We start from the raw sequence: 88,484 nt of genomic DNA on the forward strand, positions 1-88,484 counted from the left end.
CCTGTTATCAATGAGAATGACACCATCATGGTTGAAGAGATAAAACTTGGGGATAATGACAATCTTGCCGCCATGATCACCTTGTTAATGGATGCGGATTTTTTGTTTATTTTAACCGATATTGATGGATTGTACGATAAAGATCCAAGGCAATTTTCCGATGCAAAGCTGATCCCAAAAGTTACCACATTTGAAAAAGAGATTGAAGAATATGCAAGTCATATTCCCGGAACATTGGGCACCGGGGGAATGCTCAGTAAAATACAGGCCGCCCGGAAAGTCACTTCCTCGGGAATTCCCATGATAGTGGCCAGGGGCAATTCCCAAAACGTACTATTGCGTTTGTTTGACGGGGAGGAACATGGCACATATTTTGTTCCCAGAAAAGAAAAAATGGCCAGCAGGAAATGCTGGATTGCCTATGCCCTTGTCCCCAAAGGCAGTCTTGTTATTGATCAAGGTGCGGTAAGTGCGGTACGAAAAAATGGAAAAAGCCTATTGCCCATAGGGGTTTTATCTGTGGAAGGGGAGTTTGAGCAGGGGGCCGCGGTTTTTTTTAAAACTTCTGACAATGAAATCATTGGTACGGGACTGGTCAACTACCGGTCGTTTGATATCAATTTGATAAAAGGATTAAAATCTTCCCAGATAGAAGCCTGTCTTGGCGGCAAACATTATGATGAAATTATTCATCGGGACAATCTGGTACTCAAGAAAGATTGCGGATGATTGGCATATATGAAATTTTCTAAACTTAGAAAGATTTCTAATTTTTTTTAGAAATCTTTATACTAATTGTTTTATACACAAACAGGTGTTACATCAAGGTGTTTGTAATCTGCTGATATTATAAATAAAATTATTGTTTTGTAGACTGGCATGGTTTCTGCTTTCCATGATTCCAATAATTAATAATTTAATTTTGGATCAAATGGCAAAACAAGATAAAAAATCACCTCAAATAATGTTTATTGATAATGATGAACATGTTCGGGATTCCTTAAAAGTTTTTTTTGATAGCACCCAGATGGATTTTTTGATATTTAAAACAGCAGCACAAGGGTTGAATTCTCTCAAATATCAGAAGATTGACATAGTTATTTCAGATTATTTTTTACCTGATATGAATGGCGTTGACTTTTTAAATCAGGTGGCTATGGATAATCCTGATATTATAAGAATTTTAATGACAACGATTGTTAATGATGATTTAAAACTTGACGTACTTAAGGCGGGAATAGATTTTTTTATTGAAAAGCCGCTGACCGTAGCATCTTTGGATACAATTATTAACGAATTAAAAAGCTAATGTTGGTTTAACAAAAAGTTCGGAGATCAAAATGGAAGAAAGCAAATCTTTTGACTGGACAACAAATTTAAAGGAAGTGCCTGTCCGGGAATGGAAAGACCGGTTTGCCTGGGTGGAAGAACCCTATGTCAGTCCTGATGGGGAGACCATTGCCGGCATTGTGAATGTCGAGGAAGGCGTGTTCTCAGTGTGTGAAAATGGTGAACTATGGACTGGCGAATATGAAAAGGCCTGGTGTTTAAGGCCCTTGCCGGATGGCAGGTTTGCTGCGTTAGTCAGCAATGATGAGGAATGGACATTGAGTATCAGCGGTAACGACTGGGAGAGCCGGTTTGATTTTATCTGGGATTTTCAGGCAACTCCCGATGGTTCGAGCGTAAGTATCGCAGTCCAGAAGGATTCGGAATATGCAATGGCGGTCAATGATGAATCCTGGGACCGGATGTATGATAACATCAATGAAATGGTCTTAAGTGATACCGGCAGTACTGCTGCTGTCGTGCAGGTTTCCCCAATGTCTGCTGCGGATATCGAAACATTTAAACAAGGTGTTTTTTCCTGTGCCGTTAATGGAAAGGCCATTGAGAAAAAATTTTTAAATATATGGGATATAAGCTTTGATTCAACCGGTAAAAACGTTGCATATGGCGCGCGCTTAAACCGGAGTGACTATACTGTTGCCGTCAACGATACAGTTTGGGATAAAAAGTTTCAATCCGTATGGAAGCCTGTGTTTTTACCCGATGAATCTTCAGTCATAGCACCGGTTAAGACCGGTGGTAAATGGATTCTTTACAAAGACTGTCAACCTTTTTGGAAAAACAGCTATGAACAGCTCTGGAAACTTTTGGTTTCTCCAAAAACCGGTAATGTTGCCGCCATTGTATCCAAAGAGTTCGGTAAATGGACGGTTGCACAAAATGATACTGTCTGGAATATGTCTGCAGATCAGATGATTTCAGATCTTGTTTATTCAAAAGACGGATCAACCCTGGTGGCGGTACTCAAAGACAAAGGGGCCTGGACTTTAGCGGTGAATCAAAAAAAATGGGATCTTGCGGCAGACAAGGTGTTTGATCCGTGTATAAGTTCTGATGGCAGTATTGTATCTGTCGTAATTGAAAAACAGGGACAATATTTTCTGGTGGTAAATAATCATGTGATCCCAAATGGTTATGATTTTATGACCACCCCTGTGATCAGTCCTGATAATACAAAAATTATGCAACGGGCAGTGACAGACGGTGTATATCAACGACAGATCCTGTCACTTAACAAGATTTTATAAAAGGATATTTAACCAAAGGAGACACATATGAATGCCTTTATAGACTTTATTATGGGGCCAATGGTCTGGGTATCTTTTTTGATTTTCATACTCGGACTGATATTTAAAATCGTTTCTATTATCAAAGATGTGAATGCCAGAGAGCCTTATATCTATTCATACCTGACCTTGAAACACAGTTTAAGATCAATTTTTGCCTGGCTGATTCCGTTTTTCCCCCAAAGTACAAAACAAAGCCCGGTATTTTATTCAATATCTTATATTTTCCATCTGCTTCTTTTTATTGTTCCCATTTTTTTGATGTCCCACATTGTTTTGATTGATGAAGCGTTCCAGGTTTCCTGGATAGCTTTGGATGACGGCCTGGCCGATATATTAACTGTTGTTGTGATCCTTGCGTTGGTTTTCTTTGCCGTTCGAAGACAGAAGGTTCCTGAAGTAAGGTATTTAACATCCTTTAAAGATTATATATTGTTGTTAATTGTTGCTTTGCCTTTTATTACAGGTTTTCTGGCATATCACCAGTTCTTTTTATACAAACTAATGGTCATCATGCATGTGCTTTCAGGAGAGTTGATGCTCATTCTCATTCCGTTTTCAAGATTTTCCCACATGGTTGTTGCCCCGTTGACAAGGGCTTATATGGGGTCTGAATTTGGAAATGTCAGACATGCAAAAGACTGGTAATAAGCCAAAGGAGACAAATATGCTAAAGCCAATGACAAGCAAAGGAAATGATAACCAAAGGAAATGACAAAATGGATGAGTCCAATATGGTGAATGAAAAAAATACGGATGAAGCAGTTGAGGCGGGACTGGCAAGGCTGACACCGGAAAAAATAAAAAGCACCATTAACCAGGTGCTTCAGGATGAGACAGGTCCTAAATTTAAAGCTTATGTTGAGACTTGCATGCATTGCGGTCTGTGTGCGGAAGCATGTGTCTATTTTCTTTCAAATGATCGTGATCCGACATACTCACCTGCAGGTAAGGTAAAACAGACCATTTGGGAAATGCTTAAAAAAAAAGGGGAGGTCTCAACGGATTTTCTCAGAAGGGCGGTTCATATTGCCCATACGGAATGCAATGTCTGTAAACGTTGTGCCATGTATTGTCCCTTTGGTATTGATATTGCCTATCTGATGCTGCTGGTCCGAAGAATTTGCCATAAACTTGAAATAACACCGTTATATATTCAAGATACGGTGAACAGCCATTCCGCCACCATGAACCAGATGTGGGTCAAGGAGGATGAATGGATTGATACCCTTCAATGGCAGGAAGAGGATGCAAGAGAAGAGTTTGAAAACCTGAGAATCCCTTTGGATAAAGTGGGTTCTGATATCATGTATTCTGTTATCGCACCTGAACCAAAATTCCAGGCAGGATTAATTTATCAGACCGCCACCATAATGCATGCCGCAGGCATTGACTGGACCATGCCTTCAAGTCCGGGTTGGGATAATAGTAATATGGCCATGTATACAGGCGACAATGAAATTTCAGGCCGCATTGCCAGGGCATTTTATGAGACAGCCGCACGGTTGAAGGTAAAACGCATTGTCATGGGAGAGTGCGGACATGCATTCCGGTCAATTTATGATATGGGAAACCGTTGGATCGGCTGGTCTATGCCGCCCTTTGAGGTTGTTCATGCACTGGAATTTTATCATGAATTGCTGACATCGGGCCGGATCATGATTGGTGAAAAATTTAAAAAGACCGTTACACTCCATGATCCCTGCAATGTTTCCAGGGGAAGGGGATTGCACGATATGGCAAGACAAGTGACAAACATGTTGTGTGAGTCTTTTATAGAGATGACTCCGAACCGGGAACATAATTATTGCTGCGGCGCAGGTGGAGGTGTGATCAATTGCGGCCCTCCCTACAAAGGGGAACGTATGGTGAACAACAGGGTAAAGGCTGAACAATTAAAGGCAACCGGTGCCGAGGTTTTAATCGCTCCCTGCCACAATTGCCACAGCGGACTTGAAGATATTGTTGAGCATTATGATCTGAACATGGAAGTCAAATTCCTGGGAGATATTATTTTTGAAACCATGGAAAAGAAAATTTTTAAACCGGGAGATTAAGATGAAACAGATAGTTGTTTTTATGGGTTTTATATTGTTTTTATTTGCGGCAGTTGTTTCGTTTTCCAATGCTGAACCGGACTCAGTTGAAAAATCCCAATTGGAACGATTGGACAATTCAGTATTTAAAAATCCCCATAGGCCAGGTGCTGTATTTGAGCATGATGATCATAATGATATGGCACAAATAGATGATTGTGCTGTTTGTCATCATGTGTATGACGGTAAAAAATTACTTGAGGATGAATCCAGCGAAGACAGTCAGTGTTCAGAATGTCATTCTCTGAAATCAGATGATGAAAATTCCGTTCCTTTGTTGCGTGCTTATCATAAACGGTGCAAGGACTGCCATTTTGAAGTAAATAAAGGTCCGGTACTTTGCGGTGAATGCCATATCAAATAGTCAGGAGGAACAGTATGAGTAAAAAAATTATGATCGTGGATGATGATCCGGCCATAACAAAATATCTGGAAACACTTTTTACTGACAATGGCTATGACACCTGTGTTGCAGTTGATGGTAAAAAAGCCCTGGATCTGTATAAAGCGCAAAGCCCTGATTTGATTACGCTTGATCTTGAAATGCCCGAAGAATGGGGGCCCAGATTTTTTAGAAAAGTCAGTAAATCAAAGGGGTTTAATACCCCTGTCATTGTTATCAGCGGACTGTCAAGCACAAAATATTCGATTCCAAAGGCTGCCGCTTTTTTCGGCAAACCTTTTGATGCTCAGAAGCTGCTGGAGAAAGTGGCGGATCTGTTGACCTGAGAGGCATATTTTAAGAGGTGTTTGTAAAAATGCAGTTTTTTGGTTTTTTGAGGTCGTTATGTTTAAAAAGATAGTTTTTGCAACTGATGGGTCTCCTGTCTGTGAAGCAGCAGCAAAAATTGCTTTTGAACTTTCAGAAAAATATAATTCTGAGCTTATCTTGATATACGTTTATGAGGATGACTCAAAAGAAAGTTGCCTTTTTGTTCCGGATTCATTGACAATAAAAAGACTGCGGTTCAGACCTGATTATATTGCAGCAGTTCTGGAGGGAATGAAAAATACATATGGAGCTGTGGTTAAAAAAAACAAAGACTCCAAATATGAGTACCATGACAATAAAAAACCTGACCCTGATAATATTGAATATAAGGTGCTTGAAGGGGAACCTGCACAAGCAATCCTTGATTTTGCCTTAAAAATCGAAGCGGATTGCATTATCATGGGTGCGCATGGCAGGGTAGATGATCCTGACGGGAAAGGATTCATAAAAACTGCCGGGAAAACTTTGAAAAAGGTAATAAAAGAGGCGTGCTGTCCTGTATTGAGTATTGCAAGGCCTTGTGAAACTTGTTTCTGGTACTTTAGCCGGATTGTTTTTGGAACCAATTTTTCAGAGGCTTCCATGGCGGCCTTTGAGTTTGCATATCAACTGGCGGATTATATCGGTTGCAAACTGCATATTTTTCATGCGCTTAATCTTGATTCATCCGGAACACAAAATGTTCTTGGCCAAAAACAGATTGAAGATCAAATACAGGAAGCAAAAAACAGAATAGATCAAGAATATGTTTCTCAAATGCATAATTTTGATAATTATGATATTGCTGTCTGGGAAGGCAGTCCTTATATCGAATTGTTGAAATTTTCAAGGGAAGCTCGCAGCGACCTTATCGTGATGGGCCATAACAACATGTATAGTGATCCTGATGAGGTATCCTTCGGCCCTACAATTGAACAGGTGGTTCTCCGATCCGCCTGTCCCGTGATAAGCGTGAACCGTTGATGATTTTTCAAATATAAAGGTTTTTTTATGTTTATTAAGCAGTTTAAGTATTCAACCGATAACCTTGGATACCTGGCATATTCAAGAAAAGAAGGGATTGCCATTGATGCAGGTAGTGTAGATGATATTCTGAGTTTTGCCGAAAAGAACAATATACATATCAAATATGTCACAAATACCCATTCTCATTATGACCATACTCCGGGCAACCAGGCGTTGCTTGAAAAAACAAATGCTCAATTTATTGATTGCAGACAGATCAAATCAGATCAGGTTATAGCGCTTGACATGGAAAAAATAGAGGCGTATTACACCCCCGGTCACACTGATGACTCAATAACATTTGCAGCAGATGATTTTCTGGTCACTGGTGATACATTGTTTAACGGGACTATTGGGAATTGTTTTTCAGGCGACCTTGAAGCGTTTTTTCAATCCCTGAAACGTTTGATTGCCTTGCCGGGAAATACCAAAATTTATGCTGGTCATGATTATGTGATTGAAGCCATTAAAATGGCAAAAATAATTGAAAAAGATAACCCGCATTTTGAAGCATACATTCAAAAATATAATTCCGGGTTAATCGTATCAACTCTGGATGATGAATTAAGTGTGAATCCTTACATACGGTTTAACGCCCAAAGAATGATACACAATTTAAACAAACGCAACATGCCTGCCAATACCGAGTTTGACAGATTTAAATCAATAATGGAAATTTATTGATTTAGTTTTTCTTCTGGCTTTTTGCCCTTGTAATTCATTATTTAGGATTTACCTTAAGCGCAATTATTTTTTTATGCTCCAACAGTTTTGTGGAAAATATCAGATATTTTATTGATTACCGGAGACAGCATTAATGCTTGATAAAAATAAAAAATTTATTGATGACTCCCGGAAGGAGAACTGTTTTGCCTTGGGCAGACAACTGACAATTGAGTATTATGAATGTTCAACAAAAGCTCTTTTAGATAAAACCCTGGTAGAAAAAGCTCTGTTAGATGCAGCTCAAAAAAGCGGTGCAACCGTTATTAATTCAATATTCCATAAATTCGAACCCCAGGGGATCAGCGGGGTCGTCGTGATAGCAGAGTCTCATTTTACAGTGCATGCGTGGCCGGAACATGATTATGCTGCGGTTGATATATTCACATGCGGAGATAATATTGATCTGGAAATAGCCATCAATTCCATGAAAGATTCTTTTGAGTCTGAAAATGTTGTTATTTCTTCTGATCAAAACAGGGGAATTATTTCCAAAGCGTTTGAACAAAAAAAAGTGGGACAGATTGTTAAAAAATCAGAAATATATCCGATTTCCTGGAAAAAGGAATATGAGAGTAAAAATCCATGGGGTGTTTTAACGTCTGTGGATATTTATGACAGTGATCCGAATATTATCAGTGATGCAAAAAGCATTAAACAATTTGTATATCAATTGTGTGATCTGATTGATATGAAGCGGTTTGGGGAATGCCAGGTTGTTCATTTCGGAGACGATGAAAAAGTTGAAGGGTTCAGCATGACGCAACTTATTGAAACGTCATTGATTTCAGGTCATTTTGCCAATCCATCAAACAGAATTTACCTGGATGTATTCAGTTGTAAATTTTATGAACCCCGGGAAGTTGCTAACTTTGCAATGTCTTTTTTCAAAGGTGATCATTATAAGATCCAGATTGCTTTAAGACAATAATCCAATCAAATTCCAATTGTCTGCCAGTAGGTCTTTTTTCCAACAGCCGTCAATTGAGGTATGCGCGATAATAAAAATGAAAAATTATAGTAAAATAAAAAACGGCTGGTTTTCGGAAATATGTCCCATGTGGCCCGGCATAGCTTTGTCTCTTGAGATCGAAGAGGTTTTGTACAGCAACAAGAGCAAATTTCAGCAGATTGACCTGTACCAAACCCGGAACCATGGTAAAATGCTTGTCCTGGATGGTATTATCCAGTTGACGCAGTCAGATGAATTTGCTTACCAGGAGATGCTGGCCCATGTGCCTTTGTTTGCCCACCCCAATCCTGAAAATGTTCTGGTCATTGGGGGCGGAGATGGGGGCGTTTTAAGGGAAATTGCCCGCCATGCCTGTGTGAAAATCATTGATTTTTGTGAAATTGATGAAGAGGTCATCAAGGTATCAAAAGAATTTTTGCCTGATATGGCCTGCGGGTTTGATGATCCAAGGGTCAGGGTTCATATTGGGGATGGAAACTCCTATCTCCGGGAACAAAAAAATAAATACGATGTGATTATTGTGGATTCTTCCGATCCCATTGGTCCGGGGGAGGCCTTGTTTGAAAGGCCATTTTACGAAAATTTAAAAGCCGCACTTCGTCAAAACGGAATCATTGCCACTCAGGGTGAATCTTTTTTTATGCACAAGGAGTGCGTTGCCAATCTTGTGAAGATTACAAAAGAGCTGTTTGAGGTTCAGGCATATTCCTATATACTTGTTCCAACATATCCGGGTGGTAATATAGGCGTCTGCCTGGGATCTTTAGGCCCTCAATTAAAAACTCCTTGCCGCACTATGTCTGATGCAATTCAAAAACAATTAAACTATTATACACCAAAAATCCATGAGGCTTCTTTTGTTCTGCCTTATTTTGCCCAAAAGATGTTTGAAACCTTATAATAATGAAAGAGGATAGATTTGAAATTTTTAAGATTTGAAATTTGTCTCTTCCAATTAATAAAAAATATTTGAAAAATGCCAAATGGTTCCAAAACAGAATTTATCATAAAGACCATTAAATCCGCTTCAATGGATGATTTAATGGGTCTTTACAAGGATGCTGGGTGGTGGGATTCTTCTTTTGAAGAACATCCTGAATCCTTGCAGTCTATTGTAAAAGATTCAGCCCTTTTTGTGGGTGCTTTTGCGGGACAAAGACTTGTCGGAATGGGACGTGCCCTTTCTGATCTTGCAAGTGATGCTTATATTCAGGATGTCGCAGTTTTAAAGACATTCAGGGGCAAAGGGATTGGTGAAAAAATTGTTCAAACACTGGTAAAACGATTAAAGGAGAAAGGGGTTGACTGGATAGGACTTGTTGCCGAGCCGGGAACCTCTTCGTTTTACACAAAACTGGGATTTGAAACACTCAAAGATCATGTTCCGTTAAAATATAAGGATTGATAAAATGTGCAGGGCAGAAGCGGTTTTACAGGCTCCCCCAAAAAAAACAAGACTTCCTGAGTTAAACCGATTTGATTTAAAAGACCGGGGGATGATTCAAACCTATATTGATACTTTCAAGCCCTTGTCCTGCGAGTATAATTTTTCAAACCTTTTTGCCTGGCAGGATGCTTACCAGCTTACCTGGACCTTGTACCAGGAACGGCTTTTGATTTATGATAATGTTTCTCAATGTGGATTTATCCCTTTGGGAGAAGACTTTTGTCCTGAAGAACTTGTTGTCTTGTCGTTAAATTTAAAAGATATGGGTCTGACACCTGATTTTTATCTTGTCACACCGGATTATTTGAGAAGATTTCCATGGATTGAAAATTATTATGAGGTCAGAGAAGAGCGCGATTATTCAGAATACATCTATGATGTTAACAGCCTGTGTGAACTTACCGGGAAAAAACTGCACAAAAAAAGAAATTTGATATCACAGTTCAAGCGAGCCTATCCTGATTTTGAGGTTCATCCATTAAAAGGAGAGTATAAATCTAAAGCTCTGGAGCTGACAAAAGAATTGATGAGCCGCAGCAAACTGAACTCAAAAACCCTTGACCATGAGTTTTGTGCATTAAAAACATCATTTGATTATTTTGAAGATCTTGGTTTGGAAGGGCTTGCCATAACAATTGGAAGCCGGATGGTCGCATTTTCTGTTTTCAGCCGATTGAGCCGGTCCACCTATGACATTCAGTTTGAAAAATCTGATATTGAATTTAAGGGGGTGTCCCAGGTTATCAATCATGAAACAGCACTCTATCTTAAAGATAAGTGTTTCTACCTTAACCGGGAGCAGGATCTTGGCATCAAGGGGCTTCGCCAGGCAAAACTGTCCTATCAGCCTTTAAAGCTGATCACCCTGTACAGCCTTGTTTTCTCCCCACTGAATTAATCAAAACCTTGCTTTTAAAAAGCTCTTGTTTTATTGTTACCGAGTTGGAGTCCCAAGGAAAATTGCCAGTTCTGCACATGGCAGTTATTTTAATTTTTTCAGGCGGTGGACTATTTTATGATTGATGCAAATTTTAAATATAGAAACAGGCTGTTGTTTGCTTTTTTGATTGTTTTTGTTCCGTTGATTTTAATCAGCAGCACCATTGCATATTACCAGGTCAAAAAAATTCTGCAAACAAATATTGAAAAAGAACTACAGGACACAACCCTTTCTTTATTAAACCTGATACAAACTTCTGCCGCACTTTCTATAAAAAACAGGCTTCATGCCATTGCCGATAAAAATTTAGATATTGCCCGTTATTATTATGGTAAATATCAATCTGGATTGTTGAGCAGGTCTGAAGCAATTACAATCATTGAAGAAATATTTTTAAGTCAGTCTGTTGGCATGAAAGGTTATATCTATTGTATTAACAGTCAAGGGATTATTACTGTTCATCCAAATGAAAAAATAAGAAATAAGAATTTTTCCGAACTTGATTTTATCAGGCAGCAGATACAAATTAAAAAAGGATATTTTGAATATGATATAAAAAAAGATGGGGAATCAAACAAGCAATCCAAAGCCCTTTATATGGTTTATTTTGAACCGCTTGACTGGATTATCTCAGCGTCTTCCTATCGTGAAGAGTTCAGCTCTTTTCTAAATATCGATGATTTCAGAAACAGTATTCTTTCTTTTAAATCAGGAGAAACAGGATATGCCTTTGTTCTGAGTGAAGATGGAGACATTCTGGTGCATCCCACCATGCAGGGGATAAACCTGTTAAGGCAATCAGCGTATTCCAATGAGTTTTTTAAACAGATTATTAAAGAAAAAAACGGGAAAATCAGATATTTCTGGAAAAATCCCAATGAATTAAAACCTCGGGAAAAAATAACTATTTTCAAATATTTGCCGGAATATAAATGGATTGTTGCATCTTCAAGCTATGTGGATGAAGTTTTTTCCCCGTTGAATACATTCAGGAATTTTTTAGTGGTTTTCATGATATTAATCCTCTTATCATCTGTCTGGATAACGTATTTAATAAGTACCTCTGTGACAAAACCGCTGGTATCATTAATGGATACACTGGATCAAGGTGCCCGGGGTGATTTTTCCGTTCGCATGGATGATGATGTCCCTTATGAGTTTGGCAGACTGGCTCGTCAGTTTAATTCTTTTATGGGCCAGTTGGAACAGAACCAGGAAAAGATTAAAACTGAAATTCAAAAAAACACAGAAGCCCGTGCCGTTATCGAAGAATATGATCTTAGGCTACGCAGCCTGTTTAATCAATCTTTTCAGTTCACGGGTCTGTTATCCCCTTTGGGAATGCTTGAAGAGGTCAATCAGAGTTCACTTGATTTTGTCGGATATACTGCAGGTGATGTTATGGGGAAACCTTTCTGGCAGACACCCTGGTGGCGTCATGACCCCAAGGTTCAGCAACAAGTGAAAGACGCTGTTGAAAGGGCTGCCCAAGGGGATTTTATTCGATTTGAAATCACAAATACTTCAAAAGATGATCAGATCATAAATATGGATGTCACCATAAAGCCTGTTTTAAATTCATTGGGTGATGTGGCGTTCCTGATTGTAGAGGGCAGGGATATCACAGCATATAAACTTGCAGCCCAGGAAGCAAAAACCTTGGCTGTGCGATTGGAAAAAGCCCAGAAAATGGAGGCAATCGGAACCCTTGCCGGTGGAATTGCCCATGATTTTAATAATATCCTGTCAGGAATTTTAGGGTATTCGGAATTGGCACAATTGAATCTGGACAGCCCGGAAAAGGCAAAAAAATATATTGAATTGATTGTCAAAGGTGCCCAGAGAGCTGCCAGCCTTACCCGGCAGATACTGACATTCAGCCGCCAGAGTCAGACAGAACCTGAAAAGTATCCGTTGAATTTATATCTTGTGGTAAAAGAAGCCCTTAAATTATTGCGTTCATCAATCCCTACGTCCATTAAAATCAGTGAAAATATTGTTTCAAAAGCAAAAGTCCTGGCTGATTCGGTCCAAATGCATCAGTTGATTATGAATCTTTGCACCAATGCCTACCATGCCATGGGAGAAAACAAGGGTGTTTTGACGGTCCAACTTCAAGAAGTTAAGATTTCAAAAGACAAAGATGTTTTTGATCATATTATCACCAAAGGAAGATATCTTGAGCTTGAGATCGCTGACACCGGTCTTGGGATGGATGAAAAAATTTTGTTAAAAGCGTTTGATCCGTATTTTACCACCAAAGAGGTGGGAAAGGGGACGGGTTTTGGTCTGTCCATGGTTCATGCCATTGTTGAATCACATGGCGGTTATATAAAAGTAGAAAGCGCGGAAGGGAAGGGAACAAGTTTTTATATCTACCTGCCTTTGATTGATCAGGAAACGGATTTTGATTTCTGTGGAAAAGAAGAAAAAATATTAAAACGCGGGGTTGAAAAAATCATGATTGTGGATGATGAAGAAAATATCCGCTTGATTGGTCAGGCATTTTTAACCAGTTGCGGTTACTCTGTTGACACCTTTGAAAATGGTATAAAAGCTTTTGAAGCATTTGAAAAAGATCATGATCAATTCGATTTGATTGTTACGGATATGACCATGCCAGGTATGACGGGTGATGAGCTTGCCAAAAGAGTACTCAAGCTTCGCAAGGATATGCCGGTTATTTTGTGTACAGGATACAGTGAGACTGTTTCAGAGGAAAAAGCACTTGAAATGGGCATTCGAAAATATGTTCAAAAACCGGTATCCAATAAAGATCTGGCAGTATTAATCCGGGAAATACTGGACCTTAAGGTATAATAGAATCTGAAGATATCGGATGCAAAAGTTTAATTGTTTTTACTTCTGGAGATTAAAATTTTTAAAATATCTTCTTTTCCGATAATGCCTACAAGTTTGTTTTTATCTACCACCGGGAGGGTATGAAAATGTTTTTCAACCATCAGGCTTGCAATTTCAGAAACAGGGGTATCAGGATGGACTGAAATGGGATTTTTTACCATGGCCTGCTCTACTTTTGTGGCTGCAATCTTCTTGAGTTCCGAATTCAGTTTTTTAGAGGATGACAATGGGATAATCCCGTCAAGGAGGACAAAAATTGGGGGGAACGGAATGTCTTTTTGTGCAAAAATCAAATCACTCTGGCATAAAATTCCTTTAAGGATTCCATTTGAATCAACTACGGGAACACCGTTGATATGATTGCTTAAAAGAATTTCAACCGCTTTGGTGATATCTGTGTCAGGGGAAATGGATATAACGTCTTTTTTCATAATATCTTTTGCTGTTATCATGGGACATCTCCTTTTGCATCCATTTTTTTTCAGACGACATGATTTTTCATACGACGTGGCGGACTGCCAGAACCGGACACTGAGATCGGCTGATGACTCGATCAGTTGTAGATCCCACTAAAAAACGCTCTAAAAGGCTGTGGCCCCGGACCCCAAGTATGATCATATCCATTTCTTTTTTTTCGGCATAGTCGATCAGTTCCTTGTATGGCTCTCCTTCAAGTATGACGGTAACAGGTGTACACCAGTTCCGGCTGTCTTCCGGAACCATATTGATGAGCTGCTTTTCAAGGCGGTTGAACATTATTTGTTTTTTCTCTTTTTCTTCTTCTATTGTTTTTTTGGATATATTCAGATGTTCGGCACGAATCCAGCTGATATCCTCACCCACTTGGTGTTCCATTGGTCTGATTATATGGGCCAGATAAAGTTGTGTCTGAAATTCCTGTGCAAGACTCAGGGCATAGTCAAAAGCAAGTTTGGAATCAGGTGAAAAATCGCATCCCACAAGAATTCGTTTCAGTTTTATACCATCTTTAACCGGTGAAACCATATGATCTTCAGGTGTATGCAGCACCAGAAAAGGGCATTCCAGGATTTTTACCAGCCTGTTGGTGACAGAACCGATTAAAAATCGTTTTACGCCTGAACCTCCATGGGTCGCGGCAATTACCATGTCCATGTTTTTTTCGCGGCTAATCTGTTCGATTTCATCCGGCGGGTGGCCGGCAGCAACGATTATTTCACATTCAGTTTCAATTTCTTCTGCCAGTTTCTCAAGTCTTTCCTCGGCATTGCGGATTCGCTCACTTTCAATGCCTGCGTAGTCAAGATATGGAGGCATATGGCTTGAAACCATAAGCGTTCCCGGAACAATATGGCACAGACAAAGTTTTGAATTAAATTCCACGGCCAGTGATTTGCCATAAGATACGATAAGATTTGTAAAGTCTGAAAAATCAATGGCACACAGTATTTTTTTTGGTTCTATTCTCATGATTTGACTCCTTTTTTTTGTAATTGATAACAAACCAAAGACATCTGAAGGTCTTTTTTTCAACACAGAAGCAAAAAAACCGTTAAAAGGAAGATGGATGCCAGTGAGAAATCAGCCTCGTTTTATTGTAATCTTCTTCTGCATAGGGCGTCAAGAAAAAATTTAGCATAAAAAGCAAGGGGCTATTTGTTTTAACGGAGCTTTAATCTATGATATAATGTGCTTTGAATATTGATATAAATTCCATGGCCGTTTTTATATGAAACACAAACATCATTCATGGATCAGATTAGAAAACAAGACATGACCGCCTATCCTTTTCTTTTCAGCCCTTTGCAGGTTGGGGGGCATCAAATGAAAAACAGGCTGATTGCCCTGCCTGTTCATACCGGGTTTGCATATCCGGATGGTACTGTAAGTTCCTGGCTGATTGATTTTTATACCAGGTTGGCAGACTCTGGTGTGGCAATGGTGGTTGTCGCGAATACGGCTGTTTCCGCAGATGGCGTTGTTTCAAAGTTTAACCTTCGAATTGATAAAGATAAGTTCATCCCCGGTTTGTCAAAACTGGCAAAGGCGATACAAAACAAAGGTGCCATTGCCTGTCTTCAGCTTAACCATGCCGGACGGTTTGCGAAAACCAGCCGTCCGCTGCTGCCTTCTGCCGTAACCAGTGAGAATTTATCTTTTAATGTGGAATCATTAAAGGATTTTATGGAATTTTTTCCTTTTGAAAAACGGTTTAGTCTTACCCGATATCTTTTGGGGCAGTTTAATAAATGGAGACAGGCCATGACTTGTGACGATAGGGCAAGGGTCATTGAAGATTTTGGCTTATCTGCTGCCAGGGCATGTGAAGCCGGTTTTGACATGGTTGAACTTCACGGCGCAAACGGCTATCTTTTGTGTCAGTATCTGTCTTGCTTTACCAATAAAATTGACTCTGGTTTTGGGGGTAATTTTCATGAACGGACAACATTTCCCCTTGCTGTAATACAAAGCGTAAAAAAAAATGTTCCAAAGAATTTTCCCGTGGGATACCGTCTTATTATCAGGGAATGGGTTCCTCAGGGCATTGACCTTCCAGAAGCTCTGGCGTTTGCACAGGTTCTTGAAAAAAACAAAATTGCATATCTTTCAGCCTCTGCAGGGACATACAATTCCATATTTTCCCCGGCTGTATTAAAAAACATGGCCAAAACAGCCTATCTGAAAAAAGATATGGCCAAACTCACGGCCGTAGTAGGTATTCCGACTATCACATCCGGCAGGATCACCACACCTTTGATGGCGGATAAACTTGTCAAGGAAGGCATTGCAGATCTGATCGGTCTGGGAAGGCCTCTGAGGGTTGATCCATTATGGGTGGCCAAGGCTGTGGATAAAAATCGTAAAATAATACAGTGTGTGAATTGTAACTGGTGCCTGAAACAGGTGGTATTGGAACAGGGATTTGCCTGCAGCCGCTGGTCCGAAGAACTCCGTGACAGGACAAGGCTTGAGCATCAGTTGATGACACGCAATTATAAACCTCTGTGGGTGATTTGTGATATTGATGATATTTACACCTTTAGAAAATCTTTGCCGCTTCTTATCCGGGCCAAAAAGAAAAATTTTTTCCCCACGGTTTTGATGCTCAGGCAAGCCCTACAGGGAAGGGCTGTTGATCAAGCGCAAAATAAATTTATAGAATGGGTGAAAGATGTTTTTGATCTGAACGGCTATGGTGACGGGACAGTTAATTTTGTTGTGAAAGAACATAAGGGAAATTTGGAAAAACTTGTGTATGATGAAATTTGTATGGGCGATTACGGACAGGTTTTTATCAGTTCAAATTCAAAGGAAGACTGGCGGGACCGGTTGTTGTATAAACAACAGGGAAAGGTGCTGGCACGCCTTTGCGCCAACATCCGTCAGCACAAAGTTATTGTGCCGGTTGATTTGTCTCCTGCAACATTGCTGGTAATGATTTTTCTGCGTAAAACCTTGATTCGGGAAAAAAACTTTAACATAAGTTTTGTCAATGTCCTGACCGGAAAGTCAAGTCCGGTTGAACGTCAGTGGGAAAAAATGAAAAAAATTACAAAGTTAAAAAAAAACATTCCATTGGAATTTATCCGGCCTGCAAATAATATGGGAAACAATATGACAACCAATGTAATTTCAGCCCTGGTTGAGACGATTATTACCCGTAAATACGGGACGGTAATTATGGGAAAACGCGGTCTTTCAGGAATAAAACGTTGGCTGCTCGGCAGTGTTTCTTCGGGCGTTCTGCATCGGCTTACGGATCAGACCCTGTTTTTAATTGATTGATTAATACGTATTTTGCTCCGCCCGGGCTTTGATACAGCAAATGGCATGGTTCCATACCACATCATGGGCATAGTCAGGGAACGTGTGTTTGAAAAGTTTCCAGAAGATTCGGCTGATCATCCTATTGCCTTTTTTAAAGTTAAATGCCGTGTAAATTGTCAGGCGGTTGTTTCCATCATTTGTGGGGGTGATATCAAACAGCAGTCTGCCATGGCTTGTAAACAACTCCTGGGGGTCATACAACAGAGATTTGTTTGGAATGCAGCGAACAAGGCAAACATCCATGGAAACAGGCAGGGCATTTAATTTGTAACGAACAATAGATCCCACTTTGTTTGGAACTCCTGATATTCTTTTTACATCCACAAATCTGAGCTTGAGAAATTTGGCATCGGCATCTCCGAATTTGCCCAGCTCTTCAAATATGGCCCTGGATGAGGCCCTGATCTTGATGGTATACATCCTTTCCATTTGCGGGGCAGTATCAAGGGTGATTCCCAGGGGCGCTGAAATTGATTGTTTGATATAATTGCGTTTTTCTTTGAGGATGACCGTTGGATAACGGCCATAGGTTTCCCAGTTCAGGCCGAAGAACATTTCCGTGAGAATATTTCGCAGAGTCTTGATTCCTCCTGTGAGAATTGAATAAAAAACAGGCATGCTCATGATTTCCCGGAATATTTTTGTATAGTCGGCACTCCCGCTTCCAATTTTCCACAGGACATTTCCCATAGGCCATTGGGTCATTTGCTTGAATTTCATTTCGGTGGCAAAGGTCTGGTAGAGTATCCGGCTGAGAATATCTGATTTTAAGATGGCTTGTATCAGGGTGAAAAGGACTTTTCCATACTGGTTGTCCTTTTTAAGCCATTGAATCACCTTTTTGTTCCCATGTTCCAGGCTTTTTTTGTCAATGCCTTTATGAATAATGGTTTGGGCAAGGCACTGTGCGCTGATAAACGCGGAATAGAGCCCGTCCCTGTAGAGTCTTGCCCCCATGGCATCCCCCACCATTGATATCCTGTCTTCAAACGGGGACAGGGACGGGGAAATCACCATTTTGGGGCAGCAAGAGCAGACAATGGGTGTATTGTCCGGTGTGATATGAGGTAAAATACCCCGTACATGGGGCAAAGATAGAAATTGTCTTATAATTCTGTCTGTATCTTCAGGTAAAGATGCCGAATCAATGCTTTTTCCGGTAAGTGCCACAGAGAGGTACTCATGCTTTGGAACAAGGACAATATGGTCAAGATGCAGATTCTTTGAGCCGGACACAATCAGATAAAGCTCTTTGTTCATATGTTTTTTCAGGTAGGCTCGGCCCGGTTTGAGTTCAAATACCAGTGTGGGTCTCACCCCGGGTGGCACAAATGAGGGGTTAAGAGTTTTGTATGACCTGATAAATCGGCTTTGCCTGCGATTTTTTTCTGCGGGAGCATTCATTCCCGTGGCAATACAGACAAAGTCCGATTCAATTGAGATCTTTTTTCCTGAAAGTGAATTAACCGTCAGTATAGGTTTACGGGTGCAAGAGTATTGGATGGTTTCAACAGACCCTGTGATAACAGATGCTCCCTGTTCCAGTGCTTTTTTTAAAAGAAAATTATCAAATCCCTTGTCCCAGGGGGGCCTGTCAGGGGGCAGGATACCCCGGAAAACCGAACATACCTTTTGGAATGACGGTACTTTGAGCGGAAAATTTTTCCAGAGTCCGTGAATCCATATGTGGGAGAATTCTGTATTCACAACTTCTTGTGGAGGTTTGAGGCTGTTTTTGGCCAGTGCATTGTACAGCCGGGGTGAAATAACACCTGCACAGAAATTACAGCCTTTGAGTGTCCATTCATTGCTGAATGGTTCCTGAATCACCCGACTGTCAATCAGGGTTATGGATAAGGTTTTTCGTGTTTCTTTGGCTTCCCGGAGAAGTTTAATGGCAAATAAAGATCCGGCCGGTCCGCAACCGACCACAAGAACTCGACTTTTGTCTTTTAATATGGTAGGCATTCCAGTTTTGCCATTAGTTACAATAAGTACACTTCCTGAGTTTCTGGTGGTTTGCCGAATCTTTCGAGATCATTTGACTGGAGAACTCAAGGCCTTGTTTTGTTTTTTTTCGGTTGTTGGCTTTTAATTCTGCATCCATTAGGTATGCTCATATGCTTAAATTATTTGTTCATAATAACAAAAGCAAAAAGGGTTTACAACTGAAAGCTGGCATTGTCATGGAAACGTCCTGGTTCAGCCAATCGTCATAAACCAAATTCTTGGAAATACATGATATCATCAAAGCGCCCTCAACCGGAGGTTGATGAAACTTTGCAAAGAGCCATTGAGCAACCCGTATTTAAATGCCCTAATCCAAATGTATAGGGAACTTAAAAATAGACCGATTCTCGATAATTGTTTTTATTAGAAGCGCTATTAAATAACAAGGGAGTGCAAATTAAGCTTTGCACTCCCTTGTTTGATGTTTTTAATTACACAACAGTTTCCTGCGGATTAGTACATCATGCCACTTACATAGACACCTGCTCCTACGAAAAGATCCTGATTGGGAACTCTGTAGATATAACTGATCTTTTTTGAGGGAGAAGTTTTACCGGGTTTGGGCCACATGTACTCGACCCACCCGTGTCCGACTTTTTGGGCAAGATTGACAAAATGAACAAACAATGCCTTGTCCATAGGGTCCGTCATCAGCAGGACATGTTCTTGTTGCGTCAGTTCCGGTTGTATTGGGTGCGCCAGCACCTTGCCGTCCAAATTCATCAAAAATACATAGGAATCTTTCCAGACAAAAGGGCCTGTGGAATCATTGAATATTTTTATTGCCGCTTCTACGCCTTTTGAATTGATCAGTGCAGCCGCCTCATGACATTTTACTACACACTCATCTTTTGTTGCTGTTTCACCGGCAAAAGCATTTGCAGTAAAAAAAAGCATTGTGGCTGTGATTGCAGTGATAAGAATTTTTTTCATAACTCCTCCTAAAATTTATTTTGTTTTTCAAGCACCGAAATAATCGGTGTACAATCTTTATTTGATCCAGGGCTTACCGACCGGCAGCACATCCCTTCCAAAAACCTGGGCAAAGATGACATGTGCCATCATGTACCAGGCTGAGATGGCACACAACATCAGCTCATAACCTGCGACTTTGGTCATTCCGGGAAAACCGAAATGTGCAAAATCCAGCAGTATAAATCCGATAAGTAGAAGCGTAAATGTTACGGCCATGGCGCTATGAATTTTCATGGCGGGAAACCACATGATGAACGTGTAAAGGGTCCAGACGACCAGGAACCATCCGACATCCGTCGTGCTGGAATGATAAATTTTAAAATAATTCATCATAAAAATTATTCCCAGGGATATCCAGAAGGATCCGTAGGAAACAAAGGCACTGTAACCGAAGTTGTTACCACATTTAAATTCCTGGAAACCAGCTATCAGCTGTGCCAGTCCTCCAAAGACAAATGCCAGTGCAACGACAGGGCCTACGCCGCACCACCCGACATTATGAAACTGAAGGATCATTGTAGTGAGACCGAAACCTGCCAAACCAACAACCGCTGGATTTCCATTTTCTGTTTCTCCATTTGACATAAAAAAACCTCCTTAAATTAAAATTAAAAATTATTTCAGTATTGATAATACTGTACTCCGCCGAAAAATTAATTCCATACTCATATTTCTTTTTGTGAAAAAAGAAAATATTTTATGTCAAAAACATGAAAGAAAGTAATTTTTGCAACAGGTTTATAGTGAGATGATATTGTCAAGTTGATGCTGCAACCGGATATTTATATGAAAGTCTTGAAAAATCAAAACAGTGACTTTCATGTTTTGTAGTGGGTAAAACCAAGGTCTGCCCGTGGCAGTTATTTAAAAACAGCTCCCGCTTTTCTATCTTATCGATTTTTACAATTCGTAAAGAATGTCGACATAATAGTTCTTTTTACAGGGTGTAAAGAATATCGACACAGCTGCCTGTTTTTTCGGATTGACGACTTTTATTATTGAATTGGTATAGTAATATATTTCAAATAGTTAACTCTTTTTGTCCACTGGATAATATTTGGCATAAAGCTTGCTTTTTTGAGGAACGTATATAGTCGGCTTAATTTGCCGGATACAGGAAAGGAAAAAGGGTAAATGATAAATATAAACGTACTGCTGGTGGATGATGAAGAAAGATTTCTTTTGACTACTCAAAAGTTGTTGGAAAAAAAAGGCTATACTGTCCAGACTGCCTCAAGCGGCGTGGAAGCGCTTGGGAAATTAAAAGAGCATAATATTCAGGTTGTTCTTTTGGATGTAAGAATGCCGGGTATGGACGGGATCGCAATCTTAAAAAAAATTAAACGCGATTTTCCTTTGATTGAGGTTATTATGCTGACCGGCCATGGTACTGTGGAATCTGCTGTTGAAGGTGTGAAACTCGGTGCGGCAAATTATTTGATAAAGCCGGCTGATATTGATGATATTTCAGAAAAGATTCAAGAGGCCTTTGAAAAAAGACAAACCATCAGAGAACAAACTCATGACAGAAAGGCATATTTTAAGAAACTTAAAGTTCGACTTGGAGTTGGGCTACTGGCTGCTTTTATGCTTCCCTATGCTGCATTTTTCGGTTATTTCCAATTCCAGTTCAGCAAGACTTTGAAAGATACCGGCCGCTTGAATCTGGAAGCTCTTTCAAACAGCCAGAAAAATACCATTGATCTTTTTTTGCAGGAACGGGTGGCTAATATTTTTACCCTGTTTCATAGCGCTGATTTCAGTCTCAATCCTTCTCAAAATAAAATGCAAACTTACCTCCATGATTTAAGACAGGTTGATGATGCTTTTATTGATGTTGGGTTTTTGAATACACAGGGAATTCAAACCGGATATGCAGGATCATTTCCATACCTTAAGGATAAAAATTACAGCGATGAAAGCTGGTTTAAAATTTTGTTGAATCAAAAACGCCATTATTACATCAGTAATATTTATCTTGGATTCAGAGAAAAACCACACTTTACAATTGCCGTCAGGCAGATAATTGACGGCAACCCTTATATTATGCGCTCCACACTTGATCCGGATAAATTTTATATGTTTTTAAGATCCATCAGCCGAGGAAAAGAGGTGGAATCCGCCTTGATCAATAAAGAGGGGCTGTTTCAAATTGTGGATCCTGACAGGGGTGAATTGCTTGGCAAAAGTGATTATATCCCACCTGAAAACATTGAATCCGGAGTAACGGAAATCAATAAAAACGGAGATTCAATACTTATAGGTTATGCATGGCTCAAAGAAACTCCCTGGGCACTGGTTGTCCGGCAGCCGTTGAAAATCGCTCATGCAGGGATGTATGAGAGCCGGCGTATGATGAGTATTATCCTTGTCATTATTTTTCTGGGGATTGCAGCAGGCATATGGGTTGCAAACAGCAGGCTGATAACCCATGCTCAAGGTGCTGCTGAAAAAAGCGATGAACTGCGGCATCAATTGTTTCATGCATCAAAACTTGCTTCTGTCGGTGAACTGGCAACCGGCGTAGCCCATGAAATCAACAATCCTTTGGCCATTATCGTTGCCACAAGCGGTGTTATTCGTGATATGCTCAATCCTGAATTCAACCTTAACCCCAGTCCTGAAGAAATAGTCAAAGAGATTGATACAATTGATTCAGCGGCTTTCAGGGCAAGAACAATCACCAAACAGCTTCTTGCTTTTGGACGTAAAAATGAACCCAAGCTTATTCCCTGTAACGTAAACCATATTCTCGATGACATCATGAGCGGGCTTAAAGAACGCGAGTTCAAGGTGGCGGATATTGAAATTATACGGGAGTATGATCCTGGTCTGCCTGAAATCATGTTGGATCATGACCAGATTCGGCAGGTTTTCTTTAACCTTATCAATAATGCCGGGGATGCGATTTGCGGGCCGGGAAAAATTACGATTACAACGATTAGAAGTGACGAGGATATACATATTACGATTAAAGATACCGGCAAGGGAATGTCGCCCAGGCAACTGGGTGAGATATTCAACCCTTTTTTCACCACAAAAGAGGTGGGGAAAGGAACCGGACTTGGCCTGAGTGTTTCACTGAACATCGTAGAATCACTTGGCGGAACAATTGATGTTCAGTCTTTAGAGGGTGCCGGAAGTTCGTTTACAGTATCGTTTCCGATTCGCAGATTGTGATGGAATACATAAACTTATTCACATTTTAACCAAAAGGAAGGGCTATGGAAGAGCAAATAATAGCAAATGGCAATAATGAAAAAATCAAAGTGTTGTTGGTTGATGACGAAGACAGGTTTCGGGAGAATCTGGCAAAACAGCTGGAACACAGAGGATATGAGGTCCTTGATGCAAGCAATGGCGAAGACGCCATAAAAATTGTGCGTCACGAAAATCCACAAGTGGTAATTCTTGACCAGAAAATGCCTGATATGGATGGTATTCAGACCTTAAAAGAGATAAAAAAATTGAGGCCTGAAGTCCAGGTCATAATGCATACAGGTCATGGCAGTATCGAATCGGCTCGGGTGACTGGAAAATTTGATGTGTTTTCTTATCTGGAAAAGCCTTGTGCCCTGGATGATCTGATTAGAGAGATAACAGCGGCCAGTCAGGAACGCGTTTATGCCATGGCCAGAAATGAAATTCCCGACGTACAGAGAACCAGCCTTAAAAACTGGCTGGTTGGTGTGCAAAATGCTCGCCCGGGAGTTATTATCCTCGGGGTTATTATTTTTTTGACCATGGTGTTTATACCGGCACCAAAGCAGATGATAAATTTTTTATCGGCAAAGAAGACTGGTAATCTTACAGAAAGCATTGCTGGATATGCAGAATACCGCAAAATGGAAAAGGGTCAGACGATTGTAGAGTATTATGGTAAAAAAGCAAACTTGTACACCCAAACAAAAAACTGGGATGGGGCCATGGTTAAAACAGCTCCAGGTGTGGACAGGGTGGCTTTCAGGGCAAAGGTTATGATAGGAGTTCTTATGGTTGCCGCCCTTTTTTGGGCAACAGGTGCCGTGCCAATAGGTATTACGGCTCTTCTTGTGGGCGTATTGATGTATTTTTTCGGAATTTTTCCTCCCAGCATGGTGGCAAAAGCTTATGCAAAAGATTCGGTTATTTTTATCTTCGGTGTTCTTGCCTTTGCAGCTGCCATCAGTAAAACCGGTCTGGACAGGCGGATTGGTATTCTTTTGCTGGGAACCAGCACCTCCCTTCGCAAGTTTGCTCTTATTTTTGCACCTCTTCTGGCCGTAACAGCCTCTTTTCTTTCCGAGCATGCATTGGTTGCGTTTATTGCTCCTATTTTAATGCTGGTATATATGGGAACAATCAGGACGGCGAACATAACCAAAGACAAGGGGCTGATTGTCATGCTGCTTTTAATGCTGACATTCTGTGCAAATATAGGCGGGCCTGGATCTCCTGCCGCAGGTGGTCGTAATGCCGTAATGCTTGGAATTTTCGGAGATTACGGCATCAGTATTTCGTTTGGTCAGTGGGTTAAAATGGGGCTTCCTTTTGTGCCGGTAATGGCGATTACCATTGCAGCATATTTTCTTATTGTTTTTAGAAATAAAGTCAAGGTCAAATCAGTCAATGTTGCTGCCGCAGTAAAACGTGAAGGGGAAAAAATCGGCAAGATGACACCTGATGAGTATAAAGCTGCAGGAGTTTTGATCCTGGTTATTATTTTATGGGTTACCTTTTCCAGCAAGGTGGGGATGGGCGGTCCGGTTATTTTATGCCTGGTTTTGTTGAATGTTCTGGGAATACTTCGCTGGAAAGATATCAACAGCATTCATTGGGATGTTGTGGCGCTTTATGCGGCCGCCAGTGCCATGGGCGTCGGTCTGGCCTCCACAGGTGCTGCGCTCTGGCTTGCAAACAGTTTTATCTCTATCCTCCCTGATAGCTTGACCTCTGGAATCGGACTGTGCATGTCCACAAGTTTTATTACCGGTATCCTCACCAATTTTATGAGTGACGGTGCCACTGTGGCTGCTGTAGGACCCATTACCGTGCCAATGGCAACCCTTTCCGGGACATCGCCGCTCATGGTTGGATTGGCAACTGCATTTGCATCTTCTTTTGCGCACATGCTGATCATCGGCACACCGAATAATGCAATTGTTTACAGTATAGCCCGTGATCCTGAAACCGGAGAGCAGCTGGTAACAATGAAAGATTTTTTCATTCACGGTTCTGCGGTTTTTCTCCTCAGTATGGCTGTGTTGTGGATATGGGTATTTTTCGGGTATTGGAAATGGATGGGAATAGGCAGTATGTAATTTAGAAAGGAATGACGACATGGAAAAAGAAAAAATAAATCTTTTAATCGTAGATGATGAAGACCAGTTTCTGGAATCAATCAAAAAAAGCCTGGAGTTGAGGGATTTTAATGTGATTACAGCGAACAGGGGTGAAAAAGCTGTTGAGGCGGCTAAAAACAACACCATTGATATTGCGCTGGTTGATCTTAAAATGCCCGGAATATCAGGCGAAGAAACATTAAAACTGCTGAAGCAGGAACATAAATGGATGGAAGTTGTTATCCTGACCGGGCACGGGGCAATTGATTCTGCTGTGGAATGTACCAAGAGCGGCGCATATTCGTATCTTCAAAAGCCATGTGAGTTGGATCAACTTCTTGAAACCCTGCAGGATGCATATAAAAAAAAAGTAATGAACAGAAAACAGATTGAAGAAAAAAAGTTGAATGAACTTTTAAATATTTCCATCTCAAGCAGGCCCAGAGAGATTCTCCGCAAGCTAAGAGAAATTGACAAAGACGGCTGATACCGATTTTTGTTGATCTGTGTTCCTTTGGTCAGTATATGTGAGTTTTTTAGTTGTTGCCCTTACATCTTGTCGTCCTGGACACGCGGCATGCTGACCAAAGGAATATTTTAAACTGTGCCAGCTTGCGTTATCGGCTCTTTTGCTATGAATTTCAGTTTTATGTCAAGGTGTTTACAAAAGCATAAAAATACAAGCTTGACCTCTTCTTAATAACACAAGTTTGACCCCCTGTCCTTATTGCTTCAGCCAATCTTTTATCACCCTTCCTTTTTTAATATTTCCTTAAAGTTAATATTGAACACGATTGATTTTTTAATTGATTTACAAATTGAAAAAAAACCTGACATGTGTTGGAGCTGTTTTCTCTTATTTCAAATGCAGTTCGATTTATAAGAATAAAACAATCGTTTATATTCCAATGGGTTGTGTCTTTTCTTTGTCCTTTGAATCAAATCGGCATCATAGTTGCTATTTGGTTGTTTATTACTTGGTTGCGATTTGGAGATTCATTTGATGAAGTTATAAATTCCAGTATTACCATAAAAGTTAAGAGGGCATTATGGATAAGAACAGTCAAGATCGTAAAGAAAAAGGGATGCGGGTTAAACGAACCATTTTAACAAATATGATTATTGTTCCATTTATCCCTTTTTTACTGGCAATCGGAGTAAGTTTCTATTTTTTTACTACTGCACTTGAAAACAAGACCGTCAACACTTTGAAAAGGATCGTACAAGATCATTGTGGTATGATCGAGTCTTTTCTGATAGAGCGCAATTCAGATCTTGAACTTATCACAAACACCTATAGTTTTGAACAAATCAACTCGACCCAGACCATTAATGCCATATTTGAAAATTTAAAAGATCGATCCAGCGCTTTTGTTGATCTGGGGCTTTTTGATTCTCAGGGCATCCACATAAGATATTCCGGCAAATATCCGTTGAAAGGAAAAGTATACAAAGATGAGGTGTGGTTTAAAAAAGTAATGCAGACCGGATACTATATCAGCGATGTTTTTTTGGGGTATAGAAATGTCCCTCATTTTATAATTGCTGTGCGGCAGGGCAGCGGGGATAAAACCTGGGTACTTCGGGCAACCATTGATACTTTGTTTTTTGACACCCTGGTATCAAAAGTGCAAATCGGAAGAACAGGAGAAGCTTATATTTTAAATAAAAATGGAATTGCACAAACCCTTAGACGGTCTAATGGCACCCGTGTTTTGAACATGGATCCGGACTATTCCGGTTTCCCAAAATTGCAAAACACAACTCATACCTTTATTAAAGCCGATTCGGCAAAAAATAAATATGTGTATGCAACCACCTGGCTTAAAAATGGAGAGTGGCTCCTGGTGGTACGCCAGGAAAAAAAGGATGCCTATAAATATTTATATTCCGCTTTGTATATCAATATATTGATCATGGTTCTCGGCGGGGCGATTATTGTCGTCATTGCTTTGTATACAACTGAACGCATCCTCAAAAGGATTGAGCAGTTGGGGATGGAAAAGAAAAGTCTTGGAAATCAGTTGATCAGGGCTACTCAATTAGCTGAAATCGGTGAGATGGCAGCCGGGTTTGCCCATGAAATCAACAATCCACTGCAAATTATTAAAAGTGAATACTCTTTGATTGAAACCCTTTTTGATGAAGTGTTCGGTAATGAAAAAATCCCCAAAAACGAAGAGATAAAGGATATTGAGGAGTCACTGGACCAGATCAAACTCCAGGTGAACCGATGCTCTGAAATTACTCATGCCATTTTAAAGTTCGGGCGGGAAAATGAAACAAAAGAGCAATTGCTGCATCCTTATATTATTATTCCTGAAATTATCAAGATGATAGAAAAAAAAGCAATGGTCAGTGGTATCAAGATTGTTAAAGATATTTCAGAAGATGTTCCAGGGTTTATGGGTGATCCATCCCAGTTTCAGCAGGTGATGCTTAATCTTTTAAATAACGCAATGGATGCAATCGAAGAAAGGCATGGTTCATCAGGGGGACAATTGAGTGTCGCGGTTTGTAAGAAAAATGAAAATCAGGTTGAAATAACAATTACTGACAACGGAAGTGGTATCAGTCCTGAAAATATTGATAAAATATTTTCTCCTTTTTTTACCACAAAGCCTGTGGGCAAAGGGACCGGGCTTGGGCTTTCCGTTTGTTACGGGATCATAGAAAGTTTTAATGGAACTATGCAAGTAAAAAGCAAACAAAATATCGGCACGACCTTTGTTATTCATCTGCCGGTTAAACATTACTAAAAAGGAGGGAGCTTAAGCTATGGAAAAAATGAAACTTATGTTGGTTGATGATGAGGCTCGTTATCTTCAAACAACCCGAAAACTGATCGAAAAAAAAGGGTATGAAACATTAATTGCTCAAAGCGGGAAGGAGGCCCTTGAGCATCTTAAAACAAAAAATGTTCATGTGGTCATTCTTGATGTCAAAATGCCGGGGATGGATGGAAACGAGACGTTAAAGGCGATCAAAGCTATGTATCCTCTGGTGGAGGTCATTATGCTGACAGGACATGCCACTGTGGATTCGGCCATTGACGGTCTTAAATCCGGTGCTTGTGATTATCTCATGAAACCTGCCGATATTGATGAAATTATGGAAAAAGCCATAGCTGCATTTGAAAAAAGGCAAAGACTTGAGGAAAAAATCAGGACGGCTCAAACAAAAAAATATATGAGATCCCCTCGCGAAATTCTCAAAGATGATGATGAATAAAATTTTGTATACTGGAGGTTGATAAATGAAAAAAGAAAAGAAAGTCACTGGATACGATAAATATATAGACTGGAAAATTTTTTGCGTCCCGGTCATACTTTTATTTTTGGTTTTATTGATGCCGACCCCAAATGGCATGAAAGATGTTGGTACTGAATTTAAAGTTGGTCCCAAAGCCGTTGTGAACTTTATTACCACAGAACTGTTTGATAAAACCAGTTCCGATGCAGAACAATGGCAATTGCTTACCGCCAAAATGATGGAACAGAACATGCGTTTAGGAGCTTTGCAAAAAGAACGCTTTCTGAAACGAAATATCAAATGGTGCAACAAATACAAGATGGATGCCAGCCAGAAAAATTTTGATAAGGCCCATAGTTATATAAAAGACAATGTGCCTGAAAAAGAGTTCATGGCAACTATGGAAAATGCACTGAAACTCAGAAAAGAAGGGCTGACATATGAAAATTTGACAGGAAAGGATAAAGCAGCTGCCGATAAGGGGGCCTGGCATATAAAAGTTGCTGTTGCCATGGGTTTGTTTGTTGTGGCCTGTTTTTTAACCGAGTGTATTCCTCTTCCGGCAGTTGCCTTTTGTATCGGTCTGATACTTGTGTTCACCGGTGTGGTTTCAAGACAGGAAGTGGCCATGCTGTACTGGAGTGATGCCTGCTGGTTTATCATGGGCAGTCTTATGTTTGCTGCGGCATTTGTTAAGACAGGTGTGGATAAACGGGTCTGTATGATGATGTTCAAAAAACTGGCCGTTCCCAATACCAAATGGATTACCCTGATTTTCTTTGTCATTATTGCACCTCTGGCCGCATTTATATCGGATCATGCCCTGGCTGCCATGTTTCTTCCAATTGGGATGCTGTTATACCAGAACAGCCTGACCAACGAGGTGCCCGAGGACAAGGAACTTGCAAAGCTTTTGATGATCAGTATTGCCATGGCCTGCAATATAGGTGGCCCTGGAGCGCCTTCCGGCGGTGCCAGGAATGTTATTATGATGACTTATTTAACGGATATGTTTGGGGTTGATATCGGTTATTTTCAGTGGGTTACTTATTGTTTTCCGTTTATAATTGTTATGATTCCTGTTACCTGGTTTGTCACAAATCTTCGTTTCAGGCCTAAAATCGTTTCTCTGGCACCTGCAATGGATCAATTAAGAACAGAAATCGATAAAATGGGATCATGGAATTCCAAGCAGATATGGGCCCTGATTATATTTGTTATCATGGTGTTTGGATGGTTTACGGAAAAAGTGTTTTTTAACATGGGGATTTATCCCATCCGCCTTGGCATTGGTGTTATTGCCGTAGCAGGTGCAGTGGCCTATATTCTTACCGGAGTTGTCAACTGGCGAGATTACCAGGACAAAGTGGATTGGGGGGTTGTCTGGTTGTATGCAGGCGCCATCATATTTGGAAGGACCCTGGATAATACCGGTGCAGCTTACTGGCTGGCTCAATCCGTCATAGACTTTTTAGCACAATTTGGTATGGAAGCCGGTCTTCCCTTAATGATGGTCAGTAACGGATTGACCTCGATTCTTACAAACCTTATGGCAGACGGTCCTGCCGCAGCTTCAGTAGGTCCGATTGCCCTTAACATGGCTGGAATGGTTCATCCCGGAACCACTTATCTGCCGTTCATGGCCATGGCCACAGCAATTGCCTCATCATTTGCCTATTGCCTGATTATCGGCACGCCTCCCAATGCAATTGTTTACGCCAGCGGATATCTTGAGCCCAAGGATTATCTCAGGGTTGGCATTCCCATATTTTTCCTGGCCAATGTTGTATTGCTTTTTATGACAGGTGTTTACTGGTCATTCAGGGGATTTGGCACAATGCCCGGATTTTAACTTAATTTTAAACGGATGCTGTTATGAATAAACAAGTAGACATAAAACAAGACATGAAAAATACAAAATCAAAGAAAATAATAGTGAAAAACACAAAATTGTTTTTCAGCAAAGAGACTGAACGTAAAATTTTTTTCTTTATGACAATTATCATGCTTTTTTTAGGTTTGATTACAAGACTGGTATGACCTGTGAACAAGCACATGATTGATTCAGACAAAGATATCTAAAGGAGAGTGCGATTATGTTGGAATCAAGTTTAAAAGCATGGCAGTTTTACTCTTATTCACTGATTCAGCTTTTGATAGAACCAGGACAGTTTTTTAAGGAGCTTCCGGAAAAGGCAACCTTGAGAAAAACTTTGGGATTTATGGTGATTTCCTGTGTTTTTTTCACCATTGCAAGTCTTTTAACCGGGGCATATTCTAAACCTGTCTGGATAATGGCTGTCATTTTTTTTGCCAATGCGTCAGGAATGATACTTATCTCGTCAGTGTTGGGGTATATTTCAATGGCAATGATTCTGGGTAAACGCACCTCTTTTTTTATCATTTTCAGTCTGTATGTATTTTCATCCGGGGTTACCCTGTTTATATCGTGGCTTCCTTTTCTCTTATGGTTTTCAGAGCCTTGGAAATGGTGGCTTATATATACGGGTTTTAAAAACACCTGCATGTTAACATGGAAACAGGTATTGTTTATTTTGCTGGTTTCCATGACCATTCAGTTTTTTTTGATATATTCAGCAATCATGGCATTCGTTAATTAAGGATAAAATCCGATAATATCGCACAAATAGTATAAAAAGCACTGATCAATAAGGAGACAACACAAATGACAAAAAAAATAAAAGTGTTAATGGTTGATGATGAAAAAAGATTCAGGGAGACAACCAAAAAAATATTGATGAAAAAAGGTTTTGAAACAATTCTTGCAGAAAGTGGCGAGGAAGCTCTTGAAAAAATATCAGAAGCCCCTGATGTGGTTATTTTGGATATTAAAATGCCGGGAATTGACGGCCACGAGGCCCTTGCAAGAATAAAAAAAATCAATCCTGATCTGCCGGTTATCATGCTGACCGGCCACGGGGGCATACCTTCAGCAAGAGAAGCCCTGGTTGAAGGGGCGTTTGATTATCTGAGCAAACCCTGTGATATTGATTTGCTGGCGGAAAAGATAAAGGAAGCCTGTCAACTGCCCGGTGAGTTATCCGACAAAGAAGAAAGAAAGGTTACATCTGTTATGATTCCCATTACAGAGTATACCACTATAAATGAAAATAAAACCATATTTGAGGCACTAAACGAACTTAAAAAATCCTTTATTACAAAAATGGCAACAAACCGGCTCATGGAAACCGGTCACCGGTCTATTCTTGTGAAAGGGGATGATAACGAGGTAAACGGAATTTTAACCATCAGAGATCTTTTGGAAATGATCATGCCGGCCTATCTTACCGCACCCAAGCCATCCCTGGCAGACAGTATTGAATATTCTCCAATGTTTTGGAAAGGAATGTTCAGTAAGGGGATCATTGCGATAAAAGACAAATGCATAAGTGATGTCATGTCTCCTTCTCCTGTTTCCATTGAGAGCAATTCCAACCTGATGGAGGCTGCATATCTCATGATTTATAAAAATGAAAGACGCCTTCTTGTGACATTGTCAGGCAAAACAGTTGGTGTGATAAGAGAACAGGATTTGTTTTTTGAAATGGAAAAAATTTTAAATTCATAGGACATGAGTTGTTTTCTTTTAAAATAATTAAATTTTAGGATTTAAACTATAGTAAACAGGGTCAGGTTTGTTTTATTGTGATGTTTATCAAAAATATTATTTTCTGGTAAAAAAATGCAATAATGCAAGCTTGACCCTACTGATTTTTCTACTGATTTGGCTTTGTTTGTTTTTCCCGGCCTATTTTTTTTAAAATCATATCAAATTACTTCTTTTTTGCCTGTGTCAGCTTTTTTTACAACCTGCATGATTGTTGTCTGTATTTTTTGAAAAACCGGCTGTCTTTTTTGTGCTTTGTGAACCATAGAAGCCTTATAACAGTGGATTTTGTTTTTTTTATAAAACTGGCACGTCAATTGCTACTAAAAGAATATAACAGGCAAGGGTCTGTTAAGAATGATGCGTAAATTACAGGAGATGAATGATGTTGATAAAAGAATGGATGAGCAGATCCGTAATTACTATAAACTATAACGAATCTTTGAAAAATGCGGCCAAATTATTTCAGACAAAGGTGATTTCCATGCTTCCTGTTTTAAAAAACGGAGAGTTGATTGGTATCGTAACTGACGGTGATATTAAAGAAGCCACCCCTTCTGAATCACCGGCTCTGGATAAGTTTGAAATTTTTTCATTAATGGATTCCGTTAGAATTGAGTCTGTCATGACCAGCCCTGTTGTCACAATTCATTCTGATCATACGGTTGATGAGGCAGCTGGAATAATGTTGAGCAAAGGAATATCAGGAGTGCCGGTTGTTGATTCTGAAGGTTCGCTGGAGGGTGTTCTTACGAAAAGCGATATTTTTCGATGCTTTGTGTCTTTTACCGGAGTTTCAAACAATGGACAGGTGTTTGCATTTAATTTGCCGGACAAACCCGGCATTATAAAAAATTTAACAGATATGATAATGAACAGTGGCGGAAGGCTGTGCAGCATCATGACCTCTTACGATGATATAGAAGAAGGACTTCGAAAAGTATTTTTTCATACCTTTGACATTGATCCCGACAATTTTGACAAGCTGGTTGAACAATTTAACAGGGCAGGGGAACTGCTTTATGTAGCTGATCTGTCAAGGGGATTTCGGAAAATAATTAGGAGATAAAGGAGGTGTAATGTGGTTATACAAGAATGGATGAGCAGATCCGTCATTACCATAGAATATAACGAGTCTTTGAATGATGCTGCCAAATTGTTTCGGACAAGGGTGATTTCCATTCTTCCTGTTTTGAAAAATGGAGAGCTTTCCGGTATTGTCACTGATGGTGATATAAAAAAAGCCACACCTTCTGATGCCACGACCCTGGATAAATTTGAGATTGTATCTTTATTGGATTCCATTAGTGTTGAGTCGGTCATGTCCAAGCCTGCTGTTACTATTCATTCTGATCATACGGTTGACGAAGCTGCCGGAATCATGCTGAGCAAAGGGATATCAGGAATGCCGGTGGTTGATAAGGCAGGTTTGCTGGAGGGTATCCTTACAAAAAGCGATGTTTTTAGATGTTTTGTGTCTTTTACAGGTGTTTCAAACAAAGGGCAGGTGTTTGCATTTAATTTGCCGGACAAACCCGGCATTATAAAAAATTTAACGGATATGATTCGGAACAGTGGTGGCAGGTTGTGCAGTATCATGACCTCTTATGATGATATGGAAGACGGTTTTAGAAAGGTGTTTTTTCATACATTTGACATTGATTCCGACAATTTTGACAGCTTGGTTGAAAAGTTTCATGGAATAGGGGAACTGCTTTATGTGGCTGATTTGTCAAGGGGATTAAGAAAAATTATTAAAAGATAAAGGAGAATTGCAATGAGTAAAATAAACAAAATATTAGCATGTGTTGATCTTTCTGAATATTCTTTGATGACATTGAAGTATTCTGTAGAGTTTGCAAAAGGATCAAAGGCTCAAATCATTATTTTAAATGTTATCAATCAAAGGGATATCAACGGTGTTGAAATGGTCAGTGGTTATTTCCCCGGTTATTTTTCAAATGAAATCAATGCACAAGACTATATCAGGGAATTAAGAAAAGATAGGCATGAAAGAATAAAAAATTTGATAGATGAAAATTTTTCCGATGAAAAATCAAAGATGACCATAAAAGTTGATGAGGGGGTTCCGTTTGAATGTATCCTGAACGCTGCAAAAACAGAGAAAGTCGATTTGATAGTGATGGCCAACAAGGGCAGGGGAAACCTGTCAAGAGTTCTTTTTGGCAGTGTTGCTGAAAAGGTATTTCGGCATTCTTCGGTTCCGGTCGTCAGTGTAAGGGATGAAATGAAATTCATCAGGAGCAAATAAAAGAGAAATGACAGAGTGTTTGAACTGTTTTAACAGACTATGTCCGATGGGGTGGCTTTCATAAATGTGGGAGGATGAAGGATGAGTACACTTAATTTGCACAGACTGTTTAACCCGAAATCAGTGGCAGTGGTTGGAGCCAGTGAAAAAAAGAGTTCGGTTGGATTTTCAATTATGAGCAATCTTTTAAAAAATGGGTTCAGGGGAGATATTTTTCCTGTTAATCCAAACCATACAAGTGTCATGGGTTTGCCTTCGTTTAAAAATATTGAAGAGATCGAATCGGATATGGACATGGCTGTCATTGCAACGCCCATACAGTTTGTTCCTCCTATTGTTGAATCTTGTGGGAAAGCGGGTTTGGCAGGTGCTGTTATAGTATCGTCCGGCGGAAAAGAGATCGGAAAACAAGGACAGGCGATTGAAGCAAAAATTCTGGAAAAGGCCAAAAAATATAATCTGCGTATTGTCGGACCCAATTGTTTGGGAGTGGTGAACACTTCAAAGGCTCTTAATGCAAGTTTTGCACATCTGTCCCCTTTGTCAGGTAAAATTGCCTTTCTTTCCCAGAGTGGCGCAGTGTGTACCTCTGTTTTGGATCTTGCACATCGCGAAAAGATAGGGTTCAGTCATTTTATCAGTCTTGGCTCAATGGTGGATGTGGATTTTGCAGATATGATTGATTATCTGGGATCTTTGAGTTCTGTGGAAAGTATTGTCATGTACATGGAGAATATCACCAATATTCGAAATTTCATGAGTGCGGCCCGGGCAGTTTCCAGGATAAAACCCATTATCGCCTTGAAATCAGGCAGATCAGAAGCCGGGGCCAGGGCGGCGGCATCCCATACAGGTGCCCTGGCAGGTGAAGATGCGATTTATGACGCAGCATTTCGCCGGGCCGGAATTATACGGGTAAATGAATTTGAAGAATTATTGGACTGTTCTGAATTTTTATCAAAACTGGGCCGTCCTTCAGTATCCGGCCTTACAATTATTACCAATGCAGGCGGGCCGGGCGTTATGGCCGCAGACGCCCTGGCCTCCCATGGAATGGAACCGGTGCAGCTCAGTTCCGAAACCATTGAAAAGCTGGATAAAATTCTTCCGGAAAACTGGAGCCGGGCAAATCCCATAGATATCCTCGGGGATACAGCAGCCGAGATTTATATTGAGGTGGCAAAAATATGTGCCAAATCAGAAGAAACTGATGCCTTGCTGTTGCTGTGTTCTCCGGCCGGGACAATGGATACGTTTAAGCTGGCAAACGATTTGACAAATTTTTTAAAAACCTTGTCTTGTCCGATTTTTACGGCATGGATAGGAGGGGATAATGTTCAACAGGCCCGGCAGGTGTTAAATCAAGCCGGTATTGTGACCTATGATTCGGCAGAGCGGGCGGTCCGGGCTTTTAAAAATTTCTATCAATATGGCCGTAATATTGAAACATTATTGGAAATTCCCGTTCGAACAGATAAAAAATTGATTATCAACCGGTCAAAGGCTGAAAATATAATCAAAAAGGCTATTTCCAACAAAGTTGACAGTTTGACGGAGATACAGGCCAAAAACCTTCTTCAATCTTATGGAATTCCAGTAAATACAACCCAGCTGGCTGAATCGGAAGCCACGGCTGTAAGACTATCCGAGCAGATCGGATATCCGGTTGTTTTGAAAATCTGTTCAAGGCAAATTCTTCATAAATCAGATTGCGATGGAGTAATCCTGAATCTTAAAACAGCCGGCGAGGTTAAAAAAGCGTTTGCTCAAATAATTGAAAAAGCAAAGGAATTTGCGCCCAAGGCTGTTATTGAAGGTGTAACCGTTCAAGCCATGCAGAATCCGGCAGATTATGAGTTGATCATCGGTGCTAAAACAGATCCCAATTTCGGACCGGTGATTGTTTTTGGGATGGGAGGTGTCATGACCGAAGTTTTCAGGGATACTGCAATTGGTCTGCCTCCATTGAACAGGCTTCTTGCCCGACAGATGATCGAAGAAACCAAAATATCAAAGGTTATAAAGGGATTTAGAAATTTCAGACCGGTCAGCATTTCATTGCTGGAGGAATTGTTGATAAGGACGGGAAGGCTGGTTACGGATTTCCCGCAAATCAATGCACTGGATATCAATCCGTTAATGGTTGAAAATGGTGAGATAACGGCTGTGGATGCCAGGGTTATTGTTTGCAAACCATCTGTTACGTCCCCCGGGCATTTGATCATCAGTTCCTATCCATGGCAGTATGAAAGAAAAGATTATACAGTCAATGGTCATGAATTTTTTATAAGGCCTCTTCGACCCAGTGATGTGGATTTGCTGATAGAGCATTTTTATTCACTGTCACCCAAAAGTATTTATATGAGATTTTTTTCACCTGTAAAACAATTGTCCAAAACCATGCTTATCAAATTAACCCAGATTGATTATGACAGGGAAATTGCTCTTGTCGCACTGATGGGAGAAGGCAAGGATAAAAAAATGGTCGGTGTATGCAGAATTATTCTAGAATCCGACAAGACCCGGGGTGAGTTTGCAACGGCCATAAGTGATGGCTGGCATGGTAAGGGGATTGGTTCATCTCTTCTCAAACAATGCCTTAAGGCAGCTCAGAGCAGGGGAGTAAAGCATGTGGTTGGATTTGTCCTGGCTGAAAATACACAAATGCTGATGCTGGGCAGAAAATTGGGATTTTCTTTAAAACGGGCTTCCAATTCAGGAGAATATGAAATAACTATTGATTTTGAAAATATGCATTTTGATTAGACGGTTTTAAATATAGTTTTTCAGGGGGTATAAAAATAAAGCAGTTCTTTTTTGACAAACGAGACCATGAACTTATCCGTATTGTTAATTCAGTCTATGATGCAGATAACACCCTTGGGTATACCCGTAAATTATATTATCCTTTTTTTCACCCTCTGGGGATAAAGGAACTGGCTGAATCCAAAGGACTTAGGACTGCATATTCTATTGTAAACCTTCTCGAGTCAATGGAGAGAGGACAGATAGAAAATCGTCTGCAAGCTCTTAAAGGCCTGAATGATGATATTTTCAGCACGGCTGACGGCCCCATGGCAAAAAATACTGCCAGGGTTCTGCTTCAAATAATGAAGGAGCTTGTCAGGGCAAAAGGAGATTATCCTCTTCAACTGCGCCTGGCGCATGATTTTCGCATGGCAGCCTTTGGAAAACCCAGGATTGTCAGAAGACTGCTCAAACATTACCATCTTCTGGAAATGCCTGAAGAATGGAACCAGATCACCTTTGACGACCATGTGCATGATGCCAATACATCGGGCCGCAAATCTCCTACCCATCTTATCATGGATGCCTGGATAAAGGGGATTCGCCGGTTAAGAGTGATTTATTACCATTATATTGAACCCAGATTTGCCGCAGAACTCATCGAAGCTGCAAGGATTATGGAAATTGATCTTAGAATCGGTATTGAATTCTGGGCAGCTTACCGGAATAGCACTATCTCATTGATCTGGGTATCCAGGGGGCTTCCTGATGTTGATACTTTCCTGTGTTTTCTTGCCGAACCCCATGTGGTTGAATTTATGGAACAGGGAAAGGCGGTTTTAAAATTTCAGGAAAAATGTGTGTTACGCCTTTTGTCTGATTTCAATGAGCAGAAGTTTGACACCTTGTGCCGGGATTTTGATATTGATATGAAACGGCCTGTGCCAGAGGAGTTTTTGCGGTTTGCATTTCCCGGACAGCCCTCGGTTCTTCATCTTGGAGAGTATATTCATTCTCTGGCAATTTTTGCCATGAAAGAGCGAATCAAAGATTTAAATCAGATGTTTAGTATGGCTGATGCCGAGGAACAGCAAAAGATAAAACAAATGGTGGAAAAAATGGACTGTTTTAGTGCCCAGGACATTATTTCCAACTATTTGCGCCTGTCCCAACATCATGGTATGCCCATGCTGTTTGATATCTGCAATGATATTGATTTGCCTGACAGGCTTAAAATAAATTTCAAAGAACTTCTTGTTAATATTGAAAAGCTTCATCATGGTTTTAGAATTACCCTTAATCTGGGCGACCTGAAACCCGAAGACGTTCTTGAGATTCTTTATGAAAGCAATGGTCTGGTTACCCGGCTTGAAATCGTAAATTTAAAAGATTTTATTCTCGGCAAGACAGATCATATCTTTTCAGTTAATGCGCTTCAAGAAGCCATTAATGACGGAAGCCTGTTAAAGCTCAAACGGGTGGTCCGGCAAATTATCACGAGTGTGGAACAGTCTGATTATGTTGATAAGACAGACCGGTTGAAAAAACTTGTGGATGTTCTCCATGATATTGATGCACTCAAAAACATGTATTCAGTAAGGCCGCTCAAATCCAGGTTGGGCAGTGATTCAAACGGAAGATCCAATCAAACTTATGGAATGGGATTTGGTATTGTAAACACACTGACTTTCAGAGCAAAAAAAGAGATCCAAAAATATACCAGGGACAGATTGATTCTTCCGGCAAACATCAAAGTAAACCAGAGGGTGACCTCTTTTCCGATAAACAGTATGCATCCTGTTTTAAAATGGGTGATGAATATTTTAAAACGCTTGCCCGGTCTTGATCAAATTATGCAGGTGCAAAAAAAAGAGTGGGTCTTTGAAGCCTTTTCCATGGATATGAAACAAAAAGGTAATATTGTTACTCTTGGCGGAATACAAAAGGACATCAGAAACGGTCTTCGACTTGATTTGCCGGACAGTGAAAAAAATATTACGGAAAAATCCTGGAACAATCTTAATACACGACTTAAAAACGGCTTTAAAGTGATTATTGGTTTTATTCCTGCATTTATCTGTTTTGCGCTTACCAAAGATTGGTGGTTTCTGGCCTATTTCGGCGCATTCATCTGGTTTGGTATTACCGGTATTCGAAATGTTTTACAATCTGTTCTCGGGGGAGGCGGCCTTCGAAGATCCTCCCTGCTCAAATGGAATGATTATATCAGCTGGGAGCGACTGACAGACTCCCTGCTGTATACAGGTTTTTCAGTTCCGCTTTTGGATTATGTGATTAAAACCGTTCTCCTTGATAAGACTTTTGGCATAAATATAACTTCCAGTCCTATGGTATTGTATTCCTGTATGGCGCTTGCCAACGGGATTTATCTTTCCACTCATAATGCTTTTCGCGGATTTCCCAAAGGTGTTATAACCGGTAATTTTTTCAGGAGTATTCTTTCCATTCCTGTTGCAGTCGTGTTCAGCAGCATGGTTGGCGGGATGTTAAGTTTTTTTGGTGTTGCTGCTGTTGAGGCTGTTCTTCAAAAATGGGCTACCATCATTTCAAAAGCAGCGTCAGATACCGTTGCGGGAATTATAGAAGGGACGGCAGATCGGTTTCATAATATGGGCCTTCGCAAAAGGGATATAAAAAAGAAATTTTCAGACCTGTTTGATACCTATTCAAAATTGGAATTTCTTTTTCCTGAAGTTGAAGAACTCAAGATTCTTGAGAAATCAGAAGAATTATTTAACAGCAGAAATTCCGAGGTAAAGGATCTTGCTCGAATGATTATTATTAATTCTCTTGATTTGTTTTATTTCTGGATGTATCTGCCAAGGGCACGAACCGTTATGATTGATATGGTTTCACGGCTGACTCCGGAAGAAAAAATTATTTTTTTGCAGTCCCAGAAAATACTGGAACACGAGCAGTATATCAGCAGGCTATTTGTTGATGGTATTCTGGGCAGGAATTTTTCACGCCCCTTATCATTTTACCTGACAACATATAAAAATTATCTGTATTCCATCGAAAAAATCAATTAACTTAAATTCGGCAAAGTCTTAAAAGTTAAACTAACAAAGATTATTTTACAAAATACTGGTCAATTTATTGACTGTTAGTCAATTTGTTTTACTGCCTGTAAAAAAAACTGACATGTCTGGGCGTGGTGTCAGATGTTTTTACAGATTGAATAGTACTGTTTTTTTAATGTGTTATGTTATGTTACGGTTTTCGTAATGTTTGGCATGTATTTTGATATAAAATAATAAGCAAATGAGAGGAAATAAAAATAAAAAGTGTAAAAGGGAAAAACATAATGGAACAATCTTTACCAGAACGAAAAGCTTTTTATCAGATATTGACAAGAAAAATGACAGTTTTGATATTAATTGTTTCATTTTTTCCCATGATATTAACAACCGGCATTCTTTTTTATCGATTTAACCTGACATATACTGAAAAAATCCAGGCTCACATTTCAGAACTGGTTCAACGGCACACCCAGAATATTGATACTTTTTTACTGGAAAAATTAGGGAATATTCAGTTTATAGCCCGGTATTTTGACAGTAAGCCCCAGATCCCAACGCAATTTCTTCAAACTAATCTGACATTATTAAAAAATGAATATGGAGATGTCTTTACTGATTTGGGACTGGTCAATGAAAATGGTATTCAGTTTGCTTATGAAGGGCCTTTTAAACTTGAAAATGCAGATTATTCAAAGGCTGAATGGTTTTTGAACGCAGTAGACAAACCGTTTTATATCAGTGATGTGTTTGCCGGGTTAAGGGGACATCCCCATTTTATTATTGCCATCAAGGTTAAATCAAATGATTCCGACTATATTTTACGGTCAACCATCAATTTCGGAGCCTTTAATTCTCTGGTGGAAAACATTCATATCGGTGAAACCGGAATAGCCTTTATTGTTAACAGTAAAGGGCAATTGCAAACCAAAACCGACATGGGATTCAACCCGTCAATCATTGCATCAATGGTTGACCGCAGGGGGCATAACAAGAATGAAACGGTTTTTGAAAAAAAACATGATGCCTCTGGAAATCAATTCTTGTGTGTAACGTCAATGCTTAAAAACATTGACTGGATAATGGTGTTTCGTCAGGATATCAGTGATGCTTTTCATGATTTATGGAAAACACAGCTTCTCACTTTGATCATATTTGTTTTTGGATGCATTGCTATTCTTTCAGTCGCCTTTATGCTTCCCCGCAATATTGTCGAGCTGATTTCAAGTGCGGACAAAAAGAGCGAGGTCATGAACAAACAGGTGATTGAAAGCGGAAAACTGGCAACTATAGGTGAACTTGCCGCAGGCATTGCCCATGAAATCAATAATCCGGTTGCCATTATGGTTGAAGAGGCCGGATGGATAGAGGATCTTCTTGAAGAAGAGGATTTAAACGGATCTGAAAATTTTGATGAATTCAAGCGGGCCCTGCGCCAGATCAACACCCAGGGAAAACGATGCAAGGAGATTACTCATAAGCTGCTCAGTTTTGCCAGGAAAACGGATTCCACAATCAATGATGTCCAAATTAATGATGCCATCAAAGAAATTGTTTCTCTGACTGCTCAAATGGCAAGATATAATAATGTCATGATTAAAACAAAACTGAACCAGGGGATTCCTTATATCAGGATATCTCCTTCTGAACTGCAGCAGGTTATTCTTAATTTAATCAATAACGCCATTGATGCAATGGAAAAAAGCGGTGGAACAATTACGATTGAAACAAACGTAAGCCGGATTGAAAAGAACCAATTGGTGGTTTCAATTGAAGATGACGGGCCCGGTATCCCAAGGGATTATCTTGACAGGATATTTGATCCGTTTTTCACCACAAAAGCAGTTGGAAAAGGGACCGGGCTTGGACTTTCAATTTGTTACGGCATTATACAGAAAATGGGAGGAGAAATTGATGTCTACAGCCAGGTCGGCATCGGGACAAAATTTCGCATATGGATACCTTTTCAGGAAGATTTAATGGAAGAAAAAAAGAATGATACTGATAATCAGACCAAGGATAATCAGACCAAGGATAATCAGATAAATATATAAGGAGACTAAAAATGAAAAAAATTAAATTATTGCTTGTAGATGATGAAAAACCTTTTCTCGATACCATTACCAAACGTCTTGAAAAAAGAGACGTGAGTGTTTCTGCAGTTTACAGTGGAAAGGAGGCTTTGGATGAGCTTGAGAAAAACAGAGCTGTTGAAGTGGTCGTTCTTGATGTGAAAATGCCTGGAATGGATGGTATCCAGACATTAATTGAAATTAAAAAAAGATTTCCTCTTGTGGAAGTCATAATGCTGACAGGTCATGCCACTATAGAAACAGCAATTGACGGGATGAAGCTGGGTGCATTTGATTACCTGATGAAACCTTGTGATATCGATGTGCTGGTGAGCAAAGCAAATGATGCCGCATCAAAGAAAAGAATACATGAAGAAAAAATTACCGAAGCCCGCATAAGAGAAATTACCGAGCGGAGAGTATAAGAAAAAGAGGCAGATCATGAGCGGGAACAACAAGAACAGCATAAGCGTTTTGCTGGTTGACGATGAAAAAGGGTATTTGAATGTTTTGTCCAACAGGTTGTCCAGACGATCTATTATTGCAACAAAGGCATTTAGTGGTACCCAGGCCATACAGATACTTCGGAAAAAAGATTTTCATGTGGTGGTGCTTGACTTGAAAATGGAAGACATGGATGGAATCGAAGTTTTAAAGGTTATCAAAAGAATGGTTCCTGACCTTCCTGTGATCATATTGACTGGACACGGTTCACAAACAGCTGCCAAAGAAGGAGTTTTATTTGGTGCATTTGATTACCTGAGCAAACCATGCGAGCTTTCGGAGTTAATGGATAAAATCCATGAAGCCCACAGGCATCAACAAAAATTGTCAGATGAGTCCCATTCTGATTAATGAAAAAATATAAATATGAGTTGAGTTGTTAAGGAGAAGATATGTTTTATAAGACTAATGGATTTAAACTCTGTGTTGCGGTGTTGATAGGTGTTATTGTTTTTCTTCTTCCAAGGCCGGAAGGAACACAGTTTAAAATTTCAGGTGATACCGGCCGAATCCTTTTACAGAATGTGACACAACATTTTACTGTTATGCCTGAAGGAAAAATTCCAACAGAATCATATGTTTTAAAGGCAAACTCACCAGGTTCTCTTGAGGGAAGAGCTAAATTTTTAGAACAAAAAGCAAAGACTTTGAATCTGGATACCGTTACTGTTGATTATGTTAACGGGCTTTCACCAAAGGCTAAAAGATTTTTATCGATCCTTGCCGTTCTGGTCATATTGTTTGTAATTGAGCCGATTCCACTTGAAATAACTGCGGTTTGTATAGGGGTTTTTCTGGTCATCATGCAGATTACAGATGTAAAAACTGCGTGGGCTCCTTATATGCATCCGGTAGTTATTTTTATCATGTGCTGCCTGATTTTTGCAATTGCACTTGATAAAGCCGGTTTAACCAAACGTCTGGGATATTTTATCATCAAAAAAGCAGGAAACAGTATTACCCGGTTTACCTTTATTATTGCCATAGGACTTGGACTTGCTTCATCGTTCATGCATGATGCCGCAGCCTGTGCCATTGGAATCGTGACCATGCTGCCGCTGATGCGCGCTGTTGGTATAGAACCCCATACCAATACAGCCAAGTTTATGATGCTGTCATTGCCATTTGCCTGCTCTTGCGGCGGTATGGGAACTCTTGTGGGCGGAGGGCGATGTATGGTTTCCGCAGCTTTTTTAAAAGAATTTACAGGTATTGAGATCACTTTTTTTGACTGGATGCTATATTGCATGCCTGCAGCGTTTATTACAGTGCCGATTGCCGTATGCATTGTGTATGTGGTTTTCAGGCCTGACCCAAAATTCAAGCTGCCTGATTTTGATGAAGATTTGGGTCCAATGACGTCACTTGAGAAAAAAACAGTTGCCATTATAGCCTGTTCGTTTTTACTCTGGTTGACCAAGGGTCTTCACGGAATGGATTATTCCGTAACCGGTATGCTGGGCGTGGCTTGCCTGGTATTGTTCAAAGCATTAAAATGGCGGGATATCAATGACAACCTGGAATGGGGAACGGCATTGTTTATTTTCGGCGGCGGAATTTCACTGGGCCTGGCCATGGGGTATTCCGGGGCTGCAGATTACTTTGCCCATTTGTTTTTTCCTTTGATTCAGGGAAAAGGCTGGCTGGTTCTTTTTGTTGGCGTAGGTGTTTTCGGGGCTTTGGTAACAAACGCAATGGCTAATGTTGCTGCGGCCGCGCTGATTCTTCCCATTGTCATTCCCATGGCACAGCTTGAAGGTGTGGACCCGACGATCCTGTCCCTTTGTCTGGGAACAGCCACTTCTTTTGCCATGCTACTTGTTATCGGATGTCCCCCCAATGCCATTGCATACAGTTACCGGTATTTTAAATCATCCGATCTGACTAAAGTAGGGTTGGTTGCCACACCTGTTTTATTGACGGTTTTAGTTGTGGTTGCAGCCGTGTGGTGGAGAATCCTGGGGTTAATTTAGGATAATTTTTGTAAGATAAAGGTGTAAAGAATAAAGTATGAATAACGGCAATAATGATAGGCCCGGTCTTCTTCTGGTGGATGATGAAGATGGTTTCCGAACGACAATCGCCAAGAGGCTTGGGAAAAGAGGGTTTGTCCCTATTCAGGCTTCAAGTGGAGAAGAGTGCCTGGATATTCTTGGCCGTAAGCCTGTAGGTGTGGTTGTTCTGGATGTTAAAATGCCCGGTATAAGCGGGATTGATACATTAAAAGCTATTAAACAGGCGTATAAAAAGATTCAGGTTATTCTTTTAACAGGAAATATTACAGTTTCAGATGGAATTGAAGGAATAAAAGCAGGTGCTTTTGATTATTTAACCAAACCTGTGGAACTTGATCACCTGGTAAATAAAATCAAACAGGCCTTTGAAATGATTCGGCTGGAGGAAGAAAAACAAAAAGAGCTGGAATACCGTGCAAAGCTGGAAAAAAAAATGATTGATACGGAACGGCTAGTCTCTCTGGGCACCATGTCCACCGGCATTGCCCATGAAATAAACAATCCTCTGGCCATCATCAATGAATCTGCAGGTTTTATGAAGCAGGTGATCATTCAACCGGAAATGTCAAGGATACCCCAGAAAGAAGCATTGCTGCTGGGGATAGAAAAAATAGAAAAAAGTATTAAACGGGCCCGTAAAATTACCCATCAGCTTCTGGGCCATGTTAAAAAACAGAAATCTCAGATTTCAGAAGTTGACCTGAAAGCCTTGCTGGGTGAAACATTAGGATTGCTTGAAAGGGAAGTGGAAGAAAAAAACATACAGATTAAATGGAAAACAGATAAGAAAAAAAAGGTTCTATGGAGTGATCCTTATCAGATCCGTCAGATTCTCATAAATCTTTTGAGCAATGCGGTTCATGCGGTGAAGAATAATGGTATTATTACATTGTCTTTGTGGGAAACCGATGTTGATATCAATCTTGAAATTAAAGATAATGGAATCGGCATACCTAAAAAGAATTTAGGAAAGATATTTGATCCGTTTTTTACAACTAAACCTTTTGATGAAGGAACCGGTCTAGGGCTTTTTGTGGTTCATAAAATCATTTCCAGTCTGAGTGGTGAGGTGACGGTTGAAAGCACTTTGGGTAAGGGAAGCAGTTTTATGATTAATCTGCCAAAAAGGCTTGAATGAAAACAATGTGCGCAAATACAGTATAATGGTATGTAAATATAGTGAAATAATATATAATTATAGTAAGATACAATATGACTATTGAGATAATTAATTATTCAAGGAGTGAAGAAAAATGATAAAAATACCAGCAAAAGTCCTGATAGTTGATGACGAAAAAGATTTTGTTGAAATGTTTTCCCTGCGCCTGGAGCAGCAGGGTGAGAAAGTCTCCACAGCCTACAGTGGCAATGAGGCGTTGAAGGCTTTGGAAAAAGGAGGCATTGATGTGGTTTTCCTGGATATCAGGATGCCGGGCATGGACGGAATTGAAACTTTAAAACAGATTAAAAAGCTTTATCCCATTGTTGAAGTCATTATGCTGACAGGTCACGGGTCAACGGAAACCGCAGTGGATGGTATGAAACTGGGTGCATTTGATTATTTGATGAAACCGGCTGATTTTGAAGATATAAAAATCAAACTGGAAAATGCCAGAAAACGAAAAGATGAACACGAAGAGCGAATCCGGCAGGCTGAAGTCAGGCTTCTTCTCCGGCGAAGCGGAGATGTATAGGCGTTTATATGTATTTGTATAAAGCGGGTATGAATTAAAATTTTCTAAATTCAAGAGGTTAAAAGGTCTGCATCCGGAATTATGAAAAAAATTACAGTCCAGTTGAGTCTTAAAAACAGGGTCTACCTGGTCAATGCCATCCTTTTGTGTATTACAATGGTTGGTGCGGTACTCATGGTCTGGTATACTTATAAGATAGAAAAAATTTTCAGTGATATTATTGATAAAAATATTGTGATTTATCAATCTGCTGAAGCCCTTGGCACATCCCTTGTAAATCAGAAAGGATTTGTGTCGTATTACCTGCTTGACGGTGACCCGGCATGGATTGATCAGCTTAATAAATATAAGCAGCTTTTCAATGAACACCTGGTAACCGTCAAGTCTTTGGTTGAAGAACAATGGGAAAAAGATTCCGTGGCTCAGATTGAATCTGAATACGATTATTATGTTAATATAAAAAAGAAAGTCATTGAATTTTATAAATCCGGTAATTATGACAAGGGAAGTAGTCTCCACAAGAATGTGCGGCAACATTTTTTTAAAATTCTGGAGTTATGTGAAGCATTTAAAACTTTTCATAAAGACAAAATTTCAGATGCCATCAACACAAGCCGTATGGAATCCAATCAACTCAGATATATTGCCCTTCTTGCCATTATTACGGTTGTTGTCCTGAGCCTTATGATAAATTATATTTTTGCCCGCCATATCTTGGAACCTATTCGAAAACTGGCGGCAGAAGCTGATTTGCTGGGAGAATCAAATTCTTCTGGAAATGAAGTGGCTGCATTAAAACAAAGTGTCCACGGTCTGATTGAAAATTCAGAACAGGCCCATCAACAATTAAAGCGGAGCCAGGAAACCCTTATGCAGTCGGAAAAAATGGCGTTACTGGGTAAACTGGCTGCCGGAACAGCTCATAGTATCCGAAATCCATTGACGTCTGTAAAAATGAGGCTTTTTTCATTAAACCGGTCGTGTGATTTTACAAATTATCAACAAGAAGATTTCAATGTGATCACAGGAGAAATTAAACAGATCAATAAAATTGTTGAAAATTTTTTGGAATTTTCCCGTCCGCCCAAATTGAGGATGAAAAAAATGAGTCCTTCAATTGTTGTGGACAGTGCCCTTCGTCTGCTGGGACAGCGGTTAAAATCTTATAATGTGAGTACCCGGTTAATCCGGCATCGTCCCCTTGCCGAAACATTTATAGATCCTGAACAGCTCAAGGAAGTGATTGTGAATATCATGATCAATGCCTGTGAAGCCATGAATAAAACCGGTTTGATTATCATCCAGGAAGAAGAAAATTATGTGGAGCCTCTAAAAAAAGTTGTGGTTATCAGAATTATTGATGATGGTGCGGGAATCTCTCAGGAAATCAAGAAGCAGGTATTTAATCCTTTTTTCACCACAAAAGATGACGGAACCGGTCTTGGTCTGAGCATAGCGTTTAATATCATAAATGAACACGGGGGGTGGCTGGATGTATCCAGTGAACAGGGCCAGGGTTCATCTTTTATTATTACACTTCCCATAAAGGATGCATAATATGGATACAATTCTGGTTATTGATGATGATGATCAATTGCGAAAAAGTTTTTGTAAGCTTTTAAAAGAGGAAAAGTATGCGGTGATCAGTGCAGCTTCAGGTGAGGCCGGCATTGAAATTGTTAAACAGAATGCTTTGGATCTGGTTATCCTGGATATGCGGTTGCCCGGGATAAATGGGATGGAAACATTCAAACAGATAAAAAAAATTGATTCAAAACTGCCGGTCATAATTGTGACTGCCTATGGCACAACCCAGATTGCCATAGAAGCCACCAAGATGGGCGCTTATGATTATGTTCTCAAACCGTTCGATGTGCCGGAGATGCTCAACCTGATCGAACTTGCAATAGAAGCTGGATATTTTATGAGATCTCCGGTTGAAGTGGATGCTGTTCCTGAAAAACAGTCAGGAGATGCCATTATAGGCCAAAGCAAACTTATGCAAAATGTATACAAATCAATCGGCCGGGTATCTCAAACCGATGCAACCGTTTTAATACTGGGAGAATCAGGGACTGGAAAAGAATTGGTGGCAAGGGCTGTGTATCAGCATGGGATTCGGTCGGACAAGGCTTTTTTAATTATCAATTGTGTTGCCATACCTGAAAATCTTCTTGAAAGTGAATTGTTTGGCTATGAAAAAGGGGCTTTTACCGGAGCTTCACAGCGGCATATCGGAAAAATAGAACAGGCTAACAGCGGTACTGTGTTTCTGGATGAAATCGGGGATATGCCGTTAAATATACAAGCCAAGATTTTAAGGCTGCTGCAGGAAAAAAGTATTGAAAGGCTGGGGGGTGAAGAAACCATTCCGGTTGATGTGCGCATTATTGCTGCAACAAATAAAAACCTGGAACAGGCAATAAAAGAAGAAAAATTCCGGGAAGATTTATATTTTCGATTAAAAGTTGTGACCATTGAACTGCCGCCATTGAGAGAAAGACGAGAAGATATAAATAATTTGATTTCATATTATATGGCTAAATTTTCCACTGAATTAAAGATTGATAATCCAAGCATTCAAAAAGAAGCGTTAACTCGCCTGAACCATTATGACTGGCCAGGAAACATAAGGGAATTGTCAAACCTGATTCAAAAAGTAATGATTTTCAACAGGGGAGCTCCGATTTCTAAGGCAGATCTTGAACAGGTTATAAATAAAAAAGAAAAAATTAAATTTACTGAAGAAATCGAATTAAATATTATTCAAGAGTGGGTACGGCAGGTATTATCCAATCCGTCTGAAACATACAGTTTTGATGATTTTATTGATACACTTTCAAGTATCGTTGTTGCCGAGGCTTTGAAAATAACCAACGGAAACCGTTCCCAGGCTGCAAAATTATTAAGTATGTCACGACCTACTCTTCATTCCAAAATTGATAAGTACAATATTAAGCTTAAAACTGAAATATCCAAATAGATATATGTAAAATATTGTGGTTAGATCTAAAGATATTTCCATATTAACTGCCATGTCAGGCTTGGTATTTCACTAATGTTTGCCTGCAACAAATAATGCAAGTCGCTATTTGGTTTGTCAGGCAATTATTTGTTTATTAAGGCTGTCTGCAAAAATATTAAAGCTGTCTGTATGACTACCCATACAGACAGCTTTTTTTGATGGATTACTGAATTTTATACCAGGATTTCGCAGACCAGATCAAAAATATCAGGCAGTCGTATAATACCGACAACCTTATCTTCTTTGAGGACAAGAAGTGACTGGTGGCAACCCAGTATAAACTGATGAACTGCCTCTGAAATCGGTGCGTTTTCATCAACATATTCCCCGCTGGAGGGGGTATACATGACATTTTTAACTTTCAGCTTAGATGCCTTTTTGACCAGTTCTTCCAAGGTTTCATCCCATAGGTTGAAGTTGTCAAGAAGAGATTTGAGAAAATCGTTATTGAAGCCAAATCGTGACAATCCAATATTTCCAATACTTTCAGGGTGTTCAAACTGCCGGTACTTGGGCTCAAGTGCTTTTAAGATGCATCGGATACTCAGTTTCCCCGTAATCTGGTTATCTTTACCGTAAACCAGCACAGCTCGGTGTTTATGATTTAATTGTGTATTATTCCTGGACTGTTGAAGCTCTTTAATAGCATTTACAAGGGTTTCCTCTTCTGAAACAGTTGCATAATCGGATAGTGGAATCATTACTTCTTTAACTTGTTTATCTTTCATGATTGTTCCTCCTCAACTTGGGTAATTATTTTACCAGTATGGACATTCCCATGATAGGAGAGAGTGTCAAGGTAATAAAATAATACCACAAGCATTATTATTTTACCAGTATCGGCATACCCATAATCGGCCATACAACTGCAACTGCAACTGCAATTACAATCATTAGCATTATACTGGCAGGAATTCCAAAGAGGAAAAATTCTCCTGTTGTAAACTGTTTTGAATCATAGGCAATGGCATTGGGTGCCGCACCAACAAGCAACAGAAACGGCATACCTGCGGTGACAAGAGCGGCAAAAAGGATAACTTCAGGTGCCACACCCAGATAGGGTGCAATAACCAAAGCAACCGGCAGGGAAATGGCAATGGCTGCAACATTCATGATAAAATTGGTCATGATCATGACAAAAAATGCAATACTCATGATAAAGACAAAATAGTTTGATTTCTGGAACATGGTCAGCCAGTTGATGGCCAGCCATTCTGCGGCACCTGTTTCCCAAAGGCAGAACCCAATACTCATGGCACCGCCGAACAGCAGGATAATATTCCAGGGAATGGATTCAAGATCCTTGATATCCAGTATACGCAATACAAAAAAGAGAATTGTTGAAGTCAAAATGATGGCGGTTTTGTCAACCGGTTTTAAAAACGGGACAAATTGTTTCACAGACATAACAAAAATACAGGCAAAAATGATTATTGCAGCAATGATTTCATTTTTTGTGATTTTTCCCATTGCAACACTCAGTTTTTTTGCTTTTTCGCGAAGCCCCGGAATAGTTGCTCTTTCAGGCTTGAAAAAAATCATGAAAAATCCCCACAAAAGAAAGGTCATGGCCCATCCAACAGGGAACATATAAAAGGTAAGTTCAAAAAAAGAGACGTCTCTTCCGATAATATCCTTGAAAAAACCAAGAGCAACTGCACCCCTTGCCGCACCCAGAAGGGTTACGATACTTCCGGCACCGGCAACAAAAGCCATTCCCATGAACAAGCCTTTACCGAATTTGGTGGGAGTTTCATCATCCGTATACATACTGTAAATAGTCATTAAAAGCGGATACATGGTTGCAGCCACGGCAGTATGGGCCATGATATGGGTCAGGGCAGCGGTTACAACAAAACACCCCAGATAAATCATGCTGGTTTTTTCCCCCACAACAGCCAGCATCTTATAGGCCAGGCGTTTTGTCAGACCTGTTTTGGTGAAGACCATGCCAATGACAAGCGAAGCAAAAATAAAAAGGACTGACGGGGTCATAAAATCCTTAAATGCCGAATTTGCAGGCCGGATCATAAACAGAACCTGCAGCACACCGATGGTAAGACTTGTAACACCAATGGGAACCACTTCAAACACCCACCAGGTACCCCCTAAAAGAAACACGGCCAGGGCACCCTTGGCCTCTTTGCTCAACACAAAATGTTTTCCTGTAGGATCAATGGCATCCGGCCATGGCGGTGCAAAATTAACAACAAAAAAAAGTGTAAGACCAATTAAAAGAAAAAGGACACGTTTCCAGTCAAAATTCGAACCTGTTAAAGCTGTTGCATCAGTACTCATGTTAATATTATTCTCCTAAAGTTAATATAATTCTTCCAGGGTTATATCGACCCCTTAAATTCATAAATTGGTCTTAAATAGGATGGGAAGTTGCTTTTTGTCAAGGAAAGTCTGGTAAAATTTTTATTAGTCAAGTTGTTTTTTTTCTTTTATTGACAAAATTTGATTTTTTTATATAAATGTAAAGTTTTGCTTTAAAAAACAAAAGTTATACAGCAGTGAACAGCAAATAAAAATAAAGTGGGAGAATTTATGAGAGCGGGGAATTTATGAGTCAATTTTTTATATCAATAATGATGATTTTATTTGGAGGCTTTTTCTCCCTTGTTTTTGCACAGCACAGCAAATCAACAAAAATTATTACAGTTGTTTTGTTGAGTGCAGGATGTCTTTCAGGGGTTATCACTGCAGTTGCACAACTTATGGGGACAGGCAGTGATATGGTGGCGTTCTTTGAATACTTAAATGGTTTTTCACTGGCCTTTCAAATGGACGGACTTTCCGCATTCTTTTTGATGGCCATTTTCGGTGTTTCTCTGCTTGCCGCCATTTACAGTTTCCATTACATGAATCAGACAGAAAATTCAGTGAAAATCGCGGTGAACTATTTGTTTTTCAGTTTCCTGATTGCAGCCATGGCATTGGTTGTAACTGCATCAAATATAATCACCTTCATGCTTTTTTGGGAAATCATGTCCCTGTCTTCTTTTTTTCTGGTCATTTACAATTATGATTTGCCTGAAAACAGAAAAGCCGGGTTTTTATATTTTGTTTTTTCCCATGTTGGTGCCATGTTCATATTCGCTGCATTTGGAATTATTTACGGTTACACCGGGAGCTTTGGATTCGGCTCAATGGCGGCTATTCCCGACTCCGCAAAAATTGTGATATTTATTTTTTCGTTTGTCGGATTTGGTTCAAAAGCAGGTGTATTTCCCTTTCATGTCTGGTTGCCCCATGCACATCCTGCAGCCCCGAGTCATATTTCTGCGGTCATGTCAGGAGTTATGATCAAAACCGGTATTTACGGTATCATAAGAATGTATGCCCTGCTGAATTTTCACACGCCGATTTTCGGAAATATTGTTCTTATTGCCGGGGTGGTTTCAGGTGTCCTGGGGGTTGTATATGCCCTGGGCCAGCACGATCTCAAACGATTGCTGGCTTATCACAGCGTTGAGAATATCGGCATTATTTTAATAGGTCTGGGTATCGGCATGATTGGAGTTTCATCCGGACATCCGCTGATGGCAGTTCTTGGATTTTCCGGCGGATTTCTTCATGTTCTCAACCATGCTGTTTTTAAGTCACTTTTGTTTATGGGTGCAGGCATGGTTCTTCACAAAACAGGAAGCAGTTCCATTGATGCCCTGGGCGGTTTGCTTAAATCAATGAAAATCACTGGAACAACTTTTATTATTGGATCTCTGGCCATTTCAGGGCTGCCGCCTTTTAACGGATTTGTCAGTGAATTTTTGATTTATATGGGCGGATTTAAAGGGGTTGCCCTTGATGAGTCTGCTTTTGTTATGAGCATTGTTGCCATTATCAGCCTGGCGATTATCGGAGGACTTGCACTGGCTTGCTTTACCAAAGTGGTGGGGGTTGTTTTTCAAGGTGAGCCCAGGACCAAAGCCGCAGAGAATGTAAATGAAAAAGGTTTAACCATGCTGGTATCCATGTCGATTCTTGCGGGCACCTGTATTCTTATCGGTATATTTCCATGGATTTTTATTCAAATGTCCGTTAAAGCAGTTTGTGCTTTGGGACTGGATTACGGCAATATCCCGTTAGCGCCCTTTGAGGGGATGGCAGTCAATATTACTCTTGCTGCAATGATTTTTCTGGTTGTTTTATTGCTGGTGATTGCACTTCGTTGGTATTACTACCGGGGAAAAACCATCACCAGATCCGGGACCTGGGGATGCGGTTTTACACGGCCCACGGTCAGAATGCAGTATACAGGGTCATCCTATGCAGCATTCTTGCTTGAGTTTTTCAGTCCGGTGGCACCGTTAAAAGAAGATCATCCTCCAATCAAGGGACTGTTTCCTTTAAAAACATATTACCGCAGTCACGTACATGACATTGCAGAACTTCACATGGAAAAAGTTATCGTTCGTCCGTTGCTGAGCCTGTTCGATAAATTAAGATGGATTCAGCACGGGGATATTCATCTGTATATTGGCTATATTTTACTGGCGATTGTATCAGTATTGTTTTTCATATAACTGCCACGGGCAGACCTGGTATTTCATCCTGGTTTGCCCACAACAAAACATGAAAGTCGCTGTTTGGATTTTTGAAGACTTTCATATAAAAAAAAATAAATTCAAATGGGAAAATTTTATGATTGAATCCATTATTCTTTGGTTTCTTGCAATTTTAACGGCACCTTTTTTTTCAGCAGTTATTCTTAAAATAAAGGCTTTTTTCGGAGGGAAAAAAGGACCGCCATTGATGATTAATTATTACACACTGATCAAGCTTTTTAAAAAAGGATCGGTTTACAGCAACAGTACCACAGTTGTATTTAAGCTCGGGCCGATTGTGTCATTTGCTTGTGCCATCACTGCACTCATGTTTCTGCCCATTGCCGGATATCCTCCGATTTTTTCATTTAACGGGGATATTATTTTTGTTTTATACATTATGGGACTTGGCCGTTTTTTTACAATTGCAGCCGCAATGGATACAGCTTCCCCGTTTGAGGGTATGGGGGCGGCAAGAGAAGCTTATTTTCCGATTATTTGTGAAGCTGCAACTTTTATGATTTTAATCTTGTTTTATGGATTGACCGGCGAGCTTCAGTTATCCGCTTATTTTGCGGGAAAAAACACCCTTGCATTGTGGAATATGGCAGGTGCCCCATTATTGTTTGTAGTGATTTCCTTTTTTATTATTCTGTTGACGGAAAATTCAAGAGTTCCTGTTGATGATCCTGCCACACACCTTGAGCTTACAATGATCCATGAAGTTATGGTTTTAGATCACAGCGGACCTGATTTGGGCTTGATTGAGCTGGGCTCTTTTTGTAAGCTGTTTTTCTATTCAACCCTTATTTCACGGCTGATTTTGCCCTTTGATCCGGGCATTCCCGGACTGGTTTTGGGTTTGTATATTGCCGGGCTTGTTATTGTATATATGGCTGTTGGAATTATGGAATCCATCATGGCCCGTTATCGAATGGATAAAGTTCCGCAATTTGTCCTGACATCCTTTGCATTGGCCTTTTTTGCAACCATTATTACATTGGAGTTTATCAAATGATGCTATATCCGGTTGACACTATTTTGTCTCTTGTCCTGCTTTCGGTTTTGTTCTCTTTTGGTTCAAGCCGTCTGCCCGGGCTTATTAAAGTCGTTGCCTTTCAAGGAATTGTGGTATCTATCGTTCCTCTTTTTATCGGGCATGACATGACGGGCGGCAGCATTGTTTTTACCCTTGTCACTTTATCCATAAGGGGCATTATTATTCCAATGAGCATTTACATGGTCATAAAAAAAGTGGCTATTCAAAGAGAAGTGCAACCCATTATCGGATATCATGCCTCAATGCTCTGTGGTCTTGGATTAATAGTTGCAGCAACATTCATCAGCCGTCAGCTGAATATTGCGTCTATCAGTGAATATACGCTTTTATTTCCCACTGCCATAGCTCTTCTGGTTACGGGAATGTTTCTTCTGATGGCCCGGCGTAATGCAATTGCAATGGTATTGGGGTATATCATAATGGAAAATGGTATTTACCTTGTAGGAACTACATTTTCAGTTCGTGCCCTTCATATTGTTGAATTCGGTATTTTGCTCGATGTGCTTGCCGGCGTTATGATAATGGCCATTATACTTCAAAATATCAAACAAACGTTTGATGATGTTGATACCGCTCACCTCAGAACATTAAAGGAATAGGTGTTATTTTATGGTAGAAATTGTTTTTCTGGCTCCTTTTATCACTGGTATTCTGGCTTTTTTTCTTCCCAAACGGGCCGGTCGTCAGCTGTTAGTCGGTACTGGAGCAATTCATCTTTTTTTGTCCCTTCTTCTTTGGAAAAATAGACCTGAATCAATTTTTAAAGACTATTTTGCCGTGACTCCGGAAGGATTGTTATCGCTTTTGGTGATTTCTTTGTTGTTTTTTTTGATTTCCATTTATACGATCGGGTATTTGAAAGAAAATAACATTCAAAAAGAAAATATTTTTTCAGGATCAATTCTTTTGTTTTTGTCAACCATGACAATGGTAACCCTATCCGACCATATCATGGTCTTGTGGATTGCCATTGAAGCGACAACTCTTGCCAGCGCACCGCTGATTTATACCCACAGATCTTCGGCATCCCTTGAAGCAACCTGGAAATATGTCCTCATATGTTCTGTAGGGATTGCCATGGCGCTTTTAGGATCGGTTCTTATTACCCTTGCAATGGACATTGGTAACGTTGATGTACCGCTCTCCTATCCGGCACTTGTAAGTGTCGCCCAAAAATTAGACCCCCTGTGGCTTAAAGCCGGGTTTGTTTTCATATTGGTTGGGTACGGGACAAAAATGGGTCTGGCTCCGATGCACACCTGGCTTCCTGATGCCCACAGCGAAGCTCCTAGTCCTGCTTCAGCCCTTTTGTCAGGTGTGCTGTTAAACTGTGCCTATCTGGGTATTTTTAAAACAAATAAAATTATGCATGCAGCTGGACTCGGCGATTTTGCCGGCATGATTCTGATTGTTTTTGGTTTGATGTCCATTCTGGCAGCCGCAACCTTTATTCTTAAACAAAATGAATATAAACGAATGCTCGCTTATTCCAGTATCGAGAATATGGGGATCATCGCCTTTGGAACAGGTGTAGGTGGTTTGGGTGTTTATGGTGCCGTGCTGTGCATGATTCACCACAGCCTGATTAAATCCTCCCTGTTTTTGTCATCCGGAAATATTTTACTGGGATACAAAGATCGGCTGATTAAAAATACAGGCGATATGATACGCTGCATGCCAAAAACCTTTATTGCTTTTTTTGCCGGATTTGCAGGTATTGCAGGGTTTCCTCCGTTTGGGATTTTTATTGGGGAGCTGTTTATTATTGTGGCTGCATTTCGAACCGGTCACTATGTTGCAGTGGGAATTTTTATTCTGAGCCTTTGTGTTATATTTGCCGGATTTGCAAACCAGGTAATGAAAATGGCCTTTAATAATTTTGATAACAATAACGACAATTTTGATAATGACAGCTCTGATAAAGGTGATTCAAATAAAAAGGTTTGTTTAACAGAAAAAGCCAGCCTTGTATGGCCGCAATATATACTGCTGTTAACATCTCTTATATTGTGCTTTTTTATCCCGGACACATTATATCAAACCATTGTTGAGGCAGTAACTGCAATAGGCGGAGGACTTAAATGACGAACGCTTTTTTAGAAATTTCAAACGGTGAGAAAATATCACGGGAAAAAATTCCTCACCTGCCCTTTAATGCATTTTATGATAATGTTTTGAGCATTGTAGAAGAGGGTGGGAAGGTGGTCCAGTATTTTGCTTATCAGGAAAAAGACTCTATCAAGCTCATGGCAGTTTTGCGAACCAATAAACTTCTTGTGGCCGGCTGTGACGCACCTGAGTTTTATCCGTCATTTACTCAAAAACATGAGCTGTTTCACCTGTTTGAAAGGGAAATTGCCGAACAATTCGGCATAAGGCCCGAGGGGCATCCCTGGTTGAAAATGGTCAGGTATCATCCCAACTGCCGGAATGTAGAGGATGTTTTTGGTAATGATTATAAAGAAGACATTCCGGGCAGGTACGAGTATTATCAGGTGGAAGGCGATGAAATCCATGAAGTGGCTGTCGGGCCTGTTCATGCCGGTGTCATAGAACCCGGTCATTTCCGGTTTAATTGCATTGGCGAGCGCGTCCTTCATCTGGAAATACAACTGGGATACCAGCACAGGGGTGTTGAAAACCTTTTTTATAATGTTCAAGCAAAAAGATTGCCCATTCTGGCTGAAAATATTGCCGGAGATACCACAATTGGTCACGGTCTTTGCATGGCCCAGGCGGTTGAGGCAATGACCCGGGTTCAACCGGATACCGGGGCTAAAATAATTCGAACCATTGCCTTGGAACTGGAGCGGATTGCCAATCATATCGGTGATCTTGGGGCCTTGAGCGGAGATGTTGCCTTTTTGCCGCCAGCCAATTATTTTGGCCGTATGCGAGGCGATTTTTTGAATTTGTCGCTTTTGATATGTGGAAACCGGTTTGGAAAAGGCCTGGTACGCCCCGGAGGAGTCTGTTTTTCACTCTCTGATGATATTCGCAAAACCCTGAATGAAAGGATCAGAGAATTAAAACCCCAGGTGGAACATGTTCTTGATCTTCTTTTTTCTGCTGCAACCGTACGGGGCCGTTTTGAAGACTGCGGCATTGTCAGCTGCCATGATGCCGGGCAATTGGGTCTGGTCGGACCGGCTGGCAGGGCCAGCGGTATTCCCTATGATGTGAGAAGAAGTTTTCCCACAGAATATTACGGCCAACTGGATATTCCTGAAAACAAAAAAAAACAATGTGATGTATATGCCCGTGCAAAAGTGAGATATGATGAAATTTTGCAATCAATTCATATTATTCAATCTTTGATCAATGTACCTGTCGACACCCGATGTGTGAATGACAGCAATTATAATCTTGCGCCGTCTTCTTTTGTGGCCACGGTCAATGAGGCTTGGCGAGGTGAAGTATCACATGTGATGTTGACGGATGACAACGCAAAAATACTTCGGTACAAGGTCAAAGATCCCTCTTTTCACAACTGGAACGGTCTTGCAATGGCGCTGCGGAATACGGGAATATCGGATTTTCCATTAAATAATAAAAGTTTTAATCTTTCCTATTGCGGATTTGATCTTTGATTATAAAAAGTGTGAAATAATAAGATTTAAACATCATGTTAAATGAGAAAATAATAAAGAGAATATTAAATGTTCACTACACTTAAAAATAGATTTGAACAAGGTTACAGGACATGTGACTATCCTAATGAAAAACCCGCTGTATTTGAGCGTTATCGTGGAAAACCCATGATAAAAAAAGTTGTTTCTCCTGACCTTGTAAAAATGTGTGCAAATGCGTGTCCCCAGGATGCCATTGATATAGAACAAGAAAAAATTGATATGGGCAGGTGCGTATTCTGCGGCACATGCGAACGTATTTCAAAAGGGGAATTTGTAACATTTACCCGGGATTTTGAGACGGCAACTGCCGGCAAACAAGATCTGTTGACCAATGGCAATCTTCCCGCTCTTGCCGAACACTCAAAGCAGCATTTTAAAAAATTGTTCGGCCGGTCTTTACAGCTTAGGCAGGTATCGGCAGGGGGGTGTAATGCCTGTGAAGCCGATTTAAATGTATTGGCAACACCGTTTTTTGATCTGGCCCGTTTCGGCATAAACTTTGTGGCATCCCCACGTCATGCAGACGGCGTTGTTGTGACCGGACCTGTATCCAAAAATATGAAAACAGCTTTGCTGCAGACATATGAGGCCATTGCAGATCCAAAAGTCGTCATTGCTGTTGGAAGTTGTGCCATAACAGGCGGTCCCTTCAGAGGAAGTCCTGAAATAACCGAAGGTGGTCTGGATTCCATTTTGCCTGTGGATCTTTTTATACCGGGTTGTCCTCCGCATCCGCTTACAAATCTTCATGCGTTGTTGACATTTTTCAAATAACGGCCATGGCAGATTGATCTGCCACAATAAGAAATGAAAGATATTTTATTCCAACATATTAGAAGTTCTTTCATATAGACTGCAAAGGGTGCATTTGTTTTTTTGTCCAGATTTACTCACAACAAAAATTGAAAGTCGCTGTTTGGATTTTTAAAGACTTTCATATATATAAAAAAGTAAGGAAGAATAAATGGAGTATTCAGTTTTTGATTTATCAAAACTGCTGGGAGTTGTCCCGGATACCATCGAACGCTGGGTACGGCAGGGAAAACTGCCGGTTTCCAAAACTGGTGCAACGTATCGATTTCATATAAGTGAATTAAAAAAGTGGGCATCCACACATAATATTTGTCTGAATCTTTCAGATGAAGACGCTCCTGAAAAAAAGGGGGATTCCATCATCTCCTTATCTGATGCCGTGAATAACGGCGGGATTTATTTTGATATTCAAGGAAATGATGTAAATAGTGTTTTAAAGGATGCCATTGAAAAAATGTCAATCATCCCGGATGATTTTAAGACGGATCTTCTTGATCGTTTGGTTGAAAGGGAACAGGCTCTTTCGACCGGGATCGGAAACGCGATTGCCATACCCCATCCCAGAGAGCAATTGAGCTATTTAAACAATCCTGTGGTTTCCATCTGTTTTCTTGCTGATCCAGTAGAATATAATGCATTGGACAACCAGCCCGTATCAATCCTTTTTTTTATATTATGCCCGGAATTGAAAATGCATTTGCATTTATTATCTGCTTTATCTTTTTGTTTAAGAGACCGTCAGTTTATAAGTTTTCTTAAATCAAAACCCAATCAGGACAAGCTGATTGAAAAAATTGAAGTTCTTCAAAAAGCCAATCCAATGTAGTTGTAAATAATGGAGCAGCAAAATTCGTGGTTACTATAAAAAACTGGTATAAAACCCTATACCATAAAATGTTTCATCTGGATGACAGGTTGCTGCTCATCATTGCAGGCTCCATTGCCGGAATCTGCAGTGGTCTGGCCGCAGTTACCCTTCGTTTATCCCTTGAGTTTGTTCTGGAGTGGTTGCATCCATTCCGTCACTATTGGTGGGCATTTGTTTTGCCCGGTATAGGTGCGATGCTGTCCTCTCTTTACCTTGACAGGATTGCCAGGGAAGGTGCGGGACATGGTGTGCCGGAAGTCATATATGCTGTTTCAAGATATGGCGGATTATTGCGTTTTAGATCCAGTTATTCAAGATTGATTTCCAGTCTTTTGACCATTGGAAGCGGTGGATCTGCCGGGCCGGAAGCCCCTGTGGTCATGAGTGGATCTTCTATTGGTTCCAATATAGCCAAATTGCTTGGTTTAAACGAACGGCAACGCATTACTCTTGTCGGTTGCGGCACGGCAGGTGCCATTGCATCTATTTTCAATGCTCCCATTGCAGGTCTTGTTTTTTCCATTGAAGTGATTCTGGGAGAATGGAAATTTGTGAATATTATTCCCATTGCAATTGCTGCCGTGGCAGGTGCAGAAATCAGTAATGCCATTATTCCGGAACAGGTTATTTTCAACCACCAGCTTTTTCAAATCGGATTTCCGGATATCATGGCAAGTGTTGGTCTTGCCGTTTCTACCGCCATAATATCGGTTCTGTTTACAAAAGCGTTAAGGCAGACAGGAAAATTTGCTAAAAAATCTTCTTTTCCTTTATGGGTTCGAGCTGTTGTCGGCGGTTGCACAGTCGGTGCCATCGGAATGTTCATGCCGGTTGTGCTGGCAGAAGGATATCATTTTATTCAGTCAATGATTTCAGGTACCTTTTCAATGGGTATTTTTATTACGCTTGTGGCTGTTTTTGCGAAAATTTTTGCCACAGCCATGACATTGGGGTGGGGAGGATCAGGAGGAATATTTGCTCCCTGTCTGGTTATAGGAAGTCTGACCGGTATTTTATTTCATAAAATTTTGTTTATTTTATTCCCATCTGCCGGGGTTGCCAGCGAAGGTGCGTATGCCCTGCTTGGTATGACGGGAATTATCAGCGGGGTGATGCAGGCGCCTTTGACCGGAATTTTTCTGATTGCTGAAATCACAGGCGGTTATGAAACCATGCTGCCTCTAATTGTTGTATCCTCCATTTCATCAACCATGAGTCACTATATTGAACCGGCATCTTTTTATTTTAAAGAGTTGATAGAGCGAGGACAGTTTTTAAGACCTGGTACGGATGCTAGGATTTTGTCTGATTTGAATGTCAGTGAACTAATTGATACAGGGTTTATAAAGGTATCGGAAAATATGGTTTTCAGAGAATTTATTGAGATCATCAAAACTTCAAGTCAGAATTTTTTTCCTGTAATTGAGGACCGGACAGATGACTATAAAGGAGTGATTCAAATTAATGCCATTCGAAAATTCACCTTGGATCCAGGGATGTATGATATGATTTTTTTAAACCAGATCATGGATACTGAAGTCATTACAGCTTCTTTGGAAAATGATCTGCAAGAGGTGCTGGATATGATGGATATCAATCGTATGGATAGCATACCGGTTGTTGAAAATGACAGGTTTATAGGCATGATATCAAAAACAAGAATACTTGATTTGTATCGCAGGGAACTGATCATGCAGACCAGTGTCCGTTAAAATTATATAACGGCCATGGCAGATCAACTAAAAAAACTAAAGGAGAAGAAGATGAATTATAAATTACTTCATATTTTCAGAAATACACCCTTTGGCAGGGAAACATTTCTTCAATCATTGTATTTTTGTAAAACAATCAATGCATTCCCTGTTGCATACATTCCAAAGAGTGATAAATTTTTGATGTATTTTTCCAATGATGCCGTACAGGTTGATCTTGACCATTCTTATCTGACTTCCCCAGCCACGGCCAGACAGCATGCTGAAGAGTTGTTTGATGAAATAAAAATCAAACCCATGTTTTATGAGCCAAAAAATTTTACAGCCTCATCTTTACCGGATATTTCAACTAGTTTTGATTATCTGTGCTGTCCTAGATCTGTCAGTGACTTGTCTTCAAAAATAGGCCTGGGACATATCGGGCCAAAGGTCAGAAGGATTATCAAGCATGCAACGTTCCCGATTCTTATCACAAGCCCGGTATTCAAACCCTGGACAAGTATTTCCGTTTTTTTCGGCGGTTCTAAAAATGCAGTGAATGCACTGAAACTAGGACTTAAAATTGCCATGGCTTCAAGCCTTTCATTAAATATTTACACATTGCTGGAGAAAAAGAACAAAGCTTTTTATAAAGATTTGATAAAAAAAGAGGGGTTGGATGAACCTGTCAGCCAGTTATCCAACCAATGGTATTTTTATAAAAAATCAGAGTTTGATACTATGTTGTACAATGTTCCCCATAATTCACTCATTGTTTTGGGAGCATATGGACATGGAATTATCAAGGATATACTGCTTGGCAGCAAAATGGAGCAGATCCAGTCAACTGTGATGAATAACCTTCTGGTTACAGGTCCTTATTGTTCTATATCCATATGATGGAAAATGAAAGTATTAACTGAAAAATTTACCAGGTCTCTTTCCAGATCCCCTGGTAGGATTTTAATGTTCGGTTATATGTTACTCATTGCACTGGGATCATTATGCTTAATGTTGCCCCTGTCGACTGCCTTAGGACATTTGAAATTTATTGACGCCTTGTTTACTGAAGCCTCTGCCGTTTGTGTGACAGGTCTTACTGTTATGGACACCCCCGGTACTTTTACCCTTTACTGTTGACAGGAGCTTTTGTTTTTTTTCATCACAACAATTTCAAGTCCCAGTTCCACAGGCCTGGCCGGTTTTTGATTTTTATGCCGCGGGGTATATTCTCATGGATATTGACAAATAGTGAAAATCCGGCTTTTTTCAGTTGTTCTTTTTTTGATGTTAAATCCAGATACCAATTGGGAAAAACAAAATAATTATTATTGTGTTTTGAAATCCAGGCGGTTTCTCCTTTAGGGCTTGTAAACGCCTGGTTTATTTTCAGATCTTTGGAAATAACCCTTGAAATACTCAATGGCCAGTTGCCATAAATTACCACACCAAGGGGCAGGGCGCTTGTTTGAGGCAAAGAACAAAAAGTTTGCTGATCAAGCTCCGGGCTGACGATGGCACCTGAAAATCCTGAAGATTTTAAAGTAGTTATCGTCATGCTGTTGGTGATATTGCAAAAAGGTCCTGCCCAAAGATTTAACTGCTTTGGATTTTTAAACAAAGAAAGCTGCCATAAAGCATTTAAAACAAAGTTTTTTGCTCCTTTTTTCTGTGCTTTAGCAATATACTCGGAACATATTGATTCTTCACCTGGAAATAAAATAGGGTCCAGCCACAGCCAGTTCTTGGGCGATGGAGGTGAGGAGTATCCCTGGGCAGAAATCCATACGCCTGTCTCTGCCGTATTGTTTTGTTGTTGAAGCCTTCCCCTTGAAAGGGTGATTTCCCTGGTTCTATTTTTCGATTTTACAGTTTTTGGAACAATTTGAGTCTTAAATCTATTCTCAACAGGACGTATGGATGTTGTTTCTATGTCTTGAAGTTCTGCATCAAGGCTTTTAATAACAGTTGCAAGTTCTGCTCCTCTTCTGTCTATAAGATAGACAGGAGTTCCTTTTTTAACTTTAAATTTAGACTGTTTGCTTAAAAAGAATTTGCCTTTTTTAGGCACAGCCCGGGTGACTCTTTGAATGCTATGAAATTGATCATCTTCAAAGCCTATTCTTAAAAGATCTGAAGGTAAGAGGGCTTCCCTTGTTATAAAAAAAGGAGATGCAGGATTTTGTATTCGTCCTGCAAACAGTCCTGAAGCTGTTTCTGATGAGTGTTCCAAAGGATTCATGATCCGTTGTGACAGCAGATTGTAATGGCTGAATTCTCTGCCCATGGCATAATCAAGAAAGGAAAGAGCCTCCTTTTTTTTTTTAGGATCATCTCGCAAGAGTTTATATGCTTTAACCGCATAATAAACATAATGGGGGCTTTTTTTTCGGCCTTCAATTTTCCAGGTGGTTATTTCAGGGATTTGTTTTAATATTTTTACCAGCACATCAGCGGAAAAATCCATACAGGAAAAATGTCTTTTTTTGTGCCCTTTTTGTTCGTACATCCTTCTGCAGGGTTGAACACACCTGCCCCTCAGGGAACTTTTTCCACCAAACCATGAACTCCAATAGCATCGCCCGGAAATAGAATAGCAAAGCGCTCCGTGGACAAACATTTCAAGTTCCATGTCTTCTGCAGGAGTATGTTTTGCCATTTCTTTGATTTCATCAATACTAAATTCCCTTGGCAAGACAACTTTTTTAAATCCCAATTGGTTTGCGGTTTTCAAGCCGGAAGGGAAAGTGCAATTGCCCAGGGTGGAAAGGTGCAGTTCTTTGTTTAAACCTGCTTTGTTTGCCAGGTTTATCATGGCAAGATCCTGGACGATCAGGGCATCAAAATCAACATACCTGCACAGTTTGCAAAGGATTTTGAACACTTTTTCCTGTTCGGATTCTTTGATAATGCAATTAAACGCAATATAGACTAAAATATTTTTGGATTTTGCAAGTGTTGTAAGTTTTGCAAGTTCTTCAATACTGAAGTTCTCAGCTTCCATGCGTGCGGAAAACATTTTCAGGCCACAGTATATAGCATCAGCACCTGCTGCAATGGCAGCTAAAAATGAATTTTTATCACCGGCTGGTGCAAGAATTTTTGGGGTATTTAAGCTCATTTGTTTTGTTATCCAAATTTGATTTTATAAATGAGTACTATTGCAATTTTTACAAAATTTGTCAAAATAATGAACTTGTAACTTATGACAACCAAAGAGGTATTTTCTCCTTTACGGGAAGATTATCTGCCTAAATAAGTATAAGGCCCGATAGATGCCATTGGCATTGCAAAATACTATAAGCCTTTCAGATAGTTAATCTAAAAAGCATGTTCTTGTCACTTCTGTATTTCTATGATATGAATTTTGTTCATTTGATTATTGAAATAATTTTAAAAAGGCTTTTTATGCAAATAAGGATTTATTTATGGATCAGTTAAAGCAACTTAATGATAGAATTATCAGTCGTGTTAATATTAATTTAGAAGAGTTTGGTTTTGATACGGAAAGTTTTGTAAAAAATTCCCTTGAATATGATAAAATGTTAAAATTTTATGCGTTTTATGGTATTACCTCTCGACACCCCATTTATTTTCATTTCAAAAAGTCAAATCTTGCCGGCAGTTATTTTTTTGGGAAATGTTATGTGGGAAGATCTACCATATACAAAAGTGACATAAGGGGGGATGAATTAAAAAGAAAAGGTGATACGATACGTTGTTCAAAGAATATTCCCCTTGTTGAAGATGAAACAATCACTATAAAGGACAGTCTTCTTTATAAAACGCTGGTACACAGCAACTCGCATAACCCTGAGAGTCCTGAAGAATTTGGCATTCGAAATACTATTTCAGCCCATTACGCAAATATTCATGGGTCAACCCTTGAAGGATGTTTTCTGGGGCCTTTTGCAACCGTGGATTTGATGAACCTGCATTCCTGCATTGTCGGTGAATTTTCCTATGTTCAGACAGGGGAGCTTTTTCACAGGAAAATTGATCCCGGAACAGTGTGGATAAGAAATCACAATTTTGAATTTAAATATAAATTTGAAAAAGAAATTCTGGATGATTTTGTAGGGGTGAATTCTTTATATCAGCCCCGCGGCATCATATACGATTTTGTTAAGGAACGGGAGCAGGATTACGAGAAGTTATTTGATGTAGTGAATCTTGAACCCATAGATGCGCCGGCAACTTCAGCTGTCAGCAGATATGCGGTTGTTTTAAGTAAAACACATATTGGTGAAAACGTTCTTGTCGCTCAAAGTGCTTTTTTGGATAATGCTGTAATGGGAGACGGGTCCAATGCCCAGGAAAATTCTTATATTATTCATTCAACCCTTGTCGGCTTGAATGTGACGGCACATGGCGGGAAAATAATACATTCAAACATTGGATTTGAAACCTTTGTCGGATTTAATTCATTTTTAAATGGAAAACCTGATGCAACCATTGACATTGGTGAAGGATGTATTGTTATGCCGCATACAATCATAGATCCTGATGTGCCCATTAAAATACCTGGAGAACATCTGATATGGGGGTTTATCCGTTCTGAAGACGATTTGAGAAACAACACCATTTCATTGGATAAACTTGCTGATGTAAGGGATAGTTTGCGAATAGGAAGAATGGTTTTTTCCGGCAAGGGTTCTGTTTTTATTGATGGCTTCAAAAGGAGAATCAGTCAAATTTTATTGGCAAATGGAGCTCTTTTTAATAATGGTGAAAAACGAGGCCATGCCCAGGATGACCAGAACATATCTTTTAACACCATTCAGCCATATACTACGGGAGAACTTAATGGCTTGTATCCTTCCATAAGGATTAAACCATAGATTTGTAAAATATGAGGGTTGGGGCGGGGGATCTTAAATATGAATGATAGAGATCAGCAATTATAGGATGGGCACAACACCTTTACAACCGGGGGGGGTATTAGGTGTCTGCGCGCCATCCTCTCGCTTTGACCCTGAAACATTAAACAGGGGAATCCGGGTTTTAGAACAGTTGGGGTTTGAGGTTAGAGTTCCTGAAGAAATCTTTCAAAAGAAGAGGTATCTTGCAGGGGATGATAAGCTGCGAGCAGGTCTGATAAACAGGCTTTTTTCAGATCCTGACATTGATGCAATTATTTGCGCCCGGGGTGGGTTTGGTGCTATGCGAGTCCTGGATCATCTGAATTGGAATCTGATCAGGCATCATACCAAACCGTTTATTGGGTTCTCTGATTGTACGGCAATATTGCTTTCTATCATTGATCAAACAGGAAACAAAGTTATTCACGGCCCCAATGTGGTTTCATTTGCCGACGCCCCTCAAAAAACCATTGATTCTTTTTATGATACCATCCAGGATTCGGTTGACGCCATTAAAGTTTCAGCCGGGCAAATCATCAAACCCGGTAAGTGTACAGGCGTATTAAAAGGGGGCAATATCACCACCATTGCCCATCTGCTGGGGACACGGTTTCAACCGGACTTTAAGAATTGTGTTCTGTTCATGGAAGACATTGGAGAACCGGCATATAAGATTGACCGTATGCTGACTCAGATGAAAATGGCCGGATTGTTTGTTGGTATCCGGGGTGTCATTACAGGGTCTTTTGAGAACTGTGACAATATTGAATACCTGAAAGAAATCCTGTCGGAAATATTTGATGAGTATACTGTTCCCGTGTTGTCAGGCTTGGATGCCGGTCATGGCAAGATTAATTTATCTTTATGCATGGGAACTGATGTTGAAATAGATACGGTAAATTCAAGAATCCACTGGATTTAATTCCTATGGGAAAAGATAAAATTTCCAAGCTGATGGAACAGGCGATTTTAAAGGGTATTTTTCCGGGTGCAGTCTTATTGTGTGCCGTAAATCAGAAAATAGTCTTTTTTGAAGCTTATGGAATGGCAGATCTTTTTAATAAAAGAAAAATGAGAAAAGACAGTATCTTTGATCTTGCCTCCTTGACAAAACCTTTGGCTACAGCACTTGCCGTATTAAAGCTTGTTGAAAAAAGACAGGTTTTTTTGGATCAGAAGATCGGATCCATTCTGGAAGAATTTAAAACAAGTGATAAAGCAGATATTACTATTGATATGCTGCTTAGACACACTTCAGGCTTTCCAGCTCACCGTGAATATTTTAAAAAAATCATAACAACAGACAAATTGCCCAGGCAATGCCTTAGAGATTTTCTTGTCCATGAACCGCTTGAAAATAGAGTTAATACATGTCAGGTTTACAGCGATCTTGGCTTTATGCTCATTGCATGGATCATTGAAACGATAACCTGTCAAAGGCTGGATCATTTTGTATCAGAGCAGATATATCGTCCCCTTGGAATTGATGACCTGTTTTTTATAAAACTGAATCAACACAATGAAAAATTAAAAAAGTACCGGCAAAAAATTGTTGCCACCCAGCAATGCCCTTGGAGAAAAAGAGTTCTTGCTGGAGAAGTGGATGATGACAATGCCTGGGCTGCAGGAGGGATAGAAGGGCATGCCGGGCTTTTTGGTAGCGCCGATTCAATATATAAACTTTGCTGTGAAATATTGAATGCAGTGCAGAATAAAAAAACAATTGTCTTGCCACCTGATATTATAAAAAGTTTTGTATTAAAGAAAAATAAGTATGACATGGTCGCAGGGTTTGATACCCCTTCAAAAGAAAATTCTTCTTCAGGCCGATATTTTTCAAAATCATCCATAGGTCATCTTGGATTTACAGGAACCTCTTTCTGGATTGATCCTGAAATATCAAAGATAATTATTTTTCTAACCAATCGGGTACATCCGTTAAGATCCAATGAAGGGATTAAAAAATTTCGTCCGCAACTGCATGATTTAATACATGCTCAATTAATATGAAATATTGTGAATTAAGAATTTTTAGGCTTGTAAAAAATTGCTAAGTCTGTTAGCAGATAAACTTCAATAAAATTTGGTATCAAATACAATTTATAATTACTTTTCTTGAAAGAGGTAAAATGAATTTTATAACTGACTCTTTGCTTGGCGCGTTTTCTAATGATTTGGCAATTGATCTTGGAACCGCAAATACACTTGTATATGTAAAAGGAAAAGGAATTGTATTGAGTGAGCCCTCTGTTGTTGCAGTCAGAACCGATAGAATGTCAAGAAGCAAAGTCCTTGCTGTGGGTGCTGAAGCAAAAAGAATGCTGGGCCGTACACCGGGTAATATTGTCGCAATCAGGCCAATGAGAGATGGTGTGATTGCTGATTTTGAGATTACAGAGGCAATGTTAAAGCATTTTATCCGAAAAGTTCACAACAACCGCAAAACTCTTGTTCGTCCCAGAATTGTTATAGCAGTGCCGTCCGGTATTACCCAGGTTGAGAAAAGAGCTGTCAGGGAATCGGCAGAATCCGCCGGAGCAAGGGAAGTTTTTTTGATTGAAGAACCAATGGCTGCAGCTATTGGTGCGGGCCTGCCCATTACAGAGCCGACTTGTAATATGGTTGTTGATATCGGCGGCGGAACAACGGAAGTTGCTGTTATTTCTCTTGCCGGTGTCGTTTACACACGATCTTTAAGGGTTGCTGGAGACAAGATGGACGCGTCCATCAGCAAACATATAAAACGCAAATATAATCTTTTGATTGGGGAGCGGACAGCAGAGATAATCAAAACAACCATTGGAAACGCATATCCTGACCCTGATAATATTGAAACCATAGAGGTTAAGGGCAGGGATCTTGTGTCAGGTATCCCTAAAATTCTTGCCATTGATTCCGAAGAAGTCAGGGTTGCTATTTCCGAACAGATCGAAGCAATTGTTGAAACAGTTCGAATTGCCCTTGAACAGACACCTCCCGAGCTTGCTGCAGATATCGTAGATTCCGGAATTGTGTTAACAGGTGGAGGTGCATTGTTGAAAAATCTTGACAAGCTTCTCAACGAAAAAAGCGGGCTTCCCATTGTCGTTGCCGATGATCCTTTGTCTACGGTTGCGCTGGGTTGCGGGAAAGTCTTAGACTCCATTGAAATTTTGAAAGAAGTCGTAATTAACTGATTTCATGTTTTCGCACAAACAGTTTATTTTTCTTGGAGTTGCTTTGTTTATTGCCATGAATTTTACGGTAATAACTATGGGCAGTACTGAATCTTTGCCAGCTCAAGGCCTTGAACGATTATTTATTTCCATCACATCTCCGATTCAGCAGGGTGTTACTAAAACTATTCATTTTACACGCAATATCTGGAACACATATTTTATGACCGTCCTTGCAGTTCAAGAGAATGTTGAACTAAAAAAGCAACTTGAAAAAACAATAGAAATTAAAAATCAGTGCAAAGAATTGAAACTTGAAAATATCCGGCTTAAGAAATTTGTTGATTTTACCGGCTTGGTTCCAGATACTTATGTGGCAGCTCAAGTTATTGCAAGAGATCCATCTCCATGGTTTAAAACCATTATGATTGATAAAGGGGAGAAAGATGGTCTTGTAAAAGGAAGTCCCGTGCTTGTTTCCGAAGGAATTGTCGGACAAACAATTAAAGTTGCACACAATTACTCCAGAGTTCTTTTGATCACTGACAGAAACTCTGCTGTTGATGCGCTTGTTCAAAATTCCAGGGTACGAGGTATTGTAAAAGGAAACAATACGGTCAAATGTTCTTTTGTATATGCATTGAGAAAGGATGAGGTCAAAGAGGGCGAAATGATTATTTCATCCGGTTTTGATCAGGTATTTCCCAAAGGGCTTAAAATAGGCAGTGTTTTAAAAGTGACAAAAGTTCATTCTCAACTTTTCCAGGATATCATCATAGAGACCAGTGTTGATTTTGACAAAATAGAAGAAGTCCTTGTGTTGAAAAATATCAGATGAATTTTATTGAGCGTGTTCAATAATGAATACATTGTTTTTCATCATTCTCACTTTGTTTTTAATTGTTATACAAACAATTATCCTCCCATCTTTTGAATGGTTTGCCCAGTGCTTTGACCTGCTGATCATAAATGTCCTTTTTTTAAGTCTTATTTCATCTCACTATTCAATGGTTGCTGTTATTATAATTATTGGATGTATAATGGACAGCATATCCGGTGTGCCATTTTGCTTTCATATTTTTTCATATTTATGGATTTATATCATAGTACACTTGGTTAAACATTTTTTTTTCAAACGAAGCATTCTTTTTATCTTTATTATCAGTATTTTATCCGTTGTTATCCAACATGGTTTGCTTTTGTTTTCTGTTTTTGTCAATCAAGGCCTTAACGCTGTATTGGAATTTGATTTCACTCTTTTGATAAGACAGGCTGTTTGGGGATTGGTTTTTATTCCAATAGGTATATGGCTGGTAAAGATTTTGTGGCAGAACTGGATTTTTATAACTAAATCAATGAGAAAACAGATGGCTAAAAAATACAGGGGCTATAATTGATCGAATTCAGTAAAAATTCGGATAGAGAATTGATAAAGCAAAGGCTTGTAGGCGCAAGTATCTGCATTCTTCTTGTCTTTGCTATTTTGTTCCTTAGATTGGTATATCTTCAAATTATCAAGGGTGAAGAATACAGGCTTTTGTCTGAAAAAAATGCCGTGCGCCTTAAAAGTATTAAATCCTCCAGGGGCCTGATTTTTGACAGGAATAACAGACTTTTGGTTGATAACAGACCTTCGTTTAATCTCAAGATTGTGCTTGAAGATGCAGGAGATGTTGAAAAGACAGTCAAAAAACTTGCAGAATTGATTCGTATACCTCTCCAGGAACTCATGGATACAATTGATCGTGCAGGAAAAGGTTCGTTTTACAAGGCTGTGACATTAAAAGATGATATCTCAAGGGAACAGCTTGCCATTGTTGAATCTCATAAATTTGATCTTCCTGGTATTCATATTGATATAGAACCCACACGACATTATATCCATAAAAAAACTGCTGCTCATCTTTTAGGGTATTTAGGTCAGGTAAACAGCACTGAATTGAGAAGTGGTAAATATCCTGATATCAAGACAGGAGACTCAATCGGCAGGTATGGTATTGAAAAAAGTTTTGAAAAATATCTTCAGGGAAAAAGAGGAGGGCGGCAGATAGAAGTCGATGCCAATGGGAGGACGATTAAGATTTTGAAAACAGTTGAACCAATTGCAGGGCTTGATTTGAATCTTACATTGGATCTTGATTTGCAGAAGACGGCAGAGAAATTGTTTGACAACAGGGATGGTGCTGTTGTCGCTATTGATCCTAACAATGGGGATATTCTTGTGATGGCAAGCAATCCAAGTTTCGATCAAAATGATTTTATCGGCGGCATCAGTACAAAAAATTGGGAAACATTGATTTCCAATCCGGGTAAACCAATGACCAACAAAGCAATTCAGGCAGAATACCCCCCGGCATCCACATACAAAATAATTACCTCATTTGCAGCCCTCGAAGAAAAACATATCGACAGTCATTCAACGGTATATTGTCCGGGGTTTTTAAAATATGGTAATAGACGCTATCGTTGCTGGAATAAACATGGGCATGGCGAGATGAATGTTATTAAAGCCCTTACGCAATCATGTGATGTTTTTTTTTATCAGGCGGGAGACAAAGCAGGTGTGGATACGCTGGCACAATATGCAAAGGGCTGTGGACTTGGGAAAAAAACAGGTATTATGCTTGATAATGAAAGAAAAGGGCTTGTCCCGACTTCTGCCTGGAAAAAGAAACGATACAATGAAGCCTGGCAAGGCGGGGAGACCCTTTCAATTGCTATAGGGCAGGGTTTTAACCTGGTTACTCCCCTTCAAATGGCTGTCTTTATGGCAGCTGTGGGAAACGGGGGAACTTTGTACCGGCCTATAATCGTCAAAACCATTGAAGACAGCCATGGAAGTATTATTAAGAAAATAGATCCTGAAATTACCGGAAGTTTGCCGGCAAGCTCAGAAACATTGGATATTGTTAGAAAGGGTCTTTTAAACGTTGTTCAGGGTGACCGGGGGACCGCAAGAGGAATTAGGCTCACAGGTATTGAAATAGCTGGTAAGACAGGGACTGCACAGGTTTTCAGTATTAAAAAAGGTGAAAAGATAGATCCTGAAAAGTTACGGTATAATTTGCGGGATCATGCATGGTTTATTGCTTATGCTCCAGCTGAAAAGCCGGTTATTGCGGTTTCTGTGATCATTGAACATGGAGAACACGGATCAAGTTCAGCAGCACCTGTTGCAGGAGCTTTAATTGAGCAATATATTCAAACTTTATCACAAAAAGAAACCGTAATGGAGTAAAACATGTTTGACCGGAGACTGATAAAAAATTTTGATTGGGGATTGGTTTTATTGATTTTTTTAATCGGGTCTGTGGGGCTTGTTATTTTATTCAGTGCGTTGACTGCAGGAAATGATACAGGAACAATTCCTGTCTTGTTTAAAAAACAAATTATGTGGATGGGTGCAGGGTTGTTTATAATCATGATAGCAGTGATGATTGATTTTAAGGAACTGGACAAATTAAATTTATTTATTTATATGTTCTGCATTGGACTTTTGATCAGCGTTATTCTTTTCGGGCAAATTGGGGGTGGATCACGACGATGGCTTGTACTTGGTCCATTAAGAATTCAGCCGTCTGAATTGATGAAAATTGCTTTGATCATAAGCCTTGCTTCGGTATATTCAACTTCAATATCCCAGACAGGACTCAATTTTAGGAAATTGATTAAGCCGTTTGTTTTATGTACAATTCCATTTGTTTTAATCGTAAACCAGCCTGATCTTGGAACTGGATTGCTTTTGCTTTTAATTGCCGGCTCAATTACCCTTTTTGTCAAATTGGAACGAAGGGTTTTTTTTACTCTGTCAGGGTTGTGTATTGCTGCCGCACCCTTGGTATGGTTTGTTTTAAAAGATTATCAAAAATTCAGAATTTTAACTTTTTTAAATCCTGACCGTGATCCGCTTGGCAGCGGATACCATATTATTCAATCAAAAATAGCCATTGGATCGGGAATGCTGACAGGTAAGGGGTTTTTAAAAGGAACACAGAATGCACTTTCTTTTTTGCCTGAACAGCATACTGATTTTATTGTTTCTGTTCTTGCCGAAGAGTGGGGACTTTTGGGATGCAGTGTTTTGCTGATATTATATGTTTTTATCTTGTTCTGGGGTGTGAATATTGCGTATGGCTGCCGGAATATGTTTGGCTCTATTTTAGCATTTGGTATTACAATTATGATTTTTTGGCAGATTTTTATCAATATAGGCATGGTCATGGGACTCATGCCCGTTGTTGGCGTGCCTTTGCCCCTTGTGTCCTATGGAGGTTCTTCTGTGATTACCAATATGGTGGGATTTGGAATTCTTTTGAATATCAGTATGCGTAAATTTTCTTCCAAATAAAGGCCATGGCAGATTGAACGGCCGCAAAAAAAATAAAATAGGTTTTAATGTCGGAGGGTCAAAAATTCTTTGCTTTACTCAGTAACCTGTCAGGTTAATAAATAGAGATAAATAATCTTGGTAAATTAAGCCTGTTTTTTTTGATCAATTCTTTTGTTTTATTGAACTTTGTGGAAAATTTATGATTTTTCCGGTTTTCTCAGAGACAAAGACGGATTGAAAAGTAGAGGCCAATACCTTAAATATTTTATCATTCAATATTGACAAATGATGGCCCGGATGGTACTCAAGTCTCGATTTGATTGGAATATGGACTGTTTTTGAGTTAAAACAGTCAGTAAGATATAAGTAGTTGATCTTTTTATAATTATTAACTGGCGGAGGGGATTTTATGATAACTGTGATTCCTGATATATCTTTAATGTATCAGATGATCAATTTCCTGGTTCTGCTTTTTGTGCTTAATCTGGTTCTTTATAAACCAATTCGTAATGTTCTTCTTGAAAGAAAGGCAAAAATTGAAGGGATGCAAAATGGGGCTGAAAAAGCCGCAGGCGACCTTATTGCCGGAGAAGATGCTTACAAAAATGGATTAAAAGAAGCCAGATCTGAAGGCTTGAAAACAAAAGAAGCCTTTGTGGAAGAAGCATCTCAAGAAGAAACGGAAATAATTGACAGGATTAACAAGAAGGCTCAGGCCAATCTTGCTGAGATTAAACAGCAGGTGGCAGATGAGACTGAGCAGGCCAGAAAGGCGCTTGAAGGTGAAATTGAGGCATATGCCAAAGCCATCGGCGAAAAGATTTTAGGGAGGGCTTGCTGATGAAAAAATGTAGAATGAACAAGGGATTGCTGCTCGTTTCCGGCTTTGTTGTCTCGCTTGTTTTGTGTGGTGTTGCTTTTGCATCTTCGGATGGGGGGCATGGTGGTGTGCATAATGCCTGGCTTCAAATTGATACCTGGAAAGTATTGAATTTTGGTATTCTTGCTGTTGTTGGATTTCTTCTTGCAAAGAAACCGGTTGCCGAGTTTTTCGCATCCCGCGCAAAAAGCATTGCAGATGAGATTGAAGCACTTGAACAAAAAAAAGCTGATGCTGAAAAAAAACTTGCCGAATATCAAGCCAAGTTTAAAAATCTTGACCAGGAATCTAAACAGATTGTTGAGGATTACACAAAACAGGGTGAAGAAGCCAAAGCAAGAATTATTGCACAAGCAGAAGCACAGGCTGAAAAACTGGAAGATATGGCTAAACGCAATATTGATCAGGAATTCAAGTCTGCAAAAATCAAACTTCAACAAGAAATTGTTGAAAAAGCACTGGATAAAGCTGAAGAAATTATTAAAGCCTCTATTAAACCAAAAGATCAGAACAAGCTTGTTGATGACTATTTGAAAAAGGTGGTGGCATAATGAAAAATTTAGCAGTTTCCAGGCGTTATGCCAAGGCATTGATTCTTATCGGCCAGGAAGACGGCCAGGCAGACCATTATAATGCAGAGCTTGATTCCATTGTCAAGCTCTTTGATACGCAGGAAGGTTTTGAAACAGCGTTGACAAATCCTTTGTACAACAAAAATGATAGAAAAAAAGTTCTGCAGACTGTTTTAGCTGCAACAAATTTATCTGCCATTATGAAATCTTTCCTGATTCTTTTGTTTGATAAAGGTAGAATTGTTTTTTTAAGAGAAATTGCTTCCTATTATAAAGATCTGGCAGATGAGCTTAACGGTGTTGTTAAAGCCAGTATTGTTTCAGCAACTGAGTTGTCGGCAGGCGCAATTGGCAAAATTAAAAAAGCGTTGTCAAATAAGACCGGTAAAAATATTGTTTTGAATGTTGAACAAGATCCAAGTCTCATTGGTGGTGTGATTACAAAAATCGGTGATCTTGTTATGGACGGCAGCGTAAAAACTCAGCTGATTAATATGAGAGAAACATTAAAAAAAGGTGAGAGTGTCTAATGGAAATTAAAGCAGAAGAAATAAGCCAAATAATAAAAGACCAGATCAAAGGTTTTGATGCACAGGTCGACCTGAGTGAAACAGGTGTTGTTCTTTCGGCGGGTGACGGTATTGCCCGCGTATACGGTCTTGAAAAAGTAAAAGCCATGGAGCTGGTTGAATTCCCCGGCGGAATCTTAGGACTTGCATTAAACCTTGAAGCCGATAATGTTGGTGTTGCGATCCTTGGTGATGATAAATTAATTAAAGAAGGTGATGTTGTAAAGCGTACCGACCGTATTGCTTCGGTTCCAGTTGGTGAAGAACTTTTGGGGCGCGTTGTGACCACAACAGGCGATCCGGTTGACGGTAAAGGCCCGATCAATTCTAAAAAATATATGAACATGGAATTGGTTGCCCCTGGTGTTATTGCCAGAAAGTCCGTTCATGAACCCTGTTATACCGGTGCAAAAGCTGTTGACGGCATGACTCCTGTTGGCAGAGGTCAACGCGAGCTGATCATTGGTGACCGCCAGATTGGCAAAACTGCTGTTGCTGTTGATGCTATTATTGCTCAAAAAGAAAGTGACATAAAATGTGTTTATGTTGCCTGTGGTCAGAAAAAATCAACTGTTGCCCAGGTTGTTGCCGCACTTGAAGAACACGGTGCCATGGAATATACAACTGTTGTTATTGCATCTGCTTCTGAATCTGCAGCCATGCAGTACCTGGCACCCTATGCCGGATGTGCAATGGCTGAATATTTCAGGGATAAAGGTGAGCATTCCTTGATTATTTATGATGACCTTTCAAAACAGGCAGCAGCTTATCGTCAGGTATCCCTGCTTCTCAGACGTCCACCGGGACGTGAGGCTTTTCCTGGAGATATTTTCTACAACCATTCTCGTCTGCTTGAAAGATCTGCAAAACTCAGTGATGCAGAAGGTGCGGGTTCTTTAACAGCGCTTCCGATTATTGAAACCCAGGAAGGTGATGTTTCCGCATTTATTCCGACAAATGTTATTTCCATTACAGACGGTCAGATTTTTCTGGATAAAGACCTTTTCTTTGCAGGTATTCGTCCTGCTATTGATGTTGGTCTGTCAGTCTCCCGTGTTGGTGGTGCAGCCCAGGTTAAGGCAATGAAACAGGTTGCCGGTACCCTTCGTCTTGATCTTGCTCAGTTCCGTGAGCTTGAAGCATTTGCAGCGTTTGGTTCAGACCTTGATGCTGCCACACAAAAGCAGCTGACCCGTGGTGAACGCCTTGTCGAACTATTGAAACAACCCCAGTTCAAACCGCTTCCAATGGAAAAAATGGTCACGGCCCTTTATGCCGGAACCAAAGGGTATATTGATAAATATCCAAGAGAGGCTGTTGCAAAATATGAAGAGGGTCTTTATCCGTTTATTGAAAATCGTTTCTCTGAAATTTTTTCCGGTTTAAAGGAAAAACAAGAAATTACAGCAGAAATTGAAGGTAAACTGAAACAAGCCCTGGAAGCCTATGACGAAGAATTCAAGGATACGATATAGTAACTTTGGAATTTATCGTGACATTATTCACTAATAATAGGCTTGAAAGGTAGATTATATGGCAACTTTAAAAGAAGTACAATCAAAGATAGTCGGCGTAAAAAAGACTAGACAGATTACCTCTGCCATGAAAATGGTTGCCACTTCACGATTACGCGGTGCTCAGAACAACATGGAGGCATTTAAGCCCTATGCCGGCAAGTTTGCCGAAGTTTTGGGAAGCATTGCCGGTAAATCCGGTGAGGATGCAAGTCCATTGCTTGTTCCCCGTGATGAGGTTAAAAAAGTGGCCCTCATTCTCTGTACATCTGACAGGGGACTTTGTGGTGGTTTTAATACAAATTTAATTGCAAAAGCTGATAAATTTATTCAATCAGAGCTTGATGGAAAAGATGTCTCCTTTATCTGTTTTGGTAAAAGAGGAAGGGACTGGGCAAAAAAACAACCTCAACCCATTGAAGATGAATTCATTGGTGTTGTGGGAGGCAATGTTGAGTTCTCTGTGGCATCCTCTTCCGGACAGAAAATGATAGAAAATTTTCTTTCCGGAACTGTTGATGAAGTATATCTGATTTATTCTGAGTTCGTGAACATGGCAAGACAAAACCCAACAATAAAACAGATTCTTCCCATTCCTTCTCTTGAAGATGTGGCAGAAGAAAAAGAAGTGGACAAAGATGCAAAATTCTTACCCGAACATCTCTGCGAACCTTCTTCTGATGCATTGCTTGGCGAGATGCTGCCAAAGAATATTTTCATTCAGATATATGATGCACTGCTCCAGACATCCACCAGTGAACATGCGGCTCGAATGAGTTCCATGGAAAATGCTACCAAAGCATGTGATGACATGGTTGGAGAACTTCAGACAATATTCAACAAAACAAGGCAGGCCGGTATTACGGCGGATCTTATGGATATTGTTGGTGGTGCAGAAGCCCTTAAGGGATAAATTTAAGATATACTTAATTTAAGAAAACAGCTTTATAGGAGAAAAAAATGGCTGAAAATATAGGGAAAATAGCACAGGTACTCGGCGCTGTTATTGACGTTGAATTTGAACCTGGAAAACTTCCTCCGGTTCTGACGGCTTTGACCGTAACTAACCCGGCTATTGGTGACATGGAAGACAACCTTGTAATCGAAGTTGCACAGCACCTGGGTGACAATGTTGTTCGATGTATTGGCATGGATGTAACTGATGGTCTTCAGAGAGGAATGGCTGTAAAAGATACAGGTTCTCCGATCATGATGCCGGTTGGTGAAGCATCCCTTGGCAGGGTTCTTAATGTTGTTGGACGACCGGTTGATGGTCTGGGGCCCATATCCCAGGAAAAAATGCTTCCCATTCACAGACACGCTCCTGCTTTTACAGAACAGGATACAACAGTAAGGGTTCTTGAAACCGGTGTTAAGGTGATTGATCTTCTTGTACCCTTTCCGCGTGGTGGTAAAATGGGTATGTTTGGTGGTGCTGGTGTTGGTAAAACAGTTATCATGATGGAAATGGTTAATAATATTGCTATGCAGCATGGTGGTATTTCAGTATTCGGCGGTGTTGGAGAAAGAACTCGTGAAGGTAATGACCTTTACCATGAAATGAAAGATTCCGGCGTTCTCCCAAAATGTGCATTGGTTTATGGCCAGATGACGGAACCTCCCGGAGCAAGAATGAGGGTTGCTCTTTCAGCTTTGACCTGTGCTGAATATTTCCGTGATGAAGAAGGTCAGGATGTGCTTTTGTTTGTTGATAATATCTTTCGTTTTACCCAGGCCGGTGCTGAGGTTTCAGCAACACTTGGTCGTATGCCTTCTGCGGTTGGTTATCAGCCGACCCTTGCAGTTGACATGGGTGAGCTTCAGGAACGTATTACTTCAACTGATAAAGGTTCCATTACAGCGGTTCAGTGTGTTTACGTACCTGCTGATGACTTGACAGACCCTGCACCTGCAACCACATTTGCTCATCTTGACGGTACGGTTGTGCTTTCCCGCCAGATTGCAGAGCTGGGTATTTATCCTGCTGTTGATCCGCTTGACTCTTCATCCAGGATTCTGGATGCAGCTTATATTGGTGAAGAACACTATAATGTTGCCCGTGTTGTTCAGCAGACCCTGCAAAAATACAAAGAACTTCAGGATATTATTGCAATTTTGGGTATGGATGAGCTTTCTGATGAAGATAAGGTAACTGTTCAACGCGCAAGAAAACTTCAGAAATTTTTGTCACAGCCGTTCCACGTTGCAGAAACATTTACCGGTATGCCTGGTAAATTTGTTAAAGTTGAAGATACTGTAAGATCATTTAAAGAAATTATTGAAGGAAAACATGATGATCTTTCAGAAAATGCTTTTTATATGGTTGGTTCAATAGAAGAAGCCATTGAAAAGTCAAAAGCTGAATAAGCATCCGGAGGGATATTATGGCTGAGAAATTATTTCTTGAAGTCGTTACGCCGCAAAAAGCAATTGTCAGTGAAGAGGCTGAAATTGTTATCGCTCCGGGTTCTGAAGGTGAGTTTGGAGCGCTCAAAGGGCATACCACATTCCTCACATCTTTGAATGTTGGAACGCTTCGCTATAAAGACAACAGTGGAAAAGAAAGGTATCTTTTTATTAATGGCGGATTTGCAGAAGTTTTACCGGACAAGGTTACTATTCTAGCTGAATCTGCTGAACGTCGAATGAATATTGATGTTGAAAGAGCGACTCAGGCTAAAGAGCGGGCTGAAAAACGTCTGGCCTCAAAGGCTGCCGATATTGATCTTGTGAGAGCTGAAGCTGCAATGAGACGTGCAATCCACAGACTTAAGATTAAAAATATAAAATAGGGTGAGTTTGAATTAAGTATATAAATTATACATGAAAAACTGCCTGTACTATAAAATAGGGGGTACTTCAGAGTTTTTGGAGCACCCCTTTTTTAAATTATGTGTTCATATGTTTTTTTTGAAAACTGCGTCAATTACTATGGGTGTTGATATGGATTATAAAGATGTAGGAATTGTTATTCTTGCTGCGGGCAAGGGAACCAGAATGCGCTCAAATATTGCCAAGGTGCTTCATAAGGTTGCTGGAACAAGTATGATTGTTCATGTTATTGAATGTGCAAAAAAAATTACAGCAGATAATATTTATGTCGTTATTGGCCATCAGGCCCAATTAGTGAAAGAAGAAGTTAACCGATATTTTAAAGTGGATTTTGCTTTTCAAAAACAGCTTTTGGGTACAGGTGATGCGGTTAAAGCAGCCATTCCAGGGTTGAAATCAGGCATTAAGGACATTCTTGTATTATGTGGAGATGTACCATTGATTCAGGAAAATACATTGCGAAAGCTGGTGAATGAGCATAAAAAAAAACAGGTAAAAATAACCGTTCTTGCGACCGATATTGAAGAGCCCGGCAGTTATGGACGCATTGTCCTTGATGAATACAATCATCTTCTTTATATTAAAGAGGATGCAGATGCCACTGAAATTGAAAAGAAAATTAAAAAGGTCAACACTGGAATTTATTGTTTTGATAAAGAGCTTCTTATATCTGCTATTGATAAGATTAAACCTGATAATATTCAGGCTGAATATTATTTAACTGATGTTATTGGGATTGCAAAAAAACAAAATGAATCCATCCAGGTTTTAACCATGGATGATCCAAGAGAAGTTATGGGAGTAAATACGCTTGAAGACCTTGGCAAAGTCGAGTGTCTTATTCAACTGTTGGGCAAATGAATTGCCTTGACTTTATGAAATATTTTGAATTATACTAAACCACAATAAGCTTTGGGAGACTATGAAATTGGGTAACGATCTTATAAAAAAAAAGTTTGATGAAATTGATGGACAAATTGATTTTATGATAGAACTTTGCCATACACTTCAGCTGGAAAATCAGGAATTATTGTTAAAAATTAAAAATTTTGAAACAGAACTTGATAAAAAAAAAGAAACTGAAGATGAATATTTAGACCAACAGGCATTGATTCATTCTAAAATTGATGGGCTTTTGACAAAGTTGGATGATTTTGCAAATAGCGATCCTGAAGAGGTTTCATCAAACTTATAACCGAATATATTTCGGAAAAGGGATTTCATTGGATGAAATTGTTGTAATTGATCTTTTTGGAGAAGAATTCAGGTTTAAACCGGATAAGCAGGTTGAAAATCCTGAACAAGTTGTACAATATTTAAAGAAATATATAAAAGAAGCTGAAGAATTATTTCAAAATAAGCCTTCAAGTAAAAATAAAATTGTTATACTGTTGTTGGCGGCTATCAATTTATCAAAGGATTTTTATGAGCTTAAGGTACAACTCTCAGGACTTGAAAAAGAGATAGAAAATAGGGTTTCATCCCTGATAGAAAAAATTGATAGAGAAATTGAATAACATAAGAATTATTTATTGTTCATAAGTTTTACCCCTGCAATGTGCGTGATTGTATGACAGCCTTTGTCCTAACGCATAGCAAAAAGGGAGTCCACGCTATTACTGGTGTGCTAAGTTCCTCCTGGTAAGGAAAAGCCTAAAGGTATTATTGGACACCCGCATTTTGAACCAATGGTTCAAAGCCTTAACTATCAACACGGCAGTTTGTGGGGGTAATTGTAACAATAAATATGTTTTAATTTTATCCTCCCTGACATTTTTACCCCATCTCATATTTTTTTAAAGACAAGCTCTTGATTTAAGATCAGGGCATGAAATTAGACTATCACAACATAATGTGTTGATATTAATATAATTTAGGAGAATTTTTTAATGGAATATACGGTTGTGCTCTCATCAATTACTGTCGTTTTATTGGGGTTGGGAGTCGTGATCTTTTTAGTTCTTAAGAAAAAGATGATTCAGGAAAATTTAAAAATTGAAGAAGAACAGACGAGATTAATTGGAGAGGCAAAAGCCAAGGCTGCAACATTGTTGAAAGAAGCCAAGCTGGAAGCAAAGTCCAGGCTTTTGGAAATGAAGAGTGATTTTGATTCCGAGACTGAGGAAACCCGTTTTGAATTGAAAAAGGAAGAAAGAAGATTATCGAAAAAGAGTGAGAAACTTGATAATCATGAAGATCAGTTATCTAAAAGAGAACAGAATGTTCAAAGAAAAGAAGTTGAGATTCAGAAAAAGCTTGATTCTGCGACTAAAAAAGAGAACCAGTATGATATAATGTTGGAAGAAATTAAAAAGGAACTTGAAAAAGTATCTGGACTAACTCTGGAAGAAGCAAAGGAACTTTTGCTTAAGGCTATGCAGGAAGAGGCAAGGCACGAAGGAGCCAAACTGATAAAAAAGATTACCAGCGAAGCAAAGGAAAATGCTGATAAAGAAGCTAAAAAGATTATTGCAACTTCCATTCAACGATATGCCGGCGATTATGTGGCTGAACGAACGGTTTCAGTTGTTCATCTTCCAGGAGATGAAATGAAAGGGCGAATTATTGGCAGGGAAGGAAGAAATATCAGGGCGCTTGAAGCTGCTACAGGGATTGATCTGATTATTGATGATACGCCGGAAGCGGTTATATTATCAGGATTTAATCCGGTTCGAAGAGAAGTTGCCAGGCTTTCTCTTGAAAAATTGATATCTGACGGAAGAATTCATCCTGCAAGAATTGAAGATGTTGTTGAGCGGGCTACGGAAGAAGTTGATATGGCAATCAAAGAGGCAGGTGAGCAGGCTGCTTTTGATTTGGGAGTTCATGGAATTGACCCAGAGCTGATAAAGGTGCTTGGTAAGCTTAAATTTAGGACCAGTTATGCCCAGAATGTTCTGCAGCACTCTGTTGAAGTGGCTTTTTTATCAGGCGCAATTGCTGCCGAGCTAGGGCTGGATATTAAACTGGCTAAACGTATGGGGCTGTTGCATGATATCGGAAAAGCAGTGGATCATGAGGTAGATGGAGCCCATGCAATTATTGGCGCAAAGCTTGCCAAAAAATATGGTGAGATTGAAGGTGTGGTAAATGCCATTGCTGCCCATCATGAAGACAAAATGCCGGAATCTGTTTATGATTATATTGTACAGGCGGCAGATGCATTGTCCGGTGCCAGGCCGGGGGCTAGAAAAGAGAGTCTGGAAAATTATATCAAACGGCTGGAAGATTTGGAAAATATAGCCAATTCTTTTGATGGAGTGGTTAACACCTATGCAATCCAGGCAGGTCGTGAAATAAGAGTTATTGCTGAGAGTGAAAAGATTACTGATGAAAGTGCTGTGCTTCTTTCCAGAGATATTGCTGCTCAAATTGAAGAGAATCTAACATTCCCGGGTCAGGTTAAAGTCGTTGTTATTAGAGAAACAAGAGCAGTGGAATACACTAAAAAATGAAGTATATTAAAAAATAAAGATTGGAAAGCAAATGAATGTCCTGTCGGTATTGAAAGAACGTGGTTTTATAGAAGATCTAACACATACGGAGGAGTTGGAAGATTATTTAACAAATAACCGGGCAACCTGTTATATCGGATTTGATCCGACTGCATCCAGCCTTCATGTTGGAAGTCTTGTCTGTATAATGGCATTAGCCCACATGCAGAGGCATGGGCATAGACCCATCGCGCTGGTGGGTGGGGGAACAGGTTTGATCGGAGATCCGTCCGGAAAAACCGAACTTCGTAAAATTATCACCATGGAACAGATTGATGAGAATAAAAAAGGGATTCAACAACAATTGTCCAGGTTTCTTGATTTTTCAGAAGATAAAGCTCTTCTTTTGGATAATGCGCAATGGCTTACGAAACTTGAATATATTCCTTTTCTTAGAGATATCGGCCGGCATTTCAGCGTTAATCGGATGATAAAGGCTGAAAGCTATAAAGCCAGGATGGATTCTGAAGACGGACTTACTTTTATCGAATTTAATTATATGTTGCTTCAGGCCTATGATTTTATGCGACTGGCCGACTCTTATGACTGCTTTTTACAAATGGGTGGCTCTGATCAATGGGGCAATATTGTAGCAGGTATTGATCTGGTTCGAAGAACATTGGGAAAACAAGCATATGGTATCACCTTTCCCCTGATCACAACTGCAAGCGGTATAAAAATGGGAAAAACCCATAAAGGCGCTGTTTGGCTTGATGCTCAAAGATTTTCTCCTTACGAGTATTACCAATTCTGGGTGAATGCAGATGATGCAGATGTTGAACGGTTTCTGGCTTTGTTTACATTTCTTCCAATGGAAGAAATTAATCAGGTCAAAGATCTTGAAGGGGTTGATTTGAATAAGGCCAAAGCAATTTTAGCCTATGAGGCGACTAAAATCTGTCACGGGGAAGATGAAGCTCTCAAGGCTTTCCAGGCATCCGTATCCATGTTTGGTGGTATAGGTGTACCTGAAGATCTTTTGTCGGGCAGTAGTATTCCAAGAGGTACTCATAGTGGAGCTAATGGGGATTCTGTTCCATCTTCGTCCTATAATAGTGATGATATTATAGCAAAGCTTTCTGTTGTTGATCTGTTTATGGGCGCAGAACTGTGTAAATCCAAATCTGATGTCAGGCGATTGGTTAAGCAGGGAGGTGCCTATATTAATGGAAGCAGGGTGGCATCATTTGATCAAATGATCGAGAAAGATGATATTCATGACGGTGAAATCCTGTTGAGAGCTGGCAAGAAAAAATATCATAAAATAATTTTAAATTAATTGAAAAAAGCGATTGACAAAAGCCAGTACCGCATGTATATTGTGCTGGTTTTTGGGTCACGGAAACTGTGACTACACGGAAGTAAGAAGTAAAGTTTGATCTTTGAAAATTGGTCAGTGAGAAATTTTAGAGCGGGTCTTAAAACAAGACTTTAAAGAGTTTAGAAGTATCAAGGATTATAACTGGAGAGTTTGATCCTGGCTCAGAATGAACGCTGGCGGCGTGCTTAACACATGCAAGTCGAACGAGAAAGGGATTGCTTGCAATCCTGAGTAGAGTGGCGCACGGGTGAGTAACACGTAGATAATCTACCTTCAAGCCCGGGATAACTGCCCGAAAGGACAGCTAATACCGGATGAAGTTGGTTCACACAAGTGAATTAATGAAAGATTGCCTCTTCTTGAAAGCAATTGTTTGGAGATGAGTTTGCGGACCATTAGTTTGTTGGTGGGGTAAAGGCCTACCAAGACTGCGATGGTTAGCTGGTCTGAGAGGATGATCAGCCACACTGGAACTGGTACACGGTCCAGACTCCTACGGGAGGCAGCAGTGAGGAATTTTGCGCAATGGGGGAAACCCTGACGCAGCAACGCCGCGTGAGTGAAGAAGGCCCTTGGGTCGTAAAGCTCTGTCGACAGGGAAGAAATTAGAGTTTTCTAATAGGAGATTCTATTGACGGTACCTGTAGAGGAAGCACCGGCTAACTCCGTGCCAGCAGCCGCGGTAATACGGGGGGTGCAAGCGTTATTCGGAATTATTGGGCGTAAAGGGCGCGTAGGCGGTCTTGTCGGTCAGATGTGAAAGCCCAGGGCTCAACCCTGGACGTGCATTTGAAACAGCAAGACTTGAGTACGGGAGAGGAAAGCGGAATTCCTGGTGTAGAGGTGAAATTCGTAGATATCAGGAGGAACACCGATGGCGAAGGCAGCTTTCTGGACCGATACTGACGCTGAGGCGCGAAGGCGTGGGTAGCGAACAGGATTAGATACCCTGGTAGTCCACGCAGTAAACGATGTACACTAGGTGTGGCGGATATTAAAATCTGCTGTGCCCAAGCTAACGCATTAAGTGTACCGCCTGGGGAGTACGGTCGCAAGACTAAAACTCAAAGGAATTGACGGGGGCCCGCACAAGCGGTGGAGCATGTGGTTTAATTCGACGCAACGCGAAGAACCTTACCTGGGTTTGACATCCTGTGAATATCTAAGAGATTAGATAGTGCCTTCGGGAGCACAGAGACAGGTGCTGCATGGCTGTCGTCAGCTCGTGTCGTGAGATGTTTGGTTAAGTCCAGCAACGAGCGCAACCCTTATCGTTAGTTGCCAGCACATAATGGTGGGAACTCTAGCGAGACTGCCCGGGTTAACCGGGAGGAAGGCGGGGATGACGTCAAGTCCTCATGGCCCTTATGTCCAGGGCTACACACGTGCTACAATGGTAAATACAGAGGGCAGCAAGCCGGCAACGGTAAGCGAATCCCTAAAGTTTATCTCAGTCCGGATTGGAGTCTGCAACTCGACTCCATGAAGTTGGAATCGCTAGTAATCGCGGATCAGCATGCCGCGGTGAATATGTTCCCGGGCCTTGTACACACCGCCCGTCACACCATGAGAGTTGATTATACCCGACGTCGTTGGGCTAACTATTTATAGAAGCAGGCGCCTAAGGTATGGTTGATAATTGGGGTGAAGTCGTAACAAGGTAGCCGTTGAGGAATCAGCGGCTGGATCACCTCCTTTCAAAGGAAAGAAATTATATATAGGGCATCTCACAAGGATACCTTATAGCTTTAAGAGGCATCACTGGCCAACTTTGAGAGATTAAACTCATGGGCCTGTAGCTCAGTTGGTTAGAGCGCACGCCTGATAAGCGTGAGGTCGGTGGTTCAAATCCACCCAGGCCCACCATGAGGGGGATTAGCTCAGCTGGGAGAGCGCCTGCCTTGCACGCAGGAGGTCAGCGGTTCGATCCCGCTATCCTCCACCATATCATGGATATGAAATGTAGTTACAAATACCGATTATCCTATAAAAATAGTCGGTATTATTGCGTAAGCACTCTCAAAATTGATCTTTGACAATTTGTTGTAGTAAATATCAAAAATGCGCAGTTAATAAATCAGGTGTTTTACAAGACACTTTATTAACTGATTAAAATAAACAGTTTGATTTGATTGTTGAATCATTTCAAGCTGACATTATTGAAGTAAAATTTGAGGAAATTCAAGGCGCATAAATTTTGACCGACTGAGTCGACCTGATGGTCGTCGCAGGGAGGGCAAAAGTTGTACAACGCAGAATTTACCAGATTTTACGAAAATAATATGTTCGCATCAAAGCGTTTAAACTTATTTGTGGTATTAAATAGTGGCTAAGCTACTAAGAGCAAACGGTGGATGCCTTGGTGTCAAGTGAAGAAGAAAGACGTGGAAAGCTGCGATAAGCTTCGGGGAGGGGCTAAACACCCTTTGATCCGGAGATTTCTGAATGGGGCAACCCGGCACGATTAATATTGTGTCATCCTTGCATGAATACATAGTGTAAGGAGGGTAACGGGGAGAACTG

General features: G+C 40.0%; 73 protein-coding genes, 2 tRNA genes, 2 rRNA genes and 1 other RNA gene (2 of these 78 only partly in view). 70 read left to right on the plus strand and 8 right to left on the minus strand.

Features of this window, described 5'->3' with window-relative positions:
- From proB to TOL2_RS23600, 14 genes are all read left to right on the plus strand, one after another.
- Positions 1-729, plus strand: the 3' portion of a protein-coding gene (gene proB, locus TOL2_RS10235) for a glutamate 5-kinase (RefSeq protein ID WP_014957399.1). The gene continues 402 nt to the left of window position 1, outside the view; the window shows 729 of its 1,131 coding nt (coding positions 403-1,131); its start codon lies beyond the left edge, outside the window; the stop codon is at positions 727-729.
- A gap of 166 nt (positions 730-895) precedes the next feature.
- Positions 896-1,309: a response regulator gene (locus TOL2_RS10240; RefSeq protein WP_014957400.1), complete on the plus strand. Its 414-nt coding sequence runs from the start codon at positions 896-898 to the stop codon at positions 1,307-1,309.
- A gap of 31 nt (positions 1,310-1,340) precedes the next feature.
- Entirely contained in the window at positions 1,341-2,597 is a 1,257-nt protein-coding gene (gene tmcD, locus TOL2_RS10245) for an electron transfer complex subunit TmcD (RefSeq protein WP_014957401.1), read from the plus strand.
- A 27-nt stretch (positions 2,598-2,624) separates the two neighbouring features.
- The gene (tmcC, locus tag TOL2_RS10250; RefSeq protein WP_014957402.1) at positions 2,625-3,284 is read left to right on the plus strand and encodes a TmcC family electron transfer complex membrane anchor subunit; all 660 of its coding nucleotides are present in this window, start codon (positions 2,625-2,627) and stop codon (positions 3,282-3,284) included.
- A gap of 71 nt (positions 3,285-3,355) precedes the next feature.
- Complete coding sequence (gene tmcB / locus TOL2_RS10255) at positions 3,356-4,693, plus strand: electron transfer complex ferredoxin TmcB (RefSeq protein ID WP_014957403.1); 1,338 nt, start codon at positions 3,356-3,358, stop codon at positions 4,691-4,693.
- A 1-nt stretch (position 4,694) separates the two neighbouring features.
- Positions 4,695-5,096, plus strand: coding sequence for an acidic tetraheme cytochrome c3 TmcA (gene tmcA, locus TOL2_RS10260; protein ID WP_014957404.1), 402 nt, complete (start codon positions 4,695-4,697; stop codon positions 5,094-5,096).
- Positions 5,097-5,110: 14 nt separating this feature from the next.
- Positions 5,111-5,461 carry a DVU0259 family response regulator domain-containing protein gene (gene divK / locus TOL2_RS10265; RefSeq protein WP_014957405.1) on the plus strand — a complete coding sequence of 117 codons (351 nt, stop codon included), beginning with the start codon at positions 5,111-5,113 and terminating at the stop codon, positions 5,459-5,461.
- Positions 5,462-5,519: 58 nt separating this feature from the next.
- Positions 5,520-6,467 (plus strand): universal stress protein, encoded by a 948-nt coding sequence (locus TOL2_RS10270; RefSeq protein ID WP_014957406.1) that lies wholly within the window; start codon positions 5,520-5,522, stop codon positions 6,465-6,467.
- Positions 6,468-6,494: 27 nt separating this feature from the next.
- Entirely contained in the window at positions 6,495-7,193 is a 699-nt protein-coding gene (locus TOL2_RS10275; protein ID WP_014957407.1) for an MBL fold metallo-hydrolase, read from the plus strand.
- Positions 7,194-7,326: 133 nt separating this feature from the next.
- Positions 7,327-8,163 carry an adenosylmethionine decarboxylase gene (gene speD / locus TOL2_RS10280; RefSeq protein ID WP_014957408.1) on the plus strand — a complete coding sequence of 279 codons (837 nt, stop codon included), beginning with the start codon at positions 7,327-7,329 and terminating at the stop codon, positions 8,161-8,163.
- Positions 8,164-8,239: 76 nt separating this feature from the next.
- Positions 8,240-9,106 (plus strand): spermidine synthase, encoded by an 867-nt coding sequence (gene speE, locus TOL2_RS10285; RefSeq protein WP_014957409.1) that lies wholly within the window; start codon positions 8,240-8,242, stop codon positions 9,104-9,106.
- A gap of 141 nt (positions 9,107-9,247) precedes the next feature.
- Positions 9,248-9,610 (plus strand): GNAT family N-acetyltransferase, encoded by a 363-nt coding sequence (locus TOL2_RS10290; protein ID WP_232508118.1) that lies wholly within the window; start codon positions 9,248-9,250, stop codon positions 9,608-9,610.
- A gap of 4 nt (positions 9,611-9,614) precedes the next feature.
- The gene (locus tag TOL2_RS10295) at positions 9,615-10,550 is read left to right on the plus strand and encodes a DUF2156 domain-containing protein (protein ID WP_014957411.1); all 936 of its coding nucleotides are present in this window, start codon (positions 9,615-9,617) and stop codon (positions 10,548-10,550) included.
- Positions 10,551-10,667: 117 nt separating this feature from the next.
- On the plus strand, positions 10,668-13,412 hold the full coding sequence (locus TOL2_RS23600; protein ID WP_014957412.1) for a cache domain-containing protein: 2,745 nt from the start codon (positions 10,668-10,670) through the stop codon (positions 13,410-13,412).
- Between the two features lie 29 nt (positions 13,413-13,441).
- On the opposite strand, the gene TOL2_RS10310 is transcribed toward TOL2_RS23600, so the two are convergent.
- Positions 13,442-13,906 carry a CBS domain-containing protein gene (locus tag TOL2_RS10310; protein ID WP_014957413.1) on the minus strand — a complete coding sequence of 155 codons (465 nt, stop codon included), beginning with the start codon at positions 13,904-13,906 and terminating at the stop codon, positions 13,442-13,444.
- A gap of 46 nt (positions 13,907-13,952) precedes the next feature.
- Positions 13,953-14,903 (minus strand): universal stress protein, encoded by a 951-nt coding sequence (locus TOL2_RS10315; RefSeq protein WP_014957414.1) that lies wholly within the window; start codon positions 14,901-14,903, stop codon positions 13,953-13,955.
- Positions 14,904-15,182: 279 nt separating this feature from the next.
- Here TOL2_RS10315 and TOL2_RS10320 point away from each other — a divergent pair, with 279 nt between their 5' ends.
- Complete coding sequence (locus TOL2_RS10320; RefSeq protein ID WP_041279415.1) at positions 15,183-17,219, plus strand: oxidoreductase; 2,037 nt, start codon at positions 15,183-15,185, stop codon at positions 17,217-17,219.
- On the opposite strand, the gene TOL2_RS10325 is transcribed toward TOL2_RS10320, so the two are convergent.
- The 3 genes from TOL2_RS10325 to TOL2_RS10335 all read right to left on the minus strand — a co-directional run bounded on the left by TOL2_RS10325 (position 17,220) and on the right by TOL2_RS10335 (position 20,831).
- Complete coding sequence (locus TOL2_RS10325) at positions 17,220-19,229, minus strand: NAD(P)/FAD-dependent oxidoreductase (protein WP_014957416.1); 2,010 nt, start codon at positions 19,227-19,229, stop codon at positions 17,220-17,222.
- Positions 19,230-19,724: 495 nt separating this feature from the next.
- Positions 19,725-20,204, minus strand: coding sequence for a cache domain-containing protein (locus tag TOL2_RS10330; protein WP_014957417.1), 480 nt, complete (start codon positions 20,202-20,204; stop codon positions 19,725-19,727).
- A 57-nt stretch (positions 20,205-20,261) separates the two neighbouring features.
- Positions 20,262-20,831: an acetate uptake transporter gene (locus tag TOL2_RS10335; RefSeq protein ID WP_014957418.1), complete on the minus strand. Its 570-nt coding sequence runs from the start codon at positions 20,829-20,831 to the stop codon at positions 20,262-20,264.
- Between the two features lie 549 nt (positions 20,832-21,380).
- On the opposite strand from TOL2_RS10335, the gene TOL2_RS25885 reads away from it, so the two are divergent.
- From TOL2_RS25885 to TOL2_RS10440, 22 genes are all read left to right on the plus strand, one after another.
- The gene (locus TOL2_RS25885; RefSeq protein WP_083863558.1) at positions 21,381-23,426 is read left to right on the plus strand and encodes a response regulator; all 2,046 of its coding nucleotides are present in this window, start codon (positions 21,381-21,383) and stop codon (positions 23,424-23,426) included.
- A 44-nt stretch (positions 23,427-23,470) separates the two neighbouring features.
- Entirely contained in the window at positions 23,471-25,546 is a 2,076-nt protein-coding gene (locus tag TOL2_RS10345; RefSeq protein WP_014957420.1) for an SLC13 family permease, read from the plus strand.
- 19 nt (positions 25,547-25,565) lie between these two features.
- On the plus strand, positions 25,566-26,054 hold the full coding sequence (locus tag TOL2_RS10350; RefSeq protein ID WP_014957421.1) for a response regulator: 489 nt from the start codon (positions 25,566-25,568) through the stop codon (positions 26,052-26,054).
- Between the two features lie 562 nt (positions 26,055-26,616).
- Positions 26,617-28,326: a sensor histidine kinase gene (locus TOL2_RS10355; protein ID WP_014957422.1), complete on the plus strand. Its 1,710-nt coding sequence runs from the start codon at positions 26,617-26,619 to the stop codon at positions 28,324-28,326.
- 19 nt (positions 28,327-28,345) lie between these two features.
- On the plus strand, positions 28,346-28,798 hold the full coding sequence (locus TOL2_RS10360) for a response regulator (protein ID WP_014957423.1): 453 nt from the start codon (positions 28,346-28,348) through the stop codon (positions 28,796-28,798).
- 25 nt (positions 28,799-28,823) lie between these two features.
- Positions 28,824-30,671 (plus strand): SLC13 family permease, encoded by a 1,848-nt coding sequence (locus TOL2_RS10365; RefSeq protein WP_014957424.1) that lies wholly within the window; start codon positions 28,824-28,826, stop codon positions 30,669-30,671.
- A gap of 23 nt (positions 30,672-30,694) precedes the next feature.
- On the plus strand, positions 30,695-30,859 hold the full coding sequence (locus TOL2_RS24860) for a hypothetical protein (RefSeq protein ID WP_158406097.1): 165 nt from the start codon (positions 30,695-30,697) through the stop codon (positions 30,857-30,859).
- 56 nt (positions 30,860-30,915) lie between these two features.
- Positions 30,916-31,440, plus strand: a complete 525-nt coding sequence (locus tag TOL2_RS25485; protein WP_014957425.1) for a YIP1 family protein — start codon at positions 30,916-30,918, stop codon at positions 31,438-31,440.
- 65 nt (positions 31,441-31,505) lie between these two features.
- Positions 31,506-32,408, plus strand: a complete 903-nt coding sequence (locus tag TOL2_RS10375) for a response regulator (RefSeq protein ID WP_014957426.1) — start codon at positions 31,506-31,508, stop codon at positions 32,406-32,408.
- Between the two features lie 421 nt (positions 32,409-32,829).
- Positions 32,830-33,516 carry a CBS and ACT domain-containing protein gene (locus tag TOL2_RS10380; protein ID WP_232508119.1) on the plus strand — a complete coding sequence of 229 codons (687 nt, stop codon included), beginning with the start codon at positions 32,830-32,832 and terminating at the stop codon, positions 33,514-33,516.
- A 12-nt stretch (positions 33,517-33,528) separates the two neighbouring features.
- Positions 33,529-34,212, plus strand: a complete 684-nt coding sequence (locus tag TOL2_RS10385) for a CBS and ACT domain-containing protein (RefSeq protein WP_014957428.1) — start codon at positions 33,529-33,531, stop codon at positions 34,210-34,212.
- 12 nt (positions 34,213-34,224) lie between these two features.
- Entirely contained in the window at positions 34,225-34,719 is a 495-nt protein-coding gene (locus tag TOL2_RS10390) for a universal stress protein (RefSeq protein WP_014957429.1), read from the plus strand.
- Positions 34,720-34,800: 81 nt separating this feature from the next.
- Positions 34,801-37,485, plus strand: a complete 2,685-nt coding sequence (locus TOL2_RS10395; RefSeq protein WP_014957430.1) for a bifunctional acetate--CoA ligase family protein/GNAT family N-acetyltransferase — start codon at positions 34,801-34,803, stop codon at positions 37,483-37,485.
- 227 nt (positions 37,486-37,712) lie between these two features.
- Positions 37,713-40,520, plus strand: a complete 2,808-nt coding sequence (locus TOL2_RS10400; RefSeq protein ID WP_014957431.1) for a hypothetical protein — start codon at positions 37,713-37,715, stop codon at positions 40,518-40,520.
- 275 nt (positions 40,521-40,795) lie between these two features.
- The gene (locus tag TOL2_RS10405; RefSeq protein WP_014957432.1) at positions 40,796-42,562 is read left to right on the plus strand and encodes a sensor histidine kinase; all 1,767 of its coding nucleotides are present in this window, start codon (positions 40,796-40,798) and stop codon (positions 42,560-42,562) included.
- 11 nt (positions 42,563-42,573) lie between these two features.
- Positions 42,574-43,005: a response regulator gene (locus TOL2_RS10410; protein WP_014957433.1), complete on the plus strand. Its 432-nt coding sequence runs from the start codon at positions 42,574-42,576 to the stop codon at positions 43,003-43,005.
- A gap of 16 nt (positions 43,006-43,021) precedes the next feature.
- Positions 43,022-43,435, plus strand: a complete 414-nt coding sequence (locus tag TOL2_RS10415; RefSeq protein ID WP_014957434.1) for a response regulator — start codon at positions 43,022-43,024, stop codon at positions 43,433-43,435.
- Between the two features lie 41 nt (positions 43,436-43,476).
- A complete protein-coding gene (locus TOL2_RS10420) occupies positions 43,477-45,057 on the plus strand; it encodes an SLC13 family permease (RefSeq protein WP_014957435.1) in 1,581 nt (526 codons plus the stop codon).
- Positions 45,058-45,094: 37 nt separating this feature from the next.
- Entirely contained in the window at positions 45,095-46,237 is a 1,143-nt protein-coding gene (locus TOL2_RS10425) for a hybrid sensor histidine kinase/response regulator (protein ID WP_083863560.1), read from the plus strand.
- Between the two features lie 115 nt (positions 46,238-46,352).
- On the plus strand, positions 46,353-46,793 hold the full coding sequence (locus TOL2_RS10430) for a sigma-54-dependent transcriptional regulator (protein ID WP_014957437.1): 441 nt from the start codon (positions 46,353-46,355) through the stop codon (positions 46,791-46,793).
- An 81-nt stretch (positions 46,794-46,874) separates the two neighbouring features.
- Entirely contained in the window at positions 46,875-48,350 is a 1,476-nt protein-coding gene (locus tag TOL2_RS10435) for an ATP-binding protein (RefSeq protein ID WP_014957438.1), read from the plus strand.
- 1 nt (position 48,351) lies between these two features.
- The gene (locus TOL2_RS10440) at positions 48,352-49,776 is read left to right on the plus strand and encodes a sigma-54-dependent transcriptional regulator (protein WP_014957439.1); all 1,425 of its coding nucleotides are present in this window, start codon (positions 48,352-48,354) and stop codon (positions 49,774-49,776) included.
- Positions 49,777-49,991: 215 nt separating this feature from the next.
- Here the strand turns inward: TOL2_RS10440 and TOL2_RS10445 are convergent, their stop codons facing one another.
- Both TOL2_RS10445 and TOL2_RS10450 read right to left on the minus strand, forming a co-directional pair.
- Positions 49,992-50,546, minus strand: a complete 555-nt coding sequence (locus TOL2_RS10445) for a CBS domain-containing protein (RefSeq protein WP_014957440.1) — start codon at positions 50,544-50,546, stop codon at positions 49,992-49,994.
- 97 nt (positions 50,547-50,643) lie between these two features.
- Complete coding sequence (locus TOL2_RS10450) at positions 50,644-52,116, minus strand: SLC13 family permease (RefSeq protein WP_014957441.1); 1,473 nt, start codon at positions 52,114-52,116, stop codon at positions 50,644-50,646.
- Between the two features lie 269 nt (positions 52,117-52,385).
- Here TOL2_RS10450 and TOL2_RS10455 point away from each other — a divergent pair, with 269 nt between their 5' ends.
- From TOL2_RS10455 to TOL2_RS10495, 9 genes are all read left to right on the plus strand, one after another.
- The gene (locus tag TOL2_RS10455) at positions 52,386-54,347 is read left to right on the plus strand and encodes a proton-conducting transporter transmembrane domain-containing protein (protein ID WP_014957442.1); all 1,962 of its coding nucleotides are present in this window, start codon (positions 52,386-52,388) and stop codon (positions 54,345-54,347) included.
- 118 nt (positions 54,348-54,465) lie between these two features.
- The gene (locus TOL2_RS10460; RefSeq protein ID WP_014957443.1) at positions 54,466-55,386 is read left to right on the plus strand and encodes a respiratory chain complex I subunit 1 family protein; all 921 of its coding nucleotides are present in this window, start codon (positions 54,466-54,468) and stop codon (positions 55,384-55,386) included.
- Complete coding sequence (locus tag TOL2_RS10465; protein ID WP_051012343.1) at positions 55,383-56,027, plus strand: NADH-quinone oxidoreductase subunit K; 645 nt, start codon at positions 55,383-55,385, stop codon at positions 56,025-56,027. The genes TOL2_RS10460 and TOL2_RS10465 overlap by 4 nt, the downstream gene beginning before the upstream one ends.
- Positions 56,028-56,037: 10 nt before the next feature.
- Complete coding sequence (locus TOL2_RS10470; RefSeq protein WP_014957445.1) at positions 56,038-57,513, plus strand: proton-conducting transporter transmembrane domain-containing protein; 1,476 nt, start codon at positions 56,038-56,040, stop codon at positions 57,511-57,513.
- Positions 57,510-59,018, plus strand: coding sequence for a hydrogenase large subunit (locus TOL2_RS10475; protein ID WP_014957446.1), 1,509 nt, complete (start codon positions 57,510-57,512; stop codon positions 59,016-59,018). The genes TOL2_RS10470 and TOL2_RS10475 overlap by 4 nt, the downstream gene beginning before the upstream one ends.
- Before the next feature lie 168 nt (positions 59,019-59,186).
- Positions 59,187-59,834 (plus strand): NADH-quinone oxidoreductase subunit B family protein, encoded by a 648-nt coding sequence (locus TOL2_RS10480; protein WP_232508120.1) that lies wholly within the window; start codon positions 59,187-59,189, stop codon positions 59,832-59,834.
- Positions 59,835-60,024: 190 nt separating this feature from the next.
- On the plus strand, positions 60,025-60,699 hold the full coding sequence (locus TOL2_RS10485) for a PTS sugar transporter subunit IIA (protein WP_014957448.1): 675 nt from the start codon (positions 60,025-60,027) through the stop codon (positions 60,697-60,699).
- A gap of 26 nt (positions 60,700-60,725) precedes the next feature.
- Entirely contained in the window at positions 60,726-62,453 is a 1,728-nt protein-coding gene (locus tag TOL2_RS10490) for a chloride channel protein (RefSeq protein ID WP_014957449.1), read from the plus strand.
- Positions 62,454-62,504: 51 nt separating this feature from the next.
- Complete coding sequence (locus TOL2_RS10495) at positions 62,505-63,332, plus strand: hypothetical protein (protein ID WP_014957450.1); 828 nt, start codon at positions 62,505-62,507, stop codon at positions 63,330-63,332.
- Positions 63,333-63,594: 262 nt separating this feature from the next.
- On the opposite strand, the gene TOL2_RS10505 is transcribed toward TOL2_RS10495, so the two are convergent.
- On the minus strand, positions 63,595-65,553 hold the full coding sequence (locus TOL2_RS10505; protein WP_014957451.1) for a peptidase U32 family protein: 1,959 nt from the start codon (positions 65,551-65,553) through the stop codon (positions 63,595-63,597).
- A 307-nt stretch (positions 65,554-65,860) separates the two neighbouring features.
- On the opposite strand from TOL2_RS10505, the gene TOL2_RS10510 reads away from it, so the two are divergent.
- The 24 genes from TOL2_RS10510 to TOL2_RS10625 all read left to right on the plus strand — a co-directional run.
- Entirely contained in the window at positions 65,861-67,273 is a 1,413-nt protein-coding gene (locus TOL2_RS10510; protein WP_014957452.1) for a transferase, read from the plus strand.
- A gap of 43 nt (positions 67,274-67,316) precedes the next feature.
- Positions 67,317-68,216: a S66 peptidase family protein gene (locus TOL2_RS10515; protein WP_232508121.1), complete on the plus strand. Its 900-nt coding sequence runs from the start codon at positions 67,317-67,319 to the stop codon at positions 68,214-68,216.
- Between the two features lie 5 nt (positions 68,217-68,221).
- Positions 68,222-69,304 (plus strand): serine hydrolase domain-containing protein, encoded by a 1,083-nt coding sequence (locus TOL2_RS10520; protein WP_014957454.1) that lies wholly within the window; start codon positions 68,222-68,224, stop codon positions 69,302-69,304.
- 119 nt (positions 69,305-69,423) lie between these two features.
- A complete protein-coding gene (locus tag TOL2_RS10525; RefSeq protein WP_014957455.1) occupies positions 69,424-70,470 on the plus strand; it encodes a rod shape-determining protein in 1,047 nt (348 codons plus the stop codon).
- Between the two features lie 76 nt (positions 70,471-70,546).
- Positions 70,547-71,287 carry a rod shape-determining protein MreC gene (mreC, locus tag TOL2_RS10530; RefSeq protein WP_232508123.1) on the plus strand — a complete coding sequence of 247 codons (741 nt, stop codon included), beginning with the start codon at positions 70,547-70,549 and terminating at the stop codon, positions 71,285-71,287.
- Between the two features lie 555 nt (positions 71,288-71,842).
- The gene (gene mrdA, locus TOL2_RS10540; protein WP_014957458.1) at positions 71,843-73,687 is read left to right on the plus strand and encodes a penicillin-binding protein 2; all 1,845 of its coding nucleotides are present in this window, start codon (positions 71,843-71,845) and stop codon (positions 73,685-73,687) included.
- Between the two features lie 3 nt (positions 73,688-73,690).
- Positions 73,691-74,797, plus strand: a complete 1,107-nt coding sequence (rodA, locus tag TOL2_RS10545) for a rod shape-determining protein RodA (protein ID WP_014957459.1) — start codon at positions 73,691-73,693, stop codon at positions 74,795-74,797.
- A gap of 391 nt (positions 74,798-75,188) precedes the next feature.
- Entirely contained in the window at positions 75,189-75,620 is a 432-nt protein-coding gene (locus tag TOL2_RS10550; protein ID WP_014957460.1) for a F0F1 ATP synthase subunit B family protein, read from the plus strand.
- Positions 75,620-76,210 (plus strand): F0F1 ATP synthase subunit B family protein, encoded by a 591-nt coding sequence (locus TOL2_RS10555; protein WP_014957461.1) that lies wholly within the window; start codon positions 75,620-75,622, stop codon positions 76,208-76,210. Before TOL2_RS10550 ends, TOL2_RS10555 begins: the two co-directional genes overlap by 1 nt.
- Positions 76,210-76,761 (plus strand): ATP synthase F1 subunit delta, encoded by a 552-nt coding sequence (gene atpH / locus TOL2_RS10560; RefSeq protein WP_014957462.1) that lies wholly within the window; start codon positions 76,210-76,212, stop codon positions 76,759-76,761. Before TOL2_RS10555 ends, atpH begins: the two co-directional genes overlap by 1 nt.
- Positions 76,761-78,275 (plus strand): F0F1 ATP synthase subunit alpha, encoded by a 1,515-nt coding sequence (atpA, locus tag TOL2_RS10565; protein ID WP_014957463.1) that lies wholly within the window; start codon positions 76,761-76,763, stop codon positions 78,273-78,275. The genes atpH and atpA overlap by 1 nt, the downstream gene beginning before the upstream one ends.
- Positions 78,276-78,333: 58 nt before the next feature.
- Entirely contained in the window at positions 78,334-79,227 is an 894-nt protein-coding gene (atpG, locus tag TOL2_RS10570) for an ATP synthase F1 subunit gamma (RefSeq protein WP_014957464.1), read from the plus strand.
- A gap of 47 nt (positions 79,228-79,274) precedes the next feature.
- Positions 79,275-80,681 carry a F0F1 ATP synthase subunit beta gene (gene atpD / locus TOL2_RS10575; RefSeq protein ID WP_014957465.1) on the plus strand — a complete coding sequence of 469 codons (1,407 nt, stop codon included), beginning with the start codon at positions 79,275-79,277 and terminating at the stop codon, positions 80,679-80,681.
- Between the two features lie 17 nt (positions 80,682-80,698).
- Positions 80,699-81,106, plus strand: coding sequence for a F0F1 ATP synthase subunit epsilon (locus TOL2_RS10580; protein WP_014957466.1), 408 nt, complete (start codon positions 80,699-80,701; stop codon positions 81,104-81,106).
- A gap of 151 nt (positions 81,107-81,257) precedes the next feature.
- The gene (locus TOL2_RS10585) at positions 81,258-82,007 is read left to right on the plus strand and encodes a sugar phosphate nucleotidyltransferase (RefSeq protein ID WP_148278096.1); all 750 of its coding nucleotides are present in this window, start codon (positions 81,258-81,260) and stop codon (positions 82,005-82,007) included.
- Positions 82,008-82,068: 61 nt separating this feature from the next.
- Positions 82,069-82,341 (plus strand): hypothetical protein, encoded by a 273-nt coding sequence (locus tag TOL2_RS10590; RefSeq protein ID WP_014957468.1) that lies wholly within the window; start codon positions 82,069-82,071, stop codon positions 82,339-82,341.
- A 28-nt stretch (positions 82,342-82,369) separates the two neighbouring features.
- Complete coding sequence (locus tag TOL2_RS10595) at positions 82,370-82,663, plus strand: cell division protein ZapA (RefSeq protein WP_014957469.1); 294 nt, start codon at positions 82,370-82,372, stop codon at positions 82,661-82,663.
- A gap of 28 nt (positions 82,664-82,691) precedes the next feature.
- A non-coding RNA gene (gene ssrS / locus TOL2_RS24115) (6S RNA) lies at positions 82,692-82,880 on the plus strand.
- A gap of 155 nt (positions 82,881-83,035) precedes the next feature.
- Positions 83,036-84,601: a ribonuclease Y gene (rny, locus tag TOL2_RS10600; RefSeq protein WP_014957470.1), complete on the plus strand. Its 1,566-nt coding sequence runs from the start codon at positions 83,036-83,038 to the stop codon at positions 84,599-84,601.
- Between the two features lie 31 nt (positions 84,602-84,632).
- A complete protein-coding gene (gene tyrS, locus TOL2_RS10605) occupies positions 84,633-85,919 on the plus strand; it encodes a tyrosine--tRNA ligase (protein WP_014957471.1) in 1,287 nt (428 codons plus the stop codon).
- A gap of 180 nt (positions 85,920-86,099) precedes the next feature.
- Positions 86,100-87,659, plus strand: a 16S ribosomal RNA gene (locus tag TOL2_RS10610).
- A 91-nt stretch (positions 87,660-87,750) separates the two neighbouring features.
- A tRNA-Ile gene (locus tag TOL2_RS10615) sits at positions 87,751-87,827 on the plus strand.
- 3 nt (positions 87,828-87,830) lie between these two features.
- Positions 87,831-87,906, plus strand: a tRNA-Ala gene (locus TOL2_RS10620).
- Between the two features lie 382 nt (positions 87,907-88,288).
- Positions 88,289-88,484, plus strand: a 23S ribosomal RNA gene (locus TOL2_RS10625); it runs 2,800 nt beyond the window's last position.
- The 16S and 23S rRNA genes sit together here with 2 tRNA genes alongside, the layout of an rRNA operon.

The sequence above is a fragment of the Desulfobacula toluolica Tol2 genome, assembly GCF_000307105.1.
In the GTDB taxonomy this organism is placed as follows: Bacteria; Desulfobacterota; Desulfobacteria; order Desulfobacterales; family Desulfobacteraceae; genus Desulfobacula; species Desulfobacula toluolica.

Coding starts and splice junctions, on each gene's coding strand:
- TOL2_RS10240 (WP_014957400.1), top strand. CDS start 896: ATGATTCCAATAATTAATAATTTAATTTTGGATCAAATGGCAAAACAA.
- tmcD (WP_014957401.1), top strand. CDS start 1,341: ATGGAAGAAAGCAAATCTTTTGACTGGACAACAAATTTAAAGGAAGTG.
- tmcC (WP_014957402.1), top strand. CDS start 2,625: ATGAATGCCTTTATAGACTTTATTATGGGGCCAATGGTCTGGGTATCT.
- tmcB (WP_014957403.1), top strand. CDS start 3,356: ATGGATGAGTCCAATATGGTGAATGAAAAAAATACGGATGAAGCAGTT.
- tmcA (WP_014957404.1), top strand. CDS start 4,695: ATGAAACAGATAGTTGTTTTTATGGGTTTTATATTGTTTTTATTTGCG.
- divK (WP_014957405.1), top strand. CDS start 5,111: ATGAGTAAAAAAATTATGATCGTGGATGATGATCCGGCCATAACAAAA.
- TOL2_RS10270 (WP_014957406.1), top strand. CDS start 5,520: ATGTTTAAAAAGATAGTTTTTGCAACTGATGGGTCTCCTGTCTGTGAA.
- TOL2_RS10275 (WP_014957407.1), top strand. CDS start 6,495: ATGTTTATTAAGCAGTTTAAGTATTCAACCGATAACCTTGGATACCTG.
- speD (WP_014957408.1), top strand. CDS start 7,327: ATGCTTGATAAAAATAAAAAATTTATTGATGACTCCCGGAAGGAGAAC.
- speE (WP_014957409.1), top strand. CDS start 8,240: ATGAAAAATTATAGTAAAATAAAAAACGGCTGGTTTTCGGAAATATGT.
- TOL2_RS10290 (WP_232508118.1), top strand. CDS start 9,248: ATGGGTCTTTACAAGGATGCTGGGTGGTGGGATTCTTCTTTTGAAGAA.
- TOL2_RS10295 (WP_014957411.1), top strand. CDS start 9,615: ATGTGCAGGGCAGAAGCGGTTTTACAGGCTCCCCCAAAAAAAACAAGA.
- TOL2_RS23600 (WP_014957412.1), top strand. CDS start 10,668: ATGATTGATGCAAATTTTAAATATAGAAACAGGCTGTTGTTTGCTTTT.
- TOL2_RS10310 (WP_014957413.1), bottom strand. CDS start 13,906: ATGATAACAGCAAAAGATATTATGAAAAAAGACGTTATATCCATTTCC.
- TOL2_RS10315 (WP_014957414.1), bottom strand. CDS start 14,903: ATGAGAATAGAACCAAAAAAAATACTGTGTGCCATTGATTTTTCAGAC.
- TOL2_RS10320 (WP_041279415.1), top strand. CDS start 15,183: ATGGATCAGATTAGAAAACAAGACATGACCGCCTATCCTTTTCTTTTC.
- TOL2_RS10325 (WP_014957416.1), bottom strand. CDS start 19,229: ATGCCTACCATATTAAAAGACAAAAGTCGAGTTCTTGTGGTCGGTTGC.
- TOL2_RS10330 (WP_014957417.1), bottom strand. CDS start 20,204: ATGAAAAAAATTCTTATCACTGCAATCACAGCCACAATGCTTTTTTTT.
- TOL2_RS10335 (WP_014957418.1), bottom strand. CDS start 20,831: ATGTCAAATGGAGAAACAGAAAATGGAAATCCAGCGGTTGTTGGTTTG.
- TOL2_RS25885 (WP_083863558.1), top strand. CDS start 21,381: ATGATAAATATAAACGTACTGCTGGTGGATGATGAAGAAAGATTTCTT.
- TOL2_RS10345 (WP_014957420.1), top strand. CDS start 23,471: ATGGAAGAGCAAATAATAGCAAATGGCAATAATGAAAAAATCAAAGTG.
- TOL2_RS10350 (WP_014957421.1), top strand. CDS start 25,566: ATGGAAAAAGAAAAAATAAATCTTTTAATCGTAGATGATGAAGACCAG.
- TOL2_RS10355 (WP_014957422.1), top strand. CDS start 26,617: ATGGATAAGAACAGTCAAGATCGTAAAGAAAAAGGGATGCGGGTTAAA.
- TOL2_RS10360 (WP_014957423.1), top strand. CDS start 28,346: ATGGAAAAAATGAAACTTATGTTGGTTGATGATGAGGCTCGTTATCTT.
- TOL2_RS10365 (WP_014957424.1), top strand. CDS start 28,824: ATGAAAAAAGAAAAGAAAGTCACTGGATACGATAAATATATAGACTGG.
- TOL2_RS24860 (WP_158406097.1), top strand. CDS start 30,695: ATGAATAAACAAGTAGACATAAAACAAGACATGAAAAATACAAAATCA.
- TOL2_RS25485 (WP_014957425.1), top strand. CDS start 30,916: ATGTTGGAATCAAGTTTAAAAGCATGGCAGTTTTACTCTTATTCACTG.
- TOL2_RS10375 (WP_014957426.1), top strand. CDS start 31,506: ATGACAAAAAAAATAAAAGTGTTAATGGTTGATGATGAAAAAAGATTC.
- TOL2_RS10380 (WP_232508119.1), top strand. CDS start 32,830: ATGATGTTGATAAAAGAATGGATGAGCAGATCCGTAATTACTATAAAC.
- TOL2_RS10390 (WP_014957429.1), top strand. CDS start 34,225: ATGAGTAAAATAAACAAAATATTAGCATGTGTTGATCTTTCTGAATAT.
- TOL2_RS10395 (WP_014957430.1), top strand. CDS start 34,801: ATGAGTACACTTAATTTGCACAGACTGTTTAACCCGAAATCAGTGGCA.
- TOL2_RS10400 (WP_014957431.1), top strand. CDS start 37,713: ATGGAGAGAGGACAGATAGAAAATCGTCTGCAAGCTCTTAAAGGCCTG.
- TOL2_RS10405 (WP_014957432.1), top strand. CDS start 40,796: ATGGAACAATCTTTACCAGAACGAAAAGCTTTTTATCAGATATTGACA.
- TOL2_RS10410 (WP_014957433.1), top strand. CDS start 42,574: ATGAAAAAAATTAAATTATTGCTTGTAGATGATGAAAAACCTTTTCTC.
- TOL2_RS10415 (WP_014957434.1), top strand. CDS start 43,022: ATGAGCGGGAACAACAAGAACAGCATAAGCGTTTTGCTGGTTGACGAT.
- TOL2_RS10420 (WP_014957435.1), top strand. CDS start 43,477: ATGTTTTATAAGACTAATGGATTTAAACTCTGTGTTGCGGTGTTGATA.
- TOL2_RS10425 (WP_083863560.1), top strand. CDS start 45,095: ATGAATAACGGCAATAATGATAGGCCCGGTCTTCTTCTGGTGGATGAT.
- TOL2_RS10430 (WP_014957437.1), top strand. CDS start 46,353: ATGATAAAAATACCAGCAAAAGTCCTGATAGTTGATGACGAAAAAGAT.
- TOL2_RS10435 (WP_014957438.1), top strand. CDS start 46,875: ATGAAAAAAATTACAGTCCAGTTGAGTCTTAAAAACAGGGTCTACCTG.
- TOL2_RS10440 (WP_014957439.1), top strand. CDS start 48,352: ATGGATACAATTCTGGTTATTGATGATGATGATCAATTGCGAAAAAGT.
- TOL2_RS10445 (WP_014957440.1), bottom strand. CDS start 50,546: ATGAAAGATAAACAAGTTAAAGAAGTAATGATTCCACTATCCGATTAT.
- TOL2_RS10450 (WP_014957441.1), bottom strand. CDS start 52,116: ATGAGTACTGATGCAACAGCTTTAACAGGTTCGAATTTTGACTGGAAA.
- TOL2_RS10455 (WP_014957442.1), top strand. CDS start 52,386: ATGAGTCAATTTTTTATATCAATAATGATGATTTTATTTGGAGGCTTT.
- TOL2_RS10460 (WP_014957443.1), top strand. CDS start 54,466: ATGATTGAATCCATTATTCTTTGGTTTCTTGCAATTTTAACGGCACCT.
- TOL2_RS10465 (WP_051012343.1), top strand. CDS start 55,383: ATGATGCTATATCCGGTTGACACTATTTTGTCTCTTGTCCTGCTTTCG.
- TOL2_RS10470 (WP_014957445.1), top strand. CDS start 56,038: ATGGTAGAAATTGTTTTTCTGGCTCCTTTTATCACTGGTATTCTGGCT.
- TOL2_RS10475 (WP_014957446.1), top strand. CDS start 57,510: ATGACGAACGCTTTTTTAGAAATTTCAAACGGTGAGAAAATATCACGG.
- TOL2_RS10480 (WP_232508120.1), top strand. CDS start 59,187: ATGATAAAAAAAGTTGTTTCTCCTGACCTTGTAAAAATGTGTGCAAAT.
- TOL2_RS10485 (WP_014957448.1), top strand. CDS start 60,025: ATGGAGTATTCAGTTTTTGATTTATCAAAACTGCTGGGAGTTGTCCCG.
- TOL2_RS10495 (WP_014957450.1), top strand. CDS start 62,505: ATGAATTATAAATTACTTCATATTTTCAGAAATACACCCTTTGGCAGG.
- TOL2_RS10505 (WP_014957451.1), bottom strand. CDS start 65,553: ATGAGCTTAAATACCCCAAAAATTCTTGCACCAGCCGGTGATAAAAAT.
- TOL2_RS10510 (WP_014957452.1), top strand. CDS start 65,861: ATGGATCAGTTAAAGCAACTTAATGATAGAATTATCAGTCGTGTTAAT.
- TOL2_RS10515 (WP_232508121.1), top strand. CDS start 67,317: ATGATAGAGATCAGCAATTATAGGATGGGCACAACACCTTTACAACCG.
- TOL2_RS10520 (WP_014957454.1), top strand. CDS start 68,222: ATGGGAAAAGATAAAATTTCCAAGCTGATGGAACAGGCGATTTTAAAG.
- TOL2_RS10525 (WP_014957455.1), top strand. CDS start 69,424: ATGAATTTTATAACTGACTCTTTGCTTGGCGCGTTTTCTAATGATTTG.
- mreC (WP_232508123.1), top strand. CDS start 70,547: ATGGGCAGTACTGAATCTTTGCCAGCTCAAGGCCTTGAACGATTATTT.
- rodA (WP_014957459.1), top strand. CDS start 73,691: ATGTTTGACCGGAGACTGATAAAAAATTTTGATTGGGGATTGGTTTTA.
- TOL2_RS10550 (WP_014957460.1), top strand. CDS start 75,189: ATGATAACTGTGATTCCTGATATATCTTTAATGTATCAGATGATCAAT.
- TOL2_RS10555 (WP_014957461.1), top strand. CDS start 75,620: ATGAAAAAATGTAGAATGAACAAGGGATTGCTGCTCGTTTCCGGCTTT.
- atpH (WP_014957462.1), top strand. CDS start 76,210: ATGAAAAATTTAGCAGTTTCCAGGCGTTATGCCAAGGCATTGATTCTT.
- atpA (WP_014957463.1), top strand. CDS start 76,761: ATGGAAATTAAAGCAGAAGAAATAAGCCAAATAATAAAAGACCAGATC.
- atpG (WP_014957464.1), top strand. CDS start 78,334: ATGGCAACTTTAAAAGAAGTACAATCAAAGATAGTCGGCGTAAAAAAG.
- atpD (WP_014957465.1), top strand. CDS start 79,275: ATGGCTGAAAATATAGGGAAAATAGCACAGGTACTCGGCGCTGTTATT.
- TOL2_RS10580 (WP_014957466.1), top strand. CDS start 80,699: ATGGCTGAGAAATTATTTCTTGAAGTCGTTACGCCGCAAAAAGCAATT.
- TOL2_RS10585 (WP_148278096.1), top strand. CDS start 81,258: ATGGATTATAAAGATGTAGGAATTGTTATTCTTGCTGCGGGCAAGGGA.
- TOL2_RS10590 (WP_014957468.1), top strand. CDS start 82,069: ATGAAATTGGGTAACGATCTTATAAAAAAAAAGTTTGATGAAATTGAT.
- rny (WP_014957470.1), top strand. CDS start 83,036: ATGGAATATACGGTTGTGCTCTCATCAATTACTGTCGTTTTATTGGGG.
- tyrS (WP_014957471.1), top strand. CDS start 84,633: ATGAATGTCCTGTCGGTATTGAAAGAACGTGGTTTTATAGAAGATCTA.